The organism is Methylobacterium mesophilicum (genome assembly GCF_022179445.1).
Classification (GTDB): Bacteria; Pseudomonadota; Alphaproteobacteria; order Rhizobiales; family Beijerinckiaceae; genus Methylobacterium; species Methylobacterium mesophilicum.
Genome location: NZ_BPQU01000010.1, coordinates 57672 through 146067, shown reverse-complemented (window position 1 = coordinate 146067; position 88396 = coordinate 57672). Strand labels below are relative to the sequence as shown.

Here is an 88396-nt window from a genome sequence, read left to right as displayed (position 1 = left end):
AGGCCGTGTAGGCCGTGTAGGCCGTGTAGGCCGTGCAGACCGTGTAGGCCGTGCAGACCGTGTAGGCCGTGCAGGCCGTGCAGACCATGCAGACCATGCAGACCATGCAGACCGTGTAGGCCGTGTAGGCCGTGTAGGCCGTGCAGACCGTGTAGGCCGTGCAGACCGTGCAGACCGTGTAGGCCGTGCAGGCCATAAATTTATAGCAGAGCTTAGGCCTCAATCGCAGGGGAGGGGGCTCAAAACCAACAACATTTAAAAAGGTTTTTCGGGAAAGTTCAGCGTCAGCTACAAGCTCACGCTCCAGGGCAGCGATGCTCGCCGTGCGTCGGTCGGCCGCAGCTAAATTGACGCCTAGCTGTAAATTTTCGCGGGCCTCGCGGGAAACTCTCTCATCGGCTCCGGGTGAGCTGTGGAGACGTCGGTTTCATGCCCCCACCATTGCCCTCGACGCTATACCGACGCCGGCCCGGTCCACGCAAACACGCCAAGATCATGGACATTACCGTCGGCCAGGACCCTGACCTCCCCGGAGGCGTTATAGCCGTACCCAGCGTCGGCATCTTCTGGGGTGTGCCGGAGGGCGATCGCACCGTGCTGGTAATCGACCGTACGCCCCTGGCGGAAGCGGAAATCTACGGCGACTGCCTCACCCACCCGCGCGGGCACCACGAGGTCTGGGAGGCCTGGCGCAGGCTCGGCGCCACGGTGTTGCGTCGTCGCGGCCTGCCACCGGCCATCGCAGGCCACGAGTACGAAGCGTTCCCGCGCGGGCGGGTGGTCTACATGCGCGGACCCGCGCTGTTCACGCTCTACGCTGATAGGCGCCTGCAGCGGCCGGAGACTATCGCCGAACTCGTTCGGTTGTTTGGCCTCGCCGGGGAGCGCCACGCGGTGCGATCGGACGTGCACTACCGCACCCTCACCTGACCCAGAGGTCAAACTACATGGGCGGTAGCTCAGACGACATTGAGGCGCTCCTCGTCGATTGCCACGACCTAAGCAACCCGACGCCGGGGATGCTGCCGGCGATCTTCCGCGACATCGTCGGACGGCTCGACGCGGAGGGCTACGCCTACGCCGTGGTCGGCCGCATCGCGCTGACGCTGCACGAGCAGGCGCGATACGTCGGCGTGATCGAGATCGTCGCCGACCTCGGCGCGGACGGGCGCGAGCGTGCCGCGGATCTCGTTCAGGCGACACGGGTGCGGTTCGCGCCGCACATGGACCCGAAGCTGTGCCCGCGGCCCATCGAGGTGACGCTGCGGCCCTGCGCCTGCGCGATCGAGGCAGGTCTACTGGTGGAAGCAATCACCCGCCTGTGGTTCGGCATTCCAGCGCGGCTGGCGAGCGCGGAGCATCTGCTCTGGCTGTGGTGCCGATCGGACGCCATCGATCATCCAGCGGACGCCTCCGCGCTGATCACGGGGGGCACGGTCGACCTCTACCGCGTGCAGAGCCTTCTGCGTGAGACGGATGACCTGGAAGAGACGGGGCGCGAGCGGCTGCGGCTAGCGATCGGTGACGCTGTCCTGTCGACGACGTCTTCGTTCAATCGGTACATGAGCGAGCGGCGCGCCCGGCTCGATCCGTACTATGTGCCGGTCTGGCACCGCATCCTCGAAGATGGTGACGAGTCAAAGCCTGGCTGATCGAGTACGAGTTCGCTCCGCCCCCACTTTCTGAGGCGTCGGCAGCGACCGAGGGCCCCGGCAGCTCGCGTTGCAAATGCAGGACGTCGCTGTGCGCTGGGACGCTCACTGCTTCAGCCGGGCGTGAAGACGTAGGCAGCTCACGCGTCACGGCGACCGGCACCCGCGCGAGGACATCGGCGCCATCGCTACAGAGGTCAGCGGCGGATCCGCCTGCTCACCACACCCCGGACGGCGCTATGTTTCTCCGAAACGCGCACAGACCGGATGCAAAGAGCGCCCTTACCCCGCCGGACTGCCCACCCCCACCGGCCGGCGGATCGCCAGCGCCGGCCACATCTGCGGCCATCCCCGCCGACGTACCCACTGGCCCGACACGCGTCAGGCCCCGTCCGCCCTGCTGGGGCCACGCGATGGCCGGCCCCTGCTCGGCCCCAGACACGGCAGCCTCCTGGCTGAATGCCGACCCCGCTTACCTCTTGCACGGCGACCACCAATCGGCAGCACCCTCTCCCCGACAACGGCGTTTCCGGGCGTTTCGCGGCCCCGCCAAGTGTTTGAAACTTAAGCGGTCAGAATGGCTCAGTTCGGCCGACAAGCGGCCTACTCGGCCACCGGCGAGCTACAACTCGCCCCTGGCACAACAACCGCTATTCTACCGCGACTGACCCCGCCTCGGCCATTCAGCCGGCCAGCTAAATCTCCAAGAAGTGGGCATTCGCTTCCTGCTCGAACGGCAGCCCCATGGGGATACAATCTGTCAGGCAATTTCGGGCATCGATGGCGGTCTCCCATCGACCACCCCAACGCAGGGCCGACGCCACGATGCGAACGATCGTTTATGCTGATGGCGGTTGCGATCCTAACCCAGGGCCAGGCGGTTGGGGCGTCGTCGTTGCCGCCCCGGACAGCACGGTCGAGCTGTGCGGCGGAGAGCCCGGCACCACGACCAACAACCGCATGGAGCTGACGGCGGCGATCAAGGGCCTCGAGCATTTCACGGCCGGGGCCGCGATTGAGATGCGCTGCGACAGCCAGTACGTGGTCAAATCGGTGACCGAGTGGATGCGCGGTTGGAAGGCGAAGGGCTGGCGCACGACGACGGGTGACGTGAAGAACGTCGATCTCATGAAGCGCCTCGACGAACTGAACGCGGCGCGGGACGTCAAATGGACCTGGGTCCGGGGGCATGCCGGCGATCGTCTCAATGAGCGCGCAGACGCTCTCGTCCACCGGGGTCGTCGCGAAGCGAAGCTCGGCAAGCTCGAGTCGCGGAACAGTGCTGCACCCATACCTGCCCCTGCGGCCGCACCAGCGTCGCCGAGCCAAGGCGCCGCCCTGCGCGTCGATCTGGCGCTTGGCCTCCAGGTCACGCGGGCCGCGAAGGCGGCGGGTGTTACGCCCGACGCTCTGGTCGACGATGCGATCCGGTTCTACCTCGAGATCGGACCGAGCGAGGTCGCCCGCCTGCGATCGAGCCGAGCATAGGGGACGAGACTGATTGCGGTGACGCCTGGACGCTGGTTCGATCCCGGCCCCGCTACATGCGTTCGCCGCTCGAACATCCGAGGGCCTGCTTTTTGACCCATTGCGGGCCTTCCGCCCTGCCTATTCGAATGTATGCTCGGAAGGCGAAGCGGCCCTGAAAGCGGCGGCCATGACATCAGCATGTCGGGGCCTATTGTCATGCCGAGGCGCACAACTTCGGACAGCGTCCCTCTCAGGCCACTTCCAGTCCCGGAACGGCGTGGCTGCCCTTGCGGACGACCTCGGCCTTTCCCAGATGCGCCCTCCCGCCAAGCCGAAAGCATCGACCTCATGATAGCCGCCGCGCCCCACCCATCCCGCTGACCGCGGAGCGCCGCAGCATAGGCTCGGCCTCCGCCGATTTCGGAGGCTTCATGCCTAACACGTTCTTCAGTAGCGACAGCCACTTCGGGCACGCCTCGATCCTCAAGCCGACGATGGACCGGCCCCGCCCGTTCGCCACCGTCGCGGAGCACGACGAGGCCCTGGTCACGGCCTGGAACGCGGTCGTCAGGCCGACCGATATCGTCTGGCACCTCGGCGACTTCGCCTACCGGTGCGACCTCGCTTACGCGGCTTCGATCAAGGCTCGGCTGAATGGGCGAATCCGTCTCGTCCGCGGCAACCATGACGCGCTCGGCGAGCAACTCGACTGGGACGGGCCTATCGTCGACGTGCAGCGCGTCTTCGTCCAGGACCCAGGCATGCCCAAGCCCTAGGCGATCTGGTGCAGCCACTACGCACACCGGACCTGGCCGCACGAACGGCACGGAGACCTGCACCTCTACGGCCACTCGCACGGCAGCCTGCCCGGCACCCGGACAAGCCTGGACGTCGGCGTCGATTGCTGGGGCTGGGCCCCCGTGCGGCTGGAGGCAATCCTGAAGCGAATGGCCGCCACATCGGAGAACCACTCGGTCGGCTAAGATCCCGGTCGTCCCGGTCAAACGCGCTCGACCCGGGCGAAGCGCCGAGCGCCGCAAGTGAGCGTCAGCGTCAGGCGTGCACGCCCAGGCTCCCTGCCGCGATCTCCAGGGGCTGATTGGTCTCCCGAGCGGCCACCACCGCAGCGACGTCGATTTCCGGCGTCGGGGCCAGATCAGTGGGCGGGGACGGGCGCAGGTCGATGATCCCCCGCTTGACCTCGCGAGCCGCGGGCCAGACGAAAGGCTCGCGCGGCATGTCCGCAAGCGCCTCGATGCCAAGCAGGGAACGGCGGCCGACGTCACAGGCCGAGGCGCGTTCATCCGAGTAGATGCCGATGTACGACCTAAGCATCCTCGTGATGTCGGCGTCGAGTTGGGCGAAGGCTGCTTCGTCGTTGCAGAACCCGTAGTGCCTTCCCCAGCCCATGACGGCACCGTCCACCCGCCGCAGGGTCGCAAGCAGGGACTGGGATTTGGGAAGGGGCGAGCCATGCCTGCGCGCCCGGAAAGCCACGCTGCTCTCCCGGAGCGTCTCCTCCAAGGACTTGATGAGCCTGTTGCGTGCCTTGGTCGTGGGGCGGATGAAGCCGTTCCTCAACTCGATCCCCAGGAACTCGAAGCCGTCGGCGACGCGCTGCGGCTCCGCATGCGTCTTCTCCGCGGAAAGGCTCATGCCGAGGGAAGCGAGATGGCGGGATGCACGGCGCATCCTGGCGGCGGCCGCCTTTCTGGTTGGGGCGAGGACGATGAAGTCGTCGATGTAGCGAATGCAGCGGCAATCGCCCTCGTTCATGATTCTGTCGAACCGGTGGAGAATCAAATTTCCCAGGAGCGGCGAGAGGGAGTTGCCCTGTGCGACGCCGATATCGTGAATGGGGAACTTGGCTGCGCGCTCCCGCAGGTCGGCCATGTTGCTGAGCTCGACCTTCACGGCGTCCGAGAACAGCGCCATGAAGTCGGGGTCCCCCACCACTTCGGCGATGATGTCCGTGACCGCGGATTTGGAGATCCTCGTGAAGAAGCCGCTGATGTCGGCGCAGGACACGTAGGCGGCACCACCTCCTATGGCGGTCAGGACCTCCTGGATTGCGGCCGGCACGGCGGCGAGGGGCTGCCCCTCCGCCTTCCTGATACCCCCGAAACTGTTCGGGTTCTCGAAGTACGGCTTCAGGTCGGAAATGCCCGTCAGCACACCGAGGAGCGACCGCTGGACGATGCGGGCCTCGACGGTCGCAATCACGATGGGACGGATGTTCATCCGGTCCCGCTTGTCGCCTTTCGGGATCGGGACCGCCCTGGCAGGCGGGAAGCGATACGTGCCACGTCGCAGGCGGTCGCCCAGCGACTGAAGCTTCGAGGACGCTTTCTCGCGAAACGCCTCGATCTCCGAACTCACCGTCTCCGACTTGGAGAGCCGGCCGTTCTCTTCGATCTTCCGCCAGGCGCGCTCAAGGTTCGGCCGACTGCGAACCTGCTTCAGGAGCAGCGACCCGGCCATGTTAAGCAACCTCTGGTGTTGGGGCCCTGTTGTTCCACCCATACCCGTCCGACCAGGCTCTGCCCTCTCCGGAGGTACCAATCGGCCCTATCCGAACGGCCCTGATCATGGCTCGCGCCACGACCGTGCCGCCGCTCCACCACCCCGGGCAACCGGGCGAGCCGGCCCCCGTCGCGATGAGAGCGAAAGAGATCCCCGCCAGGAACGCCGTTAGACGTCGCCCGCCGGTTCGCGCCGCCTTCCGGCTGGCACGTTTTTGCTTGTCGCGTCGCGCATCGTCTCCGCCCTCCAGCCACGTTACCGTTTTTGGCCGGCGCGCAAGCCTCCGATGCCCGCGCAACCCCGCCCCGCCCGCGAAAAAATTCGTCCAGCCGCCCAACAGGTCCCATCGAGAGATAAGGTTGCGGCTAGTCTTAGGTCGAACAGGACAGGTCTGCCCTCTCCGGAGGTACCTTTCGGCCCTATCCGAACGGCCCTGATCATGGCTCGCGCCACGACCGTGCCGCCGCTCCACCACCCCGGGCAACCGGGCGAGCCGGCCCCCGTCGCGATGGAGACAAAAATGCAGGAACGCCAGGAAAGCTTAGCGTTGGCTGCGCCGCAAGGCCCCGACCTGAGATGCCCACAGGCAGCACGAGGTCACCGAGCTCGGCATATACCGCGAGACCTAAGGATGGCCTGATACCGGGGCAGGCCCGGCTATTCGACCTTCAGCCTCTTGGCCGCGGCGGGGCACAGCATCTTAAACTGCTCGATCAAGGGCGGCATGCCCGAAGCGCACGACGTATCGGTATCGGCGCCTTGGGGAAAACGTGTCCTCCCGGCCTGACGGTCCCCGTAGCGATAGGCGACCGTACCCGCCCGGCAGTTCGCCTCGGCCGTCATCGTGGCCCGGCCCTCGCTCCGTAGATATTTCACGACGCATTGTGCCGTCGTAAGCTTGCCCCCGTACTGCTTGGTCTCCCCACCGGGGTCGCGTTCGCAATACTCTTGCAGATCGGCCTTGGCGACGATGCCGCGCATCGTGGCCCGCGCGGTGTCGATGCCATCCCGCTCGACGACCGTGCCGTTCCAGCCCTTGCAGGACGCGAGGGGGAAGTCCCCTGCCGCCAGTGTCGGCATCCCAGAAACGGCCAAGGCCGTGAGCATGTAGACGGTGAGCCTCAACGGTGTTCCTCCGGCTCGATGCGAAGTGAGGCCGCTTGGAAAGCGGCGCCATCGCAAGAGCCAATCCCCGTTGTCCACAGGCGTCCACACCCGCCTGTTGTCGCAAGCGCGGCCGCTTGCGCGGAACCGGGCCCCGATGTTCCTAATTTGTTCCGTCAGATTCGCGGAGCGAGATCATGCAAGCCAGCGGCATCACCATTGGCCTTCCCATGCCGGTGCCACTCTTGGCCCAACCGGTCCGGGCAGGGTTTCCCAGCCCCGCGGACGACTTCATCGAGGAAGAAATCGACCTGCAGCGCCTGCTCATCGCGAACCGACCCGCGACCTTCCTGGTGCGGGTGGCCGGTGACAGTATGATGCTCGCCAAGCTGTTCGACGGGGACCTCGCCGTGGTCGACCGCTCGCTCACCCCGCGAAACGGCGACATCGTTGTGGTCGACATCGACGGCGAACGCTCGTTCAAGGTCTGGCGTCGCCAAGGTCCGCGCATCTCGCTGTCTTTCGCCAACCCTCGCTTCCCAGAGTTCCAACTTTCGCCCGGCGCCGAGGTCGAGGTCTGGGGCGTCGTCTCAGGCTCGATCAATCCGAGGCGCCGCAGCGAGTGAGCGCCCGGGCCTACGCCCTCTCGGACGGCAACAGTTTCTACTGCTCGTGCGAGCGCGTCTTCGATGCCAAGCTGGCCCGCGCGCCGGTCATCGTGCTCTCGAACAACGATGGCTGCGCCATCGCTCGCACCGCAGAGGCAAAGGCCCTCGGCATCCGCATGGGAGAACCATACTTCAAGATCCGGCAGATGTGCCGCGCCCAAGGTGTCAGGGTCTACTCGTCGAACTACGCCCTCTATGGCGACATGTCGGCCCGGGTGAATACGGTCTACCGGCGCTTCTCGCCGCGCATCGAGATCTACTCCATCGACGAGAGCTTCCTCGACCTCTCCGACGTCCGGGAGCGGGATCGGGTATCGCTCGCCCGGGACATGCGCGAGACCGTGCGGGCCTGGACGGGCATCCCGACCTGCGTCGGAATCGGCCCGACCAAGACGCTGGCCAAGCTCGCCAACCACGTCGCCAAGAAGGTGCCGGAGCTCGGCTGGGTCTGCGACCTGACCGACCCGGTCCAGTACGAGCACTGGATGGTGCGCATCCCGCCAGAAGACATCTGGGGCGTCGGACCGGCGAACGCCCGCAAGCTGCAGGCCCTTGGCTGCGAAAGCGCGGCGGACGTTCGCGATCTCGACGCCCGGGCCGCCCGCAAGGCCCTGACCGTGGTGGGAGAGCGGCTCGTGCGCGAGCTTCGTGGCGAGGCCTGCCTCGACTTGGAGGAGATGGCGCCGACGCGGAAGGGATGCGCGGTGACCCGGAGCTTCTCAGATCGGGTCGAGGACCTCGCTACCATGGAACAGTCGATTGCGGCGCACGCGACCCGGCTCGGGGAAAAGCTCAGGCGCGAGGGGCTCGGCACCGACCACGTAACGGTCTTCTTCCACACTTCAAAGCACGACCGCGACCGGCCGCAGAGGTCGGTCTCGACGGTGATTACCCTGCCGGAAGCCTCAAACGATGGGCTGGTCCTCGTGAAGGCCTGCTTGCACGGCGTGCGGAAGATCTGGCGCGACGGCTTCCGCTACTCGAAATCCGGTTTGGTCACGACCGACCTCGTACTGTTGACAGCGTCGCAGCGGGCCATCCCGGGCCTTGGCCAGTTTGACCGCGAGCACGGCGCGGCGCTGATGTCGGCGCTCGATGCCTGCAACATACGCTTTGGTCGCGGGACCGTGGTGCCCGCCGCCGCCGGGTTCGCGCCGGCACGGGGATGGTCGACGAAATTCGAGATGCGCTCGCCGCGCTACACGACGCGTATCGAGGAGCTTCTGACGGTAACTGCCGCATAGTCCTCTGACCCGACGAGCGCGAGCGCGCAGGCAGGCGCACTTCATGGAGAAAGGCAGGACCGCTTCGGACGAGCCGCCGGCGAAAGCAGATGGACTGCTTTCGACCCAACCTAGCCGCCCGGACCCCTCCCGTCGCTTCTCCGAAGCGGCCGTTCGTCGGCGGTCTAGCGTCTTCGTTCGATGCACCCTTTTGCGGTGTGCGCCTTCTCACCGCGTCTTTTATAGCAGGTGCCTTAGGGAGCCCAGATGAGCATCAGCATCTACGACGTCAGCGTCCCCGTCTTCGTCAACGCGCTTCGCAACATGAGCATTTGGCTCGACAAAGCGGCATCGGAGAAGCCAGAAGCCGAGCTGCTCGTCCAGCGGCTGGCTCCCGACATGAAGCCTCTGCCTGCTCAGTATCAAATGGCATCCGACAGTGCGAAGAACGCGGTGGCACGGCTCGCCGGGATCGAAGCGCCCTCGATGCCCGACGTCGAGGCGACCTTCGCCGAACTCAAGGAGCGCTGCGCCAGGACGATCGCCTTCATTGAAGGCATCGATCCGGCGGCGTTGGCCTCAGGCGCGAACCGGGAGGTGGAGCTGAAGTTCCCGAATGGCATGGGATACCGCTTCAGTGGGCAGGCCTATCTGACCAGCTTTGCGCTTCCGAACTTCTTCTTCCACGTGACAACAGCCTACGGGATCCTCCGCGGCGCTGGCGTGAGCCTCGGCAAGCCGGATTTTCTCCAGCATCTCGGGCCGCCGAACATTCACGCCGCGAAGTAGTCGCTCCAACTCCCCGCGGTCGGAGGAGCATTCGACCGTGTCCGACCTAAACAGGTCGTGCTTCAACCCAACGCACGGCGTCGATCAGGGCGCGGAGCGCCGGGGTAGCCTGCTGGCTCGGATGGTAGAGGTGGTAACCGGGGAAGGGCGTGCACCAGTCCGCCAGAACCTGCACGAGGTGGCCCGCCTGGATGTCGGCGGCCACATCCTCCTCCAGCATGTAGCCGAGCCCGGCACCGGCCCGCACGGCCGCCCCCCCAAGGGCCGCATCATTGACGGTGAGTTGCCCGCTTGCACGCACGCGCACGTCTTGGCCGTCGCGCGCGAACTCCCACGGCAGCAATCCACCCCCGCCGACCAGCCGGTAGTTGACGCAGTTGTGCGCCTCCAGGTCGGCAGGCGTCCCGGGCCGCGGATGGCGCGCGAAGTAGGCGGGTGTGCCGACCACCACCGTGCGCAGGTCCGGTCCCAGCCGCACCGCTACCATGTCGCGCTCCACCGTCTCGCCGAAGCGGATGCCGGCATCGAAACGGGCAGTGACGATGTCGGTGAGGCGGTCGTCGATGACGACCTCAACTGAGACGGCCGGATGATCGAGGAGGAAGCGCGGCAGGGCTGGGTCGAGCACTTGGCGCGCGGCCGAGGAAAAGGTCGTCAGCCGCAGCGAACCAGACGGCGCGCCGCGCCAGTCGGCAAGCGCTGCAAGCCCGCGCTCGACCTCCGCCAGCGCCGGAGCCAGCGAACGCACGAGCCGCTCGCCCGCCGGCGTCGGCGCGACGCTACGCGTGGTGCGCGCGAGCAGCCGGACCCCGAGCCGTTCCTCCAGCCCCCGCACGGCGTGGCTGAGCGCCGAGGGGGACAAGCCGAGCTCGGCCGCCGCCCGCGTGAAGCTGCGGGTGCGCGCGACCGCCGCGAAGGCCGCGAGATCATCGAGCGTGCCCCGTCGCATTCCTGAACTCCGCTCACAAGCCCTTGCCGATGTTTGGGGCTAATCGCCTACGAACGGCGGCTCTATCCTGTGGGGTATCAGCAGGGATATGCAACAATGGACCTCACGCATTACCGTACGCTCGGCCGCTCCGGCCTTGCGGTCAGTCCGCTCGCCCTCGGCACCATGACCTTCGGCACCGCGCGCTGGGGGCTGGACGAGGCCGGCAGCCGCGCCGTGTTCGATGCCTACCTGGAGCGGGGCGGCAATTTCATCGACACAGCCGATGTGTACGCGGGCGGTGAGGGCGAGGCGATGCTCGGCCGCTTCATCGGCGAGCGCGGCTTGCGCGACCGGATCGTCCTCGCGACGAAATCTGGCTTTGCCACGGGCAAGGGGCCGCACGCGGGCGGCAACGGCGCCAAGCATGTTCACGCGGCGCTGGAAGGCTCACTACGTCGCCTGCAGACCGATTACGTCGATCTCTACTGGGTGCACGTTTGGGACGGGATCACGCCGGCGGAGGAGCTGCTGGAGACCATGGCTGGTCTCGTGCGCGCCGGGAAGGTCCGGTACTGGGGTCTCTCGAACACGCCCGCGTGGTACGTCGCCAAGCTCGCGACGGTGGCCGCAATACGAGGCCTGCCGGGGCCGATCGCGTTGCAATACTTCTACGCGCTCGTGAACCGGGAGGTGGAGGACGAGCATGTCCCGCTCGCTGCCGAGTTCGGCATGGGCGTGGTGCCATGGTCGCCGCTCGCCTACGGGCTGTTGAGCGGCAAGTACGATCGCGTGACGGTTGAGGCTGCGGGTCCGCGGGCAGGCGGCCTGCCGAAGGATGCTGCTCAGTCGGGCGAGGCGCGCCCCGCCGACGACAAGCGTCTCGACGGGTCCAACCCGTTCGGAGACAGCCTATTCACGCCGCGCAACTGGGACATCGTCGAAGGTGTGCGCCGGGTGTCGGTGGCCATCGGGCAATCGCCGGCGCGCGTTGCGCTCGCTTGGGTGGTCGGACGATCGGGTGTCGCCTCGACGCTGATGGGGGTGAGCCGGCCGGAGCAGGTGGCCGACAACATCGCCGCGCTCGATCTCATGCTTTCCCCGGAGCATCGCGCCGCCCTGGATGCGGTCAGCGCACCGGTGGAGCCGCGTCTGATCTACGGCCTGTCCCGACCGTCGTTGCGGCAGGCCGTCGTGTTCGGCGGCGCGCAGGTTCAAGCCCCAAACGAGATGCTCTGAGGAAACCCCTTCCTCGCTCACTCGCTCTCGGGTGGAGCAAGTCACCGAAGGACAGTATTCCGCGTCGTGAGCTTTGGCCGCGAGGTCCGCTTTCAGCGACACGACGCCGAGAGCGGACCGGCAGCTTACCTGAAGAGTTTCGGTCGCCGCGAGGCGTACGAAAGTCGTGGATGAACGAACCCGCGGGATGGCGGGCGGTCCTATGGGGATTTGGGTTAGGCGTCGCCCCCAGGGGCGGAGCAACGGTGGGCAAACCTCGCCGGTTGCGAGGCTGAGGGCTGCCGGACTGGCGGGCCCCCGGGTCTTGGCGAAGCCGACCGGGGTTCGACGATCGCGGTTGCGCGGCCCATCCTGGCATTCGGCACACGGTGAGGCATGCCCCGGGGCGCGGCTCCGCGGGTGGTTGGCGGCGTCAGGCCATGCCGGGTCATGGCGAACCGGCCCGGTGCGACGTGGAGCGGAACGGCGGCCCCCGGGGCTGATGCCAGCCCGCGAAGGACCCGACGATCATCATGGGACCGCCGCAGCAGGGGCAAGGCGAGCGGGCCTTGCCGGGGCTGTCCTGCGGATCGGGCGCGTCGGCGGTGGGGCGAGGCGGGGCCGGGACGCCGAGGATCGCGCGGATGTGGGCCAGGCCTGCCTTCCGGTTTGCGCCCGTGAGGAGGCCGTAGTGCCGGATGCGGTGGAAGCCGCGCGGCAGGACATGGAGCAGGAAGCGCCGGATGAACTCCGTGGCCGACAGGGTCATGACCCGCGGCCGTCCGGCCTCGTCGCGCCGGTAGTCCTTGACGCGGAAGCTGACACTCGCCCCGTCGAAGGCGAGGATGCGTCGGCTGGAGATTGCGACGCGGTGGGTGTAGCGCGCCAGGTAGGCGAGCACGGCCTTCGGCCCGGCAAACGGCGGCTTGGCGTAGACCACCCAGCGCTTCCTGCGCACCGGGGCGAGCGCGCGGGCGAAGGCCCTGGGATCCGAGAGCGGAGCCAGGGTGCCGAAGAAGACGAGCGTCCCGGCCTCGTGGAGGGCGGCGAGCCCTTCGAGGAACAGGCGGCGGAACAGCATGCCCAGCACCCGCACCGGCAGGAGGAAGGCAGGGCGCGACGCGACCCATCGGGTCCCGTCCGGCGAGAGGCCTCCGCCGGGGACGATCATGTGGAGGTGGGGATGGTGGATCATGGCCGAGCCCCAGGTGTGGAGCACGGCGGTGAGACCGATGCGGGCCCCGAGGTGCTTCGGGTCGGCGGCGATCCGCATCATGGTGGTGCTCGCCGCTCGGAACAGCAGGTCGTAGACGGCGGCCTTGTTGTGGAAGGCGATGGCGGCGATCTCGGCCGGCAGGGTGAAGACGACGTGGAAGTAGCCGACCGGCAGGAGGTCGGCCTCGCGCGCGGCGAGCCAGTCGCGGGCCGCCGCGCCCTGGCAGCGGGGGCAATGCCGGTTGCGGCAGGAGTTGTAGGCGATGCGCAGGTGGCCGCACGCATCGCAGCCCTCGACATGGCCGCCGAGGCTGGCCGTGCGGCAGTGCTCGATCGCCGCCATCACCTTCAGCGTGTCCAGGCTCAGATGGCCGGCCTGATCGGCGCGGTAGGCTGGACCGGCGGCGCGGAAGACGTCGGCCAGTTCGATGGTGGCGGCCGTCGTCGTGCCCGTCGTGGCGGGCATCGCCTCAGCCCGGCGCGGGCCCCTGCCTGTGGAACAGGGCGAGCCTGTCGAGGGGGCTGGTCACGGCCCGCACCGTCCGGGTGGCGACCTTGGCGTAGAGGGCGGTGGTGTCGAGCCGGCTGTGCCCGAGCAGAACCTGGATGACGCGGATGTCGACGCCGTCCTCCAGGAGATGGGTGGCGAAGGAGTGGCGCAGGGTATGGGGACCGACGCGCTTGGGGATCCCGGCCGAGCGCGCCGCCTCGACGACGACGCGGTGCAGCTGGCGCGTGCTGATCGGCCGTGTCCAGTCCTGCCCGGGGAACAGCCAGCCCTGGCGCTGCAGGACGCCCTGCCGGTGCCCCTCGCGCCACCAGCGCCGCAGCAGGTCCAGGAGATCGGCCGACAGCATCGCGTTGCGGTCGCGGCCGCCTTTGCCACGCTCGATCCGCAGGAGCATGCGGGTCGAGTCGACATCGCCGATCCGAAGCGCGGCGACTTCGGCCACGCGCAGTCCCGCGCCGTAGGCGAGGGACAGGGCGGCGAGATGCTTCAGGCAGACCGTGGCATCGAGCAGACGCCCGACCTCGCCGGCGCTCAGCACGTCGGGCAGGGTGCGCGGCTGGTTGAGGCGGACCAGCCCCCGGGCGAGATCGGGGCGGTTGAGCGTCTGGACGAAGAAGAAGCGCAGGGCGGAGACGATGGCGTTCATGGTCGGCACGCCGAGGCCGACCTCCTGCTGGGCGATCTGGAAGCGGCGCAGGTCGTCGCCGGTCGCGGTATCGGGTGATCGCCGCAGGAAGGCGGCCAGCCGCCCGACGTCGCGGATGTAGTTGCGCTGCGTCGCCCGGGAGAACCGGCGCAGGGTCATGTCGTCGATCAGGCGCTGGCGCAGCGAGCCGCCGGCAGCGGCGGGAACGGCGAGGATGGTCATGGGATGGCTCCACTCGAAGTAAGGGAGCCGGGATCGTCCGCCCGGGCTGGGCGGCGCTCAATTGGCGCAGGGCGCTCGGGTCAATCCGCTAGCCTCAAAGCTGCCACCCATCCCGCGCGAGCGGGTTCGTTCATCCACCCCAAGCCGCCATTCGGCGTCCACGGTTCGGGTGTGGTTGCGCGCGGCCATGGTCTCTCCGGAGCCTGACGGCCAAGTCCAGGTCAGGACTTTCAGCCCCGTTTTGTTCCCCGGATAGATGTGGAGGCTCAATGTGATAGCCGCCGTTCGGCCGCCTGGCCGGCGCTACGCTTGCCTCGGGCGCGGCTTGGGCGGCGGCCTGTCCGGATCGATTCGGTAGGTAGCGCGTACCCAATGGCGCTACGCAAGTCTTGCTACGGGTCATTCGGCCTTCGTTAACCGTGTCCGCGCACCTTGGCGGCCTGCGGGGGTGTGTCGGGCGATGGCGGGGAAGCGGGCTCGGGCGATGCCGGTGAACGACCGCCGGAAGTGGGAGGTCTGGCGGGCGGCCGACGAGATCCGCGCCGAGGGCAAGGAGCGGGTGGCCCTGGGGAACGTCTGGGCGCGGGTGAAGCGCAACGCGGGCGTGGCGGGCAACAACCAGGTCGTCGGCGAGCACCTGGCGCAATGGGCGGAGGACCGTGGTTACAGCCCGGTCATCGAGCTTGCGGGGATACCGGACACGGTCTCCGCGCACCTCGCCAAGGCCGGCGTGGAGTTGTGGAAGGCGGCGCAGGCCGAGGCGGCGATGGTTCTGGAGCGTGAGCGCGTCCGCATGGCCGAGGCCGTCGCGACCGAGCGCGAGTTGCGGAACGAGGCGCTGGGGATGGTCGATGCGCGCGACGCCGTCATCGAGGCGCAGCGCGCCGAGATCGCGCGGCTGGGCGTCGAGCTCGAACGGGAGAGGAAGCACCTGCATCTCGTGCGGGCGCGCGCCTTCTGGCGGAGGGTGGCGCAGGAGATCTGGGAGATCCTGCCGGAGCGGGAGCCGATGCACCTGACCGACATCCTGCCGAGGATCGGCCACGAGTTCGTCAAGGAGGCGGAGGAGCACCCGGGGGAATGGGGGACGGACCTGCTCCGGGGGGTGATCGACCAGCGGGTCAAGTTCAAGAAGCTGTTCGCCGCCGAGGGCTCGGGCCGCTACCGCCGGCGCCGGCCGGAGGACGACGCCGCCTGACGGGCGGAGACGGGACCGGGTTGGCGGACAGGACGGCGTCGCGAGGAACGGCACGGCCATGCCGGCATTGTCCCCGGCGAACGTCCTTCAGGTTGCGTCACGAACGGTCCCGGCACGATGACGGCGGGTACGAGCACTCCGGGACCGGCGCCCATCGGCGCGGCGCCCGCTCGCGAGAACCATACGGGCTACAACAACCGCGACGCCATCAGGCTGCTCTTCATCCTGGCCCTCGGCAGCGAACCGGTCGACCCCGCACGGGCCGGTCCGGGCGACCAAAGGGTGTTCCGCGGCGAGAAGCGGGCGATGGCCATGGACTTCCTCGTCCGCTACCCGGACTACCTGGCCGATGCGCTGCTGGACCGGCACGAAACCGAGGGCGACCCGTCGCTGCTCGCGCAGGCCGAGGCGATCTTCGATGCCGACGAGCCCAGCGAAAGGCTGGTCGGCATGGTCCGGTGGCACCGGGGGGCCTTCCAGAACATCGAGACGGCCCTGTCCATCCTCCGCGCCTACGGGATGGTGACGCCGTTTCGACAGACCAGCGGCCAACGCCGGCACGATTTCCGGATCGAGCCGGCGGCGTTCCCGTTCATGGAGGACGTGATCCGGCAGCATCCGTCGCTGGCCTGGTACCGGGACAGGGCCGGGCTGGTGTCGACGCTCGCCGGCCTGCGCAGCGGGTCCAGCCTCAAGGACGATCAGTACCTCCACCAGGAATACAGGGATGCGCCGCTTGGCACCGAGATCCCGTCCATCAAGGACCGGGTCCTGGCCCGCATCCGGCGGCTGAGGGCCGAGGCATGACGACGACGCCGACGAACGCCGACGACTGGGTCGGTACGATTGCCGCGAAGGCCAAGGTTTCGCCGGAGGAGGTCCAGGCCGTCCTCGACCGCCACGGCATCGTGCCCCAGTCGGCGCTCCCGCGACGCCGCCAGCTTCGTGTCGCGTGGATCTCGCTTGAGGGGCGCAAGCAGGGCACCGACGCGGACGGCGACATCGCCTTCCGCTGGCCCGAGGGCGACGGCGAGATGGGTCCGGGGCTCTGGGCCTTCCTGTCGGACAGGAATTCCCGTGGCAAGTCGAGCCTCATCAACATCTTCCAGGCGGCGCTGCGCGGGGAATTCCCGGGCTTCGTGAAGCCCGATGTCTGGGGCTGGCTCAGCCTCGTCGAGGTGGCGTTCCGCGTGGACGCGACCCACTATCGCGTACGGGTCGAGAAGGAGGCGGGCGAGGTCGATCCGCGCATGGCGCGGGGAACGCTCTGGCGCGAGGACGGAGACGGGGGGATCGACCTCTATGCCGGGCCGGCCGACAAGCCCTTCGAGCAGGCCGTGGCCGACAACATGATGGAGGAGTTCGGCTTCGGCTCCTTTCACGCGTTCAATAAGACGCACGGTCAGCGTACCCACGGCTGGAACGCCATCGCGACGTCGTTCTTCGTCCACGGCCCCGGCACGGCGGTCTTCGGGAACGTCGTCCACGACGGGGTTCCCCTGCGGCTCCTGCAGATGTTCATGGGCTTGCCGTGGATCACCACCCTCACGGCGGCGGCCACGGCATACAAGAAGGTCAGCGCCGAAGGCGCGAAGGCGCCCTCGGCGGAGCCCGCCGGGGGTCGGCTGGCCGAGCGCCTCAAGGGGACCGAGAACGAATTGCGCGAACTGCGCGCCCGGAGCGGGACGCCGGTCGACCGTCCGCGCCTCCGGATGGCGCTCGTGACCCGCGACCGGGAAACGATGCCGCTTCGCAAGGCGGTCACCGCGACGGAGGAACGCGTCGATGCGCTCGACCGGCAGGCCACCGCGGCGCAGGAGTCCGTTGCCGAGCTCAAGCGAACCCTGCGACAGGTGCGGGACGAATTGGCGGCGGGCATGGTGTTCCGGCGGCTTCGGCCCGTGTGTTGCCCGTCGTGCGACAACGGCATCGACGCGAAACGGTACGAGACCGCGGAGGGCGTGGGGACGTGCGCACTCTGCGGCGAGAGGCATGTCGAGGAGGAGGACGGCCTCCGCATCGACGACCTCCAGGCCGACGTGCGCGAGGCCGAGCAAGTCGTGGCCCGCCTGAACGCGGAACTCGCCGCCGCGCGTAAACGCCTGCGCGAGGCCGAGGCGGCCCGCGACGACAACCAGGCGCGCATCGGCGAGATCGCCGCGGAACTCGCCTCGGCCGAGGACCCGGACACGGAATTCCGCGTGAGGGCCCTGGAGGCGCAGGCAGAGCAGTTGAGGGAGATCATCGCGGAGGTGGCGGCACCGGTGAAGACGGTCGTGGACGACGACGCCTCGGTTTTGCGCCAGGTCGAGAAGGTCACCCGCGAACTGTTCGACGACCTGCAGCAGGACGTCCTCAAAGAGGTCTCGGAAGAGGTGGCCGCCCTCTCCCGGCGCTTCGGCGTCCAGCACGTCGAGAGCATGAGCTGGTCCAGCAACAACGCCCTCGACATCCGGCAAGGCGGGGCTGACATCACGTTCACGAAACTGTCGCCCGGCGAGAACCTCCGGGTTCGCATCGCCGCGGCCCTGGCGGTCGTCGCCGTCGCGCGCCGCCGCCGCTTCGGGCGGTATCCCGGCCTGCTCGTCCTCGACAGCCCGCGGTCGCAGGAGATGACCGACGACGATTTCGCCGCATTGATGGCGAGCGTGCAGGAGGTCATCACCGAGACCGGTGACACCCAGGTCATCGTCGGCGCCGCCACCAAGCCCAGCCTTTTGGGAGTTGTCCCTGGCCGGCAAACGCTCCACGCTGAAGGCGGCCGATTCCTTTTCTGAGGCGGGTTCCACGGTGGCGGAGGACGTTCTGCGACGGCTTCTGGCCCGGGACGAGGCCGAATTCGCCGACCTGTCGTCGGTCTCGCCCGGGCGGTTGCGCGAGGCCGTCCGCGAAATGGGCCGGGGCGTCGAGGGCGCCGACCTGTTCGTCGCGCTGGCGTCGTATCACGACGCCGCGAAAGCCGTCCCGGCCGCGGTCGAGATCATCCGGGAGGCCGGCGACGTCGTCGCGATGGCCGGCATCGCCGCCTGGCTCGGCCACGGTGGCCGGTTGCGTCCGGAGGCCGCGGGCGTGCTCGGTCGCGCGTTCCTGGAACGGGCCGGGAACCGCGCCAGCGATTACGGCGCGCGCGCCCAGGCCCTGAAGTCCGCGATGATCCTCGCCCAGTCGGACCGCGCCCTGCTGCGGCGGCTCCAGGCGGAGATGATCGAGCTCGACCCGACGGACGACGGCGACTTCCTGCGCCATGCGGCCAACGTCACGGGCGCGCTGCTCGCACGGGAGCCGGACCCGGACCTGCACGCCGTCCTGGGCAAGCTCCTCCACGTCGTGGAGGCCGAGGACGAGGTCGCCATGGAGCTCGGGCTCGACGCGCTCCGCGCCGGCCTCGACGCGACGACGGAGGAGGACGCGCTCCGGTCGTTCCGGGAGGCCCGGGACTGGTTCGGGCGGTCCGAGGCGACGAGCGAGGAGCGCCCTGACGCCGGGCTGTATCGCCGCTGCCTGGACATGTTGGTCGCGTTCCAGACCGGCCGGACCCAAGGCGACCTCCGTGACGGCATCGACGGCATCAAGGCGGCCGCCTTCGCGTACACGGCCCACCTGTCTCCATCCGACCGGCCTGAGGAGACGTCGTCCTGGCTCGGCGTTCGGGGCCGGGAGCGCGTCCACTGGTCGATGCTCGCGCTCCGGTTGGGCTCCCTCGACACCAGCTTGGCGAAACGGGCCTGGCTCAACGCCGCCGCCGTCATCCAGGACGAATTGGTCTCCGTCTACTCGGCGAGCCGCAGCATCATGGTGCGGGGCGCGGACGGCGGCCTTGAGGCCGTCCTTCGGCCCCGGATCGTCGGCGCCCTGAAACGAGATTTGCATTCCCTGGATACCCTCGACCAGTGGATCGAGGAGAATTCGGGGTCGGGGCTCCTGCCCGATGTCGCGGGGCTGCGCGCCCGGGTGGCCGCCGCCCGCGAGGGGGTCGTCGCCCACCGCCCTACTGAGGCGGCGCCCGGGAGCTCACCGGCCGCCGCCATCCTGGAGAGCATCCCCGAGGCGGGCCGGGCATCGGCGATGGCGCGCGTCGCCGGCGCCATGATGACGTTGGTCGGCGAGAGCATGTCCGCCGTGGTGTCGGACCTGTACGACGACATGATCAAGGCCTTGGGCAGGAACGAGCACTTCCGCAGGTATCCGGAGGCTCGCGCCCTGTTCGAGATCGCCCTGTGGCTGACCCTGCAGTTCGTGGTCCAGCGGAGCAACGTCGGCTCCAGCACCTATCGGCGGGCCAAGTACCTGTTCGAGCGGGACCCGGCCAAGCTGCCGAAGGAGGAAGTCCTTCAGGAGGACTACCTCGACTTCCTGTGGGGCTCGCCCTCCGCGGGCATCCTGGGGGCCGAGGCCAGCGACATCGCCGGGGGACGCGTCGACGTCCTGTTCAAGCACATGCGCTTCACCTTCGTGGCGGAGTTGAAGAAGTCCGACCGCAAGCTCACCAACGACCAGGTCGTGGCGGAATACGGACTCCAAGAGGTGGCCTACGGCGTGACGAACGTCTCCTTCGGCATCCTGATGATGCTCGACCTTCACGACCTGGGAGGCGGGCAGCCGGACGTCGTCGAGCGGGTCTCCGTCCACCACGTCACCCCTCCTTGGGGGAGGACGGAGCACGCCGTCGTCCTCTTCCGTGTCCAGGGACGCCGCAAGACGCCCTCCAAGCTTTGAGGTGGCGAGGTCCCGCTCGTGCCTCCGGCAGGCGTGGCCGGCGCCGGCCCCACCGGCATCGCTTCCGTATGTGCGGACGGAGCGTACCGACACCCGCGGCTTCCCGCCGTCGGCGTCGCGGGACTTGGCCCGTATGCCGTCCACCGCCGCCCAGACGTCCTTCCTCGCGACCATGTCCGCCGCCCCTGACCCGATGCGGGCAGAGTGCGGGAAAGCGATGAAGAAAGACCCGCCGTCGCCTTCGCGCACCGCGGGGTCTCAGGGCGCCGCCGGCCGATCCTCGACGCGCAGCAGGTATTGCAGGACCGGCTCGCCGGAACGCTCGTCCTTCCCCTCCTCAGGCGCCGTGGAGATGACCGCTTCGGCGACCCGCCGGGACGCGACGTTCGTCTCGCCGACGATGGCCTCCACGTAGAAGTCGCGAACGCCGTTCCTGCCGAGGCCATGGCGCAACTCTTCGATGGCCGCCCGGATCACGTCCCGCGCGCGTCCCTGGCCGCGCAGAGGCGGCGGGACGGCGACGCCGACCTGGAAGCAGGGACGGCCCCCGACCGGTTCGCAGCTGGAAAAGTTGGCGAAGGCCGTCACGGCACCGCCGTCGAGCCGGACGTAGGTGAGCCGAAGCTCGCCGTTCGGCCGGTCGAGGAAGACGTGGAGATCCCGGTCCAGCTCGCACCTCTGAAGGTGAAGCTCGCCCCTCGCTAGGGCCTGCTGGAAGGAGGCGAGGCCTTCCGATGGGTCGGTGATGGGTGGCAAGTCCCAGGCTCCTCTCGTAAACGGCGACGCCGTCGCCTTAGCGGCTCAGAGGCCGCGCCGGAACGGTCGCCGCGAAATTCCGGATCACGCTCGCGTCGACGAAATGCAGGATCTCGGACCGTGCGCTCCCCCGGATGACCACCCCGGCGAAACCGATGAAGAAGGCGCCTCCCGTCCCGCCCACGTAGAACACCGGACCACCGCTCATCCCGTCGGGGTCGAACGCCTCGACCCGTTCCATCAGCAGCCGATGCACACCGGGCGAGGCGCTGCGTCCCTCGTAGGTCCCGTTGACGCTCGTGACCCGGGCAGTGACATGGCGTTCATCAAAGTCGACGTCTTGCCGGCCGTAGGGATAGCCGAACACGAGGAAACGGTCCGGTTTCCGCGTTCCCGCCGGCCACAGCGAGGTCTCGTCGAGGGACAGGAAGTCGCTGCCGAGGTTGGGGATGGCGTAATTCGCCGGAACGAACTCGAACGCCCGCATGTCCAGGAGGTCGTCCCCGGCGTTCTCTTCCGTCGCCTGGGGCCTGAGGAGCGAGGAGGCCGTGATGGTCTTGTCCTGGGCGACCACCGGCCGGATCGCGATGACGTCAGGCTCAAGGTCGGGGAACTGGTGGCCGCAGCAGAACACGAAATGCTGGTCGCCGAAGCGGAGGGCGGTGCCGCTCCCGCGGAAGGAATAGGGATAATCGTCGGAATCGTTCAGGACGAAGATGTGCTTGCAGTATCGCTGCAGGACATGTTCCGCCTGCGACGCGTCGTAGGACAGCGCCCCGATCCTCACGGATTTCAGCATCGTCAGGTCCATGACGTCGTAAAGCCTATTCAGGTCTACCAAGCGAATTTCCCTTCCTGTCGGGTGGCTCGTCAATTGATCAATGCACTGCGCGGGCACCTCACGGAGTTCGGGTACGTCGTTCGCCAAGGTGTCGGGCACGTCGGCTCGTGGCGATCGTCCGCGACCCGACATCCGACGTGCCAGCCGAGGCACGGCCAGTCCTGGCCATCATTGCGGGCAGCTTGGAGGCGCTCCAGGCACAGATCGCGCTTCTGGACCGCGAGATCGCCCAACGCGCGAAGGACGATGCCGTGGCCAAGCGGCTGATGACGAGACCGGGTGTCGGCCCGATGATCGCGACCGCACTCGTGGCTCTGTCACCGGCCGCCAGTACCTTCCGCCGCGGGCGCGACTTTGCGGCTTGGCTCGGTCTCGTCCCGCGGCAACACTCCAGCGGCGGCAAGGAGCGGCTGGGGCGAACGACCAAGATGGGCGAGCGCAGCGTGCGACGGTTGCTGATCCTGGGCGCGAGCTCTGCGACCAAGGTCGCGGCGCGTGATCCCGATAAAGCTGGGGCATGGTTGGCCGGCATGCTGTCGCGCACGCCGCGCATGCTGATCACCGTCGCCCTGGCGAACAAGATGGCGCGGATCGTCTGGGCCTTGATGGCCCATGGCGGCTCCTACAGAGCTCCGGCCACGGCGTGATCGCCACGGCCTGAGGCGTCAGGGAGGCAGGGAAGGTCAGTCGAGAGGTATGGCGCAACGGTCAGAAGACGGGGTCGGGAAAACCAGTGAATGGCCAAGCGCCTCGAGCGCGCCAAAGCGACTTGGACCCGATCCGCGATCTCCATACAGGCCAGCAGCCGTGAGGATGGCTGCATCAAAAGGCCGGACACACGGCAGCACCTGATCCTGCGCGCACAGATCTCTCAAACACCCCCTTGAATCCGATGGGGCGTCCACACACGGCCATTCGAGTTGTTTCGCCCGAAGGTCTGCTGATGGCGCGTCTCGGCCCCAAGTGACCGGACGGCGCTTTGACGCACGGCTGCGCGTGTCGAGCGCGTGTCCCACCGGCTACATCACATCCAACCCGTTTCACCTGCGCCTGGACCTCGGGCAGACCCGCCGCCGCTCCCCACCGTCAAGTCTCGCTGGCCGTGCGATCGCTGCCGCCCTCCCGCACCTGCCTACCCTACGCCGGTGGCGGCAGCCGACCGCGGCGTCTGTTCATCCCTCCGCCTCTCCCGGGAACCCCGTCTCGGCCGCACCCCCGCGGCCGTCACGAGGCACCCGACCATGCACGTCAGCATCCCCCTGCCGCGGCTCGCCGATACCGGCGACTTGCATGACACCCGCAGCATCCCGACAGCACTCGCCGACGCCGCCCGCACCATCCTCGACCCCTCCGGGCTCGGCGCACCGCCATCCCACCTCCCCCTCATCCCCGAGGCCGCCCGCCGCCGTCACCACGTGTTCGTCTCCGCCGACCACCGCTTCAAGGCCGCGGCCCGCTTCCTACAAGCGCTCTGGCGCGAAGACCGTGACCTGCCGATCGGCACTCATCTCAACCGCGCTAACCCACATCGGGTCCGTCGCCTTGGCTCGCGCATCTCGATCGCCGCCGGCCGCACTGGCGCCAACTTCATGACGCCCGCCATCGCCGCGGTGGCCGCCAGGGCGCTGGCTTACCGCGAGCCGGGCGCCGCCTACGACATCAGCCGCCTGCGCACGAACCTGCTGTCCTCGCAGCCGCTGGCCTTCAACCTGTTCGGCCCGCTCACCGCCGACCCCACGCTCGCCACCCGCTTCATGGCTGAACTGTTCCCCGGCGCGCTGGCGACGGTCACTGACATCTTGTTCGAGCACAGCCCTGGCCGCGGCGACCCACGCTTCACAGCCGACCGAACCGCGTTCGACATCGTTCTCCGCGGCATCACCCCCACCGGCGCCCGGGCGCTGATTTGCATCGAGATGAAGTACAGCGAAGCCGGATATGAACCTGCCCCACCGCCCAACCCGCGGCACACGGAGATCGCGCATACGACCCCGGGCCTATTCATCGCGCCCGACGACCCGACCCTGACCGGCCCAGCCTGCCAGCAGCTCTATCGCCAGCACTCCCTCACAGCCGCCATGCTCGCTGCCGGCCTAGCGGACACAGCCACGCTCGCGTTCATCGCCCCCGCGCACAACCAACTCGCACACGCCGCCGCGGCAACTTACAATCGTCAGCTCACGGACCCGGCCGCCGGCCCGATCCCGTTCATCCCGCTGACTCTGGAGCACGCGTTCACCGCCATGGCCGCCGCCGGCCTGCCTGCACAAGCCGCGGCGCTTCATCGACGTTATACGGACTGGTGGCTCCTCGACGGTGAACTCGAACTCGCGATGGGAGCCGCCGCATACGCACCCGCTGCTGAGGCATTAGCAGCACCCACGCACATGCCGACCGTTGATACCACCAGCGCGACCAAGCCGGTCAACCGTTCACGACCGCAGCGCACTCGGCCCGCGATCCGGACTGCTGCTTGACGGGACAATAGACAAATCACGATCCGAGCCGGCGGCAATCACATGCTGCCGGTTCGAACCCGTTTCTGACGCAACTTCACACCGCCGCGGACGCGTGAGAAACACCAGCTCACCCACGTAGGCACATCTCTGATTTTGCCCGCTTCGTGCGCCTTCCAAGTGTTTGAAACTTGAGAGGTTCGAGTGGCCCGGTTCTGCACACAAGCGGCCTTATCCACGACCGGCGAACTGTAGCTCAGCCCCGCCGTGACAACCGCCCATTTCGCGACGACACCATCGCCGCCACCGGCAGCCGCCTGATCCGCGTTCAGGTGACGACAGCTAGGCCAATCCAAGCTTCCCGTGCGCCTCGGCGGGCGTCATCTGCCGTATGGATTCTTCGGAAAAGCCAAGCTCACGAAGCGCCGCTCGCTGACGGTTCGTGATCATCAACGACACCGCAGGAGACGTTACAGACGCGGTGCCCATAGCGTTCAACTCGGCGTCCTCGGCGCGCCCGACCGGGTCAAGGAACGCGTCCTCTTCCGCAGCCAGATTGAGGACTAACCGAAGATAGCCGTCAGTTCCCGCCATTCACGACCCTCGTTGCTCCTATGCCGACCTGAGGAGTGCGCCGGATCAGCCTCGGGACGGCGGTACCGCCCGCTCTGACGAAGCAGCAGGCTATAGCCATCGAGGTTGTTCCATCAGGGCTGTGTCTTGCCTACCGTCGCCCCGAGTGGAAACGGTGACGCCAGCCCTCATCCAGCCTGCGTTCCTCCGCGCTCTCCTCCGGGACAGCTTCCAGACGCAGGAGGATCATCGCAAACTTGTTCTGCTGGAGGTAAACCTGCTCGTAGAGGGACGGCGCGCGGAGGTCGCGCTTCACGTCGATCCAGAGATCGGAACTACACGCGGCGATGTCGCTCGCGATGTTCGGCTGATGTGGACCACTGTGATAGAGCGAGCCTGTCGGGACCGGGCTGCCGACCGCGGAGATGATGGCCGGAAAGGAGAGGCTGCGGTAGCACCGCTGCACCCGGCCATTGCCCGCCACGACGATGGCGATCCTCTCGGGTTGGTATTGCACGTAGGCCCGAGCCGCCGCCTCCTTGCCGACCGCGAAGTCGCGCGCGAGCATGAGAACGTGCTGCAGATTGGGCTCGCGAAAGGCCGCCATGGCTCCCCGCAGCAGGTGCGGGGGCATCAACATGAGAGTGGCGAAGCGATTGGCCTCGACCTCCCTGCGCTGCCGCTGATCACCCTCCTTCGCTGTGACGCGGAGAAGGTCAGAGCTCTTGCACATGAACCGGCCGGATTGATCCGGGACGTGGTGCGCCATCAGGAAGTGGGCGAGTTCATGCGCGATGGTGAAGCGGCGACGCGGTTCGCCCCCACGCTTGACGAGGATGGTGCCTTCGGACCGCTTCGCGTCGGTAACGAGGCCCCCCTCGAACTCGTCGGTGTCGAGGTCCTCTATTCCGAGAATGCCAAGGCGCGCGCACAGGTCTTGGATCGGCACGGGCACCGGAAGGTTCGGCTCAGCCTGTAGGATGCGTTTGACGAGCGCCTCCGGCGATGCCGCGTCTACGAGGTCCATCCTGCTGATCGGCATCCGCGCAGCCCCATCCCGTCCCTACAGGCCGCCACCCACCCGCGATCCCAGAACGGGACTATAGGGAGTTCGTGCAGGCGGTAAGCCGAAGGACCGGTTTTGCGCCTGTCGGCTATCCGGCATGGCGCAGTCTGGCCGTAAGCGGAACGGCCGCTTCGGAGAAGATCCGCGGGAAAAGCGGACGGCCTGCTACCGACCCAACCCAGCCGCCCGGACCGCCGCCGGCGCTTCCCATAAGCAGCCATTCGTCAGCCGTCCGGCAACTTCGCTTCAGGGGTGAACGGAGAAGGGGGTGGGTAGGAATAATTCTTGTAGGACCGCCTGGTGGGACCGATAATGCCGCAACTGCAAGCGTAGATGGGCGGGCGGTCCACGGAACCGAACCCGGCAGCCGCGCTGCAGTGGGCCTGGGCGATCATATGTCAATGGCGATGCCCCCACTCCTTCCAAAGCCAGTTTTACGAAAGGCCGTTTGGGCAGAGATGGGCATCCCTGAGGTGAAGCTGGATACGCCCTAGCAGGCTGTTGAAGAACCCGGCCAGCGGCGGGCGATGAAGGGGATTTTGTCGCCGGCGTGGAAGTCGATTTCGCCGAGAAGCGAGCCGTTGGCCTGAAGCTCGGCCCATCCGGAGCCGCAGGCCTCGTCCATCTCGTCGTTCCCGGACCAGTCGAACTCAACGGCAGCGTGATCACCACTACCGACGCAGGCCCCGGTGACGCATCCGAAGACGAACTCGCCGCCGGTGGCCGCGAAGAGGATGTAGGCCGGCTCGACCATGTCAGCGTAGTCGTCCGCGTAGCCCGGCAGCTCGACGATCCGCCACTTGCCCAAGACGCTCACGCCAGAGCTCCGAGCAGCTTGGGCAGGCGAACCAGTTTGTAGGCCGCCGCCGTGAAGGCGAAGGCCCATCCGACCCTGTCGCGGCCATTGAAGCGAGTCTTGCGCTGACCCCCGACGGTCTTGATCCAGCCGAAGCTCTCCTCGATGCGCTTGCGGATCTTTTGGCTCATGCCATAGCCGGCATGGCGGGTGGTTCGCCTATCAATGGACGAGCGGCGGCTGGTGTTCTGGGCCACGTGCGCTCGCACGTTCATCGACTTCAGCTCGTTGACGAAGTCCTCCGCGTCGTAGGCCTTGTCGGCGCCCAGTGAGGTGGCCTTGGGCCGGTCCGCCCTCGGCTCGATCATCGCCAGCGCGGCGATGCGCTCGGCGTGACCGTCTGCGCACGTCAGAAAGGTGTCCACGATGAGGGCCGAGCGGTTCTCTATCAGGGCGTGGCCGATGAAGCAGAGCTTGGCCTCCATGCCCGGGCCTTTACGATAGAGCCTGGCTTCGGGATCGGTGGTGCTTGTGTGCGTCCCGTTTCAAAGCTTCTGACCCTTGAAGTCGACCTCGGTGTTGCGCCCGTCGGCTGGCGGCGGTGCTTGATCTCCGCTTCGACCCTTGGGCTTGGAACTCTTCATCGAGGCCCAGGCCTCGATCAGCGTGCCGTCGACGCTGAAGTGGTCGCTGGACAGGGGCCGCTTCACCTGGGGCTGGGCCAGCGAGGCCGCCAGGAACTTGGCAGCGATCTCGCCGTCCAGCAGCCGGTCCCGGTTCTTGCTGAAGCTCGAATGATCCCAGGCCGAATCGTCGACGCCCAGCCCTATGAACCAGCGGAACAGCAGGTCGAACTCCAGCCGCTCCATCAGCTGCCGTTCCGAGCGGATCGAGTAGAATGCCTGCAAAAGCATCGCTCGCAGCAGCATCGCAGGCGGGATCGACGGACGCCCCATCCGTGCCGCGTAGAGCGCAGAGAAGTCCTGGTTCAGCGCTGCGAGCGCCACATCCGTGAGCTGCCGGACCGTCCGCAGTGGGTGGTCGGGACTGACCCGAGCCTTCAGATCCACATAGGAGAACAACGTCCCCGATCGCTGATCCGAACCCCGCATCCGCCTTCCCCAAGCGCTCCCGGGAAGGAGTGAATCACCCCTGGTTCGGCCACGCCACGGACTTCTTCAACAGCCTGCTAGAGGGGCGGGCTGGTACCCGCCAACCGCATATGCAAGCTCACCAACCTTCGTTGACCAGCACCGGGGCACGCAACGCTACGTGCCCACCGTGCCGGCCGATGAGGATGCGCTGACCTGCGCCATCATCGCCTTGGCGTCCGAGTACGGACGCTACGGCTACCGCCGTGTCACCGCGCTGCTGCAGGCAGCGGGCTAGCCGTTGGGCAAGGACCGAGTTCAGCGGATCTGGCGTCGTGAGGGCCTCAAGGTCCCGCAAAATTATCGACCATGCAGCCGTCTCTGGTTGAACGATGGCTCCTGCGTTCGGCTGCGACCTCTCCATCGCAATCACGTCTGGAGCTTCGACTTTGTGCATGGCCAGAATCATGACGGGCGTAGCCTGCGCATCCTGACGCTGATCGACGAACACACCCGCCTCGTGAACCCTCCGACCGCGTCACTGCACTAGGCGGGGATTATCCACCTCAATGTCAGTGGAGCCGTCAATCTTGCCCGGTCATCCGACTCGGCGAAGCAGGCGCCCTGGTGAGATTGTCGTGTCCTGCGACATCCGCACGTCCTCGTCGTCGATCAGCGAAAGCGCCCAGGCTGGTTTAAGGTCGGCGTCACATCGAGGCCGGTGACGATCATCGTACAGGGCTCGGTGCCGACCGTGCCGGAGAGGTGACCCTTCCGGCCGTCGCGCGCCTTGGTGTTCTGGTCCTCGCCCATCATCAGTTCGCCCGGCCCCATCTCGACGCGGGTGCCGTCCATGGTCTCGACGAACCAGCGGCCCGACAGGATCGCGATCCACTGGGGCCTCGGGTTCTCGTGCCACTGCCCGACCCAGCCGACGGGGAGCACGGTGAAGGTGACGCCGGCCTGCGACGGCTCCTGCTTGTCGTTCCATTGCGGCGCCGTCTCGGCGTCGATGCCCTCGAACTTGAAGGCCGAGAGATCGAACTTCTCCTGGCGGCTGACGCCCTCGGCATCGGTGTAGACGTGCCAGTACGGCATGGTCGGGGGCGTGCCGCCCTTCGCCTGATCGGCCATGATACGAATCCTTCAGCGGTTGTCGGCGGCGGTGGGAGCGGACGTCGGGCCTTTGGCGAGAGGATGGGCGATCACCGCGCGGGCCGGTGCGTAGGCACCGCCGATCACCACGAGCAGCAATCCGCCGACGAGCCCGAAGTTCTTGAAGAAGTCCCAGAAATGGGCTCGGCCCTCGCCGTTCGTCGACCAGAAGCCGGGGAAGCGCCAGAACGGGTGGTACATCAACGCGGTGACCGCGCAGAACCCGGCGAGCACCAAGGCCGCCGCGCGGTCGAACACCCCGATCACGATCAGCACCGGCGTCACCGCCTCGACCAGGATGCCGAGGATCAGCAGCAGCGCCGGTAAGGGCAGGGGGCCGGAGCGCGCCTGCCCCATCGCCTCGTCCCAATGGGCAACCTTGTCGTAGGCGCTCAGCGGAAACATGCAGACGAGGCAGACCTTCGCCAGCAGCGGCACGGCCACGAGGTCGAGCCAAGGTATCGACGACGTCATGGGTGGTCCGGAGTGGCAGGCATCGGGGGCTCGAAGCGGGAGTCCCGCCCCCAACGTCGCTCGGTCGCGGCGGTTGCGCTCGGGCCCCTCGGCGACCACCGGGATTGCTGCGCCGCAGCGAGCACGATGCCGTGACCAGGCAACTTGGAACGCCTCCAGCCTTGCTCCGTTGGCCGCAGAGTTTTCTTCGAGTGTGTTGCAGTGCGAGGCTGGCCGATGCCGCAGGACCATTACGACGTCATCGTCATCGGCTCCGGTCCCGGCGGCGGTTCGCTCACCGCACGGCTGGCGGAGACCGGCAAGCGCATTCTGCTCCTGGAGCGCGGCGACTACCTGCCGCGCTCGCAGGACAACTGGTCGTCCAAGACCGTGTTCGTCGACGGCGCCTACCAGGCGAAGGAGACGTGGTACGGCGGCGGCGGTCGGACGTTCAGCCCGGCGCTGCATTATTATGTCGGCGGCAATTCGAAGGTCTACGGCGCGGCCCTGTTCCGGATGCGCGAGCGTGACTTCGGCGACGTCCGCCACGTGGACGGCCTTTCGCCGGCCTGGCCGGTCTCCTATGCGGAGTTCGAACCGTACTACGCGCAGGCCGAGACTTTGTTCGCGGTACACGGCCAGCGCGGCGAGGACCCGAGCGAGCCGTGGTCGAGCGGCCCCTACGACCATCCCCCCGTTAGCCACGAGCCGCGCATTCAGAAGCTGTCGGACGATTGGGGGAAACTCGGCCTCAACCCATTCCACCTGCCCCTCGGGATCAAGCTCGACGAGCGCGACGGCAAGCCGACGCCGACGAGCATCTGCATTCGCTGCGACGCCTTCGATGGCTTCCCGTGCCTGCTGAACGGCAAGGCCGACGCGCAAGTGATGACCGTCGACCCGACGCTGGCCCGACACGACAACGTCACCCTGCTCGTGAACGCCTACGTCTCAACGCTGGAGACCGACCCGTCGGGCCGGACGGTTACGGCGGTGAACGTCACCCGCGAGGGCAGGGCCGAACGCTACTCGGCGGATGTGGTCGTGGCCGCCTGCGGCGCGCTGTCGTCGGCGCTGCTGCTCCTGCGCTCGGCCAACGCCGCCCACCCGAACGGGCTCGCCAACGGCTCGGACCAGGTCGGGCGCAACTACATGCGCCACAACATGTCAGTGCTGATGGCGCTGTCGAAGGAGGTAAACGCCACCGTCTTCCAGAAGACGCTCGCGGTCTCGGACTTCTACTTCGAGTCGAAGGACTGGGAGTTCCCGATGGGGCTGATCCAGATGTGCGCCAAGACGCATCCGGAGCAGATCCGCGGCGAAGAGTTCCCGAAATGGACTGGCTTCCTGCCCGACGCCCCGTTCGAGATGGTGGCCCGCCACTCGATGGACTTCTGGCTGCAGAGCGAAGACCTGCCGCACCCCGACAACCGGGTGATGCTCGGACGTGACGGCCGCGTCATACTCGACGTGCGCGAAACCAACGGCGAGGCGCACGACCGCCTGCGCGGCAAGCTCGAAGAGCTGCTCCGGCCCGGCGGCCTCCACACCTACCTGTTCGAACGTTCGCTTTACCTCGGCAAGAACATCCCCTTGAGCGGCACCGCGCACCAGGCCGGCACGTTGCGCTTCGGCACCGACCCGAAGGCGTCGGTGCTCGACCTGAATTGCAAGGCGCACGAACTCGACAACCTGTACGTCACGGACGCGAGCTTCTTCCCGTCGATCGGCGCGGTGAACCCGACGCTGACGATCATCGCCAACGCGCTCCGCGTCGCCGACCACATCGCCGAGCGGCTCGCCTAGCCAAAAACCCTTCCACACCCTGCACGACGAAGACGAAACGGCGATGCCCGCAGTGCATCGGCCGGACGAAGGAAACGAACGTTGAGCAAACCCATCGAGAGCTATGCCCTGATCGGCGACGGCGAGACCGCCGCGCTCGTCGCGCGGGACGGCTCGATCGACTGGCTGTGCTGGCCGAACTTCGATGACGACGCATGCCTGTGTGCGCTCCTCGGCAACGAGGAGGACGGTCGCTGGTCGATCACCCCCCGGGGACCCGTCCTCGACACGACGCGACGGTATCGCGGCGACACCATGATCCTGGAAACCATGATGAAAACGGCGGATGGCGCCGTTCGCGTCACCGACTTCATGCCCATCCGCAAGACGGTCTCGGCGCTCGTGCGGATCGTGGAGGGGTTGGCCGGCACCGTCACGTTGGACTTCGATCTCAGCCCGCGTTTCGACTACGGTGCGCTGGCGCCGTGGTGGGAGGCTCGCGAGGGTGGCGCCGTGGCTGTGGCCGGCCGACATCGCCTGACCCTCCAAGCCAGCATTCCCGTCGGCGTCGATGACGGTGGAGTGAAAGCCGGGTTCACGCTGCAAGAGGGCGGGCGGCAAACGTTCGTGCTGTGCCGGACGGACGCTTGGGAAGCCGATGCGCCTCATCTCGATGTCGAGGCCTCGCTGGACGCGACGCAGGCGCATTGGGAGCGTTGGATCTCGGGCTTCGACGCGACGCGCACCCGCTGGCCGGCGGCTGTCAAGCGGTCTCTCCTCACGCTGAAGGCCCTCACGCACGCGCGTTCGGGCGGTCTGGTCGCCGCACCGACCACGAGCTTGCCGGAGGTGCCGGCGGGCGCGATGAACTGGGATTACCGATATTCGTGGTTGCGGGATTCGACCTTCACGCTTGGTGCCTTCATCAACGCGGGCTTCGAGACCGAGGCGACGGCGTGGCGGGACTGGCTCCTGCGCGCCATCGCCGGAAACCCGGATGCGCTCCGCATCATGTACCGGGTGGATGGCTCCAGGCACCTGTCCGAGTGGACCGTGGATGCGCTGCCCGGCTACCGCGAGGCGCGACCGGTACGGGTCGGCAACGCCGCGTCCACGCAGAAGCAGCTCGACATCTACGGCGAGGTCATCGACACCCTGGCATTAGCGCGACGGGCGGGCATCGCATCGACGGACCATCAATGCTCCGTCGAGCGCCGCCTCGCCGAACACCTCGCCGAGGTGTGGCGGGACCGTGGTGCCGGGATCTGGGAATCGCGCGGCGATCCGAAGCGCTACACCTATTCGAAGGCCATGTGCTGGGTCGGCTTCGACCGGGTCCTACGGCACGGCGACCTCACCGAGGCGCTTCGCGCGTCGCTGACCGCCTGCCGCGACGAGGCTCGGGCCGAAATCTGCGGCGAGGGTTGGAACGCGGGGCTCGGGACCTTCACGCAAAGCTACGGTAGCCATGAGCTCGACGCGAGCCTCCTGCTCCTGCCGCTCGTCGGTTTCCTGAAGGCCGACGAGCCACGTATGGCGGCGACGATCGAGCGGATCAGGGAGGACCTCGATCAGGACGGCCTGATCCGTCGCATACGGACGAAGGGCGACGGCAGCGACGAGGGGGCGTTCCTACCCTGCTCGCTTTGGATGGCGGATTGCCTGCGCCTCCAGGGACGGCAGGAACTCGCCGAGGCCTATCTCGAACGCGTGCTCGGCGTGGCCAACGACGTCGGTCTTCTTTCGGAGGAGTACGACGTTCCTGGCCGGTGCCTCGCAGGAAATTTTCCGCAGGCCCTGACGCATCTCGGCGTCGTGAACACCGCGCTGGGCCTATGCGGATCCGTCGTCGACCGCGGCGGTGGCTGACGGCGGGACCGAGGCATCACGATACCGTGGTTCAAGAGATCTGTCCGTGCATGCGGCGTCGACGGTGGTTAACGTGACGCTGCTTGCGGCTCCCGTCTGCCCCTCGGGGACGAGCCGATCGCCACTCCCAAGATCCGTCGATCATGTCGGAGCCGTCTGTCCCGGGTGCGGGACCGTGACGGCCCTGCGGTTCTGCCACGTCGATGTCACTGTATCCTGGGAATGGCTCGACCCGGGACCATCGTCCATCGTGGAAACCGTCGTGATGACCGATATTGCCCTCGCCGACCCTAGCCGTCGAGGCCGTCCAGGCTGGATCGTGCTTCGCCTCGCGTCACTCTTAGCCACCGTTGCGCTGCTCCCCCTGGGCGGCTGCGGCGTGCTCGATCACGGCGTGCTGGGCGCCGCCGGCCCGGTCGCGGATCAGACCCGCAGCCTGTTCCTTCTCGTTTGCACAATCCTGATTTTCGTCGCCGCGCCGGTCCTGCTGCTGACGCCGATCTTCGCCTGGCACTACCGCTTGTCGAACACCAAGAGCGCCTATCGACCGCAATGGGGCTTCAACTGGCCTCTCGAAGGCTTCATCTGGATCCCACCTGCGATCATCGTCATCGTGCTCGCCGTGTTCCTGTGGCGCGACACCCACAAGCTCGACCCATACAAGCCACTTGCCTCACCATACCCCCCCATCGAGGTGCAGGTGGTCGCCCTCGATTGGAAGTGGTTGTTCATCTACCCCGACGAAGGCGTGGCGAGCGTCAACGAGCTCGTCTTCCCCGCCGATCACCCGGTGCATCTCAGCCTGACGAGCGGCACGGTCATGCAATCGTTCTTCGTGCCGCAGCTCGCTGGCCAGATCTACGCCATGGCCGGCATGACGACACAGCATAACCTCGCCGCAAGTCGGCCTGGTCGCTTCCGTGGCGAGAACGTGCAGTTCAACGGCATGGGCTTCCAGAACCAGAAGTTCCCGGTCCTGGCCAAATCGACCGACGGTTACGCCTCCTGGCTCGCTCAAGCCCGTTCGGGGGGGAAGACCCTCGACGCGGGCGCCTATGCGGCCCTGGCCGCCCGCACGCTCCAGGCCGAGCCGATCCTGTTCGGGTCGGTGACGTCGGGCCTGTTCCAGACGATCCTCGCCCAGAACGATCCGGGCATGCACACCGCCCACGGACATCACCCCAAATGAGTGACGACGGTTTACGGTCCTTCCTGTTCGGCCGGTTGGACGCGCATGCGTTCCCGTTCGTGCGGGCCTGGGAGAATCCCAACCTCAGCGAACTCATCGGCGCCTTTGCCGGCGCACTCGTGATCGTCGGTGCGGTCGTCCTCGTCGCGCTGCTGACATGGAAACGTTGGTGGCGTCCGCTCTTCCTCGACTGGCTGACCAGCCTCGACCACAAGAAGATCGGGATCATGTACATCGTGATCGCCGGCGTGATGCTCAGCCGCGCCCTCGTCGAGGCGGTCCTGATGCGCGCGCAGCAATCGCTCGCGGTCAACGCTCCCGGCATCGTCGCGCCCGAACACTTTGCGCAGCTCTTCAGCACGCATGGCACGATCATGATCTTCTTCATGGCGATGCCGTTCCTGACCGGGCTGATCAACTACGTCGTGCCGTTGCAGATCGGCGCCCGCGATGTCGCCTTCCCGCTCCTGAACTCCATCAGCCTGATGCTGACCGCGGGCGGGGCCGGCCTCGTGATGATCTCGCTCGCCGTCGGCGAGTTCTCGACCGGAGGATGGTCGGGCTATCCGCCCTACACGGGGAAGGTCTTCCAGCCCGGCGTCGGCCCGGATTACTGGATCTGGGCGATCACGCTGTCGTCCCTCGGGACGACCTTCTCGGGGCTCAACTTCACGGCGACGATCTACAAGAAGCGCTGCCCCGGGATGCATCTCACGCGCATGCCGCTCTTCTGCTGGACGGCGCTCTGCACATCGATCCTGATGATCTTCGCGATGCCTCCGCTGACGCTCGCGACCGCGCTCCTCGCCCTCGATCGCTACGCCGACTTCCACTTCTTCACGAACGATCTCGGCGGCAACATGATGAACTACGTCAACCTCTTCTGGCTGTTCGGCCATCCCGAGGTCTACATCCTCATCCTGCCGGCCTTCGGCGTCTACTCCGAGGTGATATCGGCCTTCTCGTCGAAAGAGCTCTACGGCTACAAGTCGCTCGCCGCCGCCACCATGGTGATCGGCGTGCTCTCGTTCACGGTCTGGCTACACCACTTCTTCACGATGGGACAGAGCGCCGACGTCAACGCCTTCTTCGGCGTGGCGACGATGACCATCGCTATCCCGACAGGGGTCAAGATCTACGACTGGATCTGGACGATGTTTCGCGGTGAAGTGCGCTTCACCACGCCGATGCTGTTTTCCCTCGCCTTCATCGTCACCTTCGTCCTCGGTGGCCTCACCGGGATCCTGCTCGCGATCCCGCCGATCGACTTCGTGGTCCACAACACGGTCTTCCTCGTGGCCCACTTCCACAACGTGCTGATCCCGGGCCTGCTCTACGGCATGATCGCCGGATACATGTACTGGTTTCCCAAGGCCTTCGGCTTCCGGCTGTCGGAGGTCTGGGGCCGGATCTCCTTCGGCTTCTGGGTCTCGGGGTTCTATCTCGCCTTCATGCCGCTCTACGTGCTCGGCCTCGGCGGCATGGCGCGGCGGAGCCAGGCCCTGTTCGAGCCCGATTACCGACCCTGGCTCCTCGTGGCGATCGTCGGGGCCTTCCTCTTGCTCGCAGGCCTCGTCACCCTGTTCGTCCAGCTCTGGGTCAGCGTGAGGGACCGTGAGGCGAACCGCGTCCCGGTCGGCGACCCTTGGGACGCACGCAGCCTGGAGTGGTCGGTCTCGGCACCGCCGCCGGAGTACAACTTCGCGACGATCCCGCACGTGGATCGGCTCGATCCTTTCTATTGGCTCAAGGAGCGCAAGGAGGCCTACAAGCTGGCCGACCACTATCAGGCCATCGTCATGCCGAAGAACAGCTGGGTTGGCCCGCTGGTCGGGCTGGCCGGTGCGGTCTGCGCCTTCGGCCTCGTCTGGCACATCTGGTGGCTGACCATTCTCGGTTTCATCGGCGTTTGGGCACCGGTCGTCGCGCGCAGCTTCGTGCGCGATGTCCATCGGACGATTTCCGCATCCGAGATCGAGGCGACGGACCGGCGATGGCTCGATCTGGCCCGCACGACGCGTCCCGTCCCCCGCGAACTCGAAACCGAGCCGGTCAATCTTGGGCTCGCCCGACCCTTCCCCACGCAGGTGCCGTCATGAGCGCCCTGCAGCTCCGGCATGTCGGGCTCAACCTCCTCAACTCGGATGAGATGGAGCCGGGGGAGGCCGCCATCGGCCTCTACGGTTTCTGGATCTTCCTGATGAGCGACGCGATCCTGTTTGCGTTGCTCTTCGCGATCTACGGGACGCAGCTTTCGGCGACGGCCGGTGCTCCTGGGCCGGCCGCGGAGTTCAAGCTCGGCCCCTCTTTCATTGAGACGCTCATCCTGCTCACCAGCAGCCTGACCTTCGGCCTTGCCTCCATCTCCATGAAGTATGACCGGGGTCGGATAGGCGTCGTCGCATGGCTTTTACTAACGCTCGTCCTGGGGATCGTCTTCCTCGGTTTCGAACTCAGCGATTTCCGGACGATGTTCGCCGATGGAGCGACGCCGAACCGCAGCGGCTTCCTGTCGGCCTTCTTTGCACTGGTACCGACGCACGGCCTGCACGTCACCGCCGGCTGCATCTGGATCATGGTGATGCTCGCACAGATCGCGGTGTTCGGCCTGGACGCCAGGGTCAAGCTGAATCTGCTGAAGCTCGGCCTATTTTGGCATTTCCTCGACATCATCTGGATCGCAATCTTCTCCGTGGTCTATCTTCAGGGAACTCTCACATGACCACCCGAGGGCCCTCGAAGGGCGTCGTGTTGCTAAAGGCTGCCGGCGCGGCCGCTCTGATCGGCACTGCGAGAGCATTGGCGGGCGGCGCGGCGATCGCGAGGGATCGACGGGGAGACGAGGCCAGGGCACGCCTGCGATCGAGCGATGAGAAGCATGCCAAACGCCGCGACCTGATGACCTACGGCATCGGGTACGTTTTCGCCCTTCTCCTCACCGGCGCCGCGTTTGCGGTCGTGACCTGGGGATGGGCAGCAGGCACGACGGCGCTTGGGATCGTTTTCGCACTGGCCCTGGTCCAAGCCGTGGTGCACTTCCGCTGCTTCCTACACGTGGATCTGCGCCGCTCATCCCGCGACGATCTGCAGTTGATCCTGTTCTCCACCCTCATCATCGGGCTGATGGTGGGCGGCACCCTCGTCGTACTGCTCAACCTGCGTATGCGGATGACGTAGTCGCGGCGAGGGGCTGCCCATCCCTCACCGGAGGCGGCGCAAGGTCGGTGAAGCTCTCGCAACCGTCAAGGCTCCGACAAGCACCGTTCCGAGTGCCGCGGCGATGCCGAGTTTGAGCCAGCGCGGGTCGGCAGCCGGCACCGACGTGAGCGAGCGATCATCAAACCTCCCATGCGCACCCGGATCGGTGTCGACGGGATCGTAGAGGTTGTCCGGCCGCCCTTCGATCGCAGCTTGGCTTGTCATTTCACCGCGATAGCCGTGTCGCGCGAGGTAGCCGTCGATCCAGCCCGGGATGATCATGTTGCCGATGATCGCCTTCCAGGTCGGGAAGCCGATCCAGAGTTCGCGCGGCGAGGTCTGGGCCGCGCGATAGACATGGCGCGCGATCGCCTCTGGTTGATAGATCGGCGGGACCGGTTCCAGCCGACGCGGCATGCGCGTTCGCGCCCAGTCGAACTGCGGCGTGTTCACCGCCGGAAGCTGCACCATCGTCAACCGCACCCGCGAACCATCGTGCAGCAACTCGCTGCGCAGGCTGTCGACGAAGCCCCGCACGGCGGCCTTCGCCGCGCAGTAGCTCGATTGGAGCGGAATCGACCGGTACGCCAGGGCGGAGCCGATGCAGACGATGGAGCCGGCGTTTCGGTGCTGCATGTGCTTGAGGGCCGCCAGCGTGCCGTAGACCTGTCCGAGATACGTCACCTCGGTCGCCCGCTTGTACTCCTCAGGCGATGTCTGCTGCACCGGCGCGTAGATCGTCACCATCGCCACGTTGATCCAAACGTCGATGCCACCGAACGCCCTCACGGTCTCGTCCGCCGCACGCATGACGGCTTCGGCGTCCGCGACGTCGACCCGATGCGCCAGCGCCCGGCCCCCGGCGTTCTCGATGTCCCGTACGGTACCGTCGAGCCCTGCTTCTCCCCGCGCCAGCACCGAAACGTTCCAGTGATGCCGGGCAAATTCGTGGGCGATCGCCCGCCCCACCCCTGCACTTGCACCGGTCACCACCACGGTGGGACGCCGGTCCACTTTTCGCTTTTGGCTCATCGGTCATCCGTTGGAACTAATTTGGACATTTTCCTGGTCGTGGCCCATCAACGTTCCAGCGGACAGCGCGTTCGCCTGTCATGGGCAACATGAGCGTTTCATCCTCATGGGGTGGAATTCGTCCGAATCGCAGTTGTCGCCGACCAGCAGGCGCCGCCGGATTTGAGCGAAGGACCCTTCATTCCCTCAGCGCTCGCGTGTCCAGACGAGATCGTAGCGCTCGCTCGGCCATTCCGACGGAGCTTGAAGCGATTTGGCGGCGCCGCGATACAACGCGGTTCAACGTTCGGGATTCGTGCCACGGACCTGCCAGGCTTAAAAAGCAGACCTGCCGCGTCCGACCCAACTACGCCATAGAAGCGGGCTGACGCTGTTCTCGAAAGCAGACATCGAGGCTGGGCTCGCGTCACGGAGGCATTGTTTGAGATGTTCGCCTTCCGGACTGGCGACACCGCTCGATTAATCCGTGATCTGCACCTGCTCGATGCCGCCGAGTTTGCCGGGCTTGCCCGCCGCGACCACGAAGTAACGGCGGCTCGGGCCGGCGTCCTTGCGGGTGACTTGCCGGATCGGACCGATCGCGTTGACGATGGCCGCGCCGGCCGGGTTGGTGGTGAAGGCGGCGAGTGGCTCCAGGCCGGTCGCGCCCTTCGGATCTGCGGACAGCGCCAGCACGAACGGCATCTTCGGCGCCAGTCCCGTGATCGCGGCCTGCAGCGTCTGCAGCACGCCCTGGTCGAACAGGGTAACCTGCGTCGCCGGCTTGCCGTCGCCGCCCGCGAGCGTCAGCGCACTGGTCTGGCCTGCGGCCCCCAGCGGCTGCAGGTTTTGCATTCCGTCGCCCTCCGGCACGGCGTTCGGGACGTAGGCGACGCCCTGCGGACCCTGCCCGATCGGCACCTCGGCGATCACCGTGTTCGACGCGGTGTCGATCACCGCGGCCTTGTCGGCGTTCTCCAGGCCGACATAGACGCGGCTGCCGTCGCCCGAGGGCCAGAGCCCGTGCGGCAGGGCGCCGGTCGGGATCGTTGCGAGCTGGGAGAAATCGTCGGTGCGGAACACCTTGACCTGGTTCAGGCCGCCAATCGTCACGTAGGCGAACTGGCCGGCCTTGGTCGAGACGATGTTGACGTGGTTGGTGATCGGCCCGGTCTCGATCGTCTTCAGCGGCGCGAATGGCGGACGCGCCGAAAACACCTGGGTCCGGCCGACATCCTTGAGGGTGAACCACACCTGCTTGCCGTCCGGCGTGGCGGCGATGTCGGGGCAGAACGGACTCTCCTGCTTCACGCGGCCGACGATGGCGTGGGTCTTGGTGTCGATGACGACGGTCTCGGGGCTGAAGCTGGAGCAGACGTAACCGTAGGTGCCGTCCGGCGAGAAGATCGTCATGCCCGGCCCGTTTGGTACGGTGACCCGGCGGGTCTCCATGGCGGTCGCGGCATCGAGCACGGCGATATAGTCTTCGCCGCGCACGCTCACCCAGACCTCTCGGCCGTCCGGCGTGAAGAAGGCTTCGTGTGGCGAGCGGCCGACATAGGCGGTGTGGCGGACCGCGTTGGTCGCCGTGTCGATGAAGCTCACGGAGTTCGAACCGATCGAGACCGCGAGCAGGGTCCTGTGGTCCGGCGAGAAGCCCATGCCGTGAACCAGAAGCTGCCCGCGATAGAGCGGGCTCAGGTTTATCGGCGTCGGGTCGCCGAGCCGGATCACCCCGAGCAGGGTGTTGGCGGCGGGATCGACCACAGAGACCGTATTGGAGAACTGATCGGAGGTGTAGAATCGGTCTTTGCTGCTGATGGGCTCGTCGGGCGCCGAGGCGGGGCCCGGAGCCTGCCCGGCGAAGGCCGAGCCGGAGAGCAGCACAAGGGCGAGAACGGTCAGGGCGGTCTTCATCGGCGGTGCTCCGAAGGCATCTCGGCGGCAGGTGCCGCGCCATGGTGGTGAACGGGAGGGGCGCCGGCGGCCTGACCCGGCATCGCGGGGCGATCGGCGAGCGCGCGGCGCATCACATCGATCTCCTGGCCCTGCTCGACGACGATCCCCTGCGCGAGGCGGCGCAGGACCGGATCCTTGCCGTGGAGCAGCTCCGCCTTCGCCATCGCGATCGCGCCTTCGTGGTGCGGGATCATCATCGCGGCGAAGTCGCGGTCGGGGTCGCCCGAGGGCGGGACCATCATGTCGGCATGCATCTGCGCCATCGACTGCGCCATCATCGCGTCGAAGGACGCGGACGGAGCTGCCGCTGGCTCGGTGGCGGCCAAGGTCGGGCGCATCATCATCCGGCCGCCGACGAGGCCGCTTGCCATCAGCGCCGCCGTCACGGCAAATCCCAGTGCTCCGCGCATGCGGCTTCCTTTTGATCCGGTGTCGATGGGAAGGATGCCTGGGGCGCGGCTTTATTCCGCGGATGTGGCTGAGAGCCCGTTCACGCCTTCGTGATCTGTCGTCGAGAAGACGCGTGGAATAGAGGCGCCTCTTGGGCATCCCTCCCGATGCGGTCATGCTCGACCGCGGGAGACCTCACCCATGCGCACTCTGCTGATCCGCGCCGCCTTCGCGGCTGTCGCCTTCTCCGCCTTGGCCGCCCAGGCCGCCGCGCCTGCCGTGACGGCCGAGACCGCCAAGGGGCCGGCGCTCGTCGATGCCAAGAGCATGACCCTCTACACCTTCGACAAGGACATGGGCGGCAAGTCGATGTGCAACGGCCCCTGCGCGACCAACTGGCCGGCCCTGATGGCCGCCTCCGGCTCGGCCGCCAGCGGCGACTGGACGATGGTGACGCGGGATGACGGCACGATGCAGTGGGCCTACAAGGGCAAGCCGCTCTACACCTTTGCCAAGGACACCAAGCCCGGCGACATCACCGGCGACGGCTTCCTCAACGGCGCATGGCACATCGCCAAGCCTTGATCGGTAAAGCCTCGTGGACGAGATCGCCGCCCTCATCGAACCGCAGATCCCGGCCCTGCGGCGCTACGCCGTGGCGCTGTTGCGGGACCGCGAGGCGGCGGACGACCTCGTCCAGGACACCCTGGAGCGGGCGTTGTCCGCCTGGTCCGGACGTCGCCGCGACGGCGACCTGCGGGCGTGGCTGTTCACGATCGAGCGCAACCTGTTCCTCGGCGCCGTCCGGCGCCGGGGCCGGCGCGGCGTCGATTGCGGCGCGGAAGCGCTGGAGCAGGTGCCCGACCCAGGTATCGACCCGGAAGCCGCGTTGGGAGCCCGCGACGTACTCGCCGGCCTCGACACCCTGCCCGAGGAACAGCGCTCGGTGCTGCTGCTCGTCGCGGTGGAGGATCTGTCTTATGCCGAGGCGGCCCAGGTGCTCGGGGTACCGCTGGGTACGGTGATGTCGCGGTTGAGCCGGGCGCGGACACGGATGCGAAGTTTTCTGGAAACTGGCCGGACTGGCCTCTTGAGGAGGGTGAAATGAGCGGGGATCCACGCCCGGTCGGCGAGGACGACCTGCACGGCCTGATCGACGGCCGCCTCGAACCGGAGCGGCAGGCGCTGGTCGAGGCATGGCTCAAAGGAAACCCCGCGCGTGCGGCCGAGGTCTCGGCGGATCGCGCCCTGCGCGAGCACCTGCGTGCCCGCCTCGCGCCGATCGCCGAGGAGGCGATCCCGGCGCGGCTCCGGGTGGCCAACATCCGCTCGCGGCGCCGGTTCGTCGGCAGGGGCTGGTTCCCCATGGCGGCAGCAGCCGTTCTCTGCCTCGCGCTCGGCGGTGCCGGCGGCTGGTTCGGCCATGCCCTGCGCAGCGGGCCCACGACGATGATGGTGGCGGGGGCACCGGTGACGCAGGACGCGGTCGCGGCCTTTCGCACCTTCGTGGTCGAGGTGGTGCATCCGGTGGAGGTGCGCGCCGACGAGAAGCCCCACCTCGTGACGTGGCTCTCGAAGCGCCTCGGTCACGCGGTCGCGGCCCCCGATCTCGCGGCCCAAGGGTTTCGCCTGATGGGCGGGCGGCTGCTGCCGGCCGGCGCCGAATCCGCAGCGATGCTAATGTACGACGACGACCGCGGAACCCGCCTGACGCTTTACAGCCGCGTCGGAGACGGCGATGGGCGAACGCTCTTCCGCTTCGCCCGAGAGGGCGACATCGCTGCCTTCTCCTGGGTCGATGGTGGCATGTCCTACGTCGTCACCGGCCGCACCGACGAGGCTCGGCTGCTCACCGTCGCGCAGGCGGTCGATGCGCACGTCCGCGGCCTCGCGCCGGATCGTCGGCAGCCGTGACCCTCGACCAGCTTCGCATCTTCGTGGCGGTGGCCGAGCGGCAGCACGTGACGCGGGCCGCCGAGGCGCTGAACATCGTCCAATCGGCGGTCAGCACGGCGATCGCCAACATCGAGGGGCGGCACGCGACGAAGCTGTTTCACCGGGTTGGCCGCGGGATCGAGTTGACCGAGGCGGGGCGTGTGTTCCTCGACGAGGCCCGCGCCGTGCTCGCCCGGGCCGAGGCCGCCGAACTGGTGCTCGCCGACCTCAGCGGCATGCGACGCGGGACGCTGGCGCTCTACGCCAGCCAGACCATCGCCAGCGATTGGTTGCCGCGCCACCTCGTCGCCTTCCGCCGCACCTACCCTGAGATCGCCATCCGGCTGGCGGTCGGCAACACCACCGACGCCGCCGACGCGGTGCGCGCCGGGCAGGCCGAACTCGGCTTCGTCGAGGGGGCGTTGGACGACCCGACGCTTGCGAGCACCACCATCGCGCGCGACCAACTCGTCCTCGTGGTTGCCCCAGCCCATCCCTTCGCAGGGGCGACCGCCCTCGAACCTAAGGACCTCGCCGGGGGCGATTGGGTGCTGCGCGAGGCGGGATCGGGAACCCGCTCGGCCTTCGAGGCGGCGCTCACGGAGGCTGGCCTCTCCACGGCCCAACTCCGGGTCACGCTCGAACTGCCCTCGAACGAGGCGGTGCGCGCCGCCGTCGAGGCCGGGGGCGGGGCCGCCGTTCTGTCCGAGACCGTAGTGGCAGCTGCGCTTCGGGCCGGAACGCTGGTGCGGGCGGCGTTTGCCCTGCCGAGCCGTCCGTTCCGGGTGCTGCGCCACAAGGAGCGCTACTGCAGCCGGGCCGCCGACGCGTTGCTCGACCTGATCGCGACGGCGGATGCCGGATGAGCGATCCTGCGAAACCCGTGCCCCCCGACGATCCCCGGGTGAGGCTCGCCGAGGACCGGACGGTGCTGGCAGCCGAGCGTACGTTCGTGGCGTGGCTTCGCACCGGGCTCGCCTTCCTCGGCGTCGGCCTGGCCGCGCAGCGCTTCCTGCGAGAGGTGCTGGCGGTCTGGCCACTGAAGGTGCTGTCGCTCACGCTGATCGCCTGTGCGCTCGCCTCGTTCGCCGGCGCCGCATGGCGGGACCGGGCGATCCGAGCGCGACTCGCCCATGCCGAGATCCCGATGATGCCGCGCATCCTCACCGTCGGGGTTGCGGCCCTGCTCATCGCGATCTCGGGCCTCGCGGCCATCGCCCTGCTCTGGGCGTGACGGTCATCAGGCAACGGTCACCCGCACCCGGTGCCAGGCGGCGCTGAGGTAGCCCTTGTAGTTCCAGGTGTCGTCGGGCGCGGCCGGCTGGGTCTGGCCGGCGGAATCCCAGGCCCGCACCGCGAGTTCGTGCTCGCCCGCAGTCAGCTCGCGGTCGATCTCCCAGAACGTCCAGGCGTAGGGCGCGTCCGCATCGCGGTCGATCCGGGCCTGTGCCCAGCTGCGACCGCCATCCGTCGAGACATCGACGCGGGCGACCGCGCGGTCACTGGCGATGGCGTAGCCGCGGATCGTGTGCCGGCCGGCCTTCAACGCCGCGCCGCGGGCGGGCTCGCAGATCGCGCTGTTGAGCGGCATCGCCTCGATGGTGATGCCGTGGGCGGGGTCGGCGGTCTCGGCGGTCACGTCGGGCGGAAACAGCTTGTAGTCGTCGGCCTGCATCGGATTGTCGGAGGGCCGGTCCTGCACCGTGATGCGGGCGAGCCACTTCGGGCTGCGGATACCGGCAAATCCCGGCACCACCACGCGCAGGGGGTGGCCATGCTCGGGGGCGAGAGGCTCGCCGTTCATTGCGAAGGCGACCAACGTCTCGGGGGCGAGCGCCTTGGCGAGCGGGATCGAGGCGCCGAAACGCGTGTCCGTGTCCGCGATCCGGTCGTGGCTCTCGAAGGCGACGTGGCGCGTATCGCCCGCATCGATGCCGGCCGCGCGCAGAACGTCGGCGAGGCGCACCCCAGTCCATTTCGCGTTGCCGATGGCGCCGGGCGCCCACGGGTCGCCGGAGACCGGGGCCACCGCCAGCATGTCGGCCCGGCGGTTGCCAGCGCATTGCATTACCGCCGTGACGGTGACGGGCGCAAACCGCGTCTTCAGATCGGCAATGGACAGTTCGAGCGGCGTCGCAACCATCCCGTCGACGGTCAGGCGGTAGCTGTCGGCGTCGAGGTCCGGGATATTCCCGTGGCTGCGGACGTAGAAGTCGACCTGGTCGGTGATGAAGGCCGCGCGCAGGCGATCGAGCGGCGGCTCGGCGTTGTAGGGCGCCTTTCCGTGGACGATGAGGCGGTCCTTGCGCTGGAACAGGCCGAGCATGGGGTCTTTGTCCTGCGTTCGTGAGGTGTCGACGACGAGAACGCGCCGGGAACCGACAAGGCCCCCGGCGCGCGTCGCCTCAGGGCTTCATCGTCGAGACCACCGCATTCTTCGCGCGATCAACCACGGCGACGCTGAGGTCGCGGTTGAGGACGTAGGCGTGGGCGTTGTCGGCCGAGAACGCGATCGCCTGGCGCGGCTCGTTCAGGCCGGTCACCGTTGCGACGACCTTGAGGGTGCCGGTGTCGATCACCGAGAGCGAGTTGTCCTTGAGGTTGCCCGAATAGACAAAGTGCCCGTCCGGGGTCAGCGCGGCGCCGTAGGGGTCCTTGCCCACTGCCACCTCGGAGGTGACCTTGCGGGCGGCGACATCGACCACGCCGATGGTGTTACGGCCGCTGTTGGCGGCAAACAGCGTCTTTCCGTCCTTGGTGATCGAGATCGCGCGCAGCTTGTCGAACCCGGCGATCTCGCCGGTGATCTTGTTGGTGGCGGTATCAACCAACGTGACCTTGTCGCCGAGGAAGTTCGTCACGAACACGGTCTTGCCGTCCGGCGACAGCTTCACGCCCTGGCGCGGCTGCGAGAAGCCGGGGATCACGGCCTCGGCGAGCATGGTCTTGGTGTCGAACACGGTCAGCGTGCTTGCGGCCTCGTTGTTGACGTAGAGCTTGCCTCCGTCGGCCGAGAGCACCGTGCCGAACGCTCCGGGGCCCGCGGCGAGAACGCCGGCCTCCTTGCCAGTGGCGGTGTCGTAGACCGTGATCCGGCCGGTACCGCTGTCGGAGACGTAGAAGCGGGCGCCGTCCGGCGCGAACACGATGTTGCGCGGCGTGACGAAGCCGTCGAGGCGGCGCAGCACCGTGCCCTTGGCGACGTCGTAGACGACGACGGCGCTCTCCTCGCTGTTCGACACAGCGGCGACGGTCCCGGCGGCGTTCAGCGCCAGCGCGTTGTTCTTGATCGCGCCGTCGAAGCCGGCGGCGGACCCGGGCTGGGCCTGGGCCAGGAGCAAGGCGGCTCCGGCGAGGAGGGTGCGGAGGCTGGTGCGGATATGGGTCATGAAGCGGGTCTCTCGGGCATGCGCGCTCGTTCGGCGGCCGGGGCCTGCCGTGAGGGCTGGTTCGAAATCGGAAATCCGTGGTGCAAGGCCGGGCCGGCCGTGCATCGCCCTGAGGAGACGCCGGAAGGCTCGGTCTATTCCCCGAGGCCGGCGAAAAAAGCGCGGCGGCCTCGGGATTCGGGGGTTCAGGGCGTCGGCTTCAACGCCGTCAGGTAGTCGACGATGGTCTGCACGTCGGCCTGATCGACGGGCGCCTTGTAGACGTGGACCATCTTGTTCACGGTCTCGGTCCACTGCGCCTTCGTGAGCTTGGGCTGGGTCAGCACCATCCCGGCCGAGTGGCAGGCGAGGCAGTTGTTGTTGACCGCCTCGGCCCCCGGCCCGTCCGGGAAGATCCGGTCGGAGGTCGGCATCGCGATGGATTGCGAGGTGAAGCGCATCGGCTCGGGAGCCGGGGCGGCGAGCGCCACCAGGGGAGACAGTATGAGCGCGGCGATGAGGGCCGCAGGGCGGATCGGGTTCATGGCTGTTCTCCTCAAGCGGCCTGGAAGGACACGGCCTCGATGCCGTTCTGCATGAAGCCGGCGCCGTTCCAGACCCGGTCCATGGGCTGCGCGACGCCGTTGGTGTTGGTGCAGCGGACCCTGGCCGTGTGGGTGCCGGCGGCCAGCGCCGGCAGGCTGCCCTCGAAGCGGCGGAAGCTGTAGGGGCCCTCGTCCGCGCCGAGCTGCGCCGGGAACCACGTCGCTCCGCCATCATCGGAGAAGTCGACCGCCTTCACCCCGCAATCGCCGCCGAAGGCGATGCCGCGAATGGCCACCGGTGTTCCGGCCGCCACCTTGGCGCCATCGGTCAGGTTGGTGACGAAGGAGCGCGGCACCATCCTGTTGATCGGCACCGTCTTGAAGCCGGTCTGGCCGGGTTTGATGTTGGCGCCCGGCACGTCCGGAATGCGGTAGGCGGTCTTCATCCAGTACCCGTCGTCGGGCTTGTCCAGCACCTCGATGTCGGACAGCATCTTGACCCAATAGGTCGAGTACCAGCCCGGCACCACAAGCCGGAGCGGGAAGCCGTTGAGCAGCGGGAGCTGCTCGCCGTTCATCGCGTAGGCGATCATCACCTCACCATTGTTGGCGTGGTCGAGATCGAGCGACTTCTTGAAGTCCGGCGCGTCGTCGACCACGGGCTCGTCGAGGCCGCTGAAGCGCACCTGCACGGCACCGGCCTTCACCCCGGCCTTTTCGAGCACGTCCTTGAGGCGCACCCCGGTCCAGCGGGCGTTGCCCATCGAGCCGTTGGCCCATTGCGCGCCGGGCACCCGCGGCTCGAACAGCCCGCGCGAATTACCCGAGCACTGGTTCACCGCGGCGATCTCGAAGCGCGGCAGGCCGGCGATGGCGTCGAGCGAGAGCGAGAGTTCCTTGTCGACGTGGCCGTGGACCTTAAGACGGAAGGTGCCGGCGTCGACTTCGGTCGGGATCGAGGCCCAGTGCCAACGGACGTAGAAGCGGTCGTTGGGGGTGAACACGCCCTCGTCGAACACCGAGAATGGCGTCTCCAGCAGCGGCGGATGGGTGCGTTGAAGGATCATCTCGGCCTTGCCCGGAAAGGCGGTGGTCAGCGCCCGCTCGTCCGGGCCGCCAGGCAGCGGAAGCTTCACCGAGCCTGCCGCCCAGGCCGGCATGGCGGCGCCGAGGCTGCCGAGCCCTAGGCCACTCAGGACGAGGCGGCGGTTCGTCGGTCTGTCCAGTCCGTGCATGGTTTCCCCCTTTAAAGAATGTCGGCGTCGATGCGTTCGAGGGCACCGGGCGGGTGGCAATTTCTTGCAACCAAGGAGATGTTACGGGATGAGATTTATTCCCGCCAACGGTCTCTCGCGATGCGAACGATCTCTCAATGCGATGGTTTAGAAACTTTCGATCTCCGCCTCTGTGGTGACGGAGGCCGTTTAAGCGTCACGCCGCCGGCGCTTCGACGGGCGCGGTCCTGCGATGCCCGAACAAGGCGTGCCGTTCGGCGAAACCGCGCAGGGCGACAATGCCGAGCGGTTCGAGGGCATGCGCCAATCCGTCGATGAAAGTGTCGGTGGCGATCAGCGGCGTGTCGTAGGTCTTGCACAGGCGCTCGACGCGAGCGAGCACGTTGAGATCGCGGCCGATCGCCGTGAAGTCGACCCGGTCGCCGCCGCCGATATTGCCGTAGGCGATCTCCCCGACATGAAGTGCGACGCCGACCTCGAAGGCAGCTGTGTCACCGTCGCGCAGGGTCGCAAGCGCAGCGAGTGCGGCCTCGGCGGCACGCAAGGCGGCACGGCGCGCCGCAGCCTCGTCGCGATCGGCATCGAACACGGCCAGTAGCCCGTCGCCGATATACTTCAGTACCTCGCCGCCTTCCGCCTCGATGGCTGGCACGATGCCATCGAACATCCGGTTGAGGGCGGCCACCACACGGTCGGGGCTCTGCCGGTCGGACAGTTCACCGAACCCGCGCAAGTCAGTCAGCATCATAGCGGCCCGCATCAGACGTACATCGCCGCGCCGCACTGTGCCGGCCAGGATTTGCCGTGCCGGGTCGCGCCCGACATAGGCGCTCAGCACCGCGCCGAGCATGTCGTCGAGCGCCTTGATCTCGAACAGCAGCGAGAACGGCTCGACCAGCGCCAGCAACGTGTCGATCTCGATCAGCGTGAAGCCGCCCGGTCTCGCCGTGGCCCAGGAGGCGGCGCCCATGCGTCCACGCGCGGCGCGCAGCGGCACGATGAGGTAGTCGGTCAGACCCTCGTCGCGAAGCTCGCCGAGCACGGGAAACGGCAGCGGCCCATCCCCGTCGAGACGGTATCGGAACGGGGTACGGGTCTCGACCACGTGCTCGACGGTGTTGCCGTGAAAAGTCGGCGTGCCCTCGATGCCGTGGCGGCGACGCAGGGCTAGGCTCGACGCTCCTGGATGCCAGACGCGCATCACCCACCGGAACGACGGATGCAGGGTCGGCGCGTGGGTGGTGGCGCGGGCCAGTGGCAGGCCGAGCCCCGAGAGGCACGCGCTGAATCCGTCGAGAAGGGCTGCCGCGTCCGCCGCTTCGCGACCCGGCCCCATCAACCATCCCGTCGCCTGCGCAACCGCCTCGGACGAAGATTGGGACGAACGTGTCACAGCAGTTCTTTCATCAAGAATTCGGATCGATGCCATAGCGCGGATCAGACGAGGCCGAGCACGTGGATCAGGCCGAGGCTGACGGCGCCGAGGGCGAGGAGCGAGGCGACCACCGCGAGGGTCACCCGCGCCCCGGCCTTGGCGACGCTGCGCACGTCGACCCCGAGGCCGAGCGCCGCCATCGAGACCACGGTCAGCACGTTGGCGGTCTCCGACATCGGCGCGAGCGCAACCTGCGGGACCAGCCCGGCCGAGCGAAGGCCCGCGAGCGCAAGGAAGGCGAGGATGAACCACGGCACCAGGCGGTGGATCGCGAGGCCGCCGCGGGCCGGGCGGTCGCCGGCGGTGACGCCGGGGGCGGCCTCGTCGGTCTCCTCGCGCAGCCGGCTTGCGCCGAGCGAGAGCATCAGGACGACCGGGCCGAGCATCAGCACCCGGACCAGCTTCACCAGGGTTCCGACCTGGACGCTGAGCGCCGCGACCGGCGCGGTGGCGGCGAGGACCTGCGGAACAGCGTAGACGGTGAGGCCGGCGAGCACGCCGTACTGCATCGGCGACAGACCGAGCAGCGGCACTAGCAGCGGCAGGCCGAGCACCACCAGCACGCCCAGCACCGCGGTGAAGGCGATGGAGGCGGCGACGTCCTCGCCGTCGGCGCCGATCACCGGTGCCGTGGCCGCGATCGCCGAGTTGCCGCAGATCGAGTTCCCGCAGGCCACGAGGATCGCCATGCGCGGATGCAGCCCGAGCGCTCGGCCGATGCCGTAACTCGACAGGATCGCCACGACGACGACGCCCGCGATGCCGAAGAGCAGGCCCGGTCCGGCGGCGAGGATCGTCGCGAGGCTGAGCGACGCGCCGAGCAGTACGACCGCGATCTCCAGCACGGTCTTGGCCCCGAAGGCGATGCCGGGAAAGAAACGCTGCGACGGGGTCCAAATCGTGCGGATCGCGCTGCCGAGCAGGATCGCGAGCACCAGGGCTTCGAGCCAGGCACGACCGAACAGGTGCGCCTCGGCGGCTTCGAAGCCGATCGCTGCGGCGGTGACCGCCACGCAGAGGCCCAGTCCCGGAAGGATGGCTCTCGTGCCGGCCAAGGCACGCGTCGAACGAGAGTGGGAGAAAAGTCTGGGCGCGGACATGGATGGCTCCGATGTGATGCCGGAGGATCCCAGGTCCCGTTCATTCACTCCAACGGAATGATTAGATGCTTTTCATCACTGAAATAGATGGAATGAAGACCCCTTCAGAGTTTGCGGAGACGCATTGTGGGGGGGCGACAGGCGGATTCACCCGTCGATCCAGCGGGCCGTGATCGTCGTGTCCGCAGCAAGCTCATAGATCCTGACGGAGCCCGTCGCGAGTTCGAGGTGCTCGACCTCCGCGGGGCTCAGGTCTTCAAGCGCCATGACAAGCGCCCGCAGGCAATTGCCGTGGGCGACGACGAGCACGTCCCCGCACATGACCGCCGGCAGGATGGTTCGGAGGTAGCATGGCACGATGCGGGCGCCGGTATCGCGCAGGCTCTCACCGTTCGGCGGCGCCTCGGCGTAGGAGCGGCGCCAGGTCTCGATCCGCTCCGCCCCCCAGCGCGCATCGGCGGCAATCTTGTCGAGCCCGCTGAGGTCGCCGTAGTCTCGCTCGTCGAGCGCGGCGAAGCGTTGGGGGACCAATCCGGGTTGCCCGAGCGCATCGAGAATAAGCCGGCCGCTCACGACGGCCCGCGTCAGCGTCGAGGTGAAGGCTGCGGAAGAGCGCCAGCTGCGCTCGGCCAAACGCTGCCCGGCTGCCTCGGCTTCCATGCGGCCCTGCTCGGTCAAGGGCGAGTCCAGCAATCCCGTGAACAGGCCGGATCGGTTGGCTACGCTCTGGCCATGCCGGACCAGCACGAGATGTCGCGTGACCGGGGCTTTGCAATCGTGAATCACGCTGTCTCCCGAGGCAGAGCACTTTCGTGCCGGTCGCATCGCCTCTGATGATGTCGGCATCCGACTTCAACGAACTTCGACCATGCGATGGGTTGGACCGTCCATCCGGCGTCGGCGGGTCATCCTAGGTCCGCTTAAGAACGTCTTGCGACTGAAAGCAGCCAAGCTGCTTCCCACCCAACTCAGCCGTTCAGAGGCGCCAGCCAAGGGAACTGAAACTGGCCGAAGACCGAACGTCCGCTCTGAAGCGACGGCCAGGGAAAACCGGACCTCAAACGAAATTTCCCCAAAGCGACACGAATTCAATGAGATCATTCTGTCGTTTGGCTCGAGACGCCTGACGTTATGCAGAGATAACCTTCGAAGCTGACGAACGGAGTTTGCCGGAACGCTGATCGATTCCGCTTGCTTCCGACTTCGACGCCGTGATCAGCCAGCAACACCATGATGTTTCTTCAGCTCCCCTGACCCTAGTTGAACCCCTTAATCAGTCCGGTCCAAAGCCGGCTGGTCAGGTCACCCATCCGGCGTCACTGGCCAGAACGAATGGCGGTTGGGACCGTTCGTGGACATCTCCATCGACCGCGGCTCGCCGATGTCGGATAGGACGGCTGGCCGAGGTTGATTGCCGGTCAGGGAGCCGCACGGCACTGGAAAAACCGGGCGTTGCCGGTAAAACAATCGGGATCACCGCATGTCTTACGAGCCACAATGCCCGCGACGATGCCCATTCACAATAATGCCGGCGCGGGTTCCCGCACCGGCACAGTTTCTAGTGTCGGACCCTGCAGCCGATTAGTTCGGCAGGGCGAAGTCGGTTAGCGCACCGCCGAGGTTGGTGTACTGCGACAGGGCCGCGTAGCCACCCACCGCGCCGAGGCCGGCATTCGGATCGGTCAGACCGGCCGCGAGGCCGATGCCGGCCCAGCCGCCCACGCCCGAGAGCACGGCGATGTGCTGCTTGCCCTTGTGCTGGTAGGTCATCACGTTGCCGATGATGCCCGACGGGGTCTTGAACCTCCAAAGCTCCTTGCCGGTCTTGTCGTCGACCGCCTTGATGTAGCCTTCGAGGGTTCCGTAGAATACCACGTCACCGGCGGTGGCCAGAGCACCGGACCACACCGAGAACTGCTCCGGGTCGGACCAAACGATCTTACCCTTGGTCCCGTCCCAGGCGATGAAGTTGCCCATGCCGCCATGCGAGTTCGGGGCCGGGTACATCGAGAGGGTCGCACCGACATAGGGCTGGCCCGGGGTGTAGGTGACCCGGAACGGCTCGTAGTCCATGCAGACGTGGTTGGTGGGCACGTAGAACAGGTTGGTCTTCGGCGAGAAGGCCGCAGGCTGCTCATCCTTCGACCCAAGGGCCGCCGGGCAGATGCCCTTGGAGTTGGTGTCCTCGCCGTTCTGCTCGGTCGAGTACTTGGCGTCCTGGAGCGGGCGGCCGTAAGTCTTCGAGCCCTTGTCCATGTCGACCTTGGTCGCCCAGTTGACGGCCGGATCGAACTTCTCGGCGACCAGAAGGGCGCCGGTCTCGCGGTTCAGTGTGTAGCCGAAGCCGTTACGGTCGAAGTGGGTCAGGAGCGGCTGCTCCTTGCCGTCGATCTTCTGATCCGTGAGGATCATCTCGTTGATGCCGTCGTAGTCCCACTCGTCGTGCGGGGTCATCTGGTAGACCCACTTGGCCATGCCGGTGTCCGGGTTACGTGCCCAGATGGTCATCGACCACTTGTTGTCGCCCGGACGCTGCTTGGGGTTCCAGGTCGAGGGGTTGCCCGAGCCGTAGTACATCAGGTCGAGCTTGGGGTCGTAGGAGTACCAGCCCCAGGTGCAGCCGCCGCCAGTCTTCCACTGATCGCCTTCCCAGGTCTTCAGCGAGGAGTCCTTGCCGATCGGCTTGCCGAGCGAGGTGGTCTTCTCCGGGTCGATCAGCATCTGGTCGTCCGGCCCTTCCGAGTAGCCGCGCCAGGCCCGCTTACCGGTCTTCAGGTCGTACGCGGTGATCGAGCACTGCACGCCGAACTCGCCGCCCGAGATGCCGACGATGACCTTGTCCTTCACCGGCATGACCGTGGCGGTGTTGGTCGCCCCCGCCTTCGGGTCGCCGTTGACGACAGACCAGTTCACCTTGCCGGTCTTGGCGTCGAGCGACACGAGGGTGGTGTCGGCCTGGTGCAGCAGGATGGCCCCGTCGGCATAGGCTAGGCCGCGGTTGACCGTGTCGCAGCACATGACCGGGATCACGGACGGATCCTGCTTCGGCTCGTACTTCCAGAGGATCTTCTGCTCGTGGTCGAGGTCGAGAGCGTACACGATGTTCGGGAACGGCGTGTGCACGTACATGATGTTGCCGATGACGAGCGGCGCGCCCTCGTGGCCACGCAGGACGCCGGTCGAGAAGGTCCAGGCGACCTGAAGGTCCTTTACGTTCTTGGTGTTGATCTGATCGAGCTTGGAATACCGTGTGTTCGCGTAGTCAAGTCCAGGGAAAGCCCAGTCGTTCGGGTTCTCCATCATCTTCATGAGGTTTTCGTTCGCCAGCGCGGGCAGCATCGTGGCGGCGTAGGCCACCGACGCTGCGACAGCGATCTTCTTCATGCGTGTTCCTCCACTGTGACGGTCCCGCTCAGGTTCGCGCCTGGCGGGGCGCCCTGTGATGCTTGTCGACCTCTCCGCTCGGGTCGGAACTGAAGGAGTTCGCCCCGAGGGAGTGCGTGAGGTCTAACGAGCTCGATAGAAAACACAATAAGGTTCTTCTAAGTGCGACACTTTTGATAGTATAGATTTTGCAATCAGAACAATAGGCGCAACCAAGCAACCCGAAAACTGAAGCAGTTATCAGGGTCAAGAAAAACTGATTTAAAAAAAGATCTAAGTTCCCGATTTACTGTCCTGATGTCGATTTTTTGGCTTGACTCAGAACACCACCAGGTTATCTAGACCTTGTTTGCGAAAGATGACTTGTCTGGCGAACGTCTTAAGTTACCGCTCGGGAGGTTCGCTGGATGCGGCGGGGTCTACGGACCTCGCCGTTTTTCTTTGCAAAGCACGCGAAAAAGCATGCGTAGATCTACGCATGCTTGGCGGGCTCAGAGCGGTAACGGGTGGGATCTCATCGGCACACAGCTCACGCAGGATCCCCGTGAAGGGATCGGGTTACGGACGTGCGCATGCCGGAAGTGGGGAAAGCATAGCCCTACCCGCGCCCGGAAGCGCTCGGTAGGAGCTATCGTCCCAGCCATAGGGGCCGGGCAGTTGTCGGGGAGCTCCATCCCCATCCCACGTTTGGGATCGTGGCCTAATCCGTGGACGGCGTCAATTCTTCGCGCACGGATCGCTTGCTTGCGAATGGCGTCGGCAAAGCGGGGCGCGGATCGATGCGATGCGGCATGATCCGCCTCACATCCGGCGAGGCTTGACGGGGGTACGGGCCGCCCTTATCTCGCCGGCGGCAATGGAATCTGCCGGGCCTTCCAGGCCGAACCGCCTTCGGGCTAATGACTCCTACCTTTTGCGGCACCGCAACAAGGGGGAGTCATGCGCGCTACGTTCCGTAATCTTTTCTCGACATTCAACGTCGCGGCCTTCGTGCGCACGCGACATGCGCATGCGATCTCTGTGATCCGCTGGATCCTCGCCCTGGTCCCCATGGCGGCGGCGGTCGGTACCTTGTGCGCGGCGTTCCTATGGACGCTCGACGCTGCGACCGAAGCACGGTTCACCTATCCGTGGCTGCTGTTTCTGCTGCCGGCCGGCGGCCTCGCCGTCGGGCTGCTGTATCACTGGTTCGGGCAGTCCGTCGAAGGCGGCAACAACCTCATCGTCGAGCAGATCCATGAGCCAGGCGGCGGCGTGCCCCTGCGCATGGCGCCCCTCATTTTCCTGGGCACCGTCGTCACCCACCTGTTCGGCGGCTCGGCCGGCCGCGAGGGTACGGCGGTGCAGCTCGGCGGCAGCCTGGCGAGCGCGGTCGGCAGGCTCTTCCGTCTCGATCCGCCCAGCGTCCGGATCATGCTGATGGCCGGGATCGCGGCCGGGTTCGGAGCCGTGTTCGGCACACCGCTCGCCGGCGCGATCTTCGCGCTTGAGGTCCTGGCGGTCGGCCGGGTCGAGTACGCCGCGCTGGTGCCGTGTCTGGTGGCCGCCGTCGTCGGCGACTGGGTCTGCCAGCTGTGGGGTATCCACCACGGGCTCTATCGCATCGACTACCTGGCCGGGGGCATCGGAACGCATATGATCGAGCCGCTGCTGCTGGCCAAGGTGGCGGTCGCCGGCGTCGCCTTCGGCCTCGCAGGCCTGCTGTTCGCCGAGGCGAACCACATCCTCGGCGGCTGGTGCAAGCGGTTGATTTCCTTCGGGCCGCTGCGGCCCGTGGCAGGCGGCCTGGCGGTCATCGCCCTGGTCTATCTGTGTGGCACCCGCGACTATCTCGGCCTCGGCGTGTGGTCGGCCGATCCGCACGGGCTGACGATCGCAAGCTTCTTCGGGCCGGACGTGCATCCGTGGAGCTGGGCGCTCAAGATCCTGTTCACCGTCGTGACGCTGAGCGCCGGGTTCAAGGGCGGCGAGGTCACGCCGCTCTTCTTCATCGGGGCGGCACTCGGCAACGCGTTGGCCGGCGTGCTGGGCGCACCCGTGGATCTGATGGCCGGTCTCGGCTTCGTCGCCGTGTTCGCCGGGGCCGCCAATACGCCCCTGGCCTGCACCCTCATGGGCATCGAGCTCTTCGGCGCCACGCACGGCGTCTACATCGCGGTGGCCTGTTTCCTCGCCTACCTCTGTTCCGGGCACAGCGGCATCTACCTGTCCCAACGCATCGCCGTGCCGAAGATCGCGACCGGCGGCACCCACCATCTCGGGGCCACGTTGCGGCATGTCCGCACCGCCAGGGCCTCGCGCCCATCGTCCCCGGCCGTCGTCGCACCAACCCTCACCGAGAAGAAGGAGGATCCATGCCCCATAGCCATCAAGTGACCCCGGCGGAAATCGGCATGCTCCGCATCTACCTGCGGCGCGGCGACAAGAGCGGCCCGAGGACCTTACGCTCGTTGTGGGGAGCCAAGCCGCTCTTCCGGGAACTGGTCCAATCGGCCAAGGCCGACGGCCTGCTGAACGCGACGGCCCATCCCACCCAGTACGGCTACAGCAACCACGGACCCGTGCGCGAGGACGGGTCGGAGACGGTCGACCCGCAACTGACCATCTGCGTCGAGGTGATCGGTCAGCGGGAGCAACTCGAAGGATTCTGTCGCCGCCACGGCGACCTGCTGGGAGGCAAGGTCATCGTCTACAAGCACCTGGAACATTGGAGCGTAACGCCCACGGGGCTGGCGCACGAGGACGCGACGCCGCAGGAACTGGCGGTCAACCCGTGACCCGCATGCTCCTGCCTGCGCGTTGCGAACACGGACCCTCTCATCGGGGACCGGGAGGGAGCCGGTGGTAGGCCTGTTTGCCTCGTGGCAGTTCTGGGCGCTGCTCTCGGCCGCGTTCGCCGCCCTGACCGCGATCTTCGCCAAGATCGGGATCGAGAACATCAACTCGGACTTCGCGACGTTCATCCGGACCGTCGTGATCCTCGTCGTCCTGGGTGGCATCCTGACGGTCACCGCTCAGTGGCAGGGGCCAGGGTCGGTGTCGCGCCGGACGTACCTGTTCCTGGTGCTGTCGGGGCTCGCCACCGGCGGTTCGTGGCTCTGCTACTTCCGCGCCCTGAAGCTCGGCGATGCCGCCCGCGTGGCGCCCATCGACAAGCTGAGCGTGGTCCTCGTCGCCGTGTTCGGTGTGATCTTCCTGGGCGAGCGTCTGGCCGGGCCGAACTGGTTAGGCATCGCCCTGATCGCCGCCGGCGCCATCCTGGTCGCCTACAAGGTTTGAGGCACGCTCAGACCTGTCTGGCCTGCACGGCCAGCCGCAGGAAATAGAGGCCGTAGGCCGTGACCATGACGGCGGCGATCCCATCGAGGACGTAGGGCGGCACACGGCGGAATACGCCGGTTCCCCTCAACACTCCTGCCAGCAGGGCGATCAGGACCAGCCCGATGCCGACACCGAGCGTTGCGGTTGCGGCACCTTCGCGGAGGGACACGCCGAGCCAGACCACGACAATCTCCAGCCCTTCGGCGGCGAGGGCCCAGGCGGCGACGCTAATCCCGCCCGCGTTCAGCGGCAGCGACCAGCCGGAGCCGTGCGAGCGGGGCTCGTCCGCCTGCGTGGCCTTCATGCCCGTGATGAACTCGTAGGTGAGGTACAGCCCGAAGCCGACCAGCAATAGCGCCGACACCCAGTCCAGCCAGCGCAGCGCCACGCTGTACGCGGCGACCTGCAGAACCAACGCCAGAACGGCGACACCGCCGCCCCCGAGCAGGGAGCCGAGCGCCACGCTGCGCCAGCCGAACCGATAGGACGCCGCCGCGATGATGGTGGCGGCGATGAACAGCTCAGTGAAAGTCACCTGGAAGGTGATCAGGCTACCGATCCAAGACACGGCCATGGGGCGCGACACTCCTTCGGGAACGCTTCAGATCGCGGCGAAAAATCGCCCGACCCTCAACGCGAACCGATACGTTCAGCCCACATCCGTGTTTGGAAGGGCAGCTCTTGAACGTATTTATCGTCATACTCGGAGCCGGTCTCGGCGGTGGCATGCGTCACGGCATAAGCGTGGCCGTTTCGCGGGTCGCGCCCGGCGTCGATTTCCCGATCGCGACGCTGATCATTAACGTACTCGGCTCATGTCTGATGGGCGTCCTCGCGGAGACGTTCGTCCTACGCGGCGCGGGGGATCACCCGCTGAGACTGTTCCTGACGACCGGCGTGCTCGGCGGTTTCACCACTTTCTCGACGTTCTCCCTCGACGCCGTGGCCCTGTATGATCGCGGCGAGGTCGCGGCCGCGGGGTTCTATGTCCTTGCCTCCGTCGTCGCGGCGCTGCTCAGCCTCGTCGCCGGGATCGCCATGGCCCGCACGTTCCTTGGGGGAGGCGTGTCGTGACAGTGCCGGGTAGACGCCTCGTCCCCGCGCGCCACTGCGAGGGCACGGTCGACGCGGCCGATGACTTCACCGGGCGGTGCGACCTCTGCCGTGCCCGAGCGAGGTCGGCCAACTTCAGATCTGCCCTAACACGCGCGCTGCCGATCAGACGTTCGACACCCGCGATGTTACCCTGCGGCATATCTTAAACCCGGAGCAGCCCGTCATGACCAAGGCCCCGCCGCGCGAAACCGACCCCGAACTGGAGGACATCCGGCAACTCGGCCTCCTCGCACACCAGCACCGGAAGGCCGCCCGCACGCTCGGGGTATCGAGCGGGGCGATGGGCGCCATCTGGATCATCTCGGGAGTGCTTGTGATCGTCGTCCTCGTCTCGCTGGCGCTCGCGATGCGCTGATGCGTGATGAGAGTCCCTCGCCGGGCCGCTGCCACCACCCGAGGCGATCCTGCGCCATGCGGGATCGGATTGGATCGAGTCTGTTGACCTTCGGGGAGAATGCACACGTAGGCGGCCCAATGGCTCCGAGCTCAAGCGTAGCGCTGGCTCGGTCGCTGGCCACCGCGACCATGCGGAGCCGCTCGTTCCAGGCACCGAACGCCCTCTGCGTCGTCTCCTGACCGTCATCGTTCTGAGCGCTGCTGGGGTGCGCCTTCGCCCACGGTCGCTTGCCGCGGTCGGCCGGGAAACCCGATACCTCGGCGGTGGTGCCTCATGCGTTACTGTCGCTCGAATGGAGCCACCCGCAGACGAGGTCGAGCGGATAGCCTCGGAGGTCCAACGTCCGCGCGCGGCCTCCGGGACGCTACAACGACTAAAGCAGGAAGGATGATGAGCATCGCGCTGCAAGCCGCCGCGCGCCGTCGATGCCGGCCGCGTCTTCCCCCTATGATGATGACACCGAGTTGGTTGCCCGTGTTGCTTTAGGTGAGGCCCACCATTGGATAGACTACCGCCGTCGCTCGTGGTGAGCAGCTCCGTTCGAGGCTGCTCAGCGCCACTCGGACTTACGGGCAAAGCTACTGGAGCGTCCGCTTCAGAGACGGCGCCGGAGGCAGCTGAACGGCCGGAATGGGCGCAAAGCGGAACGTCCGCTTCCGGGTTACGGCAGCGCCACCTTGGTCTGGCATGCCAAACTCTACATCCCGGCCAGATTTCAGCCGATCGTAAATCTGCAGCTTTGATACGACATTTTAGACAGCGCCCCGGAAACTCATATGAATAAAAACGCCGACGCAATCGCTGCGAAGGCGGCTTGTTGATTTAGACAAGCAAAAATCTATATAGATCTAGCTGGTACAGCGTATCAGCGGCGCTTCACCCCGATCAAGAAATGGGTTGCTCCTCCACACACGAGCTCTTCATTTCAACTCGCTATAGACAGCGGCAATCTCCCCTCGCACCTCTCTTTCACCCCTCCAGCTCATCTCCGTCAGGGTGAAGCGCCCCAGCCTGGCAACCGCTCGTCGTCTGTCCTCTGCTCGTTCAACAAGCTGAAACGGTCGGCCACCTGCACCAGGTAGAGACAAGCTTTTACCCGCCGACAGAAAAGAGCCAGCTCCCTATGAGCCCCGAGCCTCCACCGCCAACCATGCGGGATGGGGATCGCCGGGTCGCAAGCCGAACGGCATCGGCGAAAAGCGGTCCGCGCGCTCATACGGTCGGACTGCAGGATGGAGGAAACGGGTCGCCCCAGACCTCCAGGACGACCCCGACGCCCCGCGGATCGAGCGGACGGGTCCGTCCGCGCTGGCCGTCCAAGCTGACGGGAAGCGGTGTGTAAAGGCCGACCGCACAGCCCCGGCCTACCTGTAGCAAGGTTGCACCTCGATCCGCCGGTCGACCGACGGCGCGGCTCCGGGATCCGGACCTCCTCGGTAGAGCGTGGCTTTGCCGCTCAACGGCAAAGCCTTGCCTTCAGCAAGCCGGCCTCCCTCAAGCGTTCACCAGGATCCGGGGCAGGGCAGGAAGCACGGCGCTCCGGCCAACCGCCGTTGCCCGGACCGGATGTTTCAGTGAACAGCCGAAGCACCTCCGGGAACCCCGCCCCGAAGCCGCCATCCTCACGGCTGCTCTGGAGCTCTGCCCCTTCATGCCCATCAACGACCTGCACGCCCGCCTCGCCGCGACCATCCTGGCGCAGCTCGAGACCGCCGACCCGGCTTCGTGGTCCCCACCATGGCACGGTGCCGACCCGATGCCCCACAACGCCCTCACGCACCGACGTTACCGAGGGATCAACGTGCTCGCCCTGTGGTGTGCGGCGCAGACTCACGGCTACAGCGACGCGCGCTGGGCCACCTACCGCCAGTGGGCTGCGCTCGGGGCGCAGATCCGCAGGGGAGAGCGCGGCACCCTGGTGCTGTTCTACAAGGAGTTGCCCCGCGGGACCGAGGCAGAACCCACCGAGGGTGCCCCCTTCGTCGCCCGAGCCGCCCACGTCTTTAACGTGACCCAGGTCGACGCCGCACCGCCGTCCGCCGACGCGCCCGCGCCCGCGCCCGGTGCCGCTCCGGACCCGCTGCCCGCCTTCGACGCCTTCGTCGCGGCCACCAGCGCCACTATCCGCCACGGCGGCACCCGCGCCTGCTACGTGCCAGCCACCGATACGATCCACCTGCCGACCCGCGCCGCCTTCCACACACCCACAGGCTACGCCGGCACGCTGGCCCACGAGCTCGTGCACTGGACCGGCGCCCCGCACCGCCTCGCTCGTGATCTTACCGGCCGGTTCGGCGCTCGCGCATACGCCGCCGAAGAACTCGTGGCAGAGCTCGGCGCCGCCTTCATCCTGGCAGATCTGGGCATCGCCCGCACGCCCAACCCCAACCACACCGCCTACTGCGCCTCCTGGGCGCCACTGCTACGCGCCGACCCCCGCGCGCTCTCGTCCGCCGCTTTTCAAGCCTCCCGCGCCGCCGACTACCTCGCTGCCTTGCAAGACACCGTCGACCGTCTCCAGGCACCAGCTTTGGACCCGAGGGCGGCAGGCCTCGATGCCGCGATCGCGCTGGAGAAGGCAATTACGACCATCCCCGATGTTCAAGCCAATCTGGGAAGCGCATCATGAGTGCCGCTGTGCCCGTCCCCTCGCGCCATGTCCTGGCCGAGCTTCATCACGACACCGCATCTGCCAACCCTGGTGGCGTCGTGCCGGTCATGAGCCAGGCGCTCGCGCGTGCCTTTGCCCGGCTCGACACCGCCCTCGACGCGCACGCGGCCGCAATCGCCGCGCTCGACCGCATCGAGCACGCGCTCGACCGCATCGAGCACGCGCTCGCCGCCACGCACGGCTATCCCCGCGTGCCACTTCCGGCCAATGACCGTACCAACGCATCGGTGTACTACGCTAGAGACGCCGCGACGATCGCGCGCCGCCTCGGAGCCGGCACCCCCGCCGCACGCCGCCTCACGACCGAGCTTCGCCGTCGACAACGGATATTCGCGTGCGCCGCCACCGCCGCCGGGCTCGGCCGCGCCCGCGCCAGCGAGGCGGGCGCGGCCCGCGCGGTGAGCGCGGCAACCGCGAGCCTGCTGCTGATGCCCACGTACGCGTCCGCCGATCTCGCCCTCAAGCTCACCGTGCTGATCGCGGCGGGCGAGCCCGGCCCCGACGATGCGCACGCGTTCCCCTGGCTCTACCTCCGCGCGCTCCTCGCCGACCTACGCGGATCCGGCGGGGCCAATCCCCGCCGGTGACGGCGCCTACCCGTCGCCGAGCCCCGAATGCCCCCCCGGCGACCGGCTCATCCCGACGCGCGATGGCGCGGACCGAGACACGCTGGCTTGCAAACGGCATGGATCACCCGTGCGTTAGCCGGTCCGCCATCCAGGCCTCGGCCAGCCGCGCCCACACAGCCGCTGCGGTCACGCCCTCTCGCTCCGCCTGCCGATCGATCTCGGCGCGGAGGCCCGCGCGCGTCTTATCATCGAGATACTGCAGCGCTAGGTCAGCGGCGTCCTGGCTAATCGACGCCCCTCGCATCCCGCCAAGGGACACCCACCGTAGCAGGGCCCGAGCGCACCGCACCCGCTTAGCGCGACCCTTGCCGGACGACCGCGTCAGTTCTGCCAGCTCGGCCGGCGCTCCGGAGACGATCTCAGGCCAGCGCGCGGCGAGAGCGGCCGGCCATCCCAGACCGAGCCGGTCGCGGAATTCGTCGAGGCCGGCCGGCCCCATAGCCGCCCTGATGGCGCAGGCCTTGAGCAGGCGCCGCGGCAAGCCCGCACCCGCCTCGACCAGCAGCGCGATCACGGCTTCATCACAGTCCAGGCCGCGCTCGGCCAGCATGGTCCGCAGGAACAGCTCGGCCTCCGGTCGATCCAGCGGGCGCACACGGTAGTCTAAGCAACGCGACTGTCCGGCGAGACGCACACTAGCCCGATCCCGCGCGAGCAGCACGAAGCTCGCAGACTTCCCGTCCTCCATCGGCTTGAGCAGCCTGTCGAACTCCTCCGGCGGGTAGTGATCGGCATTCCGAACCACGAACACGAATCGGTCTGTCTGGATCGCGCCGCTGCGCACGCGCTTCAGGATTTGGTCGGTGAGGCTCCCAATGTCCGGGCGCGCGCCGTCCACCTCGATGCAGCCCGAGCCCCCGGCCAGGGTCGCCCGGCACGGATCGCAGCCGCCGCACGCGGCGCCTTCGTCCGACGGCCGCGCGCACAGCACCATCCGCGCGTAGCTCCACGCCAGGGTCCGCTTGCCGACCCCAATGGGGCCGTGCAGCAGCAGGTCGACCCCGTCCGCCCGTTCGCGCGCGTGCCGGCGCAGCCCCGCGACCGCGTGCTCCCGGCCGATCACGCTCGCGAAGCTCAGATGCAATGGGTAGGGTGGCGGGACCAGGGATGCCAGTTCACAGTCCGTCCCCTCGCCATCGCGCTCGCTGTCCTCGCTCCGAAGCGCCTTCTCATCGAGGCGCTGGCACGCCGCCGACACCCCTTCGTGCAGATGCCCGAACCAGTCCGGCCACGCCTCCTCGCGGCGAGCCAGTGCCGCGTCGAGCGTGCGCACGAGGCCGCCGCGGACTCTCGCGAGCGGATCGTCCGGGTCGTCTTTCCCACATCGCCCCAGGCTGCGCGCGACGTCCGGCCAGCGCCCCGCGAGCGGATCGCCGGCCTCAGCCCGGTCCTCGCGCGCGAGGAAGTCCCGTCCGAGGGCCGCCAGTGCCGGCACGAGGAGGTCGGGGCCGCGCCGGTAGCCCACCTTGTCCTCGCCTACGCCGCGAAGGAAGGCGTCCTCCCCGGCGAGTACCAGGGCGGCCCACAGCACCGCGCCCTCGGCGACCCTAAGCGGCGCTACGCGCGCGCGCGCTCCGGCACGCGCCGGGCGTCGGTCGCCCACCGGTTCGAGCAGCCGACCCGCCCTCGTGTAGAGTTCCGTCACGAGGCGGTAGGTCGACCAGCCCCGCTCCGCCCGGCGCTCGTCGGACCCGCACAGCAGGTCGACGAGATCACACTCCCGGCGCAAGGCCACGAGGTCGCGCAGGTGCGCCAGCAACGGCCGCCGTCCCTGCCGTCCCACTGCGTCGCGCCGGTAGAGCGTGTCGTCGTACCGGTTCGCCGCCGGATCGGTAGAGAGCAGCACGCGCTCCTCGAACGCCTGGATGGCCGCGGGCAGGCCGGCACGCTCTTCGATCAGGCCCGCAAAGCTCGCGACGAACCCGCGCTGGCCGATGAGGTCGGCGCCCAAGGCGAGATCGGTGGTCGCCGCGAGGTAGCGCAGGACCGGCCGCAGACTCTCGCGTGTGATTATCGGCTCCTCGATCACCAGTGCGCCGCGCTCAACCGCCGCCCAGCCCGTGTGGCGGCCAACTCTGCTGCGGTGCTCGACGAAGTGGATTCCCGGCACATCGAGACTGTCCGCGAGGCCTCCCAGCGACCGTTCCAGACCAGCGTGATCGAGGGGAGGCCTGTTCTTCTCGGTGCCCGAGCCTTTGGGCACCCGGATCGACCAATCCACCAGCGGCAACTGCTTCAGATCGACCATCCAACCGTAGGTCATCGGCAGAGGTGGCGTCCTGCGCTCGAGCACGAGACCGCGCCCCAGGGCGATCTTTCGCAAGGCGCCGATCATACGACGGCGCAGGACGCCGGAGCGGTACCGGTAGACCACCGGTCGGTCCGCGGGCAGCGGATCGCCCGACAGCGCCGCGAGCAGGAATTCGACGTCGCGCATCACGGCCACGGCCGTCCCGCCCGCCAGCCGCGCCAGCGCCGCCGCCGCCGTCGCGGGTCGCTCGGCCAGGCATCGACGACCCGCTCGACCTCGGCGCGGGTTTCGGATGTGCCCTCACCGAACCGCTGGCCGACCTCGGCGAGCCGACGCTTGCGCTCGACCCGTGTTCTTCGCCGCTCGTCGAACTCCTCCAGCTCCCACCCCGTGGTCAGCTCACCCCAGGCGTTGTCATCGAAGGCCGACAGGGGCTCGAGACGATCGCGGCAGGCCTCGGCGATGGCCTCATCCGACAGCGGCGTGGCGATCTCGACCAGAGGGTAGTCGAGGACTGGACCAATCAGCCTCTGTCTGACCCGCAGCAGCTTGAGGAGGGGGCGGTGCTCCCCGAGGGCCGGATCCCAGGCCTCGACGGACGGGTCTAGCCCGGCGCACAGGTCGAGCGCCCATCGCCAGTGAAATCGCAGCGCCGCGCGGTCGCCCTCCGGCGGCGGCACGAACTCGACGGCGTCGCCGTCCAGGCGTCCAGCCCCATCCCGCCAAGCCCGCGCCCAAACCGCGATCCGGTCCGCGCCGTCGGCGTCCGCCGGGCCGAGCGGGTTCGGCACGCGCAGGTGCACGACCATGCGGCCGACGACACCCCCTTCGTCACGTTCGAGGACGGTGATGCCGGCGGTCACCTCGCCCTCCCAGACCCGGGCCTGCGCCGCCAAGTCGTCGCGGAACGCCGCGATCGCCGCGACGGCCGCGTCCGGCCCCGGCACGCCCAGGACCGACGGCCGGACCACGAACGCGGCGTTGAACAGGACGCCGTACTCCTGCGCCAGAAACGAGGCGGCGTTGACGATCCGCCGGACGTCCCCCTGGCTGAGGAACCCGTCTTGATCCTTCACGACGCGCGCACCCGGGCGCCGGGCCAGCGGCGGCCCGAAGCCCCGAGATGGCTCGAACATCGCCGCCGTCCCCGTCGACGCGCGCGCTGCTGTAGGGACGATTCGCCGCTCGCGCTCGATCGCGCCCCTGGCCTCATCAACGGGCGCGGCCTCGACCAACCGGTGGAACAGCGTTAGTCGCAAGCTCAGAGCGGTCTCGTCGACCGCGGTCTCGGGCACCGGCCAGAACTCCATCAGCCGGCGCCAGTACGGCGCTAGGTCGACGGGATTGGTCAGGCCGAGGCGCGCGCAGAAGCGCCGGACGATGTCCGCACGCACGTCCGCCGGGATCGCCTCGATCACGCCGTCGACGAGGAGTCGCCGGCCCAGGATATCGTTGTGGTAGACGTGCACGAGGAAGGCCTGGATCCACCGGATCTTGTCGCCCGCCGCCTCCCGCCAGTCGAACACGACCTCTGCCGCCCGATCGCGTTCCGGGTCCCCGTCGCCGTCGGCGAGCGCGGTGAAGTAGTCGACCAGCACCTCGGTCTGGTCGACGTCGAAGGCGGCGTGCACCTGCGCGACCGTCAGGCGGGGATCGTGACGGTCCCAAACCCGCTCCAATCCGAGCAACAGGTCGCGTGGGTAGCCCTTGCGCAGGCCGGCGAGCAGCGCCAGCGCGCCGGGTTCGTGCTCGATCCTCTCCTTCTCGGCGGCCCGGCTCAAGAATTCGATGGCCTCGGCGATGGCGAGCGGGCGCACGATCAGGTCGAACAGGCGCGAGCGCAGGGCCTCGCGGACTCTCTCCGCCTCAGTCGTCGCGAAGAGGAACACCACGTCGGAGGCACGCCTCTCGACGTGGTTGAGGAGCAGGTCGCAGGCGTCCTTCGTCAAGGTGTGCGCCTCGTCGAAGAACAGGATGCGGTAGCGCGCCTCCTTCGGGCGCCCATAAAACGCTTTGAGCGCTCTATCGACGGCCTCATCCCCGCCGCCGTACCGGCTGGTGTCGTACTCCTCGAAGCCAAGGATCGGGTCATCCTGCGAGGAACCGCAAGCTGTGCACGCGTAGCAGGGCGATTCCTTAGAGTCGGTCGCCTCGCAGTTTAGCGCGCGGGCGTAAATTCGGGCCAGCGTGGTCTTGCCGGACCCGACCGAGCCGTGCAGCAGAATGCAGCGGGCGCTGCGGTCGCGCGCGATCAGGCCCGACAGGCAGGCGACCACGCTCTCTTGCCCGAACACCTTGGCGAAGGTGTTCGGGCGGTACTTGTCCGCGAAGTTCACCCTGCCGTTGCCATCGCTCACCGTGGTGATGATGTTCGCCGAGTCCGTGGTGCAATCCGTCATGTACGCAGATTAGACGATGCAGGCCGTGCAGACGATGTCGACCGTGCCACCGCGCGACGTTCGGCGGCGACACGGTCTGCGATCAAGCAACGCATTTAAAGCGGTAGATATTCTTCGAGCTTATCCTTTTTTTCGCACGGAAGGGCACAGCTGGATCAGTGACAAGAGAGGCCATCCGCTTGCTAAACTCGTTGACGCCGATGTCTTCACCCAGCAACTCGATGATGAGCAACCGCAAATCTTCCGCGCCGACGCCACCACCACGGACTGTGATGGCTTGGACCTCCTCCGAGCGTAGGTCGAGCGCGACTAAGCATTCCCGCAGCCGGTCCACGGGTGCCGAAGCGGCCTCCGTCGCAGCCAACGTGGCGAGATGAGGTAGTATCGGCGGCGGACCGAAAGCGTCAACTGAGCGCCACAGCAGCATAAAGTCGGTGTCGTCGACCGCTTGCCACACCTTCGGGTCGCCTCCCTTGGCCACGGCGCCATTGCGGAACGGTAGCTCGACGAAACGACGGTGGCCTGTCGGATCAGCGATCAACACGGTGATAGGTTCGTTTGCGGTGCCGATCAGGGTAGCGCGCTGGCGGCGTTTGTCAGCCTTCGAAGTCCCGGAGCGACGCCGGTTCACGGCGTTGGAAGTCAAAAGGCTCTTCAGCACGGCGACCAATCCCGGATTAAGCCGTTCGACGTCATCGACGAACACGGCAGGGAATCCCAAAATCTCGCCACTGCGCGGATCGGCCAGCTGGGACAACAGCACCGGATCGCTGGCGAGCTCCTCAAGCGGGCTGAGGAAGCGAGTCACCATGGTGGTCTTGCCACTGCCCTGCACCGGGCTTACGATCACCGGCATCAGGTGATGGCACACCGAGCATTCGAGCTGCTTGCGCTTCACCTGCCAGATAAAGTGCTGCAGCACGGCGATGCCGAGGGCCGAATCCATGTCGAGGGTCGCCTCGGCGAGGTGCAACCACATGGCGGAAGCCTGGGTCTGCTCCACCGCGTCGAGGGGATTCCACAGCAGCGGCCACATCACCGTGGTCTCACGGGCCTGCTGATCCTCCCACACAACCCGGCGCAGCACACGACTGACTTCGGCGGCGGAGAAGTCAGAACCTGTGCGACGAACCTCATCCATCACTGTGTCGTGCAACCGGGCGACGGTCCACTCTGCCGGACGGTTGCGCCAAGCCTCCTCGTCGTTTGGCCCGTATCCTTGGCGCACTCCGGTCCCGACCCGAAGCGTCCCGCCGAACTGAACGAAGAGCTCGTACTTCGCCATGACGTCCCGGACGATGATCTCCGCATCACCGTCCTTCGATTCGTCAGCCGTAGCATTAGTGTTGTGATCCCGTGCGGCATCCCCCCACGCCCGATGACTTGAACTTGCGATATGGGCGGGTCCCCGCTCGCACAAGAAGCGGTAGGCTTCATGCAACTGCTGGAACGCCACCTTCGCTTCTGGCGATTGATTAAAGTCTGGGTGATACCGCTTGGCCGCCTCATGGAACGCCGCCTTGATTACCTCAAGCGTCGAGCCGAGAGGCACACCGAGGATACGGTGGGATTTTCTCTCTCTACTCATCTGATTCCTGCCCCTACAGGCCGGCACGCACGACGGCGCACTCGGCCGATCCATCGTCGGAGGTGATTGGATCGGGGGTCAGCCCGCCTTGGCGACGCCGTTCTCAGCGAGTTCCAAGATCAGGCGCGCGGGCCAACAGGTTATTCCGGGGCCAAGCTTTACCGGCTTCGGGTAGCGGCCCGAGGCGACACCGGCCCACCACGTGCTTCGCGCGATGGGGAGGATCCCGTTGGGCCGAACGATCTGGCTGACGCGCAAGTAGGCCGGGTTTTGGGTCGGAGTCTTGGTATCGGACATGTTGGGCTCCCGCCATCGAGGTCGATGGCGGGAGGATGCTGTGTTGTGGCGCGTTTGAGCGGAAATCGCGAGGCCGGCAAGAGAAGTCCGATAGCTTGGAGGCGGATTTCTATTCGTCCAGCGCTCCATCGAGATGCAGGCTGGCGAGCTTTTTCTCACCCTGCGGCAGTTCTCGGACGCACATGCGTATGTAATCTAAAACGGACTTTTGGTCACGCCCATTCCAGTGTTCGCTCACAATTTTTGTGATAATCACGGTGGCTTTGTTGCGCTTTTTGCTGGAATCGTATCCATAGATACTAACGCAGAGCGCCCCAAACAGCTTGACGGCCAATTTGTAATGCGGCTTGTTCGTCTCGGCGAGGATGCTGGTCAATCGCTCCACCTCTCCCTCAAGCTGTGCGATCTTCGCGTTCAACCGCGGCCGATCTGGGTCCGTCGCCGTGCCCGTTGTGACCTCTGGCAGGCTACCCCTGAAGGACGCCGGAAGAGAGCGCTTTGTGTTGGCCGCCCACTGAACGAATGTCGTGGGATTGACCGGATCGCTCAAAGCCCCGACCCACAAAGCCCTGCAGATCAGATCCCACCGTTCGGCGGGCTCGACAGCCGCGTCCGTCAGCCGACAATTCTTTTCTGCCCATATACCCAAATTGACGGTCGGACGAGGAGCGCAGTCGAGCCACAAGCTCAATGCCTCCGACAGTGACCAAGCGTCCATCTCACGCCATCGCATGAGGGAGCCAACGTCAGCTGGCTGGAGGTACAGCTCGACCTCACGCTCGAGAGCCCGAAGTTCCTGCGCGTAATGCTCGGCGAGTAGCTGATCCGGAAGCGCCACAAGTTCAGCATAGTGATCGTTGCGCAGAAGGATCACATCGTCGGGAACTAACTGATCGCGTTCCTCCTCCGACAGGCCTGACACGTGTTCGGCGCTGGGGATACCCGTTTGGCGTTCAATCAGAAAATCTATCTGCTGCGCCTTATTTCGACCCGGCGCCGCTGAACAGCCGCTGCGTTCTTCTTGGGATGCCATCCGAACTCCCTTAGAGCGTCACCCACACTGCAGTGGGGGGTGACATGATTGAATCGCTCTAATGACACCACAAATTCCGCGTCATGCGACTCAATCATAAGATGCACCAATTGCCTGCGCATCACCAAGAGATTGCATCGCTGGTAGGTGGCCTCTACGTGGTTCTTCACCGCGCAGCGGGCACCTAAGTAGCACCCATGGTAGGCTCGTCTGCTTAGTCTCGAGTTCGAGGGAGCCTCCTGCGTCGTGATGCTCAGGCCCATGCGCTGTAGCAGCAACGGGACCGCCATGTTTAACGGCAGCTCATTACCCGCCGGTCGCGCGCCCCGCATGGTGTAGCTGCAGTCGCACATCCTCGATCATCGGCCGGTGCCCCACAAATCAGGTAGGCTGTGTAGGCGGGCTGGCGAATGTATCATCGCCATTCATGACAGAGCATTCCCCTAGCCATATCGTTGATACGCAGCACGGCCCACTCGTTGTTCGACCCAATCCGCAACGCCGCGCCAATCACGATGGCGACGGTACCTACAACACGGTGGGCTCGAAGCAGCGGCCGATGGGAGCCATCGCAGTCCAGCGCCGTCCGATCTAATTGACAGGACACAAACTGGACACCACCTGCCATCAATCACGCTAAGTGCTTGATATTGTTGGCGCGCCCTACGGGAATCGAACCCGTGTTTTCGCCGTGAAAGGGCGACGTCCTGGACCGCTAGACGAAGGGCGCTTTGGCTAGGCCGGGGTTCTATAGTCGGCGGCGGCGCGTCCGGCAACCGTCGATCCGCGCGCGGGGTCGGGTTTGACCCCGGGGCGGGTTGGGGCGATGGAGGGGCATGCTGCAGATCCCGCCCCGCATGACCCTCGTCCTCGGCGGGGCGCGTTCCGGCAAGAGCGCCTACGCGGAGGGACTGATCGAGGCCTGCCCCGGCCCGTGGCTCTACCTCGCCACCGCGCAGGCGTTCGACGACGAGATGGTCGCGCGCATCGCCCAGCACCGCGCCCGGCGCACCGGAGCGTGGCGGACCCGCGACGTGCCGCTCGCTTTGCCGGAGGCGGTCGCCGAGGCCGAGGGGGCCGTCCTGGTCGATTGCCTCACCCTGTGGCTCACCAACCTGATCCTGGCGGAGACCGACCTGGAGGACGCGGTGGCGCGGCTCCTCGCCGCCTGCGCGCGGGCGCCGGGCCCGCTGGTGCTGGTCGGCAACGAGGTCGGGCTCGGGATCGTGCCGGACAACGCGCTGGCCCGCCGCTTCCGCGACGAGGCCGGGCGCCTGCACCAGCGGCTCGCCGCCCGGGCCGACCGGGTCGTGCTCACCGTGGCGGGCCTGCCGCTGATCGTCAAACCAGGAGTGCCCGCATGAGCGACGACGCGACCCGCCACCGCGAGAAGATGGAGAAGCGCAAGGCCGTGCAAGACGCCGAGGTGGCGGCCAAGACCGTCGAGAAGGGCCTGCTCCTGGTCCATACCGGCCCCGGCAAGGGCAAGAGCACGGCGGCGCTCGGGCTGATGCTGCGCGCGCTCGGCCGCGGCTGGCGGGTGGGCATGGTCCAGTTCATCAAGGGCGGCTGGGATACCGGCGAGCGCCACGCGGTCGAGGTGTTCGGCGACCGGGTCGCCTGGCATACGCTCGGGGAGGGGTTCACCTGGGAGACCCAGGACAAGGCCCGGGACATCGCCGCCTGCCGCCACGCTTGGGCCGTGGCCGAGGGCCTGATGGCCGATCCCACGATCCGCCTGCTCGTCCTCGACGAACTCAACATCGCGCTGCGCTACGACTATCTCGACCTCGACACCGTGGTCGCCGCCCTGCAAGCCCGCCGGCCGGACCTGCACGTGGTCGTCACCGGCCGCAACGCCAAGCCGGCCCTGATCGAGGCCGCCGACCTCGTCACCGAGATGGGCAGCGTGAAGCATCACTTTTCCGCCGGCGTGAAGGCCCAGGAGGGGATCGAGTTCTGAAGCCCCCGCGCAAGAAGGCCCTGATGATCCAGGGCACCGGCTCCGATGTCGGCAAGTCGCTGCTCGTGGCGGGGCTGGCGCGCGCCTTCACCGACCGGGGCTTGGCGGTGCGCCCGTTCAAGCCGCAGAACATGTCGAACAACGCCGCCGTCACCCCGGATGGCGGCGAGATCGGCCGCGCCCAGGCGCTCCAGGCCCGGGCCGCCCGGGTGCCGCCCTCCGTGCACATGAACCCGGTGCTGCTCAAGCCCCAGAGCGAGGTCGGCTCCCAGGTGGTGGTGCAGGGCCGGATGGTCGCCACCGTGAAGGCGCGCGACTACCAGGCCTGGAAGCCCCGGCTGATGCCCGCCGTCCTGGAGAGTTTTTCGCGACTGGCCGCGGAGGCCGACCTGGTGCTTGTCGAGGGCGCGGGCTCGGCCTCCGAGGTGAACCTCCGGGCCGGCGACATCGCCAATATGGGCTTTGCCCGGGCCACCGATACGCCGGTCGTGCTGGTCGGCGACATCGACCGGGGCGGGGTGATCGCGAGCCTCGTCGGCACCAAGGCCGTGATCGACCCCGCCGACGCCGCGATGATCGCCGGCTTCATCGTCAACCGCTTCCGGGGCGATCCGAGCCTGTTCGCCGACGGCATGCGGCTGATCGCCGAGCGGACCGGCTGGGCGCCGCTGGGCCTGGTGCCGCATTTCCCCGAGGCCGTGCGCCTGCCGGCCGAGGACGTGCTCGGGCTGGCGGGCTCCGGGCCGCGTCCGGCCGGGACCGTCACGGTCGCGGTGCCGGTGCTGCCGCGCATCGCCAATTTCGACGACCTCGACCCGCTCCGGGCCGAGCCCGGGGTGTCGGTGGTGCTGGTCCGCCCCGGAACGCCGATCCCCGCGGAGGCCGCCCTGGTGCTGCTGCCGGGCTCCAAGACCACGATCGACGACCTGGATTTCTTCCGGGCCGAGGGCTGGGACGTCGACCTGCACGCCCATGTCCGGCGGGGTGGGCGGGTGCTCGGCCTGTGCGGCGGCTACCAGATGCTGGGGCGCAGCCTCGCCGACCCCCACGGGATCGAGGGGGCGCCCCGCACGGTGCCGGGCCTCGGGCTCCTCGACGTCGAGACGGTGATGACACCGGACAAGCGGCTGGCTGCGGCCACCGGCACGAGCCTGGCCGACGCGGTGCCGTTCACGGGCTACGAGATGCATATCGGCGCCACGCACGGCCCCGACGCGGCCCGACCGCTGCTGCGGCTCTCCGACGGGCGCACCGACGGGGCGGTCTCGGCGGACGGGCTGGTGGCCGGGACCTACGTGCACGGCCTGTTCGCGCACGATGCCCAGCGCGCGGCCTGGCTCGCCCGCCTCGGCACGGTCTCGGAGGGGGCGGGCTACGAGGCGGGGGTCGAGGCGGCCCTCGACGGCCTGGCGCGACACATCGCGGCCCATGTCGACTGCGACCGGCTGCTGGCGCTTGCCCGGTAGGCGAGGGCCGGGCCAGGGATTACTCTGTGTAATGCCGGCCCTCGCCACGAGGGGCCGCACGGCTCCAGAGGAACGCCAGATGCCCCCCACGCAATCCCCGGTTGGGGAAGATTTCGCCGAGAGCACCGTCCGCACGGTGACGGTGCGGCTGATGCCGCTGCTCGGCCTCCTCTACCTGATCGCCTATATCGACCGGCAGAACGTGTCCTACGCCAAGCTGGACATGGTCGGCAGCCTGGGTCTCAGCGAGACCGCCTACGGCCTCGGCGCGTCGCTGTTCTTCCTCGGCTACTTCCTGTTCGAGGTGCCGGCCAACGTGTTCCTGGAGCGGGTCGGCGCCCGGGTCTGGTTCGCCCGGATCATGTTCACCTGGGGCATCGTCACGCTCCTGCTCGGCTTCACCCAGAACGCCGCGATGTTCTACGTGCTGCGCTTCCTGCTCGGCGCCGCGGAGGCCGGCTTCTTCCCCGGCGTGCTGTTCGCGCTCACCCTCTGGTTCCCGCAGGAGCACCGGGCCCGGATGATCGGCTGGTTCATGATCGCCAGCGCGGTGGCCAACGCGGTCGGGGCGGCGATCGGCGGGGCGCTGCTCGGCCTCGACGGAGTCCTGGGGCTGGCGGGCTGGCAATGGGTGTTCCTGGCGACCGGGGCGCCGGCGATCGTGATGACCGTGGTCGTGCTGCTGATCCTGCCGAACGGCCCCGAGACGGCGCCCTGGCTGTCCCAGGACCAGCGCGACTGGCTCGCCCGCACGCTCCGGGCCGAGCGCGAGGGCGGCGGCCTCGTCGACCACGGCAATCCGTTCGCGGCGCTCCTCGACAAGCGCGTGCTGATGCTGGCCGGGGTCTACGTCTCGCTGCCGCTGGCCGCCTACGGGCTCGGCTACTGGCTGCCCACGGTGGTCAAGGGCTTCGGCGTCTCGAACCTCACCAACGGCTTCCTGAACATCATCCCGTGGGTCGCCACGGCCGTCGCCCTGTGGTGGGTCCCCCGCCACGCCGCCCGCACCAACGCCCAGGGCAACGCCCTGACCTGGCACGTGGTCGGGCCGGCGCTGGTCGGGGCGACCGGGCTGGCGTTGAGCGTCATCCTGCCGGGCAACGCCGTGAAGTTCGCGTGCCTGTGCGTGGCGGCGGCCGGGACGTTCTCGGCCCAGCCGGTCTTCTGGTCGATGCCCGCGACCTTCCTGCGCGGGGCGACCGCGGCGGCCGGGATCGCGGCGATCAACTCGGTCGGCAACCTCGGCGGCTTCGTCGCGCAGAACATGGTCCCGTTCATCCGCGACCAAACCAAGAGCGACCTCGTGCCGATGCTGTTCCTGTCCGCCTGCCTGGCGATCGGAGCCGGGGCGATGTTCGTGGTGCTTTCCGCCCTGCGGCGGGATGCGGCCAAGCGCGCGACGACGACGAGGCCCCGCGCCGCCTGAACATCGGTCGGCATCGCGCGTTATCCTTCATCGTGCCGCTCAATCCGGCACGATGATGCGACCTCGCGCTCCCGCGGGACATCATCGATGAGGGTACCGCAATGAGCGAAGGCATTCCGCTTCTGATCCTCGCCCTGGGCACTCTGGGCGGCGTCTGGTTCCTGGCCGCCGCGGCCCGGAAACAGGTCGCCGACGCCAAGGGTTCGCCGGAACGCTCGAGCGTGATCCGCGATCACGGCGGCGCGCCGCGCCAGAACATGCCGGGCACGGAGCACTGACGGATCAGCCGGCGGCGATCCGCCGGCAATGGTCGAGGGCGGCGCCGATCAGGTTGTCGCTGGCCTCGGGCGTACGAAAGGCCGAATGCGCCGACAGGACTACGTTCGGCAGGCCCGCGAGCGGGTGGTCGGGGGGCAGCGGCTCGACCGTGAACACGTCGAGCCCGGCCCCGGCGATCCGCCCGGCGCGGAGCGCCTCCACGAGGGCGTCTTCGTCGATCACCGCGCCCCGGGCGGTGTTGATCAGGATCGCGCCGGGCTTCTGGGCGGCGATGCGCGCGGCCGACAGGAAGCCGCGCGTCTCGTCGGTCAGGAGGAGGTGGAGCGAGACCACGTCGCTCTCGGCCAGCAGCCGTTCCAAGGGTACGAACGCGACGCCCGGATGCGTCTTCGGGGTCCGGTTCCAGGCCAGAACCCGCAGGCCGGCGCCGTTGCAGAGCCGCGCCATCTCGGCCGCGATCCCGCCGAAGCCGATCAGCCCGACGGTCTTGCCGGTGAGCTGGATCGCCTCGGTGCGCAGCCACCGCCCCGCCCGCATCGCCCGGTCCATCTCGGGCAGGCCCCGGGCGGCGGCCCACATCAGCGCGAAGGCGCATTCCGCGACCGCGGTGTCGCCGTAGCCCTTGATCGTATGGACCGTGACGCCGCATGCGGCCCGGAGCGCCTCCGGGTCCATGTAGCTGCGGGCGCCGGTGCCGAGGAACACCACGTGCCGCAATCCCGTGCAGGCGCGGGCCACGTCGACCGGGAGGGCGGTGTGGTCGATCACCGCGATCTCCGCGCCGGCGAGCCGGGCGGGCAGGTCCTCCGGGGCGATGTCGGGCTGGAGGTTGATCGCGAACGCGGGATCGTCCGGCCGCAGCAGGCGGCGCGCCACCGCCGCCAGGGTCTCGCTGGCATCGACGAACACCGCGCGCATCGGCTTCTCCTTAGTCCCGCTCAACCCGGCGTAGCGCATCCTCCCGAAAGGTGGGTGCCGGCTTTCGGAAAAAGATGATGCAAACCAGAGCCCTGGCGCAGGCCGTACCGTCGGGTCAGCCCATCGCGACGAGCCAGAGGGCGAGCAGCGCCAGGACGAGCCCCCCTTGGATCAGGCAGGCCGTGCGATAGAGGGTCAGCGCCCGGGCGATGTCGTCGGCCGTGGCCTCGGCCCGGCCGTCGCCCATATGGGCGTCGGGGACGAGGGTACCGTCATAGACCCGCGGGCCGGCGAGCCGCAGGCCGAGCGCCCCGGCCATGGAGGCCTCGGGCCAGCCGGCATTGGGCGAGCGGTGGTGGCCGGCGTCGCGGGCCATCGCCCGGAGCGCGCCGCGTGCGTCGGCGCCGCGCAGGGCGGCCGCCCCGACGATCAGCAGGCCGGCGAGCCGGGAGGCCGGCAGGTTCACCAGGTCGTCGAGCCGGGCCGCCGCCCAGCCGAAGGCCGCATAGCGCGGGCTGCGGTGGCCGATCATGCTGTCGGCGGTGTTGATCGCCTTGTAGAGCGCGCCGCCGGGCAGGCCGAGACACCCGATCCAGAAGGCCGGCGCCACGATCCCATCGGAAAAATTCTCCGCCAGGCTCTCGATCGCGGCGCGGCAGACCGCCGGCCCGTCGAGCTGGTCCGGGTCGCGCCCGACGATCATCGACACCGCCCGGCGGCCGGCCTCCAGGCCGCCGTCGCGCAGGGTGGTCTCCACGGCCGCGACGTGGTCGTTCAGGCTGCGCTGCGCCGGCAGGCTCGCGCAGAGCAGGCCGAGGAGCAGCAGGGCGGGGAGGGGGCCGGCCCAGAGGCTGAGCCCGGTGAGCGCCCAGGCCGGCAGCCCCGTGACCGCCAGAAGAAGCAGCAGCGCGCCGCAGCCGGCGACCCGGCGGCGGCGCTCGGAGCCGCGGTTCAAGCCGCGCTCCAGCCAAGAAATCAGACGGCCGATCCAGGTGACAGGGTGGCCGATGGCCCTGTAGAGCGCGTCCGGGTAACCGGACGCCGCCTCGATCCCGAGGGCGAGGGCGAGGATGGCGAGCGTGTCGGGCGGATGGAGCATCGTTTCTGGAATCCCGCTCCGAGGCCGGGGGCGATCCCGGGTGTCATCCCTCATGGCGGCGATCTCGGAGGGCTCCGGAACGCCTTTCCCGACGCGCCGGAACCCTGGCTCGACCTCTCGACGGGGATCAATCCGGTCCCCTATCGCGTGCCGCCGGTGGAGGCCAGCGCCTGGACGCGGCTTCCCGCCGCCGCCGAGGTCGATGCCCTGCGGGAGGCTGCCGCGGCGGCCTACGGGGCTCCGGGCGCCGCCGAGGTCGTGCCCGCACCCGGCACCCAGATCCTGATCGAGACCCTGCCCCGGCTGGTGGCCCCGACCCGGGTCGCGGTCATCGGCCCGACCTATGCCGAGCATGCCGCCGCCTGGGCGCGGGCCGGCCACGCGGTGGCGCAGGTCGACGGGATCCAGGCGGTCGGCGACGCGCCCGTGGCGGTGCTGGTCGATCCCAACAACCCGGACGGGCGGACCCATCCGCTCGCCGAGCGGCTCGCCCTGGCGGAAGCCCTGCGCGCGCGCGGCGGCCTGCTGGTCGCCGACGAGGCCTTCGCGGATCTGGAGCCGGTGTCGAGCCTGTGCCCGCATGTCGAACCCGGGCTCGTGGTGCTGCGCTCCTTCGGCAAGACCTACGGGCTCGCCGGCCTGCGCCTCGGCTTCGCGGTGACGGATTCCGGGACGGCGGGCCGGATCCGTACGGCGCTCGGCCCCTGGGCGGTGTCGGGGCCGGCCCTGGCGATCGGGCGGGCGGCCCTGTCGGACACGGCGTGGCGGGCCGAGACCGCCCGGGCGCGGGCCGCGGATGCGGGCCGCCTCGACCGGCTGATCGCCCGCGGCGGCGGCACCGTCATCGGCGGCACCAGCCTGTTCCGCACCGCCGATTTCCCCGACGGACCGGGCCTGTACCGGCGGCTCGCGGAAGCCGGGATCGCCGTGCGGCGCTTCCCCGAGCGGCCCGAGCGCCTGCGCTTCGGCCTGCCGGCCGGGAAGGCGGCGTGGTGCCGCCTGTCGCGGGTGCTCAAATAGGCGCCGCCGGCCCATGCCGGTCGCGGGCCGCCACCAGCACGGCCAGCGCCGAGAAGACCAGGCCCACCGCGCAGACGCCCGGCCAGCCGACCATCAGGAACGCCTGCGAGCCCGCGAAGGCGCCGAGCGCCCCGAACACGAACAGGGTCGTGAACAGCACGGTGTTGATGCGGCCCCGGGCCCCCGGCACCAGGGCGTAGGCCCGGGTCTGGTTGGCGATGAGCGCGCCGTTCATGCCGATGTCGATCAACAGGACGCCGAGCCCGACGGCGACGAGAGACCACGTGCCCCCGGCCCAGAGCACCAGGAACGACAGGGCGACCATCAGGCTGCCGCCCAGCACCACGGGCCGGGCGCCGCTCCGGTCGGTGAAGCGGCCCGACACGGGGGCGACGAACGCGCCGCAGACCCCGATCACCCCGAACAGCCCCGCCCCGGCCGCAGAGAGCCCGAATGGCGGGTTCTCGACCAGCAGGGCCAGGGTGGCCCAGAACGCATTGAAGGCGGCGAACAGCAGCGCCTGCGACAGGCTCGCGGTGCGCAGGACCGGCTGCGACCGGGCGAGGTGCAGGATCGACAGCATCAGGGCGCGATAGCGCAGGGGATGGGTCTGGGGCGTGTGCGGCAGGGTGGCGCGGGCGATGCCCGCCATGGCGAGCGCCAGGAGCGAGGCGGCCAGGAACACCGCCCGCCAGCCGAGATGCGCCCCCAGGAACCCGCTCGCCGTACGGGCGAGCAGGATGCCGGTCAGCAGCCCGGTCATCACCTGGCCGACGATCCGCCCGCGGCTCGCATCCGGGGCGAGCTCGGCCGCGAACGGCACCGCCTGCTGCGCCGCGCAGGCGAGCACGCCGACCACGAGATGCGCCAGGGCCAGGCAGGCGAGGTTCGGGGCGAGGCCGACAGCGAGCAGCGCCACGGCGAGCCCGAGGCATTGCGCCACGATCAGGCGGCGGCGGGGCAGGGCGTCGCCCAGAGGCACGAGCCCGATGATGCCGAGCCCGTAGCCGACGAGCGCCGTGGTCGGCACCCACAGGGCGGCGGCGTCGCCGAACTCGGACACGATCAGGCCGAGGAGCGGCTGGTTGTAATAGATGTTGGCGACGGCACCGCCAGCGATCAGCGTCAGGCCGAGCCGGGCCTTCGCGTCGAGGATGGTGGTCACGGCAGGATCGGGGGCGGGCAGGCGTGCCACCGCTTCAGGGCCGGCATGGGGGCCATCATGGGGTCCGTGTCGGGGAGGGAGGGGCGAGACCGATACGGGCAGAGCGCGCCGTCCGGCAAGCGCCGGCCCTGCAGCCCTCCGCCACGCCCCGTGCCCCTTCACGGGTCCGCGCCCAGCACCATATGCGATCGACGCGGTTCAGGCCGTCCGCGGCGGAAGCGCCGCCGACCGTGTCCCGGGTGCCGCATGTCATCAGGGTTCCTCACCCGGATACGGCTTTGGGGCTAACTTCGTTCCGCACGGCGACGTCGGAACCGCTGCAGCAGGGAGTACGGGATGCCGAACTACCGCGTCGAGTTCGCCCGGGAGATCCTCGGGGTGCCCTTCACCATCGGGTCCGTCGAGATCACGCGGGCCCGCGATCCGGAGCGCGCGCTCCGGGCGGCCGAACTCCGCTTCGCTCGCCAGCACGGCCTCGGCGACTGGCGGGAGCGGGCCGACCTCGCCACCCTGGCCGAGCGCCTCTGAAGGGCCGCGTCGCATCCTCCCCGAACGCCGTCGTTCGGGACGGTGCATGGTGAACCCCTGGTTCCGCCCGTCACACGGTGTTCGTCTTCGAGTTGCAGGATGGGTGTCCCGTCGTTTCGTGCGACCGCTCAAGCTCTGGTCGTGACGGCTGCGCCACCATAGAATGGCGGACGGAACCGGAAGCCGCCGCGTCCCCCTGCGTGACGGGGCGGCGGCGCCCCGCTCCGCAGACCGGCGGACGGGGCCGGAGAGACGTCAGGTCCGACAGGGGTCAGTGCGAGGGTCATGGCGGCGATCTCCTTCTTCGGCGACCTGCTCCAGACCATCAGCGAGCGCGGCCGCGACCTGATCGGCATCGGACGCGGCGAGATCGGCGGCCGCGCCAGCGCCGGCGAGCTGGTCAAGCTGTGCGAGGACCTGATCTCCCGGCGCGGCGAGGCCTCCGGGGTGGCGCTGGCCCGGCTGATCCTCGACCGCTACGCCAGCTTCGGCCAGCCGGAGCGCCACGCCTTCCTGCGGGCGATCGCGCTGGATTTCGACGCGGACCACGCCGCCGTCGACGAGGCGATCGCCGCCTACCGGGCCGATCCGACCCGCGCCCGCCTCGGCACCCTGCACGAGGCTGCCGAGCCGCGCAGCCAGGAGCTGATCCGCCGCCTCAACCTCGCCCGCGGCGGCACGCTGAGCCTGGTGCGGATGCGCGAGGATCTGTTCGACCTGCGCAAGGCGCTGCGGACCGGGACCGAGGCGGACCCGGCGGTGCTCGATGCGGTCGATAGCCTGGATTCCGATTTCGAGCACCTGTTCGCGTCCTGGTTCAACCGGGGCTTCCTGGTGCTGCGGCACATCGACTGGACCACGCCGGCGCATATTCTGGAGAAGATCATCCGGTACGAGGCGGTGCACGCGATCTCCGGGTGGGACGACCTGCGCGCCCGGATCGAGCCGCCGGACCGGCGCTGCTTCGCGTTCTTCCACCCGGCCCTGGCCGACGAGCCGCTGATCTTCGTCGAGGTCGCGCTCACCGAGCAGGTCGCCCCGGCGATCGCCCCGATCCTGTCGCGGGAGCGCAAGCCGCTGCAGCCGCGGGCGGCCACCACGGCGATCTTCTACTCGATCTCCAACTGCCAGAAGGGGTTGGCCGGCGTCACCTTCGGCAATTTTCTGATCAAGCAGGTGGTGGAGGATCTGACCCGCGAGGTGCCCTCGCTCAAGACCTTCGTCACGCTCTCGCCGGTGCCGGGCTTCGCGGCCTGGCTCGCCCGGGAGCGCCGGGCCGACAGTCCGCAGGGGCTGCTGCCAGAGGACGTGGAGATCCTGCGGGCCCTGGACGATCCGGACTGGCACGCCGACAAGGCCCGGGCCGAGGCGGTGCGCAAGGCGCTGATCCCGGCCGCGGCCGCCTATTTCCTGCGCGCCAAGAACGAGCGCGGGCGCCCGCTGGACCCGGTGGCCCGGTTCCACCTCGGCAACGGCGCCCGGCTGGACCGCATCAACTTCCTCGGCGACACCGCGAAGAAGGGGCTGGCCCAGTCGCACGGCCTGATGGTGAACTACCTCTACGACCTCGCGGCGATCGAGAAGAACCACGAGACCTACGCCAATCTCGGCACCGTGGCGGCTTCGCCGGCCGTGACCCGGGAGTTGCGGACCAAGCTGCCGCCGCCGCGGGCCGTGGTGCTCGCCGAGGCGTGAGCCGGGGGCTTCCTGCACCCTGGAGGGGATATCGGTTCGAGCATCGACGGCCAGTGAACGTCATGGCGGAGAGCCGGCCCCGATTGCGGGGCGGTTGCCAACGGTTCTATGGCTGCCTGAACCCGATGGCCCGTGATAGCTCCAGCCTCACGATGACGAACCACCTCTTCTCCCTGGTCCGGGACGGCGTTCCGGATCCCGCCAAGATCGCGATCGAGACCCCGGAGGGGCGTCGCTACAGGTACGCGGACCTGATCGCTCGCTCCGGCGCCTACGCGGCGGCCCTGCGGGCGGCGGGCGTGCGGCCCGGCGACCGGGTGGCGGTCCAGGTCGAGAAGAGCCCAGAGGTGATCTTCCTCTATCTCGGCGTCGTGCGGGCCGGCGCCGTGTTCCTGCCGCTCAACACGGCCTACACCCCGGCGGAGATCGAATATTTCCTAGGCGATGCCGAGCCGACGATCTTCGTCTGCGATCCGGGCCGGCGCGACGCCCTCGCCGGAGCCGCCTCCGGCATCCGCGAGACCTGGACGCTGGATGCCGCGGGGACCGGCAGCGCCGCCGAGGCCGCGGACCGGCAGGCCACCGATTTCACGGACGTGCCCCGCGGCCCGGAGGATCTCGCCGCGATCCTGTACACCTCGGGTACGACCGGGCGCTCCAAGGGCGCCATGCTGACCCACGACAACCTCGCCTCGAACGCCCGCACGCTGGTCGAGATCTGGCGCTTCACCGCCGACGACGTGCTGATCCACGCCCTGCCGGTGTTCCACACCCACGGGCTGTTCGTGGCGACCAACACGGTGCTGGCGAGCGGCGGCACGATGCTGTTCCTGCCGCGCCTCGACCCGAAGCTGATCCTGAGCCTGATGGGCCGGGCGACCGCCCTGATGGGCGTGCCGACCTTCTACACGCGCCTCCTGAAGGAGCCCGGCCTCACCCCGGAGGCCGCGAAAGGCATGCGGCTGTTCGTGTCGGGCTCGGCGCCGCTGCTCGCCGAGACGCACCGGGACTGGCAGGCCCGCACCGGCCACGCCATCCTCGAGCGCTACGGCATGACCGAGACCAACATGAGCACCTCGAACCCTTACACGGGGGACCGGGTCGCCGGCACGGTGGGATTCCCGCTGCCGGGCGTATCCCTGCGGGTGGTCGATCCCGAAACCGGCGCGGCGCTGGGTCCGGATGCGGTCGGGATGATCGAGGTCAAGGGCTCGAACGTGTTCAAGGGCTACTGGCGGATGCCGGAGAAGACCGAAGCCGAGTTCCGGCCGGACGGCTTCTTCATCTCCGGGGACCTCGGCAAGGTCGACGCCCGGGGCTACGTCCACATCGTCGGGCGCGGCAAGGACCTGATCATCTCAGGGGGCTTCAACGTCTACCCCAAGGAGGTCGAGACCGAGATCGACGCCCTGCAGGGCGTGGTCGAATCCGCGGTGATCGGCCTGGCGCACCCGGATTTCGGTGAGGCCGTCACAGCCGTGGTGGTCGGCGGCGCGAACGCACCGGACGAGGCCGGCGTGCTGGCGGCTCTGGAGGACCGTCTCGCCCGGTTCAAATGCCCCAAGCGCGTGCTGTTCGTGGACGAGTTGCCCCGCAACACCATGGGCAAGGTCCAGAAAAACCTGCTCCGTGAGGCGCATGCGGGACTGTATCGAGCATAAAAGAAACCGCCCGCTGGCCACGGGGCCAGCGGGCGGTTTCTTCGTCGTCATCAGAGGTTATGCGCGGTCCGCTCGTTCTCCGGTGGCGTGTGGCCGTCGGAATCCGTGGCCTTGCGGACCGCGGCGTTGAGGTTGTCCGGGTCGAGGGCGGTCTGAACGAACTCGCGTCCCATGCTGGTCACCTCGCGAGCGTAGCGCAGACCCTGGTCGCGGACCTCGTCGGCCCACGGACCGATGTTGCGGTCCTCCTGGCGGGTGCGCGGCAGCAGCGCGCCGAGCAGCAGGCCGGCGGCGACGCCGACGACGCCCACCAGCAGCGGGTTGTCATCCACGAAGCGCTCGACCGCGCTGCGGCCGCGCTGGAGACCGTCGATCCCCTGGGTGGTGATGTCGTCGAGCGCCCGCAGGTTGCGCTTGTGCAGTGCCCCGGCACGCTCCCGGGCGTCGTCATAGGCCGATGCGGCCCGCGCGCGGGCCTGGTCGGCGGCGCTGCCGAGGCGGTCGCCGATGTCGTCGGCCAGCTCCGATACGGTCTGGCGGGCCTGTCCGGCGAGATCGCTGGCGCGCTCGCCGGCCGCCTGGGCGTTCTCCCGCGCGGATGCCGCCGCATCGATCGGCCGGGTCGCGGCGCCGGGCGGCAGCGGGTCGTGCAGTCCGCGCGGGTCGGGGCGGAGCGTGAAGTCGCCGGCCGCCTCGCCGGGAGCCGGACGCGGATCGCCGTGTCCGGCCGGATCGGGCCGCAGGCTGCTGTCGCTCGAGCCGGTCGGCATGCCCGCCGCGGCGGCGAGTTGATCGGGGAGGCTGGACGGATTCGGCTTGTCGGTCATGGCGGTGTCCTCGGATGTCCGTCGCGGCGGCGCCCGGGAGGCGCTGCCCCTCCCGGCTCTCCGGCCGGGCGCGGGTCGTCACAGTTCGGGTGTCAGATGTCGGTCTTCTCGAGGGGATCGCGGGCCGGGCGCGCCGTCGGAAGATCGGGGTCGTAGCCGCGGGCCGCACCGGTGTTGAGCGTGGCCACGCGCTCGGCCGAGACCTGGGTCCGGCGGCGCTCGGAATCCCGGGCCATCCGGTTGAACAGCAGCCCCACCCCGGCGGCGATCAGCAGGACCGGCACCGGGTTGCGGCGCACCGCCTCCAGCGCGCCGTCGTAGACGCCGCTCAGCGCGGGCGTGCGCCGGGCGTTGCCCAGCATCTCGTCCACGATGTTCGGGACCGAGAGCTTCCCCTGGATCTGGTCGATCGTCTCGTCGAGCCGGGCCCGGCTCGCCTCGATTTCCTTCTCGAGGTCGGTCATCGAACTCATCCGGACACGCGCTCCGACAGGGCCTGGGCATCCTGGCGCACCTGGCGCGTCGTACGCGTCGGCGCCAGGGTGGAGAGGGACAGGACGCTGCGCGCCCACAGAGCCATGCCGACGGCGATGACCAGCAGCACGCCGCCCACGATGAGCGCCGACAGCCATTCGGAGCCCACGATGGTGGCGAGCCACTTCACGAACGCGCCGATCAGGACCAGCAGGGCGACCACGGCGAACACCGCGGAGCCGACCATGCAGGCCAGGCCGACGATGAGCTGGCGGACGTTGCCCGCCATCTCGGCGCGGAACAGCGCGATCTCCTTGCGGGCGAGCTCGTTGGTCTCCCGCAGCGCGTCGCCGATCAGGCTCTGAATGCTGGAGGCGCCGGTCTGGCGCGGATCAGGACCCTGGGCCATGGTCTCAGGCCCGGAAGCTGTCGCGGGCGTCGCCGTCCGGGGCGTCCGGCGGCAGGCTCGACGACTTGATGAACCGGGCGGCGATCAGGCCGGCCACGAAGGTGCCCACCGCCACCGCCACCGGCGCGCGCCGGGCGAAGGCCTCGGCCTCGCCGTAGAAGTCGCCGAGGCTGCGCCGCTCGATCGAGGAGCCGAGCTGCTCGAGGCCGTCGGCGGCGCTGTCGAAGAAGGCGCGCACGTTCGGCTTGTCGCCGAGGTCGCGGCCGGAATTGCGGATCGTCTGCGCCAGTTCGTGGACCGACTGCGCGGCGTCGCCCTTGCGGCGCTCGACGTAGTCCTGGGCCTGGAGACGCGCCGCATCGATCAGGCCGCGGCCGCGCTCGGCGGCCTCGTCGGCCAGACCCTCGACGTCGCCCTGCAGCGCGCGCCACTGGGCGCGCTCGCCGGGGCCATCGTGCAGCGGATCCTTGAGCGGGTCCTTCGGCGCGTCCTGCGGGAACTCGTTGCCGGCCATCTCGAAAACACTCCTCGCGGCGCAGGGATGGTGCCGCTCGCGGCGACCGCGGCCCCCGCGATGGCTGAGTAACCGGTTGGGCTGTCACCGGTTCCGGCCGATCCGGAACGACCGCCCCGCGCGCGTTCGCGGCCGCCGCTCAGCCGGCGTTCAGGCGCGGTCTGGCAGAACCGCCACGCTTGCACGACGGCGACGCTTCGGCCACCCTTCAACACGCTCCGGGCTTCCCTTCGCGTTGCCTTCGAAGGCTGACCGGACGGCGTCGGAGGCTTTCGGAACCCGGCGGCCGGCACCGGACAGGGCGGCGATCCTGTCCGGCGCGGCGGCGTGCTCGACTTGACCCGCGCCCGGCTTCACGCTTGGGTTGCTTCGACAAAGGATCGCGCAGGGACTCCGCGCGTTCTGCTATAAGATGAAGTCCCGATGCAGGCGCGGCGAGGTCCTCGACGCGGACCGCGCCCATGATCCGGAGCCGACCCGCGTGGCACGCCTTGTGATCGTATCGAACCGCGTCGCCATCCCCGAGGATGGCGGGAAGGCGGTTGCGGCGGGCGGCCTCGCGGTCGCCGTGAAGGAGGCGTTCACCGCCTACGAGGGGCTGTGGTTCGGCTGGAGCGGCAACATCACGGAGGAGCCCTCCGAGGAGCCGACGCTGATCGACCGCGGCCGGGTCCAGTACGCGGTGGTCGACCTCTCGCCGCAGGACCACCTGGAATATTACGCTGGCTTCGCGAATCGGGCCCTGTGGCCGATCATGCATTACCGCCTGGGGCTCGGCGCGTTCTCGCGCTCGGATTACGCCGGCTACAGCCGGGTCAACCGCACCTTCGCCCGGGCGCTCGCCAAGCTGGTCGAGCCCGACGACATCATCTGGGTGCACGATTACCACCTGCTGCCGCTGGCCGCCGAGCTGCGCGGCCTCGGGCTCGACAACCCGATCGGCTACTTCCACCACATCCCCTGGCCCGCCGCCGACGTGTTCAACTCGCTGCCGGCCAGCACCGAATTGCTGCGCGCCATCGTCGATTACGACCTGATCGGCCTGCAGACCGAGGCCGACGTCCAGAACCTGCAGCGCAACCTGGTCGACACCCAGCGGGCGATCCCGCTGGGCGGCGGCTCGCTGATGGTCGACGGGCGCCGCACCCGGATCCGCGCCTTCCCGATCGGGATCGACGTCGCCGGCTTCAAGGAGGCGGCCGAGAAGGCCAACGCCAACAAGGTGGTGCGCGAGACCATGGCGGGCCTGCGCACCCGCAAGCTGCTGATCGGCGTGGACCGGCTCGACTATTCCAAGGGCGTGTCCGAGCGGATGGAGGCGGTGGAGAGCTTCTTCGCCTCGAATCCCGACCAGCGCGGCAACGTCACCTACATCCAGATCACCCCGAAATCCCGCAGCGAGGTGCCGGAATACGAGCAGCTCGCCCGGGACGTGAACGAGAAGGTCGGCGAGATCAACGGCGCGCTCGGCGACCCGGCCTGGACGCCGATCCAGTACATCACCAAGGCCTATCCGCGCCCGGTCCTGGCCGGCCTGTACCGGGCGGCCCGGGTCGGCCTGGTCACGCCGATGCGCGACGGCATGAACCTCGTCGCCAAGGAATACGTGGTCGCGCAGAGCGAGGACGATCCGGGCGTGCTGGTCCTGTCGAAATTCGCCGGCGCGGCCCGGCAGATGCCCGAGGCGCTGCTGGTCAACCCCTACGACCGGTTCGAGGTCGCCGAGGCGATCCGCTCCGCCCTGTACATGCCCAAGGCCGAGCGGCTGGCGCGCTGGAAGCCGATGGTCGAGCGCATGACCCGCGAGGACGTGGATTGGTGGGCCCGCAACTTCCTGTCGGAGCTGGAGAACTTCCGCACCATGGAGCGCGAGGCGCCGACGACGGCCGCGGCCGCCGAGTAGCCGGTTCTTTTGCGCTGACGCCGACGATGTCGATACCGCTTTGAGGCGCCATCGCTCTTGCAGGCCGCGCCGCGCCCCCTCTCCCGTGCGGGAGAGGGTTGGGGTGAGGGACCAGGTCTTTCCGGAAAACGCGCATCCCTCACCCAGCTCTCTGCGAGAGCAGACCTCTCCCGCACGGGAGAGGGGACCCGGGCCTCATCCGGCCGACGACGTGATCGTAGTCCCCGTGCAGGTCCGTACCGCCCGCGAGCCTTGCGGGGACGGGGCAAGGCGCATTGTTCCAAGCGACTTGCCGTCGGCCCCGATGGCTGACCTCGCTCGCCGGCGCCGGCACGCGCGTCGCCCCACCTCCCAGAAAACTGGACTCCGCCCATGATCGCCGTCGATGACGGGGTGCCGGCGCCGCTCGGCGCGCATTTCGATGGGCGCGGGGTCAACTTCGCCCTGTTCTCCGAGCACGCCACCGCGGTGGACATCTGCCTGTTCGAGCCGGGGGAGCGGCACGAGACCCGTACGGTCCGGCTGCCCTGCCGCACCGACGACGTCTGGCACGGCTACCTGCGCGGGGTGCTGCCGGGCCAGCTCTACGGCTACCGGGTGCACGGCCCCTGGGATCCGGCCAACGGCCACCGGTTCAACGCCTCGAAGCTGGTGCTCGACCCCTATGCCAGGGAGATCCGGGGCCGGATCCGCTGGCACGACGCGCTCTACGGCCACCGCCGGGGAAACGAGAGCCGGATCGACCGGCGCGACAGCGCGGTCTACATGCCCAAGGGGGTGGTCACGGCCCCGGAGGTGCCCGACCTCGCGCTGGCCCCGCTGCGCCGGCCCCTCACCGAGACCGTGGTGTACGAGGCCCACGTCAAGGCGCTGACCCGCACCCATCCCGCCATCCCGGACGCGGAGCGCGGCACCTACGCGGCCTTGGCCCACCCGGCGATCATCGCGCACCTGGTCAAGCTCGGGGTCACCGCCCTGGAGCTGCTGCCGATCCAGGCCTTCGCGGACGACCGCTTTCTGGTCGAGAAGGGGCTCGTCAACTTCTGGGGCTATCAGCCCCTGGGCTACTTCGCCCCGGATCCGCGCTACCTCGGGGAGGGCGGGCTGGGCGGCCTCAAGGCGGCGATCCGCGAGCTGAACGCCGCCGGGATCGAGACCTGGCTCGACGTGGTCTACAACCACACGGCCGAGGGCGACCACAGCGGCCCGACCCTGTCGTTCCGCGGCATCGACAATGCCAGCTACTACAAGCTCGACCCCGCGGACCGGCGCCGGACGATCGATTGCACCGGCTGCGGCAACACCCTCGACGCGAGCCACCCGCGGGTGATGCAGCTGGTGCTCGATTCCCTGCGCCACTGGGTCACCGCCTACGGCATCGCCGGCTTCCGGTTCGACCTCGCCACCAGCCTCGGGCGCGCGCCGCTCGCCTTCACCCCGCAGGCGGCCTTCTTCCAGGCGGTGGCGCAGGATCCGGTGCTCGCCCGGGTCAAGATGGTGGCCGAGCCCTGGGACATCGGGGAGGGCGGCTACCAGCTCGGCGGCTACCCGCGCGGCTGGAGCGAGTGGAACGACAAGTTCCGCGACGCCGCCCGCGGCTTCTGGAAGGGCGATTCCGGCACCCTGGCGAAGCTGACCCAGGGGCTGACCGGCTCGCGCGAGGTGTTCGCCCCG

General features: G+C 68.2%; 78 protein-coding genes, 1 tRNA gene, 4 pseudogenes and 2 riboswitches (1 of these 85 running past the window's edge). Of the genes and pseudogenes, 44 read left to right on the top strand and 39 right to left on the bottom strand.

Annotation, left to right across the window (positions count from 1 at the left end; translation table 11 throughout):
* A partial coding sequence (locus tag MFF40_RS12790; protein WP_238260762.1) for a hypothetical protein occupies window positions 1-196 on the bottom strand: 196 nt, incomplete at its 3' end.
* Window positions 197-594: 398 nt separating this feature from the next.
* Between MFF40_RS12790 and MFF40_RS12785 the strand changes: the two genes are divergently transcribed.
* The 4 genes and pseudogenes from MFF40_RS12785 (at window position 595) to MFF40_RS12770 (ending at window position 4105) form a co-directional block, all read left to right on the top strand.
* On the top strand, window positions 595-930 hold the full coding sequence (locus tag MFF40_RS12785; protein ID WP_238260760.1) for a hypothetical protein: 336 nt from the start codon (window positions 595-597) through the stop codon (window positions 928-930).
* An 89-nt stretch (window positions 931-1019) separates the two neighbouring features.
* Window positions 1020-1652, top strand: a complete 633-nt coding sequence (locus MFF40_RS12780; protein ID WP_238260758.1) for a hypothetical protein — start codon at window positions 1020-1022, stop codon at window positions 1650-1652.
* A gap of 825 nt (window positions 1653-2477) precedes the next feature.
* Entirely contained in the window at window positions 2478-3140 is a 663-nt protein-coding gene (gene rnhA, locus MFF40_RS12775) for a ribonuclease HI (RefSeq protein WP_238260756.1), read from the top strand.
* A gap of 413 nt (window positions 3141-3553) precedes the next feature.
* Window positions 3554-4105 (top strand): annotated as a pseudogene (locus MFF40_RS12770) (metallophosphoesterase).
* A gap of 70 nt (window positions 4106-4175) precedes the next feature.
* Here the strand turns inward: MFF40_RS12770 and MFF40_RS12765 are convergent.
* Entirely contained in the window at window positions 4176-5603 is a 1428-nt protein-coding gene (locus MFF40_RS12765) for a reverse transcriptase domain-containing protein (protein ID WP_238260754.1), read from the bottom strand.
* A 699-nt stretch (window positions 5604-6302) separates the two neighbouring features.
* On the bottom strand, window positions 6303-6770 hold the full coding sequence (locus tag MFF40_RS12760; protein WP_308447704.1) for a hypothetical protein: 468 nt from the start codon (window positions 6768-6770) through the stop codon (window positions 6303-6305).
* 176 nt (window positions 6771-6946) lie between these two features.
* Here MFF40_RS12760 and MFF40_RS12755 point away from each other — a divergent pair, with 176 nt between their 5' ends.
* From MFF40_RS12755 to MFF40_RS12745, 3 genes are all read left to right on the top strand, one after another.
* A complete protein-coding gene (locus MFF40_RS12755) occupies window positions 6947-7375 on the top strand; it encodes a LexA family protein (RefSeq protein WP_238260752.1) in 429 nt (142 codons plus the stop codon).
* Complete coding sequence (locus MFF40_RS12750) at window positions 7372-8661, top strand: Y-family DNA polymerase (RefSeq protein WP_238260750.1); 1290 nt, start codon at window positions 7372-7374, stop codon at window positions 8659-8661. Before MFF40_RS12755 ends, MFF40_RS12750 begins: the two co-directional genes overlap by 4 nt.
* Before the next feature lie 246 nt (window positions 8662-8907).
* Window positions 8908-9429: a DUF1993 domain-containing protein gene (locus MFF40_RS12745; protein WP_147853320.1), complete on the top strand. Its 522-nt coding sequence runs from the start codon at window positions 8908-8910 to the stop codon at window positions 9427-9429.
* Between the two features lie 46 nt (window positions 9430-9475).
* On the opposite strand, the gene MFF40_RS12740 is transcribed toward MFF40_RS12745, so the two are convergent.
* Window positions 9476-10378 carry a LysR family transcriptional regulator gene (locus tag MFF40_RS12740; protein ID WP_147897111.1) on the bottom strand — a complete coding sequence of 301 codons (903 nt, stop codon included), beginning with the start codon at window positions 10376-10378 and terminating at the stop codon, window positions 9476-9478.
* A 96-nt stretch (window positions 10379-10474) separates the two neighbouring features.
* On the opposite strand from MFF40_RS12740, the gene MFF40_RS12735 reads away from it, so the two are divergent.
* On the top strand, window positions 10475-11596 hold the full coding sequence (locus MFF40_RS12735) for an aldo/keto reductase (protein ID WP_147854088.1): 1122 nt from the start codon (window positions 10475-10477) through the stop codon (window positions 11594-11596).
* Window positions 11597-12023: 427 nt separating this feature from the next.
* On the opposite strand, the gene MFF40_RS12730 is transcribed toward MFF40_RS12735, so the two are convergent.
* Entirely contained in the window at window positions 12024-13256 is a 1233-nt protein-coding gene (locus tag MFF40_RS12730; RefSeq protein ID WP_238260748.1) for an IS91 family transposase, read from the bottom strand.
* Window positions 13257-13260: 4 nt separating this feature from the next.
* Window positions 13261-14169, bottom strand: a complete 909-nt coding sequence (locus MFF40_RS12725; protein ID WP_043381343.1) for a tyrosine-type recombinase/integrase — start codon at window positions 14167-14169, stop codon at window positions 13261-13263.
* 484 nt (window positions 14170-14653) lie between these two features.
* Here MFF40_RS12725 and MFF40_RS12720 point away from each other — a divergent pair, with 484 nt between their 5' ends.
* The 4 genes from MFF40_RS12720 (at window position 14654) to MFF40_RS12705 (ending at window position 20083) form a co-directional block, all read left to right on the top strand.
* Window positions 14654-15367, top strand: coding sequence for a DNA-binding protein (locus MFF40_RS12720; RefSeq protein ID WP_238260746.1), 714 nt, complete (start codon window positions 14654-14656; stop codon window positions 15365-15367).
* Between the two features lie 117 nt (window positions 15368-15484).
* On the top strand, window positions 15485-16174 hold the full coding sequence (locus MFF40_RS12715) for a hypothetical protein (protein ID WP_238260744.1): 690 nt from the start codon (window positions 15485-15487) through the stop codon (window positions 16172-16174).
* Window positions 16171-18144, top strand: a complete 1974-nt coding sequence (locus MFF40_RS12710; protein WP_238260742.1) for a coiled-coil domain-containing protein — start codon at window positions 16171-16173, stop codon at window positions 18142-18144. The genes MFF40_RS12715 and MFF40_RS12710 overlap by 4 nt, the downstream gene beginning before the upstream one ends.
* Before the next feature lie 13 nt (window positions 18145-18157).
* Window positions 18158-20083, top strand: a complete 1926-nt coding sequence (locus MFF40_RS12705; RefSeq protein WP_238260740.1) for an ATP-binding protein — start codon at window positions 18158-18160, stop codon at window positions 20081-20083.
* A gap of 258 nt (window positions 20084-20341) precedes the next feature.
* Here MFF40_RS12705 and MFF40_RS12700 read toward each other — a convergent pair whose 3' ends face one another.
* A complete protein-coding gene (locus MFF40_RS12700; RefSeq protein ID WP_238260738.1) occupies window positions 20342-20839 on the bottom strand; it encodes a GNAT family N-acetyltransferase in 498 nt (165 codons plus the stop codon).
* Between the two features lie 37 nt (window positions 20840-20876).
* Entirely contained in the window at window positions 20877-21779 is a 903-nt protein-coding gene (locus MFF40_RS12695; protein ID WP_238260784.1) for a S1 family serine peptidase, read from the bottom strand.
* On the opposite strand from MFF40_RS12695, the pseudogene MFF40_RS12690 reads away from it, so the two are divergent.
* Window positions 21699-22327, top strand: a pseudogene (locus MFF40_RS12690) (IS110 family RNA-guided transposase); the annotation flags it as partial. The gene MFF40_RS12695 and the pseudogene MFF40_RS12690 overlap by 81 nt on opposite strands.
* Before the next feature lie 594 nt (window positions 22328-22921).
* The gene (locus MFF40_RS12685; protein WP_238260736.1) at window positions 22922-24157 is read left to right on the top strand and encodes a PGN_0703 family putative restriction endonuclease; all 1236 of its coding nucleotides are present in this window, start codon (window positions 22922-22924) and stop codon (window positions 24155-24157) included.
* A gap of 321 nt (window positions 24158-24478) precedes the next feature.
* Here MFF40_RS12685 and MFF40_RS12680 read toward each other — a convergent pair whose 3' ends face one another.
* The 4 genes and pseudogenes from MFF40_RS12680 to MFF40_RS12665 all read right to left on the bottom strand — a co-directional run bounded on the left by MFF40_RS12680 (window position 24479) and on the right by MFF40_RS12665 (window position 27683).
* Window positions 24479-24730 carry a hypothetical protein gene (locus tag MFF40_RS12680; RefSeq protein WP_238260734.1) on the bottom strand — a complete coding sequence of 84 codons (252 nt, stop codon included), beginning with the start codon at window positions 24728-24730 and terminating at the stop codon, window positions 24479-24481.
* Between the two features lie 130 nt (window positions 24731-24860).
* On the bottom strand, window positions 24861-25736 hold the full coding sequence (locus MFF40_RS12675) for an ImmA/IrrE family metallo-endopeptidase (protein WP_238260732.1): 876 nt from the start codon (window positions 25734-25736) through the stop codon (window positions 24861-24863).
* Between the two features lie 529 nt (window positions 25737-26265).
* Window positions 26266-26592, bottom strand: a complete 327-nt coding sequence (locus tag MFF40_RS12670; RefSeq protein WP_238260730.1) for a hypothetical protein — start codon at window positions 26590-26592, stop codon at window positions 26266-26268.
* Window positions 26589-27683: pseudogene (locus MFF40_RS12665) on the bottom strand (IS5 family transposase). The gene MFF40_RS12670 and the pseudogene MFF40_RS12665 overlap by 4 nt, the downstream one beginning before the upstream one ends.
* Window positions 27684-27819: 136 nt before the next feature.
* Between MFF40_RS12665 and MFF40_RS12660 the strand changes: the two are divergent.
* A pseudogene (locus MFF40_RS12660) lies at window positions 27820-28179 on the top strand (IS3 family transposase); the annotation flags it as partial.
* Between the two features lie 155 nt (window positions 28180-28334).
* Here the strand turns inward: MFF40_RS12660 and MFF40_RS12655 are convergent.
* Complete coding sequence (locus MFF40_RS12655; RefSeq protein ID WP_153873588.1) at window positions 28335-28796, bottom strand: cupin domain-containing protein; 462 nt, start codon at window positions 28794-28796, stop codon at window positions 28335-28337.
* Window positions 28797-28808: 12 nt separating this feature from the next.
* Entirely contained in the window at window positions 28809-29291 is a 483-nt protein-coding gene (locus tag MFF40_RS12650) for a DoxX family protein (protein WP_238260728.1), read from the bottom strand.
* A 216-nt stretch (window positions 29292-29507) separates the two neighbouring features.
* Here MFF40_RS12650 and MFF40_RS12645 point away from each other — a divergent pair, with 216 nt between their 5' ends.
* From MFF40_RS12645 to MFF40_RS12620, 6 genes are all read left to right on the top strand, one after another.
* Complete coding sequence (locus MFF40_RS12645; RefSeq protein ID WP_238260726.1) at window positions 29508-31076, top strand: GMC oxidoreductase; 1569 nt, start codon at window positions 29508-29510, stop codon at window positions 31074-31076.
* 81 nt (window positions 31077-31157) lie between these two features.
* Window positions 31158-32924, top strand: a complete 1767-nt coding sequence (locus MFF40_RS12640) for a glycoside hydrolase family 15 protein (protein WP_238260724.1) — start codon at window positions 31158-31160, stop codon at window positions 32922-32924.
* A 175-nt stretch (window positions 32925-33099) separates the two neighbouring features.
* Window positions 33100-34113, top strand: coding sequence for a cytochrome ubiquinol oxidase subunit II (locus tag MFF40_RS12635; RefSeq protein ID WP_238260722.1), 1014 nt, complete (start codon window positions 33100-33102; stop codon window positions 34111-34113).
* Window positions 34110-36212: a cbb3-type cytochrome c oxidase subunit I gene (locus MFF40_RS12630; protein ID WP_238260720.1), complete on the top strand. Its 2103-nt coding sequence runs from the start codon at window positions 34110-34112 to the stop codon at window positions 36210-36212. Before MFF40_RS12635 ends, MFF40_RS12630 begins: the two co-directional genes overlap by 4 nt.
* The gene (locus tag MFF40_RS12625; protein WP_238260717.1) at window positions 36209-36835 is read left to right on the top strand and encodes a cytochrome c oxidase subunit 3; all 627 of its coding nucleotides are present in this window, start codon (window positions 36209-36211) and stop codon (window positions 36833-36835) included. The genes MFF40_RS12630 and MFF40_RS12625 overlap by 4 nt, the downstream gene beginning before the upstream one ends.
* On the top strand, window positions 36832-37290 hold the full coding sequence (locus tag MFF40_RS12620) for a cytochrome o ubiquinol oxidase subunit IV (protein WP_238260715.1): 459 nt from the start codon (window positions 36832-36834) through the stop codon (window positions 37288-37290). Before MFF40_RS12625 ends, MFF40_RS12620 begins: the two co-directional genes overlap by 4 nt.
* 24 nt (window positions 37291-37314) lie before the next feature.
* Here the strand turns inward: MFF40_RS12620 and MFF40_RS12615 are convergent, their stop codons facing one another.
* From MFF40_RS12615 to copM, 3 genes are all read right to left on the bottom strand, one after another.
* Window positions 37315-38343 (bottom strand): SDR family oxidoreductase, encoded by a 1029-nt coding sequence (locus tag MFF40_RS12615; RefSeq protein ID WP_238260713.1) that lies wholly within the window; start codon window positions 38341-38343, stop codon window positions 37315-37317.
* A gap of 459 nt (window positions 38344-38802) precedes the next feature.
* Window positions 38803-40239 carry a YncE family protein gene (locus MFF40_RS12610; protein WP_238260711.1) on the bottom strand — a complete coding sequence of 479 codons (1437 nt, stop codon included), beginning with the start codon at window positions 40237-40239 and terminating at the stop codon, window positions 38803-38805.
* On the bottom strand, window positions 40236-40691 hold the full coding sequence (copM, locus tag MFF40_RS12605) for a CopM family metallochaperone (RefSeq protein ID WP_238260709.1): 456 nt from the start codon (window positions 40689-40691) through the stop codon (window positions 40236-40238). The genes MFF40_RS12610 and copM overlap by 4 nt, the downstream gene beginning before the upstream one ends.
* Before the next feature lie 181 nt (window positions 40692-40872).
* Between copM and MFF40_RS12600 the strand changes: the two genes are divergently transcribed.
* The 5 genes from MFF40_RS12600 to MFF40_RS12580 are packed head-to-tail and all read left to right on the top strand — an operon-like array spanning window position 40873 to window position 43840.
* A complete protein-coding gene (locus MFF40_RS12600; RefSeq protein WP_238260707.1) occupies window positions 40873-41256 on the top strand; it encodes a COG4315 family predicted lipoprotein in 384 nt (127 codons plus the stop codon).
* A 13-nt stretch (window positions 41257-41269) separates the two neighbouring features.
* Window positions 41270-41779 carry an RNA polymerase sigma factor gene (locus tag MFF40_RS12595; protein WP_238260705.1) on the top strand — a complete coding sequence of 170 codons (510 nt, stop codon included), beginning with the start codon at window positions 41270-41272 and terminating at the stop codon, window positions 41777-41779.
* Window positions 41776-42585 carry an anti-sigma factor family protein gene (locus MFF40_RS12590; RefSeq protein ID WP_238260703.1) on the top strand — a complete coding sequence of 270 codons (810 nt, stop codon included), beginning with the start codon at window positions 41776-41778 and terminating at the stop codon, window positions 42583-42585. Before MFF40_RS12595 ends, MFF40_RS12590 begins: the two co-directional genes overlap by 4 nt.
* Complete coding sequence (locus tag MFF40_RS12585) at window positions 42582-43472, top strand: LysR family transcriptional regulator (protein WP_238260701.1); 891 nt, start codon at window positions 42582-42584, stop codon at window positions 43470-43472. The genes MFF40_RS12590 and MFF40_RS12585 overlap by 4 nt, the downstream gene beginning before the upstream one ends.
* Window positions 43469-43840 (top strand): YidH family protein, encoded by a 372-nt coding sequence (locus MFF40_RS12580; RefSeq protein WP_238260699.1) that lies wholly within the window; start codon window positions 43469-43471, stop codon window positions 43838-43840. Before MFF40_RS12585 ends, MFF40_RS12580 begins: the two co-directional genes overlap by 4 nt.
* Window positions 43841-43846: 6 nt before the next feature.
* Here the strand turns inward: MFF40_RS12580 and MFF40_RS12575 are convergent, their stop codons facing one another.
* The 8 genes from MFF40_RS12575 to xoxF5 form a co-directional block, all read right to left on the bottom strand.
* Window positions 43847-44932 (bottom strand): molybdopterin-dependent oxidoreductase, encoded by a 1086-nt coding sequence (locus MFF40_RS12575; RefSeq protein WP_238260697.1) that lies wholly within the window; start codon window positions 44930-44932, stop codon window positions 43847-43849.
* A 79-nt stretch (window positions 44933-45011) separates the two neighbouring features.
* Window positions 45012-45995, bottom strand: a complete 984-nt coding sequence (locus MFF40_RS12570) for a beta-propeller fold lactonase family protein (protein WP_238260695.1) — start codon at window positions 45993-45995, stop codon at window positions 45012-45014.
* A 185-nt stretch (window positions 45996-46180) separates the two neighbouring features.
* Window positions 46181-46519, bottom strand: a complete 339-nt coding sequence (locus MFF40_RS12565) for a c-type cytochrome (RefSeq protein ID WP_238260693.1) — start codon at window positions 46517-46519, stop codon at window positions 46181-46183.
* A gap of 11 nt (window positions 46520-46530) precedes the next feature.
* Window positions 46531-47754 (bottom strand): molybdopterin-dependent oxidoreductase, encoded by a 1224-nt coding sequence (locus MFF40_RS12560; RefSeq protein ID WP_238260691.1) that lies wholly within the window; start codon window positions 47752-47754, stop codon window positions 46531-46533.
* Between the two features lie 196 nt (window positions 47755-47950).
* Window positions 47951-49183 (bottom strand): adenylate/guanylate cyclase domain-containing protein, encoded by a 1233-nt coding sequence (locus MFF40_RS12555; RefSeq protein ID WP_238260689.1) that lies wholly within the window; start codon window positions 49181-49183, stop codon window positions 47951-47953.
* 8 nt (window positions 49184-49191) lie between these two features.
* Window positions 49192-50289, bottom strand: a complete 1098-nt coding sequence (locus tag MFF40_RS12550; RefSeq protein WP_238260687.1) for a YeiH family protein — start codon at window positions 50287-50289, stop codon at window positions 49192-49194.
* A 147-nt stretch (window positions 50290-50436) separates the two neighbouring features.
* Window positions 50437-51075 (bottom strand): 2,3-bisphosphoglycerate-dependent phosphoglycerate mutase, encoded by a 639-nt coding sequence (locus MFF40_RS12545; protein WP_238260780.1) that lies wholly within the window; start codon window positions 51073-51075, stop codon window positions 50437-50439.
* 795 nt (window positions 51076-51870) lie between these two features.
* Window positions 51871-53673, bottom strand: a complete 1803-nt coding sequence (gene xoxF5 / locus MFF40_RS12540) for a lanthanide-dependent methanol dehydrogenase XoxF5 (RefSeq protein ID WP_238260685.1) — start codon at window positions 53671-53673, stop codon at window positions 51871-51873.
* A 615-nt stretch (window positions 53674-54288) separates the two neighbouring features.
* A riboswitch (Fluoride riboswitch) is annotated at window positions 54289-54360 on the bottom strand.
* Between the two features lie 156 nt (window positions 54361-54516).
* Window positions 54517-54589: riboswitch (Fluoride riboswitch) on the top strand.
* Window positions 54590-54612: 23 nt separating this feature from the next.
* On the opposite strand from xoxF5, the gene MFF40_RS12535 reads away from it, so the two are divergent.
* From MFF40_RS12535 to MFF40_RS12525, 3 genes are all read left to right on the top strand, one after another.
* Window positions 54613-56049, top strand: coding sequence for a voltage-gated chloride channel family protein (locus MFF40_RS12535; protein ID WP_238260683.1), 1437 nt, complete (start codon window positions 54613-54615; stop codon window positions 56047-56049).
* Between the two features lie 17 nt (window positions 56050-56066).
* A complete protein-coding gene (locus MFF40_RS12530; protein WP_238260680.1) occupies window positions 56067-56450 on the top strand; it encodes a DUF190 domain-containing protein in 384 nt (127 codons plus the stop codon).
* Between the two features lie 64 nt (window positions 56451-56514).
* Window positions 56515-56952, top strand: coding sequence for an EamA family transporter (locus tag MFF40_RS12525; protein WP_238260678.1), 438 nt, complete (start codon window positions 56515-56517; stop codon window positions 56950-56952).
* 7 nt (window positions 56953-56959) lie between these two features.
* Here MFF40_RS12525 and MFF40_RS12520 read toward each other — a convergent pair whose 3' ends face one another.
* Entirely contained in the window at window positions 56960-57568 is a 609-nt protein-coding gene (locus tag MFF40_RS12520) for a hypothetical protein (protein ID WP_238260676.1), read from the bottom strand.
* Between the two features lie 107 nt (window positions 57569-57675).
* Here MFF40_RS12520 and crcB point away from each other — a divergent pair, with 107 nt between their 5' ends.
* The 4 genes from crcB (at window position 57676) to MFF40_RS12500 (ending at window position 61765) form a co-directional block, all read left to right on the top strand.
* Window positions 57676-58068, top strand: a complete 393-nt coding sequence (gene crcB / locus MFF40_RS12515; RefSeq protein ID WP_283206103.1) for a fluoride efflux transporter CrcB — start codon at window positions 57676-57678, stop codon at window positions 58066-58068.
* Window positions 58069-58273: 205 nt separating this feature from the next.
* Window positions 58274-58465 carry a hypothetical protein gene (locus tag MFF40_RS12510; protein WP_238260674.1) on the top strand — a complete coding sequence of 64 codons (192 nt, stop codon included), beginning with the start codon at window positions 58274-58276 and terminating at the stop codon, window positions 58463-58465.
* Window positions 58466-60158: 1693 nt separating this feature from the next.
* On the top strand, window positions 60159-61136 hold the full coding sequence (locus tag MFF40_RS12505) for an ArdC family protein (RefSeq protein ID WP_238260672.1): 978 nt from the start codon (window positions 60159-60161) through the stop codon (window positions 61134-61136).
* On the top strand, window positions 61133-61765 hold the full coding sequence (locus tag MFF40_RS12500) for a hypothetical protein (RefSeq protein ID WP_238260670.1): 633 nt from the start codon (window positions 61133-61135) through the stop codon (window positions 61763-61765). The genes MFF40_RS12505 and MFF40_RS12500 overlap by 4 nt, the downstream gene beginning before the upstream one ends.
* Window positions 61766-61868: 103 nt before the next feature.
* Here the strand turns inward: MFF40_RS12500 and MFF40_RS12495 are convergent, their stop codons facing one another.
* The 6 genes from MFF40_RS12495 to MFF40_RS12470 form a co-directional block, all read right to left on the bottom strand.
* Complete coding sequence (locus tag MFF40_RS12495; RefSeq protein ID WP_238260668.1) at window positions 61869-64244, bottom strand: DNA polymerase III delta subunit-related protein; 2376 nt, start codon at window positions 64242-64244, stop codon at window positions 61869-61871.
* Window positions 64244-66415, bottom strand: a complete 2172-nt coding sequence (locus MFF40_RS12490; protein WP_238260666.1) for a DNA polymerase III delta subunit-related protein — start codon at window positions 66413-66415, stop codon at window positions 64244-64246. Before MFF40_RS12490 ends, MFF40_RS12495 begins: the two co-directional genes overlap by 1 nt.
* Before the next feature lie 124 nt (window positions 66416-66539).
* Window positions 66540-68045, bottom strand: a complete 1506-nt coding sequence (locus tag MFF40_RS12485) for a J domain-containing protein (RefSeq protein WP_238260664.1) — start codon at window positions 68043-68045, stop codon at window positions 66540-66542.
* Window positions 68046-68123: 78 nt separating this feature from the next.
* Window positions 68124-68342 carry a helix-turn-helix transcriptional regulator gene (locus MFF40_RS12480; protein WP_238260662.1) on the bottom strand — a complete coding sequence of 73 codons (219 nt, stop codon included), beginning with the start codon at window positions 68340-68342 and terminating at the stop codon, window positions 68124-68126.
* 109 nt (window positions 68343-68451) lie between these two features.
* Complete coding sequence (locus MFF40_RS12475) at window positions 68452-69375, bottom strand: hypothetical protein (RefSeq protein ID WP_238260660.1); 924 nt, start codon at window positions 69373-69375, stop codon at window positions 68452-68454.
* A 654-nt stretch (window positions 69376-70029) separates the two neighbouring features.
* Window positions 70030-70105 (bottom strand) — tRNA-Glu (locus tag MFF40_RS12470).
* Window positions 70106-70211: 106 nt separating this feature from the next.
* On the opposite strand from MFF40_RS12470, the gene cobU reads away from it, so the two are divergent.
* From cobU to MFF40_RS12445, 5 genes are all read left to right on the top strand, one after another.
* Entirely contained in the window at window positions 70212-70739 is a 528-nt protein-coding gene (gene cobU / locus MFF40_RS12465; RefSeq protein WP_238260658.1) for a bifunctional adenosylcobinamide kinase/adenosylcobinamide-phosphate guanylyltransferase, read from the top strand.
* Window positions 70736-71338 (top strand): cob(I)yrinic acid a,c-diamide adenosyltransferase, encoded by a 603-nt coding sequence (cobO, locus tag MFF40_RS12460; RefSeq protein ID WP_238260656.1) that lies wholly within the window; start codon window positions 70736-70738, stop codon window positions 71336-71338. Before cobU ends, cobO begins: the two co-directional genes overlap by 4 nt.
* A 23-nt stretch (window positions 71339-71361) precedes the next feature.
* On the top strand, window positions 71362-72804 hold the full coding sequence (locus MFF40_RS12455; RefSeq protein WP_238260653.1) for a cobyric acid synthase: 1443 nt from the start codon (window positions 71362-71364) through the stop codon (window positions 72802-72804).
* Between the two features lie 79 nt (window positions 72805-72883).
* Window positions 72884-74230 carry an MFS transporter gene (locus MFF40_RS12450; protein WP_147856733.1) on the top strand — a complete coding sequence of 449 codons (1347 nt, stop codon included), beginning with the start codon at window positions 72884-72886 and terminating at the stop codon, window positions 74228-74230.
* A gap of 101 nt (window positions 74231-74331) precedes the next feature.
* Window positions 74332-74508 (top strand): hypothetical protein, encoded by a 177-nt coding sequence (locus MFF40_RS12445; RefSeq protein WP_187277872.1) that lies wholly within the window; start codon window positions 74332-74334, stop codon window positions 74506-74508.
* 4 nt (window positions 74509-74512) lie between these two features.
* Here MFF40_RS12445 and MFF40_RS12440 read toward each other — a convergent pair whose 3' ends face one another.
* The gene (locus MFF40_RS12440) at window positions 74513-75427 is read right to left on the bottom strand and encodes an NAD(P)-dependent oxidoreductase (protein ID WP_147899333.1); all 915 of its coding nucleotides are present in this window, start codon (window positions 75425-75427) and stop codon (window positions 74513-74515) included.
* Between the two features lie 115 nt (window positions 75428-75542).
* Window positions 75543-76526 carry an adenosylcobinamide-phosphate synthase CbiB gene (cbiB, locus tag MFF40_RS12435; RefSeq protein ID WP_147899332.1) on the bottom strand — a complete coding sequence of 328 codons (984 nt, stop codon included), beginning with the start codon at window positions 76524-76526 and terminating at the stop codon, window positions 75543-75545.
* On the opposite strand from cbiB, the gene cobD reads away from it, so the two are divergent.
* A complete protein-coding gene (gene cobD, locus MFF40_RS12430; RefSeq protein WP_147899331.1) occupies window positions 76518-77546 on the top strand; it encodes a threonine-phosphate decarboxylase CobD in 1029 nt (342 codons plus the stop codon). The genes cbiB and cobD overlap by 9 nt on opposite strands.
* Here cobD and MFF40_RS12425 read toward each other — a convergent pair.
* Window positions 77539-78711, bottom strand: a complete 1173-nt coding sequence (locus MFF40_RS12425) for an MFS transporter (protein WP_238260775.1) — start codon at window positions 78709-78711, stop codon at window positions 77539-77541. The two genes, cobD and MFF40_RS12425, sit on opposite strands and share 8 nt — an antisense overlap.
* 336 nt (window positions 78712-79047) lie before the next feature.
* Between MFF40_RS12425 and MFF40_RS12420 the strand changes: the two genes are divergently transcribed.
* From MFF40_RS12420 to MFF40_RS12410, 3 genes are all read left to right on the top strand, one after another.
* Window positions 79048-79239: a hypothetical protein gene (locus tag MFF40_RS12420; RefSeq protein ID WP_147856579.1), complete on the top strand. Its 192-nt coding sequence runs from the start codon at window positions 79048-79050 to the stop codon at window positions 79237-79239.
* 285 nt (window positions 79240-79524) lie between these two features.
* Window positions 79525-80934 carry a malonyl-CoA decarboxylase gene (locus MFF40_RS12415; RefSeq protein WP_147856580.1) on the top strand — a complete coding sequence of 470 codons (1410 nt, stop codon included), beginning with the start codon at window positions 79525-79527 and terminating at the stop codon, window positions 80932-80934.
* 152 nt (window positions 80935-81086) lie between these two features.
* Window positions 81087-82595, top strand: coding sequence for a malonate--CoA ligase (locus MFF40_RS12410; RefSeq protein ID WP_147856581.1), 1509 nt, complete (start codon window positions 81087-81089; stop codon window positions 82593-82595).
* A gap of 50 nt (window positions 82596-82645) precedes the next feature.
* Here MFF40_RS12410 and MFF40_RS12405 read toward each other — a convergent pair whose 3' ends face one another.
* From MFF40_RS12405 to MFF40_RS12390, 4 genes are all read right to left on the bottom strand, one after another.
* Window positions 82646-83422, bottom strand: coding sequence for a hypothetical protein (locus MFF40_RS12405; RefSeq protein WP_147899248.1), 777 nt, complete (start codon window positions 83420-83422; stop codon window positions 82646-82648).
* A gap of 92 nt (window positions 83423-83514) precedes the next feature.
* On the bottom strand, window positions 83515-83886 hold the full coding sequence (locus tag MFF40_RS12400) for a DUF3618 domain-containing protein (RefSeq protein WP_187277808.1): 372 nt from the start codon (window positions 83884-83886) through the stop codon (window positions 83515-83517).
* Between the two features lie 5 nt (window positions 83887-83891).
* Window positions 83892-84305, bottom strand: a complete 414-nt coding sequence (locus MFF40_RS12395; protein WP_147855974.1) for a phage holin family protein — start codon at window positions 84303-84305, stop codon at window positions 83892-83894.
* 4 nt (window positions 84306-84309) lie between these two features.
* On the bottom strand, window positions 84310-84819 hold the full coding sequence (locus MFF40_RS12390; protein ID WP_147855975.1) for a hypothetical protein: 510 nt from the start codon (window positions 84817-84819) through the stop codon (window positions 84310-84312).
* A 481-nt stretch (window positions 84820-85300) separates the two neighbouring features.
* On the opposite strand from MFF40_RS12390, the gene MFF40_RS12385 reads away from it, so the two are divergent.
* Window positions 85301-86722: an alpha,alpha-trehalose-phosphate synthase (UDP-forming) gene (locus MFF40_RS12385; RefSeq protein ID WP_147855976.1), complete on the top strand. Its 1422-nt coding sequence runs from the start codon at window positions 85301-85303 to the stop codon at window positions 86720-86722.
* Between the two features lie 372 nt (window positions 86723-87094).
* Window positions 87095-88396, top strand: the 5' portion of a protein-coding gene (gene glgX, locus MFF40_RS12380) for a glycogen debranching protein GlgX (protein ID WP_238260651.1). Its footprint extends 813 nt past the window's final position; only the first 1302 of its 2115 coding nucleotides appear in the window; it begins with the start codon at window positions 87095-87097; the stop codon falls past the right edge of the window.

Excerpts from the sequence above, each read along its gene's own strand:
- MFF40_RS12780 (WP_238260758.1), top strand. The coding sequence starts at position 1,020 with ATGCTGCCGGCGATCTTCCGCGACATCGTCGGACGGCTCGACGCGGAG.
- rnhA (WP_238260756.1), top strand. The coding sequence starts at position 2,478 with ATGCGAACGATCGTTTATGCTGATGGCGGTTGCGATCCTAACCCAGGG.
- MFF40_RS12765 (WP_238260754.1), bottom strand. The coding sequence starts at position 5,603 with ATGGCCGGGTCGCTGCTCCTGAAGCAGGTTCGCAGTCGGCCGAACCTT.
- MFF40_RS12755 (WP_238260752.1), top strand. The coding sequence starts at position 6,947 with ATGCAAGCCAGCGGCATCACCATTGGCCTTCCCATGCCGGTGCCACTC.
- MFF40_RS12745 (WP_147853320.1), top strand. The coding sequence starts at position 8,908 with ATGAGCATCAGCATCTACGACGTCAGCGTCCCCGTCTTCGTCAACGCG.
- MFF40_RS12740 (WP_147897111.1), bottom strand. The coding sequence starts at position 10,378 with ATGCGACGGGGCACGCTCGATGATCTCGCGGCCTTCGCGGCGGTCGCG.
- MFF40_RS12735 (WP_147854088.1), top strand. The coding sequence starts at position 10,475 with ATGGACCTCACGCATTACCGTACGCTCGGCCGCTCCGGCCTTGCGGTC.
- MFF40_RS12730 (WP_238260748.1), bottom strand. The coding sequence starts at position 13,256 with ATGCCCGCCACGACGGGCACGACGACGGCCGCCACCATCGAACTGGCC.
- MFF40_RS12725 (WP_043381343.1), bottom strand. The coding sequence starts at position 14,169 with ATGACCATCCTCGCCGTTCCCGCCGCTGCCGGCGGCTCGCTGCGCCAG.
- MFF40_RS12720 (WP_238260746.1), top strand. The coding sequence starts at position 14,654 with ATGCCGGTGAACGACCGCCGGAAGTGGGAGGTCTGGCGGGCGGCCGAC.
- MFF40_RS12715 (WP_238260744.1), top strand. The coding sequence starts at position 15,485 with ATGACGGCGGGTACGAGCACTCCGGGACCGGCGCCCATCGGCGCGGCG.
- MFF40_RS12710 (WP_238260742.1), top strand. The coding sequence starts at position 16,171 with ATGACGACGACGCCGACGAACGCCGACGACTGGGTCGGTACGATTGCC.
- MFF40_RS12685 (WP_238260736.1), top strand. The coding sequence starts at position 22,922 with ATGCACGTCAGCATCCCCCTGCCGCGGCTCGCCGATACCGGCGACTTG.
- MFF40_RS12680 (WP_238260734.1), bottom strand. The coding sequence starts at position 24,730 with ATGGCGGGAACTGACGGCTATCTTCGGTTAGTCCTCAATCTGGCTGCG.
- MFF40_RS12675 (WP_238260732.1), bottom strand. The coding sequence starts at position 25,736 with ATGGACCTCGTAGACGCGGCATCGCCGGAGGCGCTCGTCAAACGCATC.
- MFF40_RS12655 (WP_153873588.1), bottom strand. The coding sequence starts at position 28,796 with ATGGCCGATCAGGCGAAGGGCGGCACGCCCCCGACCATGCCGTACTGG.
- MFF40_RS12650 (WP_238260728.1), bottom strand. The coding sequence starts at position 29,291 with ATGACGTCGTCGATACCTTGGCTCGACCTCGTGGCCGTGCCGCTGCTG.
- MFF40_RS12645 (WP_238260726.1), top strand. The coding sequence starts at position 29,508 with ATGCCGCAGGACCATTACGACGTCATCGTCATCGGCTCCGGTCCCGGC.
- MFF40_RS12630 (WP_238260720.1), top strand. The coding sequence starts at position 34,110 with ATGAGTGACGACGGTTTACGGTCCTTCCTGTTCGGCCGGTTGGACGCG.
- MFF40_RS12625 (WP_238260717.1), top strand. The coding sequence starts at position 36,209 with ATGAGCGCCCTGCAGCTCCGGCATGTCGGGCTCAACCTCCTCAACTCG.
- MFF40_RS12620 (WP_238260715.1), top strand. The coding sequence starts at position 36,832 with ATGACCACCCGAGGGCCCTCGAAGGGCGTCGTGTTGCTAAAGGCTGCC.
- MFF40_RS12615 (WP_238260713.1), bottom strand. The coding sequence starts at position 38,343 with ATGAGCCAAAAGCGAAAAGTGGACCGGCGTCCCACCGTGGTGGTGACC.
- MFF40_RS12610 (WP_238260711.1), bottom strand. The coding sequence starts at position 40,239 with ATGAAGACCGCCCTGACCGTTCTCGCCCTTGTGCTGCTCTCCGGCTCG.
- copM (WP_238260709.1), bottom strand. The coding sequence starts at position 40,691 with ATGCGCGGAGCACTGGGATTTGCCGTGACGGCGGCGCTGATGGCAAGC.
- MFF40_RS12600 (WP_238260707.1), top strand. The coding sequence starts at position 40,873 with ATGCGCACTCTGCTGATCCGCGCCGCCTTCGCGGCTGTCGCCTTCTCC.
- MFF40_RS12590 (WP_238260703.1), top strand. The coding sequence starts at position 41,776 with ATGAGCGGGGATCCACGCCCGGTCGGCGAGGACGACCTGCACGGCCTG.
- MFF40_RS12580 (WP_238260699.1), top strand. The coding sequence starts at position 43,469 with ATGAGCGATCCTGCGAAACCCGTGCCCCCCGACGATCCCCGGGTGAGG.
- MFF40_RS12575 (WP_238260697.1), bottom strand. The coding sequence starts at position 44,932 with ATGCTCGGCCTGTTCCAGCGCAAGGACCGCCTCATCGTCCACGGAAAG.
- MFF40_RS12570 (WP_238260695.1), bottom strand. The coding sequence starts at position 45,995 with ATGACCCATATCCGCACCAGCCTCCGCACCCTCCTCGCCGGAGCCGCC.
- MFF40_RS12565 (WP_238260693.1), bottom strand. The coding sequence starts at position 46,519 with ATGAACCCGATCCGCCCTGCGGCCCTCATCGCCGCGCTCATACTGTCT.
- MFF40_RS12560 (WP_238260691.1), bottom strand. The coding sequence starts at position 47,754 with ATGCACGGACTGGACAGACCGACGAACCGCCGCCTCGTCCTGAGTGGC.
- MFF40_RS12555 (WP_238260689.1), bottom strand. The coding sequence starts at position 49,183 with ATGGCATCGATCCGAATTCTTGATGAAAGAACTGCTGTGACACGTTCG.
- MFF40_RS12550 (WP_238260687.1), bottom strand. The coding sequence starts at position 50,289 with ATGTCCGCGCCCAGACTTTTCTCCCACTCTCGTTCGACGCGTGCCTTG.
- xoxF5 (WP_238260685.1), bottom strand. The coding sequence starts at position 53,673 with ATGAAGAAGATCGCTGTCGCAGCGTCGGTGGCCTACGCCGCCACGATG.
- MFF40_RS12535 (WP_238260683.1), top strand. The coding sequence starts at position 54,613 with ATGCGCGCTACGTTCCGTAATCTTTTCTCGACATTCAACGTCGCGGCC.
- MFF40_RS12530 (WP_238260680.1), top strand. The coding sequence starts at position 56,067 with ATGCTCCGCATCTACCTGCGGCGCGGCGACAAGAGCGGCCCGAGGACC.
- MFF40_RS12520 (WP_238260676.1), bottom strand. The coding sequence starts at position 57,568 with ATGGCCGTGTCTTGGATCGGTAGCCTGATCACCTTCCAGGTGACTTTC.
- MFF40_RS12510 (WP_238260674.1), top strand. The coding sequence starts at position 58,274 with ATGACCAAGGCCCCGCCGCGCGAAACCGACCCCGAACTGGAGGACATC.
- MFF40_RS12505 (WP_238260672.1), top strand. The coding sequence starts at position 60,159 with ATGCCCATCAACGACCTGCACGCCCGCCTCGCCGCGACCATCCTGGCG.
- MFF40_RS12500 (WP_238260670.1), top strand. The coding sequence starts at position 61,133 with ATGAGTGCCGCTGTGCCCGTCCCCTCGCGCCATGTCCTGGCCGAGCTT.
- MFF40_RS12495 (WP_238260668.1), bottom strand. The coding sequence starts at position 64,244 with ATGCGCGACGTCGAATTCCTGCTCGCGGCGCTGTCGGGCGATCCGCTG.
- MFF40_RS12485 (WP_238260664.1), bottom strand. The coding sequence starts at position 68,045 with ATGAGTAGAGAGAGAAAATCCCACCGTATCCTCGGTGTGCCTCTCGGC.
- MFF40_RS12480 (WP_238260662.1), bottom strand. The coding sequence starts at position 68,342 with ATGTCCGATACCAAGACTCCGACCCAAAACCCGGCCTACTTGCGCGTC.
- MFF40_RS12475 (WP_238260660.1), bottom strand. The coding sequence starts at position 69,375 with ATGGCATCCCAAGAAGAACGCAGCGGCTGTTCAGCGGCGCCGGGTCGA.
- cobU (WP_238260658.1), top strand. The coding sequence starts at position 70,212 with ATGCTGCAGATCCCGCCCCGCATGACCCTCGTCCTCGGCGGGGCGCGT.
- cobO (WP_238260656.1), top strand. The coding sequence starts at position 70,736 with ATGAGCGACGACGCGACCCGCCACCGCGAGAAGATGGAGAAGCGCAAG.
- MFF40_RS12455 (WP_238260653.1), top strand. The coding sequence starts at position 71,362 with ATGATCCAGGGCACCGGCTCCGATGTCGGCAAGTCGCTGCTCGTGGCG.
- MFF40_RS12450 (WP_147856733.1), top strand. The coding sequence starts at position 72,884 with ATGCCCCCCACGCAATCCCCGGTTGGGGAAGATTTCGCCGAGAGCACC.
- MFF40_RS12445 (WP_187277872.1), top strand. The coding sequence starts at position 74,332 with ATGAGCGAAGGCATTCCGCTTCTGATCCTCGCCCTGGGCACTCTGGGC.
- MFF40_RS12440 (WP_147899333.1), bottom strand. The coding sequence starts at position 75,427 with ATGCGCGCGGTGTTCGTCGATGCCAGCGAGACCCTGGCGGCGGTGGCG.
- cobD (WP_147899331.1), top strand. The coding sequence starts at position 76,518 with ATGGAGCATCGTTTCTGGAATCCCGCTCCGAGGCCGGGGGCGATCCCG.
- cbiB (WP_147899332.1), bottom strand. The coding sequence starts at position 76,526 with ATGCTCCATCCGCCCGACACGCTCGCCATCCTCGCCCTCGCCCTCGGG.
- MFF40_RS12420 (WP_147856579.1), top strand. The coding sequence starts at position 79,048 with ATGCCGAACTACCGCGTCGAGTTCGCCCGGGAGATCCTCGGGGTGCCC.
- MFF40_RS12415 (WP_147856580.1), top strand. The coding sequence starts at position 79,525 with ATGGCGGCGATCTCCTTCTTCGGCGACCTGCTCCAGACCATCAGCGAG.
- MFF40_RS12410 (WP_147856581.1), top strand. The coding sequence starts at position 81,087 with ATGACGAACCACCTCTTCTCCCTGGTCCGGGACGGCGTTCCGGATCCC.
- MFF40_RS12405 (WP_147899248.1), bottom strand. The coding sequence starts at position 83,422 with ATGACCGACAAGCCGAATCCGTCCAGCCTCCCCGATCAACTCGCCGCC.
- MFF40_RS12400 (WP_187277808.1), bottom strand. The coding sequence starts at position 83,886 with ATGACCGACCTCGAGAAGGAAATCGAGGCGAGCCGGGCCCGGCTCGAC.
- MFF40_RS12395 (WP_147855974.1), bottom strand. The coding sequence starts at position 84,305 with ATGGCCCAGGGTCCTGATCCGCGCCAGACCGGCGCCTCCAGCATTCAG.
- MFF40_RS12390 (WP_147855975.1), bottom strand. The coding sequence starts at position 84,819 with ATGGCCGGCAACGAGTTCCCGCAGGACGCGCCGAAGGACCCGCTCAAG.